A 98,537-nucleotide genomic window follows, 5' to 3' on the forward strand; every position below is an offset into this window, starting at 1 on the left:
TTTCTTCTGTCCCTCCATTACAAGGATGGACAGTTTGCATTAGATTCAGACGTTGTGCTATTGCTCGTAGTAAACATTTTCATCACAGGGTTGTGAGCGGTAGGCTCATGAATGTTTTTTGAGAATGAGTTGAAATTTCTCCGTCATCCAATAAGCCAGAAAAGCGAACTTGTCTTCAAAATGGGCATAGAAGGTTGCGCGGTTGACGGTCGCTCGATTCGCTATGTCGTGAACGGAAATCGAATAGAGGTTTCTCTTTTCGTCGAGCAGATCGTTAAAGGCTTGAATAAACTGCTGACGGGTTCTCTTTACTCGGGGGTCGCTTGGATTTACCGGCATGCTACACCACGCTTTCTTCGGATCTCAAAAACAAACAAACAGGCGATTGTGTCGGGAACGCAACGAAACCAGCCTTTTGTTGATTGTTGACCGGGTTCCAACCCTTTATCTTTTACTTATGCGATATATGGTTACACAAAACCGTATAGTTAGCAAATTATTTACAGAGAAGAAAGGGTGAAAGTAACATGCTTATCGTCTCCGGGGCAAATGGGAAGTTAGGCAGGGGCGTGGTCGAGCAGCTGCTTAAGCGTATCCCGGCTGAGCAGATTGGCGTCAGTGTTCGGGATGTGAGCCAGGCGCAGGATTTAAAGGAGCGCGGCGTACGTGTCCGTCATGGCGATTTCGCCCAGGCGGAGAGCTTGATGAATGCTTTTGAAGGCGCGTCGCAGGTTCTCCTTGTTTCAACCGGTATTTTGGGAAGTGCGGGGATCCGACAACACCAAACCGCGATTGACACAGCAAAGAATTCCGGTGCCAAAAGGGTACTGTACACGAGTCACATGGGCTCTTCTTCGACGTCGTATTTTCCGCCTATGGTTCACCATGCAGCCACAGAGGAATTGCTTAAAGAGTCGGGTATGCACCACACATCTCTTCGCAACGGTTTTTACGCCTCCTCGTTGGTTGGATTAATCGGCGATGCCATCAAAACGGGTGAATTGATTGTTCCCGAAGACGGTCCGGTTGCCTGGACTGCGCACTCTGATTTGACACAAGCAACTGCAGTGATATTAACCGAGAAGAACTGGGACGGCCCATCTCCGAATCTAACAGCCTCTGAAGCGATTGACATGGAGGGGGTTGCGGCGATGGTATCGGATATCGTCGGCAGGCCTATCTACCGAAAGGTCGTAACGGACGAAGCGTATCGGGCATATCTGACTGCACAAGGTTTTCCGGAAATTCGCATTGCGATCACCTTAGGTTTATTCCATGCCAGCCGTAACGGGGACTTTGCGCAAACGAGCAACGCTTTAGCTGACCTAATCGGGCGACCTCCGTTGACGCTAAGAGACTTTTTAAAGGAGTCTCTGGCTCTATAGACGCGCTGTGAATGCTGTTTCCGGTGTGTCCGGGCAAAGAGAGGGCCACTCCGCATAGGGTGGCCCTAAAACTTGCCGTTACAGACAGTGCGGTGAACCGCATCACAAATAACGCAAGTTTTATCGATGCTCTGTACATATTGCATATCTATCTCTACTGTAAAAAGTTAGCCTCTATTGAGAGGGGCTCTAAAGTTTTACTTTAATGTTCTGATGATGCCAAATTGAAATGCTTCTGTCGCCTGTGTCATTTTCAATCAGCTTCAAAAACTCAGTTACGGGAATAAATCCAAGATAAGCTTGTTCAACTCTTTGGATTTCTGGATAAACAGTTCCTGTACAATGTCTGTAATCCCTCGGCACCAATACATTCAAAGACAGCGGCCCGTGGTAGTGTAATAGAGAAAACATTGCGGATTTCCTCTGGCTCGGTAACAAGACAGCCATTAACTATAATGGCAAAACAGTCAATGCCGCAATCATTTCCAGCCCCGACTGAAATGTCGTATGTTGAGAAAGATTCAGAGTAATGGGTGGCCAAGATGAAGACCCCCGATTAACGCAGTAATATTTCCGTAATTATACACAAGTAACCGCATGTATTCTCTCATATGTCAGTTTCATCTGAGTTGGTGTTACTTTTTATACAAGATGTCAATTTGATTTGCAATGTATTCTGAACTGTAATCATTCCCCTCGGTAATCCACCACATAATGACACCAAGCATGGAGGCCGCTAATATATCCAACGACGCGCGCGGTGCATTTTCTTCAATATTCCTCATCGATCTTCTAGCTTGTATGAAGGCTTTTAGTTCTTTATGCATTTTTCGATTAAATTCAGTTTCCTCAAATAACAAGGCAAACAGCTTTCGGTGTAAGTAAAAGTAGTCCAAAAACGCTAATAATTGATGACGCTCATTTAGGCTTTCTAAACGTAATAGCGGCTTAAGCTTTTCTTCCAAATTTGCGAAAATGTCTGAAACGAGCTCTCGCAGTAAGTCGTTAATATCGACATAGTGTAAATAAAAAGTAGCGCGATTGAGTTCAGCTCTGTTCGCAATCTTTTGAACAGTTAACGAATTGATCGCTACATGTTCACTTAATAATGCAATGACGGCTTCTTTAAACATTTTTTTCGAACGCAGCGTACGAGGGTCTGCCTTCTTTAATTCACTCATTCTTCTCCTGCTTCCATCTATTAATTCTCGTTTTATTGACGTTATTGGACACTTTGTCGCTTAGTTGACGATTATGCGCAATTTGATTATAGGCATGTTAATCGAATGTTGTTATCATAAATTTTATCGACAATATGTCGTAAAAGCAATAATGGAAGGAAGAAGGGTATGACTTCAGCGATGAACAAAAAGGTTTTAATGACAGTCCTTATCACTGGCTGTTTTCTGTCGACATTAAATCAAACGCTTCTAAACGTTGCATTAAGTAACTTAATGGAAGTGTTCTCTGTTTCGGCTAGCAGCATTCAATGGCTTGCCACTGGTTTTATGCTCGTGAATGGAATTCTTGTTCCGATTACTGCTTTTTTAATGAAGCGCTTCTCAACGAGACAATTATTTAATAGCTCGATGGTTCTACTATTCATCGGCACCATTCTATGCGCTGTGGCGCCGAGCTTTTCTGTTTTACTCATCGGGCGGATGATTCAAGCAGCAGGCGCCGGTATTATTATGCCTTTAATGATGAGTATCGTCATGTTCATTTACCCCGTTGAAAAACGTGGCAGCGCTATGGGCTTCATTGGCTTCGCGGTGATTATCGCCCCTGCGATTGCACCGATATTAGCGGGATTTGTCATCGAATATTTCTCTTGGCGCTGGCTGTTTATCGGGCTGCTTCCATTGGTGGCGATTGTAATTGTACTTGCCTTGAAATATTTGGTGAATGTTTCCGAAGCGCAAGCTGCCAAATTGGATTTGAGCAGCGTCATTTTATCGACAATAGGCTTTGGGTTTATACTGTATGGGTTCAGTAACGCCGGAAGTAAAGGATGGGACAGTGCCATAGTCGTTATTTCTCTCATCGTAGGTATGGTTGTGACGGCTATTTTCTGTTTCCGGCAACTGCGTTCAGATGATCCCTTATTAAATTTGGCTGTTTTTACAAACAAGACGTTTACAATGACATCGATGATTAATGTACTTGTGACGATGCTCATGTATGCTGATATGATTTTATTGCCTATGTATTTGCAGGATGGCCGTGGCTTTACGGCACTGGATGCCGGCTTGCTTTTGTTACCGGGTGCGCTTGTGAATGCCTTCATGTCCCCAATGACAGGAAAGCTGTATGACCGTTTCGGCGCGAAGCCAATGTTTATTATTGGATTGATTTGTGTGATTCCTTCGATGTGGGTCGTGACGGACTTAAATGAAACGACGTCCTTTGTATTCTTGATGGTTCGAACGATTTTCTTGCGCATTGGGTTAAGCTTCTTATCGATGCCGCTGAACACGGCTGGTTTGAACGCGCTGCCCAAACAAATGATTACGCATGGTACCGCTCTGAATAATACAGTCCGGCAGCTTGCCGGTGCAATTGGAACAGCGGTGGTCATAACGATTTTCACGGTTCAAACAACGAAACATGCTGCGAGCCTTTCTGGCGGATTACCTGCCGCTGGAATCGAGCAAATAAAAACGCTCGCGGCCATCTACGGTTCGAGCGACGCCTATATTTTTATGACAATATTAGGCGTTGCCGCACTAGGTATCACCATATTTTCATCAACAAGGAAACAGACAAGTATACAAAAAATCACGTCGAGCTAAGCGTGTGCAACGTTTCACCATTGAAGTGATAAGCTGAACCGTAGTATCACAGAGAAATTGCACAGTAGTCGGCCGAACCCGCAGCGTCACGTTTCTAAGCGACGCCTGCTTAAGTCTTACATTCATCCATAAACGCTCCAGGGCTGCTCCCGATTACCGGGGCAGCCCTTTCTGCCGCTGCCGGTGCGCAAACCAGCCGGTTACGGCGGGGACCAGAATGATCAGGAAGCATACGGCGCCGAAGACGCGGCCGATGCCGAGTATGCTCATGCACGTGGCGTAAGATACGCTGGCATACAGCGCCATGCCGGCAATCGGCGCGAATACGGCCGACACCTGCGACAATGTCGTATAGATGGCAATCGCCCGCTGCCGTCCTTGCTCCGGCACGATTTCGAGCAGCCGGTTGAAGATCGCTTGCGTCAGCCCGGCAGTGGAGAAGCCTCCGAGAAAATCGTAAAAGCAGATCCAGATCATGTTCGGCGCATAGATCCACAGGAAAGGCGATAGCGCAAGCGAGAACGCGGAGCCGAAAACCGTGAAGCCGTTGCCCCTACGGTCGGCCAGGGCGGCCCAAGGGCGAAAGGCGATGAGCGAGCCGACCGAACCGGCGATCGCGTCGATGCTGATCATCATATTGGTCGCTTGCAGCGTATCCACCTTGATCTTCGTAAAGATCGGCCATGCGGCCTGCCAGGCGAACAAGTAGATGACGGCACTGCCGCAAAACAAATAATACGGGAGCCCGTAGTTCATCTGAAACCGGCCGATCCATGGACGGCGGCTTCCTGATGGCTGTGCAGTCGGCGCAATGACTGCCGATGCAGCCTCAGTCGGCGCGGCGGGATCAATGTCTTCGCTTGGAATTTTCAGCCTCGTGAAATACCACGTCTCCGCCAGAGCCGCGATAAATCCGACCGTGAATGCGAGCTGGTAGCCAAGCGGGTACCCGAGCCGGTCGATTCCCCAACCGGCGACAAGCGCGACGATCATGCCGCACACGCCGGTCCACATATTGCGCTGGGCGAACACTTTGTTGCGGTAGCTGAGCGGGATAATCTCGCCCATAATCGACTGATACGCTACGGCGATGATCGTATTGGTCGCATTGTACAAGCCGACGAGCCATATTAACGCCATGACTTTGGAGACGGGAAGCAAAGGGACGAAGATCAGGAGGAAATAAAAGAAGCGGCAAAGCAGGATCAGACCTGCGACGATCCGTTTCTGCTTGCGGAACCGGCCAAGAATGAGCGCGGCCGGCAGCGTGACGAGAATCGTAAGCAGGGCAGGCACGGAGGAGAGCAGCGCATATTCGCTGTTGGTTGCGTTCAGGCGGGCTGCGAGCACGCCAATGAAAGGCGTGACCAGATTGAAGCCGATCGCCCAGAAGACGCCGTTCCACAGATTATGATGAATGTTGTCCCGCAGCACTTTGTACTTGGCTTCCACAATGGGCCACCTCGGGTTGTCATGGTGAACGACGCGTTCTTCCCTCATTGTAGCTTATGGCTTGCCGGTCAGCTATAGAAACTTTATTCGGTCCATTTTTCGACGTGTGTCCTGGGTAGGGCGGTTTCTCCTTTGCATCCCAGGCGTTCGCCGTGTAAGATAGGTGTAACATAGGAGAAAGAGGAGGGCCCATATGGTGTTCGGCGCCCGCGTATGGAAAACGGGGATCGCGGTGGCATTATCTTTATACATTAGCATTTGGCTGGATTTTTCTCCTCCCGTTATCGCGGCTGTGGCGGCGATTTTTGCCATGCAGCCTTCGATTTACCGGTCTTGGCGCTATTTTCTCGACCAGCTGCAGACGAATGTGCTCGGCGCCGCGCTGGCGCTGCTGGCCGGGATGTTTTTCTCGAACAATCCGATCGCGATCGGCATCGTATGCATTCTCGTCATCATCATCTGCTTGCGGATGAGGATGGGCGAGACGATCGGGCTGACGCTGGTGACCGTCGTGGCGGTGATGGAAGCTTCGGCCGAATGGCAGTTTGCCATGAATCGCTTTTTGCTCAGTCTGATCGGGATCGGGAGCGCGTTTGTCATTAACGTCATCTTCTTCCCCCCGAAGCCGAAGCAGCAGTTCAGCACGCAAATTCATACGGTGTTCGGCACGATCTCGCTGCTGCTGCGCACCGTCATTTCCGACGAGATGAAGGAGAGCGTCTTCCGTGAGGAGAAGGAAGGGCTGCGGAACGCGCTGCGGTCGCTCGGGGAAAAGTATAAGCTCATGGAGGAAGAGATCAAGAAGGTGAGGCGCACGAGCTTCGGCCGCATCCGCCAGCTGGTCGTCTACAAGCAGATGCTGCACACGCTGTACAAAGGGCTTGAAGTCATCGATGCGGTGGAGGAGCATTACTTCCAGTCGGCCCGCTCGGCGCGCACCGATGCGTTCTTCGACGCGCATCTGGAGCGGCTGATCAAGTTCCATGAGCATGTGCTGCTCAAATTTGACGACAAGCTGAAGGCGGGCAGCACGGAGTTCGATATCGAGGCGGAGAACGAGAAGTTCATGACGACCTTAATCGAACGGTACGGGGAAAAGCCGGACGGCATGCTGCGGCTGTCGGTCGTAGCGGCGGCGATGTATGACTACGGCCATCAGACGGGCAGGCTCGATAAGCTGGTCGAGCATTTCCACCGCGGGGAGACAGAGGAGAAGGAGCCGTTCGAAGCGCTGCTGGAAACGATACGTCTGAAATAAGCTGCCGCAGCCGTCAGGCTGACGGGCGGAGCTATTGAATCGATATTACCGCGGAGGGTTACACGCGCCGCGGCGGAAAGTCTCTTCGGCGATCAAGCCGGAGAGGCTTTTTTGTCGTCATTCGGCCGTAAGGGAACTGTTACTCGCGCTCCATGTTCTTATCGCCGCCGCTTGCGTTACAATAAGCTGGAATTTGCGCCGACGGGGCTGTATGGGGCTCAATGAAATCGGCTGCCGGCAACAAGGGCAAGCGAATGACAACAAGACAGGCGGGTGACTTTGATGAACAAGACCAAGCTATTCTTGGTGCTCGTATTAATGACCGTTGCGGTCGGGTGCAGGGATAAACCGCTCTCCCCGGAAGATCGGCTGCAGTCGTTTTTGTCGGCGTGGGCCAGACATGATTATGAAGTGATGTACGAAGCGCTCTCTTCGCGCGCCCGGGCGGCGATGCCGCAAGAAACGTTCGTCCAGCGGCATCGGTCGATCTACGAAGGCATCGAGGCGACTCGGCTCGCTCCTGCGATGGTGCCAGAGACGGCTCAGGGGAACGCGTCCTCCGCGTCGTCCGCCAGAGCGAATCGCGCGCCGATCCGATTTCGGATGGAGATGGACACCTTCGTCGGACCGGTGAAGTATGAATCGACCGCCGTTATGGTGAAGGAGCAGAACCAGTGGCTCGTAGACTGGACGCCGTCGATGATATTCCCGCAGCTCGGCGAAGGGGATAAAGTAAGAGCGTTAACGTTGAAAGCGAAGCGGGGGGAATTGGTGGACCGGATCGGCCGGGGACTGGCAGTGAACGAAGATAAGCTGGAGATCGGTCTCGTGCCGCAGCAACTGCCGGAGCCGGCGTCCGATACGATCGGAACGCTGGCCGGGCTGCTCCAGGTAAGTGCAGGCGACCTGGAGCAAAAGCTCAAAGCGGCGTGGGTCAAGCCGGACATGTTCGTGCCGGTTGCACTGCTGGCCAAGGACGACGAGCGTCTTCGCCGCATTATCGCCGTCAAAGGCGTGGCCACGCAGACGAAGAAGGTGCGCGCCTACCCTTACCAGGAGGCGGCCGCGCATCTTACAGGATATGTCGGCAAGATCAGCGCGGAAGAGTGGGAGAAGCGGAAAGCCCAAGGCTACGGGCAGGACGATTTTGTCGGCAAAGCCGGACTGGAGCAGGTGTTCGAGCAGCAGCTGCGGGGGAAGGACGGCGGACGAATCTACATAACGGATGCGGGCGGCAAGGAGAAGGCGGAGCTCGCAAGGCGCAGTGCCGAAGACGGCGCGACGATTCATTTGACGATCGACGCGGCGTTGCAGAGCATGATCTACGAGCAGATGGCGAGCGATACGGGAGCGGGGGCAGCCGTTCATCCGTTGACCGGAGAAGTGCTTGCGCTTGTGAGCGCGCCGTCCTACGACCCGAACGCGTTCATTTCCGGCGTCTCGCCCGAGCGGTGGAAGCAGTGGACTGAAGATAAGCGCAAGCCGCTGCTCAACCGGTTTGCCCGTACGTTCTCGCCGGGTTCGGCGTTCAAGCCGATTACGGGCGCGATCGCGCTGCAGACCGGCGTCATCACCCCGGAGCTGACGCGGACGATTGCCGGGAAGCAGTGGAAGAAGGACGGCTCGTGGGGCAATTACAGCGTCACCCGCGTGTCGGAAGCCGCTTCGAGCGTCGATTTGCTGAAAGCGCTGCTGTATTCGGACAATATATATTTTGCCCAGACGGCGCTGGAGCTGGGGAGCGACCGCTTCATGGCCGAAGCGGGGAAATTCGGCTTCGGGGAGACGCTCCCGCTGCCGTATCCGTTCGACAAGTCTACGCTCGCGGCCAAACGGATGAACAATGAAATCCAGCTCGCCGACTCCGGCTACGGCCAAGGCGAGGTGCAGATGAATCCGCTGCATGTGGCGCTCACGTACACGGCGTTTGTGAACGGCGGCGACATGATCGCTCCGGTGCTCCTGCGTGAAGAGGGCGGCACGAAGGGCGGTGCCACATGGAAAAAACAGGTCATTTCTCCCGAGGTCGCTTCCGTCATTCAGCAGGACCTGATCCAGGTAATCGAGAACCCTGCGGGAACGGGGCGCGGCGCCCGCATCAGCGGTGTTACGCTGGCCGGCAAGACGGGAACGGCCGAGCGCAAACAAAGCCAAGGCACTACCGGCAATGAGGACGGGTGGTTTGTAGCCTACAACACCGAGCAGCCGAGGTTGCTGCTGGCACTAATGGCGGAAGACGTGCAGAACCTCGGAGGCAGCCGTCATTTAGCTGCGAAGGTGAAGCAGGTGTTCACGCAGTATTTGAGCATGAAATATTGACATCTCCTTCCTCTCCCGGTTATGTTTCTTACGTAGGTCAATAACATAGGAACGGACGAAGGAGCGAAACGGACGATGTCTGAGCGATTTGAAGATTTCGAATATATCCGCCCCGATATGGAGTCTTTGCAGCGGCAAATGGAGGAGCTGTTCGACGCGCTGGCCGCGGCGAAATCGGCGGGCGAGCAGGAAGCAGTGCTGGAGCGGATCAACCAAATCCGCAGCGAGTTCGACTCGATGTCGGCCATCGCACGCATTCGGCACACCGTCAATACGCAGGATGCGTTTTACAAAGCGGAGCAAGATTTTTTCGACCAGTACACGCCGATTTACCAAGGGTGGGTGTCCCGCTATTACGAAGCGCTGATGCGCTCACCGTTCCGTGCGCAGCTGGAGGAGAAGTGGGGCAAGCAGTTGTTTCGTATCGCCGAGCTGACCGTCAGAACGTTTTCCCCGGACATCGTGGACGATTTGCGGTTGGAAAACAAGCTGGCCTCCGACTACGTGAAGCTGACCGCTTCCGCACAGATCGACTTTGCAGGCAAGCGGCTCAACCTGGCGCAGCTCACCCCGTACACGCTGTCGACGGACCGGGAGACGCGCAAGCGCGCGCAGGATGCGAAGTACGCATTTTTCGCTCAGCATGAAGCGGAGCTCGACGACATTTACGACAGGCTCGTGAAGGTGCGCACGGCGATCGCCGGCAAGCTTGGCTATGCCAACTTCGTGGAGCTGGGTTACGCTCGCATGAAGCGTTCCGACTACAACGCTGCGAGCGTGGCAGTGTTCCGCGAGCAGGTGCGCGCCCATCTCGTTCCGCTCGCGTCGCGCATTCGGGAGCAGCAAGCACAGCTTCTCGGCGTCGAGCAGCTGACGTATTACGACGACAAGTACCGGTTCCCGTCCGGCAATCCGGCGCCGAAGGGCGACGCGGACTGGATTATCGAGAACGGCAAACGGATGTATGCCGAGCTGTCGCCGGAGACGGACGCGTTCTTCCGGATGATGACCGAGCAGGGGCTGATGGATTTGGTCAGCAAGCCGGGCAAGGCGGTTGGCGGCTACTGCTCCTATATCAAAACGCACCGGGTGCCGTTTATTTTCTCCAACTTCAACGGTACGAGCGGCGATATCGACGTACTGACGCATGAAGCGGGCCATGCCTTCCAGAAATACATGAGCGGCCATCACCGCGTGCCGGAGTATTTGCATCCGACGCTGGAGGCGTGCGAGATTCATTCGATGAGCATGGAGTTTCTCGTCTGGCCTTGGATGGAGCTGTTCTTCCAAGAGGATACCGAGAAGTACAAATACGCGCATTTGAGCGACGCCATCTTATTTATTCCATACGGTACGGCCGTCGACGAATTCCAGCACTTTGTGTATGAGCATCCCGAAGCGACCCCTGCGGAGCGCAAGGCCAAATGGCGCGAGCTGGAGCGCACGTACCGGCCTGACCTGGCACTGGAGGAGAACGACTTGCTGGACCGCGGCGGCTACTGGTTCCAGCAGCGCCATATTTTCCGCTCGCCGTTCTATTACATCGATTACACGCTGGCGCAAATTTGCGCGCTGCAGTTCTGGGTCAAATCCCAGGCGGATGCCAGCCGGGCATGGGAAGACTACATTCGCCTCTGCAAGGAAGGCGGCAGTGGCTCGTTTACCGAGCTGGTAGCGGTAGCGGGACTGCGCTCGCCGTTCGCTGAAGGAACCGTGGCCTCTGTGATCGATGAAATCGGGGGTTGGCTGGAACAGGCCGATCTGAGCCGATATTAGGAAGCAAGCGCATGTTCCTGACGGAATCGAGCCTCAGCTTCCTCGGCTTCGGTATTCACCGCCGGACGCAAGCTGAGGGTGAGGGAACCTGCAGCAGAGCGCGCTCGCAATAGAAAGAATGACAACGACCTCCGGCAGCCATCATGACCGGAGGTCGTTCGTTTATGAAGTGTACTACGGCTTAGTCATTTTGTTTAATTTCATACGAATATCAATCAGAGCTCCTGCAATGATCCCCAGCAACACATCGCTTAAATGAAACATCTCACCATGGAATATCGCCGATAACACAGCGGTCATCACACCTGCAATATAGATAGCGATCATAGGTCTGCCTCCCTTTATTACATGTGTTAATAAAATGAAAGATACACTAAGTATATCCGATCCGGCTGCATGATCCGTTATTTTCCATGTACGAATGCTTGCGGGAAATCTATTTATCCGTTGGATAGTTTATTGAGGCTCTTCACACTGGAAAATACATACATTCGCGGCGTTGCTAATATACATACAACATGGCCTCGACAATTCGACAGACGGAGCCTTCGCAGGCTTCTGCGGTCTTCATTGGGGAGGGGATACAGGCGGCATAGGTTAAGCGCTTAATCTATTTTGGCAAAAAAGACCTTGGCAGGGAGGAGAATGCCATTGATTGCACAAGCCGGTTCCGCGTCCGGGCGAAGGAAATGGAAGGAAGGACTGCTTGGATACTTGTTTTTAGCTCCGTCACTTGCCGTGTTCATCCTGTTTTTGTTCTATCCGATGCTCCGGTCGATCTACCTCAGCATGACGCTGACCGACCCGCGAGGGCGGATCGCCGCCTTTGTCGGACTTGACAACTACGTTGATCTATTCTCGTCGGGGCAGTTTTTTACAAACCTGAAGGTGACACTGCTGTTTATATTGTTCACGGTGCCGACGACGATCATATGGTGCTTATTGTTGGCAGCGCTTTCGCACAACAAGCTGCGCGGCATGAAAGCATTCCAGTTCATATTCTCACTGCCGATCGTCATCTCCGTCAGTACCGGCTCGATCATCTGGCTCCTGCTCTTTCACCCGACAGCAGGTATGCTTAACTACTTTATCGGCTTTGTCGGCCTCGGACCTGTCTCGTGGCTGGCCGATCCTTCGTCCGCGCTGCTCTCGATCTCGATGATGACGGTGTGGATGAACATGGGCTTCGTCTATATCGTGCTGCTCAGCGGCTTGCAGGGTGTGCCCGAGGAGCTGTACGAGAGCGCGAAAATCGACGGCTCCGGCCCGGTCCGAACGTTCGTGCAGATCGTGCTGCCGCTGCTGTCGCCGACGATCTTTTTCGTGCTGATTGTCTCGGTGATCGGTGCGTTTCAGGCGTTCGGGCAAATTCATATTTTGACCAAGGGCGGGCCGATAAATACGACGAATGTGGTCGTCTACTCGATCTATCAGGACGCCTTCGTCAATTTCCGCTTCGGCATCGGCAGCGCGCAAGCATTGGTGCTGTTCGCCATCATCCTGCTGCTTACGGTATTCCAGTTTAAAGTTTTGGAGAAGAAGGTGCATTACCAATGACGATGAGCCGTATTGGCGCCGCTCTCATCTATCTCGTTCTGCTGGCCGTGTCGCTGGTCGTGCTGTATCCGCTGCTGTTCACTGTGTTCTCCTCGTTCATGACGGAGAAGGAAGTGTCCGTATTTCCGCCCCCGATCATTCCGCATCAGCTGTACTGGGGCAACTTCCGGCAAGCGATCGAGACGGTGCCGATCGTCCGATTTATCTTCAACAGCGTGGTCGTGTCCTCGGCGATTACCGCAGCCCAGCTCCTCACCTCCAGCCTGGCGGCGTACGCGTTCGCTTTCGTGAACTTCCGGTTCAAGGGCCCGTTGTTTCTGCTGTACCTCTCGACGATGATGATTCCTTGGGAAGTGACGATCATCCCGAATTATTTGACGGTCAGATCATGGGGCTGGCTCGACAGCTACCAGGGGCTGATCGTGCCGTTTATGGCAGGCGCATTCGGCGTTTTTTTGCTGCGCCAGTTTTTTTTGCAGCTGCCGCAGGAGCTGTTCGATGCCGCCCGGATGGACGGCTGCGGGCATGTGCGCAGCTTCGTGTCGATCGTGCTGCCCTTGTCGAAACCGGCGCTCGCGACCTTGACCGTGTACGTGTTCCTGAATCACTGGAACAGCTATTTGTGGCCGCTGCTCATCACGAACAAGCCGGCGATGCGCACGGTGCAGATCGGGGTGGCGATGCTGCAGCACGAAGAAGTGATGTCCTGGAACCTGATTCTGGCCGGCGTTACGCTGGTGCTGCTGCCATCGTTCGTACTGCTGGCGCTCGGAGTGAAGCAGCTGATCCGAGGCATTACGGCCGGAGCGGTCAAAGGGTAGCTCACCCCGCCGGCGGCGCGCCGTCCGCTGCTCGAACAGGTTCCTGATCTAAACTCAGCTGATCTAAATTCACCCGATCTAAATTGAATAGAGGGAGCGTTACCTATGGGAAAATGGAACAGCAAAATGCTTCTCGGCGTAACTTTGGCCACGGCGATGCTTGCGGCTTCCGCATGCGGCGGAGACAGCCCTGCGGGAGGCGATTCGTCGGGGCCGAAAAAGGTCGTGTTCTGGCACGCGATGGGCGGGGCGAACCAGAAGGTGGTGGAGCAGCTGGCCGCCGATTTCAACGCGTCCCAGAACAAAATTCAGGTCGAAGCGATATACCAGGGCTCGTACGACGATTTGCTCAGCAAGCTGAAGACGACGATGGATACGAAGGACGGCCCGACGCTTGTGCAGGTGTACGAGATCGGCAGCCGCTTCATGATCGATTCCAAGGCGATTACGCCGATGCAAAAGTTTATCGACGTGGACAAATATGACCTGTCGCAGCTGGAGCCGAACATTACCGGGTATTACACGTTCGGCGGGAAGCTGAATTCCATGCCGTTCAACACGTCGAATCCGATCCTGTACTACAACAAGGATCTGTTCAAAGCAGCCGGCCTCGACCCGGAGAAGCCGCCGAAAACGTACGAGGAGCTGCAGCAGATGGCCGACAAGATTACGAAGTCGGGCAAAGCCGTAGGCGCCAACTTTGCAATCTACGGCTGGTTCATGGAGCAGCTGTTCGCGAATCAAGGGGCGGAGTACGTCAATAACGGCAACGGCCGCAACGCGCTGGCGACGGAATCGCTCGTGGGTTCCGAAGCGGGCGTCAAGACGCTGACCTGGTGGAAAAATCTCGTCGACACGAAGGCTGCCAACAATCTCGGCCGCAAAACCGACGATTCCAAAAAAGCGTTCTCCGCCGGCCAGGTCGCGATGATCCTCGAATCGACCGCTTCGCTCAAAGGGCTCGTAGATAATGCGCAGGGCAAATTCGAAGTGGGCACCGGCTTTCTCCCGAAACCGGCCGGCGCCAAGGAGGGCGGCGTCATCGTAGGCGGGGCCAGTTTATGGATGATGAACAACCGGCCCGACGACGAGCAGAAGGCGGCATGGGAGTTCGTCAAATTCCTCACTTCGCCGAAGGAGCAGGCGTATTGGCACATCAATACCGGTTATTTCCCGATCACGAAGAAAGCGTATGACGAGCAGAGCGTGAAGGACAATTTGAAGAAATTCCCGCAATTCCAGACGGCCGTCGACCAGCTCCATCAGACGAAGCTGAATACGGCGACGCAAGGCGCGGTCATGGGCGTATTCCCGGAAGCAAGGCAGATCGTCGAAGGGGCGATCGAGGAGGCGCTCAACGCCAAAAAAACGCCGAAGGACGCGCTGGACGGCGCGGCCAAAGACATCTCCGCCAAACTGCAGCAGTATAACAAGACGGTGAAGCCGTAAACGCCTGTCTCCGCGCAGGAGGCATACACATCTGTGCGGCGAAGCGATGGTGTATGGGTGGCCCCGGTCTGCATCGCGCCGGGGTTTCCCTCTAACGTTTAACCAAGATTTTACCCTGGTTTTACACAAAGGTGTTGAAATGGGTAAGCGCTTAACATATAATAAGAATTGTAAGGTCGTTAAACCGGTTTAATACAAGCCGGTTTTCATTGAGACCTTCATTAAACCGGTTTAATAAATTCTTAACAATTCAGGCAAGGGATGGGGCAAACGGTGGCTACGATTGATGATGTTGCAAAGAAAGCCGGTGTGTCCAAAGGCACGGTATCCAGCGTGTTCAGCAAGAAAAGGCCGATTTCCCGCCAAGTGACGGAACGGGTGCTGGAAGTGGCCAAGGATCTCGGATACTTTCCGAATCACGTCGCCCGCAGCCTGGCTATCAAGAAGACGATGATTGCGGGATTGAAGATGCCGGTCTCCAAGGACAGCAACATGTCCGGCTTCGAAATCCAGATGATTAACGGCGTCATGAAGGAATGCTCCAGGAACGGTTACCGGCTGCTGCTCGATACGCTGCCGGAGCATGACGATCCGACGCAATTCTCGATCGATCCGGTCGACGGCGTCATCATGCTGAACCCGCGCAAGCAGGACCCGCGCATCGAGCGTTACAAGCAGATGGGGATTCCGCTCGTGCTCGTCGGCCGGCCCGACCCGATGGACGACACCGTCTGTTACGTCGATAACAACAACCGCGATTTGGGCTTCAAGGTCGGCGAATATTTGCTCGGTATCGGTCATCGCGACATACTGTTCCTCAACGCCGCGTCGGACATGACGGTCGCTTACGACCGGGAGAGCGGATTGGCCGAGTCGTTCGCGGCGCAAGGCATCCCGTTCGATACGGTACAGGTGCTGCATTACCGCCAGTATCGCTACAATGCGGCGGAGTACGGCTACCGCTCGATCCTGGAAACGTTCGGCAAGCTGCCTTACACCGCGGTTATCGCCGATACGGACCGGGTGGCGCTCGGCGTGCTGCGGGCCGCCCGTGAGCTGAACATCGACGTGCCGGAACGGATGTCGGTCATCGCTTTGAGCAACGACGCAACAGTGGCGCAGGAGACGACCCCAAGGCTTACGGCCGTGGATCAGTCGGCTGAATTTTTAGGAGCGGAAGCGGCCAACATATTAATTGAGAAGATGAACGATTCGAGCATTGTGCATCAACGGGTGATCGAAGCCAAGCTGGTTATCCGCGAATCGTGCAGCCGATTGTCCTAAGAAGCCGCAACATTTCACCGCTCTTGTGAAAGCGCTTCATTGAGATTTTGTAAAGGGGGTGTCCGGGTGAGCGGAAGGCGACCCATCGACCGGCTCGCCGGGAATAAGCACTAAGAAGGTCTTGTAATTCGTCAATCGCGATCATCGCATTTTCCAAAATGAACTCGGGAGGGTACACATGAGTAAGAAAGCGAAAGCGGTAAGCTCTTTGGTTGCTATGATGCTGTTAGGCAGTGCGCTGGCCGGCTGCACGAGCGGCAATTCGGCCACAGGTACGGGTTCGAAGTCGGACGGTAAGAAGGAAGATCGCACGCTGCGCATGATGGCCAGCGTCATCGGGGGGAAGTCGCCGGAAGAAAACACGATGTTCGAGAAAGAAATCGAACGGCTGACCGGCATCAAGGCGAAGCTGGATAAACCGGCTTCCGACTATAACCAGAAGCTGATGGCGGCCATCTCCTCCGGCGAGAAATTCGACCTGCTGCAGGTGAGCAAGGAAACGATGAATCAACTGATCGATCAGGGCGTATTGACTCCGCTGACCGATAAAGTGAAAGCGTCCAAGGTGCTACAGGACCCGGAAGTGCTGCCTACGGCGGAATGGGACCAGGTGAAGACGAAGGACGGTAAAATTTACGGCGTATTCACCAAATACCAGGGCGGCACGATGCCGATCGTCCGTAATGACTGGCTGAAAAAGCTGAATTTGCCGGAACCGAAGACGCTGGACGATTATTACAAGGTGCTGAAAGCTTTTACCGAGCAGGACCCGGACGGCAACAACAAGAAAGACACGTACGGCCTGTCCACGGCCGGCATGTACGAACTGCAGGGCATCTTCAGCGCCGCGGGCCTGAAGCAGCGCTATGTGGAGAAGGACGGCAAGCTGGACGTTCCGTATTCGACGGATGCCGCGATTCCGGTATACGAGTGGCTGAACAAGCTTTATAAAGAAGGCATTCTCGACCCGAACTTCGCAACGAACGACGCAGGCAAAATGCGCAACCTGTTCCTGGCCGACCGGGTAGGGATGATCACGTATTGGGACGCTTGGGTAGGCATGCTGAACAATACGCGCAAAGAGCAGGATCCGAAGACGGCGTTTGAAGCGAAAGGGCTTGCGGGCATCGCCGGGCCGGGAGGGAAAAACATGCTGCGCCGCGGAGATCCGGACTTGTGGGTTATTCCGGTAAATGCGGAGCATCCGAACACGGCGTTCGAGTTCATCGAATGGTGGCATTCCAAGGACGGCATCGTTCTGGGCAGCCTTGGCATTAAAGATAACGACTACACCGAGAACGGCGGCAAATACGAGTTGACCAAAGCAGGCAAAGAGCATGCGATGGATCACGGGGTGCCGTTCTGGTACAACAAAAAAGTGCCGAATCCGTTCGGATTGTTGCCGGGCGTGAAGGAAGCGCAGGATCTGCTTGCCAAATATTCGTCGCTGGAGCTGACGCCGCCGAGATGGGCGGATGCCGAGAAGATCATCAACGAGTACTCCTTCAAAGCGATTCTCGGTGAAATGCCGGCAGCCGATGCCGTGAAAAAAATGCGCGAGACGCTCAAATCGAACAAGTTGATCGACTAACGGCTGAAGGGGGAGTATGCACGCCATGTATACTCCCCCGATCATTCCGTAGAGAGACTGCGAGAGGTGGTGGCTTCATTGAAGGCCGTCTGGAAATACAAAACGCTTTATCTGATGATGCTCCCCATCCTGGCCTACTTTTGCCTGTTCTCGTTCTACCCGCTCATCCGCGGTTTTATTATCAGCTTTCAGAACTTCAGGCTGATCGGCAACCGCCCGTTTGTCGGCTTCGACAACTATGCCGCGGTGCTGAGAGATACGGCTTTCTGGGATGCATTTCAAAATACGCTGGTTATTGGCGTCGGTTCGCTTGTCATTGGTTTCGTGGCACCGATCGTGTTAGCGCTCTCTTTGAACGAAGTGATGTCGACCTGGTTCAAAAAAGTAACGCAAATGGTCGTCTATTTGCCGCATCTGTTCTCCTGGGTCGTCGTCGGCGGCATGTGGATCATGATGCTGTCGCCGGATACGGGGATCGTCAACCAGATTTTGCTGGCGCTGGGCGCCGATAAGCCGATCGGCTTCATGTCGAGCTCCTATTACGCCCGCGGCGTTATGATTCTGACCTCCGTCTGGAAGGAAATGGGCTTCACCTGCATCCTGTATTTGGCGGCGATCGTCTCGATCAATCCGGCGCTTTACGAAGCGGCCAAAATCGACGGCGCGAGCCGGTGGCAGGCGGTCCGGTACATTACGCTGCCCTCTCTGGTCTCGACGATGAAGGTGGTCGTCATGCTGAATGTGCTCAGCATCCTGCGGATGTTCGATCAAATCTTCGTCATGCGCAACGGAGCGATCGCCAGACAAGTCGACGTCATTATGATGTACACGTATCAGAAGGGGATTCTCGAGTTTAAGATCGGTCTTGCGACCGCCGCGGGCTTTCTCGTTATATTTGCGACGCTGATCATTACATTCGTAACCCGGTTCCTGATCCGTTACGACGAGGGGTGAGATGATGAATTTGAGAACGAAGCAGGCAGGAGTCGGAAGCCGTGTGTTCGATACGGTCAATGGATTGTTTTTGCTATTCCTCATCGCAACGATGATTATTCCTTTCATTAATACGTTTGCGCTTGCTTTCTCGACCAACTTCGCGTCCATGCAGCCGGGCATCGTGCTGTGGCCCAAGGAGTTCAGCGTCGAGGGGTTCAGTACGGTATGGAATCGGATGCAGCTGTATCTTCCGTTCACCAACAACGTCATCGTGACCGTCGCAGGGACGATCGGACACGTCGTGCTCTGCGCCATGGCCGGCTATGTGCTGGTGCAGCCGCTGCTGCCGGGCAAGAAGGCGATGGTCTCGCTCATTTTGCTGACGATGATGGTACCGGGCGAAGCGATCATGATCCCGCTGTACGTCGTGAACAAGGAGCTTCATCTGCTCAATACGCTGTACGCGCTGATCATTTCCGGGCTTGTCTCCGGCTTCAGCGTGCTGCTCATGCGCAACTTCTTCCTGTCCATTCCGATGGAAATGTCCGAGTCGGCGCGTATGGACGGGGCGGGCGATCTGCGCATTTTCTTCCGGATTTACCTTCCGCTTGCAAGCGCGGGTCTGGCGACCGTCACGCTGTTCGAGTTCGTCAGCCGCTGGAACCAATTCACGCCGGCGCTGCTGTACATTAGCGACCATGCCAAATATACGTTGCAGATTGCGTTAAAATCGCTTATCGTCGATACGGACTCCACGTCCAGCAATTTCATCATTACAACGAACGTGAGAATGGCGGGGATCGTCATCGCGCTGCTGCCGCTCATGCTGATTTATCCGTATGTGCAAAAATATTTTGTCAAAGGCATTATGGTCGGCGCCAATAAAGAATAAGCGCGCGATAAGCAATACCTAAACATGAAAATGACGGGGAGACATCCTATATGAATAATGACGGAACGATCCGCTCGTCCATGACGCTGACGCGGGTCATCGAGCATTCGGAGCAAAGCGCTTATATCGAGATTCCGTTCGACATGCCGGATCGGGTGGAGGAGCTGTTCGTATCGTACCGCGTGCAGTCGCACGGGGAAGGGAAAGCGGTTGTCGACCTGGGCGTGCGCGACCCACACCGGGTCCGGGGCTGGAGCGGCGGCGCCCGCACGGAGTTTCGGATCGGGCTGGAGAAAGCGACGCCGGGCTATCTTCCTGGCGCGCTGTCGCCGGGCGGCTGGGCGGTGCTGCACAATGCGTACCGCATTCCGCCGGAAGGCTGCACCGTCACCGTGACGATCGAATGCGCGCTTAAGACGCCGCGCTGGCTGAAGGGCGACCTGCATACGCACAGCGTCAACAGCGACGGCAAGTATACGCTGGAGGACAATGCGGCGATCATGGAGCAGCTCGGCTGCGACTTCATCGCGATGACCGATCATAACGCGATCAGCCAAAACTTGACGTATCCCCGCAATACGAGCGTAGTGATGATTCCGGGGATGGAGTTTACGACCAATTTCGGGCACAGCAACTTTCTTGGCGTGACTGATCCGCTGCGCGATTTCCGGGTGAAGGATCAGGATGACGTGAACGCGCGGCTCGCCGAAGCGCGGGAGCGCGGGGCAAAAATCGTGCTCAACCATCCGCATTGCGACAACTGCGCATGGGAATGGGATTTCGGCGTCGACCACGACTGGGTCGAAGTGTGGAACGGCCCTTGGACGGCCCGCAACGCGCGGACGCTCGCGTGGTGGCAGAGTGAGCTTGCCTCCGGGCGCAGACTGACGGCGATTGGCGGCAGCGACGTGCATCGTCCCGACCCATACGTGAAGCATGCGATGCCGTGCACGTGGGTATACGCGTCGTCGAAGACGGTGGAAGGCATTCTCGAGGGTATCGGCCGCGGTCATGTGCATATCTCCTACGCCCCGGACGGGCCGTTCATCGGGCTGCGCTGCGGTTCGTTCATCGTTGGCGACGCCGTCCCCGCAGAGGAGACGGAGCGAATCGTCACCGTAGCGGCGGAAGGGCTGAAAGCCGGCGACCGGCTGAAGCTGATCGGCAACAGCGGCGTAGTGAAGGAAGCGGACGCCACCGAGGACGGGCCGCTGGAGCTGTCCTTCGACGCCGGAGAAGCCAACCTGTCGTTTATCCGCGCGGAAGTATGGCGGCGCTTCGACGTTGTCGACATGACCTTAATGGCGGCGCTGACGAATCCGATTTATTTTGACTGATTGCCGATGGATTGGCGCCGGATGCGTTTGGCTCGCGACATAACAGTTAGCTTAATTATCCATACGAGGTGATGCTGAGATGAAGATGACGCTGATGACGTTTAATTTGAGATACAATACTCCCAATGACGGAGACAACATTTGGACGAACCGGGCGGACCGTGCGGCACGAATCATGCTGGATCATGATCCGCTGGTGATCGGCACGCAGGAAGGGTACCATGTGATGCTGACCGATCTGCAGGAACGGCTGCCGGACTATGCGTGGATCGGGCAGGGCCGCAAAGGCGGGCACGAGAACGAGCATTGCGCGATTTTTTATAAGAAAGCGGAGCTTGAAGTGCTCGAGCAAGGGCAGTTCTGGCTATCGGAAACGCCGGACGTGCCGGCCTCCAAAAGCTGGGACAGCAATCTCCCCCGCATTTGTACGTGGGCGAGGTTTGGCCAGATCGGGACAGGGACGCAGTTTTACTTATACAATACGCATCTCGACCATCTCGGGCAGCAAGCGCGGGAGAACGGCGCGGGCATGATCTGGGATTTGCTGTGCAAGCACCGGGACGCGTCGGGGCTGCCGGCGGTCATCATGGGCGACCTGAACAGCCGGCCGTATGAGCTGCCAATTCGATTTCTACGCGGCGAAGCGGAGATCGGGGGCCGGACGACGGCGCTGATCGACGCCTACAGCAAGCTATCCGGCGCGATCGGCCTGACTGCGCACAGCTTCGAAGGCGGGGCGGAAGGAGAGCCGATCGATTATATTTTCGTGACACCGGACGTGAAAGTGACGGAGGTGGCTGTCGACCGCAGAAAGATCGACGGCGCTTATCCGTCCGACCATTATCCGATCGTTGCCAAAATCGAGCTGAATGGGGATTGATCTGATGGAACCAAACGTGAAACTGGAAAAAATATACGTCGTTTTCAAAACTCACTTCGATATCGGTTTCACCGGGCTTGCATCGGATGTCGTCAGCCGCTACAGCTCCGATATGCTTAAGGAAGTCAACGAGATTTGTAACCGAACAAGCAGCAACAAGGAGCACGAAAAGTACGTATGGACGATGTCGTCCTGGCCGCTGCTGCAATCGATTGAAGGCAGCTCGGCGGAAGACCGCGAGCAGGCGCTTGCCTTCCTCGAAGACCGGCAGCTTATCTGGCATATGCTTCCGTTCACGACGCATACCGAGTTTTGCGGATTGGAGGAATGGGTCCGCGGCATGTACATTTCCCGCCATCTGACCGAACGGTACGGCTACAAGCCGACGGATGCGAAGATGACGGATGTTCCCGGCCATACGTGGAGCGTGCCTTCGTTATTGAAAAAAGCCGGCGTGCACATCCTTCACCTTGGCTGCAACGGATTTTCGACGCCGCCCGACGTACCGCCCGTGTTTTTCTGGGAAGGGCCGGACGGGGAGCGGCTGCTGACGTTTTATTCGAAAGGCGGCTACGGTACCGGGATTTTGCCGCCGGACGAATGGACGCATCCGGTGTGGCTGGCGATGATTCAGACGAACGACAACCATGGCCCGCATGAAGCCTCGATTGTCGATGAGATGAAGGCGTCGATTGCGGCCAAAGGGCTGCACGACACGGAGCTGCACATCGGCAGCCTGGGCGATTTCGCGGAGGACTTCCTGTCGCGAAATCCGGATTTGCCGGTCATCCGCGGCGATTTGGCCGACGCCTGGATTCACGGCGTAGGGACCGCGCCGCGCGGCGTGTCGCGCGTCCGGGAGCTGCGCGGCCGCATTGCGGCGGCGGAGAGCGCGCTGTCGCTGCACATGGTGGACGGCGCCATCGGCGGAGAACAGGCGGCCGCCGTGAAGCGGCTGCTGGACGACAGCTACGAGCATACGCTGCTGTTCGGCGAGCATACGTGGGGGATGGACTGCAAGACGTTTTTGTTCCCGCGCAAGGCGTACGACAAGGCCTCGTTCCAGGAACTGAGGCAGAGCGAGCGCTACCGGCTCATGGAGCAATCGTGGCAGGAGCAGATCGATTACGTGAACCGGGCGGAACGCTCGTTGACGGAAGCGCTGGCGCTGCTCGGCGCAAGCGGCGGTGCAGACGCGGAGACTGCAGGAGAAGCTGCGATGGAGCTCCGCGCTGCGGATGCGGAAGGAGCGGCAGGCGGCAGAGATGCGGAAGCCGTGGGAACGTTGAGCCCGCCTAGAACGGGGCAAATGGCTGTCGCAGGTGCAGACGCGTCGACCGGGCAGGAAGTCGCAGCGGCGCTCAGCACTGCGGTGAACGCCGCAGCGGCCGGTACGCCCGCAGGCGCAGCTGCAGGAAACATCGGCAAGACGCTCCGCGCGTATAACCATCTGGGCTGGAGCCGCGATCTGCGCCTGGGCCTTACCCCGGAGCAGCTTCCGCTGCAGGGAGAGGCGCTCGTCGACTGCGCGACCGGCGAAGCGCTGCGCGTCGTCGCAAGCGATGACACCGCCTACGTGGATGTCAAAGGCATGCCGGCGCTCGGGTACAAGACGCTCGCTTACGTCAGTGCGGCGGACGCTTCGGACCAGAGCCAAGCGCAGCACCGGCCTGCCGGGGAGCAGACCGCGGATTCTGCAGGTGGCGGCTTGCTGCAAGCGAGCTTGCAGGAAGAGGAGGCGGTGCTTGAAAACGAGTTGTACACCGTGAAAGTATGCCGCCGTACGGGATGGCTCAGCAGTTTGTACGACAAGCGGCTGGCGAAAGAGTGGATCGAGCAGCCGGAGGAGCGGGAGGCGAAGGGGGCAGGCTTCGGCTTCGGACAGTACGAATACAATATTTACTCCAATCGGGACATTACCCGCTATATTAAGAAATACGCTTACCGGTTCTATGATTGGGGCGTTCACGACTTCGGCAAGACGGACTACCCGGAGGCGCAGCGGCGGCTTTCCTTCACGACCGTACTGAAAGATTTCCGTCTGATTGAGGAGCGGGACCGGATCAAAGTCGAATGCACCGCTGGCACGCCCGGCGATTCCGTCACGGAATACGGCAATGCCCGCGATATCGTATGGAGCGTCACGCTCACGCGGGATGCCCATATCGACATGGAATGGCGGCTGCTCGGCAAGGCGGAGACGCCGCTGGCCGAGTCGGGCCATATCGTATTTCCGCTGAAGTTGGATCGTCCCTCGTACCGGATCAACAAAATGGGCAGCGTCGTCGACCCGTGCGCCGACCTGGTTCCTTATTCCGGCACGATGCTTCACTGCTGCGAGCATTTTGTCGACGTCTCCGACGGAACCGCCGGTCTTGCGATCGTTCCGCTCGATTCGCCGCTGCTCTGGATCGGGCGCAACGGCATGTGGGATTACGAGCCCGATTACAAGCCGGAGAAGCCGGAGCTTAACTTCAATTTGTTCAACAACTGGTGGGGCACCAACTTCCCGCAATGGATCGGCGGCGATTTGACGTACCGCTTCCGGCTCATTCCGCATCAGGGAGACTGGCGCGAAGGCGCCGTATGGAAGGCGGCGGAGGAAGCGCGGGCCGGGAGCGGCTGGGCTGCGGCGGCATCGGCTGCGCTGCGGCCGGACACAGCTGCATTTGGCACGGACAACGTCCGCAGCACCGCAGACACAGCGGCTACGCTGGAGCTGCTGCCCGGCGGGGTGCCGGACATGGCCGTCACTTGCTTCAAACCGGCCGAAGACGGCGACGGTTTTATCGTCAGGCTGCGCGATTGGCGGGGAGAGGCTCGTACGGTTGCGATCGCTGTCGGCGATGCGGTCGCGGAAGTGCTGGAGACGGATTTGCTGGAATACGGAGGAGAAACGCTGCCGCTGCGGTGCGGACCGGCCGGCCGGGAGCTGCGTCTTCAAACCGCGGGCTTTGAGGTGCACACCCTGCGTATCCGGCTATAGAGGCTTATCGCAACCGGAGAATCGTCTGCAATCGCCCTCCCGCCCCGGTTTACACGGCGGCTGCCGATATCGTATGATGGGTATGAAATGTGGTGTGGCGTGAGGAAAGGGAGAACCAGATGAAGCCGACGATTTACGACGTTGCCGAAGCAGCGGAAGTATCCATTGCAACCGTATCCAAAGTCATTAACGGCACGGGACGGATCAGCGAAAAGACGCGAAAGCACGTCCTTCAAGTGATGGAGGATCTGAAATATAAACCGAGCATGGTCGCATCCGCATTGACGGGGAAAAGCACCTATACGATCGGGCTGACGCTGCCCGATCTGGCCAACCCGTTCTTTGCGGAGATCGCCCGGGCGGTCGAGGACCGGGGACATGAGTACGGATTCAATTTGTTCATATGCAGTACGGACAACGATCCGGAGCGGGAAATCAAATATTTCTCGCTGCTGATGCAAAAGCGGGTCGACGGTATCATCATTGCTTCCCGGACACAGAAGGACCAATATGTCAAAGGGCTGATCCAGCAGCAAATTCCGATTGCGATGATTGCCAGGGAGATGCCGACGCTCGCGGTCGACACGGTGATGGTCGACGACTTCCTCGGCGGCTACCAGGCCGGATCGCATCTGCTCGAGCTCGGTCACCGGCGGATCGCGATTCTCGCCGAGGATATGAACGAGATGAGTACCCGGGAGCGGATACGCGGCTGCCGCCAAGCGATGCTGAACGCGCAGGTGGAGCCCGACGAGGCGCTGATCGCCGTAGGCGGCTTTACCGTCGACAGCGGCAAGGAAGCGGCGGGACGCCTGCTAGAGGCCGAAGACCGACCGACGGCGGTATTCGCCTGCAATGACGTGCTGGCCATCGGCGCGAATCAGGCGGCGCGCCGCTGCGGCTTGCGCGTGCCGCGAGATCTTTCCATCATCGGCTTCGACAACACGGTTTTGGCGACGATCATGGACCCGCCGCTGACGACGATCGCGCAGCCGATCCAGGAGATCGGACGGCAGGTCGTCGACCTGCTTGTCCAGGAGATCAAGGGTGAGAAAGCGCTCAAGCAGCGGGTGCTGCTCATGCCGCAGCTCGTGGAGCGGAGCTCCTGCGGCCCGTGCCGCTAAACGCTGTTCAGGCAAGCCTATCCGGCTTGCCTGCGGCGTTTTTTTGCATACGCAGCGAAGCTCGACGGCATGCATTCTTCGGAAGCGCGTGCCCGAAGCGCAAACAGCGGCAAGGATGCAGCGCGCCGCTCATGCCGCCGCAGACATCCCCCCAAACCAAAGAGCAGTAATCTCAGGACCTCATTCCTGAAATTACTGCTCCGGTATCTTCGCTTCTGCTGCAGCACAAGCTTCCCCGGGTACGGACATCTTGACCTGACCGCCGTCTCGAATTGCCGCTGCCGAATCACACGGATGCATCGTAGGAGCGTAGGGCTGTAAAGCTCTCTTCTCTTGGCCTCAAGGAACCGTGAATCGCCTTATGTTCTATTTGGCCGCGTCAATCGCCTTGTTCGCCGCCTCATCCGCATCCCGCAGCGCTGTATTGATGTCTTTCGTACCCAAAATGGCATCGTTGAACGCTTTGATCACTTCGGTCTGCGCAACGGTCTGAAATTTCATTTTGATCGCAGGATCGGCGAATTTAGCCGGAAGAATCGCTGAAACCTGTTTTCCGCTCAAGAACGAAGCGTCTTTCCCGATTTCGCTTAGCAGTTTGGTATTGTTAAGGACGGGGATCAAGCCCTTTCTTGCCAAATGGGTCTGCATTTCCTCCGACGTCAAATAGGAAATCACTTCGAACGCCTGCTCCTTGTCTTTGGCCATCTTCGTGATATAGAAAAAGGTCGGATAGTTCTGCGGTCCGACACCCGGCTTATCGCTGAAGGTCGGCATCGGCGCATAATCCCAGTTCAAGCCGGACTGGGTCCAGCGCGAATGCAGGCCGCTAAGCGCCATGAACATCGCGACCGTCTTGTCCTTTTCCCACTTTTCCAGCAGCTTGGAGTAGGAGACCGTATTTTTGTCCAGCTCGTTGCCTGGAACCTTGAACGCGCCGATCAACGCTTCGAAGGTTTTGACGAACGGCTCCTTCGTAAACATCGCCCGGTTCGTTTTCGGATCGACATACGGGGCGGAATAAGGCGTGAGCATCAAAAAGTGCGAATTGGAAATACCGAGCCCGGTATACTTTTTGCCGCTATCCTCACGGGACAGCTTGCGGGTCAATTCCATCATCTGCTCCCAGCTCATGCTTTCTTTAGGGTAAGGCACGCCGAACCGGTCAAAAATTTCTTTGTTATAAAAAAGCGACAAGGTTGTCGTGTTCACGGGCAGGCCGTAAATGCCGCCGTTCGCAATTTGCCGCTGCATCTCAATGGCCGAAGGCTCCAGCTTGGTCAGATCGTAATTGTATTTTTTGATCAAATCCGAAATATCCACTTCCATTTGATACTGCTGCAGCGACATCGCCGTCTGGCCGATCGAATTGTACAAAATATCGATTCGCTGACCCGCCGTGATGAGCTTATCGAGGCTCGTATCCTTCGCATTGTATGTAATAAACACCGGCGTAACGTGAGGGAACTTCTCCTTAATCTTATTGCCGTACATCTCCATAAAACCTTTTTCGTCAAAGTCGCCGCCTGTGGAATAAAACACGAGCTCAATGGGGTCTTTCTTGGCGGCTGGTTTTTCCGCTTCTTTGGCAGTTGGTCCCTGCGAACTGCCGCCTCCTGAACAGCCTGTCATCGCTGCCGCAATGAATAACGATGTCAACCAAAATCCTTTGTTCAACTTCATACGGTTCCTCCCTTTTTATCATAGGCGTTTGATAAAGGATTGCGGCTAGCCCGAAATGTTGGTTCGACCTTGTTGTGTTGGGCTAATGGTACACGCAGGAAGGGGGAAAGGATATGTTCAAGTTTTTAACTTTTCCTCATATTTAATAAAATGTATAAAAGAGTTAATCATCTAAAAAATTGAATATTGCTATTGGGCCGTTCTTTCGGCCAGCGGTCGGGCCAAAACGACGGCGGTATGGCGGGCAAGCCCGCCGGCGACGACAGGCTCAACGCGTACAAAGCCCAAGCGCGGTTGCGGCACCGCGCCGCGGTCGGTCGGGTCGAACCTCACGCGGGCATGGATGGCGCAAGTTTGCCAAAGTCGGTGGCTTAGAAAAACGGTCCGGTTCGGTTCGCCAGTGACATCTGTTTAGATAGGCGGCGGTTTTTCAACGGCTTTCAGTGACGACCGTGCAGCTGCGCTGTAACGAAATGCGAAGCCGGTACTTGGTCGCCTGCCAAAAGGTGGAGCGTTCCAATGTACAGACCGGCTGCCCTGCGAATCGCATGTTGTCCCGGATCGTCAGCCCCAGGTGCAACATGGTTGCGTAAAGGCAGGAGGTGGCGCAGCGATCGAGCGGCAAATGGAACGGGCACGTAAATTTGAATTGACAAAACAAGGCACGTGCATTACAGTAAAGTTATTGGGAAAGCGCTTAACCTTGACTGTTAAGGGAAGGCCGTAATCTTTATACTTTCGAATTTATTTTCCTTATTTTTCTAAGAAAAAGTTTCGCCGTATGCTACAACCGAATCTTCATTTCGATTTATGGGGAGGGACGATCCTTAATGAACACCGTCCGACTGACGATGGCGCAAGCGCTGCTTCGTTTTTTGAACAATCAGTATATGGAGATCGACGGCGTGGAGCACAAATGCTTTAAGGGCGTCATGGGCATATTCGGACACGGCAACGTGACGGGTATCGGCCAGGCGCTGGAGCAATACAAGGATGAAATGCTGTTCATCCAGGGGAAAAACGAGCAAGGCATGGCCCATGCTGCAATCGCTTACGCGAAGCAAAAGAACCGGCTTGAAATGTTCGCCTGCACGTCCTCCATCGGACCGGGGGCGCTCAATATGGTGACGGCGGCGGGCGTCGCTTCGGTCAACCGGATCCCGCTGCTGCTGCTGCCCGGCGACATCTTCGCCAGTCGGCAGCCCGATCCTGTGCTGCAGCAGATCGAGTATCCGCTCGATTACACGGTTACGGCGAACGACGCCTTCAAGCCGGTCAGCAAATATTGGGACCGGATCAACCGTCCGGAGCAGCTGATGACGGCCGCCATCAACGCGATGCGCGTGCTGACCGATCCGGCCGAGACGGGGGCGGTGACGCTGTGCCTGCCGCAGGATGTGCAGTGCGAAGCGTACGATTACCCCGCGTCGTTCCTGGCGAAGCGGGTGCATCATCTCGACCGCAAGCCGGCGGCGGCATCGGCCGTCAGCCGGGCGGCGGAGCTGCTCGCCGGCAAGAAGAAGCCGGTCATTATCGCTGGCGGCGGCGTCCATTATTCGCTCGCGACGGATGCGCTGCGCGAATTCGCCGAGACGTTCGGCATTCCGGTGGTCGAGACGCAAGCGGGCAAGAGCGCCATCGCCTGGAACCATCCGCTCGGCTTCGGCGGCGTTGGGGTAACGGGGACGCAGGCGGGCAACCGGCTGGCGGCAGAGGCTGACGTTCTCCTCTGTGTCGGGACGCGGCTGTCCGACTTCTCCACCGCTTCCAAGACCGCCTTCCGCAGCGCCGACGTCGAGTTTATCAACGTGAACGTCAGCCCGCTCGACGCCTACAAGCTGGACGGCGTGACCGTAGTCGGCGATGCGAAGGAAGCGCTCGGGGCGCTGTCCGCTGCGCTGAAGGAACGGCAGTACGCCGCCGCTTACGATGCGGAGGCGCTCGCTTCGCTCAAGCGGGAGTGGGATGCCGAAGTCGACCGGCTGTACGCGGCCGAGAACGGAGAAGGACTGGCGCAGACCCGCGTGCTCGGCGAGATCAACGGCTTCCTCGGCGAGCGGGACGTCATCGTCTGCGCGGCGGGAAGCTTGCCGGGCGACCTGCACCGCGTATGGCGGGTGACGCAGCCGAAGACGTACCACATGGAGTACGGCTTCTCCTGCATGGGCTACGAGGTATCCGGCGCCTTCGGCGTGAAGCTGGCCGATCCCGATCGCGAAGTGTACGCGCTCGTTGGCGACGGCAGCTACCTGATGCTCCACTCGGAGCTCGTCACGAGCTTGCAGGAGGGACGCAAAATCAATGTGCTGCTGTTCGACAACCACGGCTTCCAGTGCATTCACAACTTGCAGCGGGGCCACGGCAGCGACGGCTTCGGCAACGAGTTCCGCGTCCGCAGCGGCGAAGGCGGCCAGCTGGGCGGCGACTTCATGCCGGTGGATTTCGCGGCGCATGCCCGAAGTCTGGGAGCGGTTACGTTCACGGCCCGCACGCCGGAAGAGCTGCGGGATGCGCTCGAGCGGGCGAAGCGGGAAACGAGATCGACGCTGATCGATATCAAGGTGCTGCCCGGCACGAACACGGACGGATACGATTCGTGGTGGCATGTCGGCGTAGCTGAAGTGTCGGAATCGGACAAAGTGCAGCAATCGTACGCACAGCTTCAGGAGAAATTGAGCGACATTCGCAAATATTGACCGTGACCGGCCGGGCACGCTGTTGCCGGTGTGGTCTCCCCTTGAGACCGCTACCTGCAAGCGGCTTGCGCCGGATATCCATATAAGCCAATCCGAAGGAGGACGCTTTTCGAATGAACAATGTGAAATACGGCATTTCGGCGATTAACTGGGTGAACGAAGACATATTGGAAATGGGCGACCATTACACGGCCGAGCAGGTGCTCAGCGATATGTCGAGCCTCGGCTACGAGGGGACGGAGTTTTGCCGCAAGTTTCCGCGGAACACCGATGCGCTGCAGTCGCTGCTCGGCTCGAAGAACATGGTGCTGACGTCGCAGTGGAAGTCGGTTCATTTCACCGACCCGTCCCGGAGGGAAGCGGAGCTGCAAGCGTTCCGCGAGCATGCGGATTTCCTGAAGGCGATGGGCTGCAAGTACGTGGTGACTTGCGAGACGGGCAACGCGTTCGAGGACTTGAGTCTGAATTCCGTCCGCATCGAGCCGCTGACCGATGAGCAGTGGGGTTATTTGGTGGAAGGTCTGCACGAAGCGGGCCGGTACTGCAGAGACAACGGGATGAAGCTGGTCTATCATTATCACGGCGAAACGGTTGTGGAGAGCGGCGAAGAAATCGCGCGGCTGATGCAATCGACCGATCCGGAGCTCGTGCACATGCTGTACGATACGGGGCACGCATATTTCGGAGGCAGCGATCCGCTGCATATTATGCAGACGTACTACGACCGGATTGCCTACATTCATCTCAAGGATGTCCGCCAAGAGGTGCTGGACTGGAAACGCACGCAGGGCGTCCGCTTCCGGGATGCGGTGCGCAAAGGCGTATTCACGGTGCCAGGCGACGGCTGCATCGATTTTGCCCCGATCTTCCGGGAGCTGAAGGCGCGCAGCTATGAAGGCTGGATGATCATCGAGGCCGAGCAGGATCCGGCAATCGCCGATCCGGTGCATTACGCCCGCAAGGCGAAGGAATACATCGAGCAAGTGTCGGCTTGACAGGCGACGCATCTTGTTGCCGTGCGGCATAGGGTAAAGCGCTTAACTCCAATCTGAGTAGACAAGAAAGGTTGTCAGACGATGGACAAAATTACAATCGGCATCATCGGCGCGGGAAGAATCGGCAAGCTGCATGCCGAGCATATGAGCAGAAACCGGCAAGTCGTCGTGCAGACGATCTCCGACGTATTTATCACGGATGAGCTGCGGGCGTGGGCGGCGGAGCTGGGCATCGGCTCCGTAACGGACAATTACAAGGACATTATCGGCGATCCCTCCATTCAGGCCGTATTCATATGCTCGTCGACGAATACGCATGTCCCTTTCATCGTGGAAGCGGCGCAGGCGGGCAAACATATTTTTTGCGAGAAACCGATCAGCCTCGATTACCGGCAAACCGCCGAAGCGCTGAAAGCGGTGAAAGAGGCGGGCGTACTGCTGCAAACCGGGTTCAACCGCCGGTTCGACCACAACTTCAAGCGCGCCAGAGAAATCGTGCAGGACGGCAAAATCGGCAGCCCGCATCTGGTCAAAATTACGTCGCGCGATCCGGCGCCGCCCGGCGAGGATTACATCAAAGTATCCGGCGGCCTGTTCATGGATATGGCGATTCACGACTTCGATATGGCGCGGTATTTGTCCGGCAGCGAAGTGACGGAAGTGTACGCCCAAGGGGCGGTGCTCGTCAATCCGGTCATCGGGGAGCTCGGCGATATCGATACGGCGGTGATTTTCCTGAAGTTCGCAAACGGCGCGCTCGGCGTGATCGACAACAGCCGCCAAGCGGTCTACGGCTACGATCAGCGGATCGAAGTGTTCGGCTCGGAAGGCAGTGTCACGGTGCAGAACGACCATCCGAATACGGCTGAGATCAGCACGAAGGACTCAGTGTCGCGGGACAATCCGAAATATTTTTTCCTGGAGCGGTATCATGAATCGTATATCGACGAGACGCGCCAGTTTATCGAGTGCATCGTGCACGGAGGGGAAGTGCCGGTAGACGGGCGCGATGCGCTGCAAGCCGAGAAGATCGCCTATGCGGCGAAACTGTCGCTGCAGGAGCGCCGGCCGGTTCAACTGGACGAGATCGACTAAGCGGCCGAATCGACAGGTGGCCATGAACGAGACGAAACGATGAGAGGAGAGGGCATGATGGCACCATCCAAACTAATCGTACCGAGCGCGGAGCCGGCCGCGGACGGCAATGTGCTGCGCATTACGCCGCAATCGGCCGGCTGGTCGTATGTCGGCTTCGAGGTGTACCGGCTGCAGGCCGGGCAATCGCTGAAGCGGGAGACAGGGGAGCAGGAGGCATGTCTCGTGCTGCTGTCCGGCTTGGCTGATGCGGCGACGTCGGGGAGCAAGTGGGAGCGGATCGGCGAGCGCATGAGCGTGTTCGAGGAAAAGCCGCCGTACGCGGTATACGTTCCGTCAGGCGACGCATACGAGCTCACCGCGCTGACGGAGGTGGAGCTGGCCGTGTGTCTGGCTCCCGGCAAAGGCTCTCACGCCGCGCGGCTCATCGCGCCAAGCGACATTGAGGTGGAAATTCGCGGCAAGGGGAACGCGCAGCGGCGCATCCATCAAATTTTGCCCGAGCAAAAGGAGGCGGACAGCCTGCTGGTCGTGGAAGTATTCACGCCGAACGGCCATTGGTCCAGCTACCCGCCGCACAAGCATGACGAGGATAACTTGCCGGATGAGTCCTACTTGGAAGAGACGTATTATCATAAAGTTCAGCCGGAGCACGGGTTCGCCATTCAGCGCGTATATACCGACGACCGGTCGCTGGATGAAACGATGGCTGTGAGAAACGGGGAAGCGGTGCTTGTGCCCAAAGGCTATCATCCGGTATCGGCGCCTCCCGGTTACGACGTGTATTATTTGAATGTGATGGCGGGGCCGGTTCGCACGTGGAAGTTCCATAACGACCCGGACCACGAGTGGATATTCAAGGAATGGGCCAAGTGAGGCTGGCATTCCGCGAGTGCTGCAACGCGTACCGTACCGGCTGGAATAGTCCGAACCCGGACCGGGCTGCGGCTCGCAAATCTGGAAGATAACCCAAAGGAGGCTGCGGGGCATGAGCTTGATTACGTTTGAGCTGAATCGACCGATGGATTTCATTGGACTCGGGCGGCTGTGCATCGATTTGAACGCGAACGAAATTCACCGTCCGATGGAAGAAACGCGCATGTTTACAAAGTACGTCGGGGGTTCCCCGGCGAACATTACGATCGCCATCGCGAGACTGGGGCTGAAGGCCGGTTTTATCGGCCGGGTGTCCGACGACCAGCACGGGCGCTTCATTACGCATTATCTTGAAAAAGAAGGCATCGACACAGCGAGCGTGATCACGGACAAGTCCGGCAGCGTGACCGGGCTTGCCTTTACCGAGATCAAGTCGCCGACGGACTGCAGCATCTTGATGTACCGCGATAACGTGGCGGACCTGAAGCTGGAGCCGGGCGACGTACGCGAGGATTACATCCGCCAGGCCAAGGCGATCATGATCTCCGGCACGGCGCTGGCGAAGAGCCCGTCCCGGGAAGCGGTGTTCAAGGCCGTCGACTTGGCTCGCAAGCATAACGTCGTCGTCTTCTTCGACATCGATTACCGCCCGTGGACGTGGACGTCCCGCGACGAGACCGGCATTTACTGCAGCCTGGTGGCGGAGAAAAGCGACGTCATTCTCGGCGGGCGCGAGGAGTTCGACCTGCTGGAGGCGCCGTTCGGCCCGCTGCAGCAGGACGACCGCCTGACGGCGGAGCGCTGGTTCGCGCATCATGCGAAGATCGTGCTCGTCAAGCACGGCGGCGACGGCTCGGTCGCCTTCACGAAGGATGGACAAAGCTTCACCGGGACGACCTTCCCTGCGAACGTCGTCAAGACGTTCGGCGCGGGCGATTCGTTCGCCGGAGCGTTCATCTACGGCCTCATGAACGGCTGGGATATCGCACGCAGCCAGCAGTTCGGCGCCGCTTCCGCCTCGATCGTCGTATCGAGCCACAGCTGCTCGGACGCGATGCCGACGGCAGAGCAAATTCAAGCGGTAATCGACAAGCACAGCAGCAACTAGCCGCTTGCTCTGCCGGCATTCCGGCACGGACGAACGGCTTCATCACAGGATCGTGCCGCTTACGTATGAACAAGAAAGTGGGGTTTACGATGCTCGTAACGTTAAAGGAAATGGCCGATCGGGCGGCAGCCGAGGCTTACGCCGTCCCGGCCTTCAATATATTCGGTTATGAAGATATCGCGCCTGTCGTGCAGGCCGCGGAGGCGATGAACGCCCCCGTCATTCTGGCCGCGAATCTTGTTGCGGTGAAGCATATGCCGGTGCCGTACTTGGCGCCGCTTATGCTGCGGGCCGCCCGTGAAGCGTCCGTTCCCGTCTGCGTCCATCTGGACCACGGCAAAGATTTGGCCGCCTGCGTCGAGGCGATTGAGCACGGGTTCAGCTCCGTCATGTACGACGGCTCCCAGCTCCCGCTGGAAGACAACATTCGGCGCACGAAGGAAATCGCCGACTACGCGCATGCGCACGGCGTATCCGTAGAAGCGGAGATCGGCTCGGTCGGCTACAGCGATCCTTCGATCGCGATGAAGCACATGCTGTCCGATCCGGACGAGGTGGACGTGTTCGTGCGGGAAACCGGCATCGACGCGGTGGCCATATCGGTCGGCACCGTACACCGGATGGAATCGCAGGCGGCCAGCATCGACTTCGACCTGCTGCAGCGCATTCAGGACCGGGTCGGCATTCCGCTCGTTATTCACGGCTCCAGCGGCGTGCCGGACGATCAGCTGCGGCGTCTTACGACGTACCGCGTCGCGAAGATCAATATCGGCACGGCGCTGCGCATGGCGTTCGGCCGCACGCTGCGCGACGAACTGGAGCGCAAGCCCAAGGAGTTCGACCGGATCGCCTTGTTCCAGCAGCCGATGGAGGCGGTGCGGGAAGCGGCATTGGCCAAGTTCGCCCTCTTGGGCTTCGATACAAAGTGAGGAGAGATGATGATGACCGAGCGACAAACGTTACGCAACTATATCGGCGGCGAGTGGGTGGAATCGGTATCCGGGCAGCTTGAGGCGGTGCCGAATCCGGCGACGGGCGATACGCTCGCTTACGTGCCGATTTCGTCCCGGGAGGACGTGGATCGCGCCGTCGCTTCGGCGAAGGCGGCATTTGCCGAGTGGAAGCAGGTTGCCGTTCCGCGGCGGGCGAGAATCCTGTTCAAATACCAGCAGCTGCTGGTCGAACATTGGGAGGAGCTGGCCCGGCTCGTGACGCAGGAGAACGGCAAAAGCCTCAGCGAAGCGCATGGCGAAGTGCTGCGCGGCATCGAATGCGTGGAATTTGCCGCCGGCGCACCGACGCTCATGATGGGCAGCACGCTGCCGGACATCGCAACGGGGCTTGAATCGAACATGTACCGCTATCCGATCGGCGTCGTGGGCGGCATTACGCCGTTCAACTTCCCGATGATGGTGCCGTGCTGGATGTTCCCGCTCGCGATTGCCTGCGGCAACACCTTCGTGCTGAAGCCTTCCGAGCGGACGCCGATTCTGGCTTGCCGTCTCGCGGAGCTGTTCACGGAAGCGGGCTTGCCGGCCGGCGTGCTCAATATCGTGCACGGGGCGCATGATGTCGTGAACGGCTTGCTCGAGCATGCCGACGTGAGCGCGATTTCGTTCGTCGGCTCCCAGCCGGTGGCCGAATACGTGTACAAGACGGCGGCTGCGCACGGCAAACGGGTGCAGGCGCTCGCCGGCGCCAAAAATCACTCCATCGTCATGCCGGACGCCAACCTCGATCTGGCGGTCAAGGAGATCATTAACGCCGCTTACGGCTCGGCTGGCGAGCGCTGCATGGCGACGTCCGTCGTCGTCGCCGTCGGCGGCATTGCCGACAAGCTGGTAGAGCGTCTGGCCGAGGCGGCGCGGGCGATTGCGATTGGCAATGGGCTGGAGGACGGCGTGTTCCTCGGACCGGTTATCCGCGATTCGCACAAAACGCGCACGCTGCAATATATCGAAGCGGGCGTGGAGGAAGGCGCGAAGCTGATTCTGGACGGGCGAGGCGCGGAAGCGACCGGAGGCAGCGGCTATTTTGTCGGGCCGACGCTGTTCGATCAGGTGCAGCCGGGCATGAAAATTTGGACGGATGAAATCTTTGCGCCGGTGCTGTCCGTTGTCCGGGTAGCGACGCTGGATGAGGCGATCGAGGTCGCCAACCGGTCCGAGTTCGCCAACGGCGGCTGCCTGTATACCGACAGCGCCAAAGCGATCCGCCACTACCGCGAGCATATCGACGCCGGGATGCTCGGCATCAACGTCGGCGTTCCCGCGCCGATGGCCTTCTTCCCGTTCTCCGGCTACAAGAAGTCGTTCTACGGCGATTTGCATGCGAATGGCAAGGACGGCGTCGAGTTTTATACACGGAAAAAAATGATGGTGGCGCGGTATTAAGCTGCCTCGAGCACTGCCGAGGGACGAGACGATCCGTTCCGCGTTCGCATCTGCATCGATCCATTTGGCATCGATCGGCGGACCTTCAGTGAAACGACCTCAAACAAACGGCCATTCCGATTTCGACGGGATGGCCGTTTTAATTGTGACGAGGGTTACGTCGATCATTTTGTGAAATAATGTCCTTGTTCGAGGTCTTCAAGCAGACCCGGCTGCACAGGCCGCCAGCCGAGCAGCTCCTGCGTCTGTGCACTTGATCTAGGAATATCCATTGCGGCGAGAGCGCCTAGAAAACCAAAGTGGGCCTCCGCCTCCTCACGGGGAATGCTAACCGTCGGTAAGTTCAGATGCCGTCCGATAACAGCTGCAATATCGCGGAATCGGATCCCTTCATCGCCTACGCCATCCAGCCGCGAGCCTGCTGGGGCCGCTTCAACGGCCAAGCGGTATAGTAATGCGGCATCGATGCGATGAACGGCCGGCCAACGATTGGCCCCATCGCCGATGTAAGCGGAGAAGCCCTTCATACGGGCGGTGTGAATCAAAAGGGGGACAAAGCCCTTATCTTGCTCCCCGTGCACCGATGGCGCAAGCGACACTATGGATGTCCGTACCCCGCTCTCAGCTAACCTAATAACCGCATTCTCCGAGGCTATCCCATTGGCGTGAGCCGTAATGACGAACGGCTTGCCGGAGCCTTCAAGCGCCGCTCCCATTGCTTCTACGGCACGCAGATCAGCAGCAAGCGACCCGGCAAAATCCGAAAAATCATGGTTAAATGCAAGATGGATGACACCATCAGCGGCAGCGGCGCCGCGTTGAAGACAGTCAAGATCCTCAAGGGTGCCGCGGTGAGCCTCAGCACCTGCCTTCTCGAGTAAGGCCGCACCCTTGTCCGAACGAGTAAGTCCTATAACTTGATGACCACCCTCCAACAGCTCACGAACAACTTCAGAACCGATATAGCCGGTAGCTCCGGTTACAAAAATACGCATAGTGATCTCTCCTAATCAGATTTTCCACCTAAAGGCTGAACCCTTAGGTGGTTGATGAATTGCACTATTAAAGCATAAACTATAGAGTGAACTCTAGGGCAAGTCATCATGAGGAGAGATGAATATGAGAATTCAGGAATTTGCGAACAAGATGGGATTATCGATTCACGCGATCCGTTTTTACGAAAAGGAAGGTTTGTTCGACGGTCGTCATGTTCAGCGGGCGGGAAATAATTATCGCAATTATACTGACGAGGCTGCGGAGCGTGTGCAGATGATCAAGAAATTCCAGGGCTTGGGCTGCTCACTCGCTGAGTTAAAGGAGATTTTTCAGGATAGCGATACCAACACGAAAACTCACCAGCAGGTCATTGAATGGATCGAGCAAAAGAAGAATGAGATTGAACGCAAGAAAGCCGAATACGATCAAATTCTTGAAACGCTGGACTGGATGATCGAATACAGGAAGGTCCTCATGAACGATCCGCAAAAGGCGGAAGCGATGCTCAACGCCAGAAAGGCCGTCTCCCCTCATTAAGGAGAAACGGCCGCAGGCTTTCCTATCGAGCTACTAAAACAAATGCAGTTTTTTTGCCTCCACAATCCTAAAGCATCATAGCTGCATCGCATTTAGTTGCTCTTTGCCGTATCTTTTCTTCAAGCCATCGACTTCGATTTCAATGCCGATATCGTTCGACCAACCGGAGAAGCTGGTTCCATCCAGCAGCTTGCCGTTAAATGCCGTGCCGACACCGACCTTCTGATGAGGGGGAAGCGAGATCGTCATCGGCTCGAACTTGATCTCGGCTGTATTTTGTAGCAGATAAGGCCTAACTGTTACAGCCTTCTCTTTCCCATAATTGATCAGCGTAACGGTACAGTCCGCTTTCACATTCGCTTCTTCCGATCGATAGCTGCAATGGCTGTTCTTCTTGGAGAAAGCGACGGAGGAGACGGAGACGGAATTATAATACAGAACAATCATGGTCTTCTCGGTCACGATCGGAAACAGAAACGCGAATGCGATACAGCTCAGCACGATCCGGCTTCGTATATTGGGATATCGGAATTGATAAAACTTCACCGCACCGATGTACCCGGAAACAATGACAAGCAGCCCAACAATAACCGAGAAGTGCAGCCCCGAATCGAGCTCGGTATGGGTCCACGGCGGTATTCCAACCGCTCTGAATATACTGTCTCCGAAAGAATAGCCAAGGTGGGTGTTGGATAGGAGCAGCAGACCGATCAGAATGAGTACCAAAAACAGCGCTTCTTTTCTAGGCATTTCATCTCCCCTTAACTCCTTTCATAAAAAGACGTCTTGGCTTATATAAAGTTGCACTATACTTGGCAAGAACATTATAGTTCCCCGATAATCTAGCCGTCATCGTTACAGGAAGTTGAGGCTGTTATTATTTAATCGGATCACTTTCTCACTATAACTGTTTAACTTAGCTTCAAAACGGCTCCTATCTTGTTCGAAGTCCCGCGTCCATTTGTACATCATTTTAAGCATCAAAAAGTCGGGTTTATAATGACACGATTCAATACCTAGCTTTTGTTTAATAAATCGGGTTAGGATTCTTATCTTGCGCTTCCACAACGGAGTATCTAGAAATATGATTGTATCTGCCATTTGATATAAGCATTGATAGGATGTTCTATCGGTTCCTTCAAATATCCATTCGCCGCGGTTGTCTATTTCCATTATAACTTCAATTTGTTCTTCTGCTGTACGCTTATATCGCCCCGTTGGCGTTCGATGATGGACGATGGCATCGAGTTCATACCAAGGTATATTCATTTTCTTTGATAACCGTTTAGCCAATGTCGTCTTGCCACTAGCGACAATTCCAATAATAAGGATCTTCTTCATTTCCAACTAGGCTCCCTATATCAGACATATCGAACATATCAGACATATTCGTATTTCTTCGTGGTTCTTTATCTTAGGCTATGTTAAATCCTGATGTTGATTTTTACGATAAGAAAACCGCCTCGTTGAAGAGGCGGCTTATGAGCTATCGTACCCGTCGAGTCCCTTTAATTTGGTTTTGCATTGATTTCCGTTAAAGTTCATGCATTTCAGTTAAGTCTTCTTCTAAACGTCACTTATTTATTACCGAGTTGTTCCGCCAAACCGATTAGAAGTCCTTCATGTCCACGAATGTAGCAGAGCCGATACGAGTCCCCGTACTGAACCACTTCGCCAACGAGCTGAGCGCCATGCTTAATGAGTCTGGATACCATTTCGTCAATGTCTTCAACGGTGAACATGACACGTAGATAACCGAGGGTATTTACAGGAGCCGTTCGATGATCTGATATAGTAGGTGGGGTGAGAAATCGCGAAAGTTCAAGTCTGCTGTGACCATCTGGGGTAACCATCATAGCAATCTCTACACACTGTGAACCCAGCCCGGTTACGCGACCAGCCCATTCGCCTTCGACAGTAGCCCGCCCTTCGAGCTTCAAGCCAATCTCCTCGAAGAAAGAGATTGCGCCATCAAGGGATTCTACAACGATGCCAACATTGTCCATTCTCAGTAATTGGTTTTTTGCCATAGGTTTCTCTCCTTATGTGTGCAAATTTATTAAGGGATCATCTTCATATTTATTCTATCAACAATTACTAATCGTTTCCAAACGGCATCCTATCACAGTTCATGACCCCCATGTCAATGACAGGAGGGCAGCAGGACTGGCGTTATGAGCATCTTATTTCAATTCCTGAATGAGCCGTTTGGCTTGACCGCTGGGCGTGTCGATGACCTCGTATACTTTGACCGTCATGCGGCTATCCACCTGATCCGTCTTCAAATTGCTGAAGTTGATCGTCTGCATGCCGCTTACCAGCTTGTTGACACCGACAAAAGGAACGGTTTGCGTGCCGAGGATCCGGTTCGACGCGTCGGTCAGCTCAAGCTGGAGCTTGGAGAAGCCGGAATCGACCACGACCTGCTCCTGCTTCGCGATGTTGAGCAGCAGCCTCATTTTGAAACCGAACACGTTATCCGATTTGTCGTAGGTCCACAAGTAGTGGTGCTCCTTGAATTCGATCCGATAAGGATAGAGCGAGACAACGTTCGTTTGCGATTCCTTCTGCGGCTGCACGCGGACCGCCGCGATCGTCAGCCGGTTGGAAGGGGACGTTTTGTCGTCGACGGCATGCATGACGAAGCTGTCGCCTGTCTCCGTCAGCGGAATCATATACGAGTAGCTGACCACATACGATGTGTTGGACAACAGGGAAGCGGGCGCGCTGTTCTGCCGGGTGCCGGCATACACTTTGCCCGTCGAGCCGATCAGCTCCGTTTGAAACGGCGGCAGCGTGAGTGCTGTGTCGCCCCGGTTCGTGACCTTCCATTTGGCGATGGCGGTCTGGTATCCGGAATCTTCGTTCGTATGCGTATATAACGACATTAAGCTGAGGCCGATTCTCTCGTCCAGCAGGTTGTTCGGTTCGATTTTGACCGGATCGCCGATAAGGTAAGGGATGCCTTCCGGGAGCGGCTCTCCGGCGGTGACTTGCTCCCGCTTCAGCTCGAACAGGGCGGCCGGTACGGAGACCGTGCTCGATCCGGCCGTTTTTTTATTGAAGACGGACAGCTCGACCCGGTTCTCGCCCCATACGTCGGGAAGAATCGCCGAGAAACGGTACACGGTCGTCTCTCCCGGGGCCAGAAAGGCCGGATGGACGCCGCCGTCGACAGCGGCCGCCGCAATACCGGAGCCGGCGAACTGGAATTGGGACGTCAGTCCGGGTACCGTCTCCAGCGCGGTGCCTGTATTGCTCAGCTCGGCTCGCGCGGTCAGCTTGCTGCCCTCCGGCGTTTTGACGGCGGACGCCTGGATGAACCGCAGCTCCAGCCCGGAAGTGGCTGCCGCCTGCACCGGAACCGACGTCCCGGAGGTTTGCAGCACGGTTGAGCCCCGCAGTGCGACGGAGCCGTAGTCGATCGTATCGGCTGCATTCTTTTTGCTGAAATGAAGCTTCAGCTCGTTCGCGTGCTTATCTGCCGGAATGGCGGCGGCCAGCGTAATCGTCGTCTGCTCCCTGGGAAGCAGCGTCGCGTCGCCGCCGGATACCGGCGTAGCCAAATAAATGAGCCGGTTCGTATCCTTCAATATATACTGCAGCGAGGTCGGCAGCTTGTACGAGGAGGTGCCGATGTTTTCTACAAGAAGGTCGATGTACAGCGTCCAGCCGCCGTCCTTGGCGATCCGCATGCTGCGGGCCACCTCGAAGGACGCCATCGCGTCGTCCGGCAGCGTGCTGTCGATTTCATCCACCTCGATATACACCTTTTGCCGTTTCGATCCGCCCTCCGAGACGGCCGCCGCCACCGGTAAAGCGCCGATTTCTTTCATGAAGCTCGGCTGTGCGTAATCCCATGCGAAGAGCATAATGTTGAGCTGGGAAGCTTCCAGCCATACCGGCACGTCGGCCAAGTAAGCGAAGTCCTCCGATTTCCCTGGAAACACGCGGGCGTTTTTCTTCTCCGTCAAGCCGGCGGAATACGTTTGGCCGCCAGCGTCCTTCACCATGACGCCGTAATCGTTCAAATCGACCGGCTTGCCGCTGTCGTTGGTCAGCCGCAAGCGGAAGCGAAGCGTCTGGCTTTCCGTGCCGGGCGACAGCGCCGCTTCTTCCAATGTATATGCGACATCCGGCGCAATGGATACTTCCGGGGATACGGGGGGCGATTCGGCTTGCGCCGCCCCGGGCGCGCCGCACAAGGCGCAGAACAAGGCGATCAGCGTCAACCTTACGATCCATCGGTTGAAGCGATTGTTGGTTTGGCTATTCATTGACTGTTTCTCCTCCGTCTCCATCCATGCATGCAATCAATCGAACCGCAGCGCGTCGATCGGGCGCAGCTTCGACGCTTTGTCCGCCGGGTACAAGCCGAAAATGACGCCGACCAGCACCGAAAACATAAAGGCGTAGAAGCTGATGTCCAGCGAAATCCGGGTCGCCTGCTGCGGGTTAAAATAGGGCAGCAGCAGCGAAATGGCGATGCCGACCGTTAGCCCGATCAGTCCGCCCAACCCGCTGATGACGGTCGACTCGACCAGAAATTGCAGCAAAATATTGATCCGCTTCGCACCGATCGACTTGCGGATGCCGATCTCCCGTGTGCGTTCGCTGACTGTAACGAGCATAATGTTCATGATGCCGATCCCTCCAACCAGAAGGGAGATGCAGGCTACGCTGACGAGCTGGTTGGTCAATGTGTTAGTGGCGGCCATGCCGGCCTTCAGCAGCTCGTCCTGGTTAATCAGCTTGAACCCCTCGTCCGACTTGAACGTGAAGGTCAAGTACTGCCGCATCGTTTCCTGAGCGCGATAAATGTCCTCGCGCGTCGGCGCTTCGATATAGGTCGTGCGGATTTGCCCCAGCTTGAACTGGCGCCTGGCCGCTTCGAGCGGAACGAGAATCGCCGAATCGATGGAGCTGCCGCTGATGTTCGAGCCTTTCGACTGCAGCGTGCCGATGACTGTGAAGACAACCCCGTCGATGTTGATGTCTTCCCCGGTCGGGTCGAGGTAGCCGAACAGCGTTCGCGCCACTTCGCTGCCGAGCACGGCCACATTGTTGCGAAAATCGTGGTCGGTATGGGACAGGAACCGCCCTTCGGCCAGCTTCGCTTTCATGATCGCCTGATAGCGGTCGTTCGTGCCGATGAGCTGGAACTTCTCCTGCTTGCGGTCATATTTGACATTGGCATTCGCTTTGACCATCGTCGGAGCAATCGTATCGAATTCGGGCAGCGTTTCGAATCGCATCAGCTCGTCGTAGTCGAGCTGGGTGGCCCGCCCGGTGCCAGTGACATTGACCACAAGCAGATTCGTTCCCAAGTTTTCGTACTGCTTCGCGATTTCCTCGGAGGTGCCCCGGCCGATGGAGACGAGCGTCACGACGGAGCTGACCCCGATAATGACGCCGAGCATGGTCAGCATCGTACGCATCGGGTTGGCTGTCACCGTTTTGAGCGCCATTGCGACCAGTTCGAACAGCCTCATGACGTCGCCTCCTTCGGCGAGACGGAGGACAAGTGCGGGGCCAGCCGCTCGTCGTTGACGATCTCGCCGTCCCTCAGCGTGACGACCCGCTTCGCGTGCGTAGCGATATGGCGGTCGTGGGTGATGAGCACGATCGTATTGCCGGCTTCGTTCAGCTCGATCATCAGCTCGAGCACCTCCTGGCCGGTGCGGGAGTCGAGCGCGCCGGTCGGTTCGTCCGCCAGCAGAAGCGACGGCCCGATCGCCAGCGCACGTGCGATAGCGACGCGCTGCTGCTGTCCGCCGGACAGCTCGCTCGGCCGATGATGCCCCCGTTCGCCCATGCCGAGCTTGGCGAGCATCCGGTGGGCCCGCTCGCGCCGTTCCCGTTTCGGCAAGCCGGCGTAGATCATCGGCAGCTCGACGTTCTCGGCAGCCGTCAGGCGCGGCAGCAAATTAAACTGTTGAAAGATAAAGCCGATTTTCCGGTTTCTCATTTCGGCCAGCTGACTGTCTGACATTTTCTCCGTCTGAATGCCATCGAGCCTGTAGGAGCCGGAGGAGGGGATATCCAGAAGTCCGATCATGTTCATCAGCGTCGACTTGCCCGATCCGCTCGGCCCGATAATGGCGACGAAATCGCTCGTCGCTACGTTCATAGAGATGCTCTTTAAGATCGTAAGCGGCTCTGCGCCCCGGTAATATACTTTGGTAATGGCTGATAGCTCGATGATATTCATGTCCGTCACCGTCCCTGCTGTTCATTAAAGCTTATTTTTTGGGCGCTGCCGGCGCCTTCGCTCCGTTGTTCCCGCCGCCACCGCCACTTGCGGCACCTGTGCCGCCGGCTGCCGGAGCTGCGTCGGTCGGCTGGAACTGCTGGCGCAGCCGCGCGTTTTCCTGAGGCGTTCCTTCCGCGAGCTTCTGTATCGTAGGGATAATGACCCGATCGTTTTCGCTTAGTCCTTCTACGATTTCTACATCGGTTTTGCTGCGAATGCCGATTTTCACCTCATGCATCGGATTGACAGTACCGTCCGGCTGCACCAGCGTCACATACCGTTTGCCCTGCTTTTGCTGAACGGACTCGACAGGCAGCAGCAGCGTGTTTTTCTTTTCCTTGACGAGAATTTCGCCGGTGGCCGTCATTCCGTATTTCAAATCCCGCGTATTTTTCACTGCCAGCGCCACGTCAAAGAACGTTACGCCATTCACGGTGTTGCCGACCGACGACACCTGGTTCACCTCGGCCTGAAACACCCGGTCCGGCATCGAGTCGACCCGCACGTCGGCCTTCAGTCCCGCCTTTACGCTCGGCAGGTCGAGCTCGTCGACCTGGATCGGCAGCTGCATGTTGTCCAGACTCGCGATACCGCCGAACTGCGTATTCGTCGTGACTTTCGAACCGACGGTGATGCTGTTGAGGATATTCGTCTTCTTATTGACGAAATCGGTCGAGAACACGCCGTCGAACGGCGCTTTGACCTTGAGCGAATCTACTTTCTCCTTCAGATCGGATACGGTGATGCGCTGCTGATCGACAGCCGTCTGCTTGTTCGCGACGTCATCGCCGATCGTATCGTTAACGATCGTGCTAATGATATCGCCGCTTTGCACGATCATGCCCGATTTATATGGAAGCGTTCCGATGCTGCCGGCAACGTTGGCCAGCACGGTCACGACCGAGCGGTACTGCAATACCGCCTGATCGGTCGATTTGACGATGCGTTCCCCGATCCGCACCTCGCCCTTCGCCTTCATGCCGGCATCCATCGTACTGTCGTTGGGCACGATGACCTCGACGTCGATAATTTTGCCTCCTTTGGCGTCGGCCCTCGGCTGGCGACCGATGCTTTGGATGCGCCCGGTCTTGGTCAGCATGAAGCCGTCCAGGTATAGATCGACTGAATCGCCGACTGCAAACTGAACGGCATCTTCAAGCGGGAACGGCACATTGACGGTAAGCGTATTCAAGTCGGAGATCGTCGCCAGCTTGGTCGTCTTGGTAACCGTCGTCCCGACGTCGATGTTGTTCACATACACCAGCTTGCCGCCGATCGGCGCTTTCGTCTGCAGCGAGTTCATCTGCTGCTTCAGATCGTTCAATTCCTTGTTGAGCTGGTTCAGCGTCACCTGCGCTTTCTGGTAATTCGTATCCAGCGTTGGGCTGGATACCTCGAACAGCAGCTCGCCTTGCTTGACGTTCTTGATGCGGCTCAGCCGAATCGATTTGATCGTCCCGTCCGAAGGCGCGATGATCGTCTGCATGTCTTTGGGCTCGAGCTGCGACGTTCCGGATATCGTAAACCGGATGTCTCCGCGCCGTACTTCCGCGGTCATCTCCTGCTTCTCCAACTTGCCCGCATGCGGCGTTCGCGATATATACGCGTATGCCGAACCGCCGGCGACGATGAGCGCGAGCAGGGCGATGGCGGATTTCTTTTTGGCGGCTGAGTTCATTCGAAATTCCTCCTGTATATGGTAGCCGTACTACTGGTGTATGCGCTTACTTTTCGTTCCATTCATAAGGAAGCGCATCGTTTTATGCATGGATTTTACAATAGATTACCATAAAAATATGACGAAAATAATAAAGTTTATGTCATATTTTCCAGGAAAGGAAATGAGAGAAGAGATTCGATGGCATGGAAGGAAATCGTTATAAAACGCAAAAGCGACGACGCGGAGGACTGCAAATGAAACGAATGATTTTGGATCATGGAGAGATACAATTCAGATTTTTGAAATAATAATTGCTTTTAAACGTAATTATAATTACTATATAAAGTAAATATGGAGGTGGGTAATGATGGATGACCTACAGCTTAACGTATCTTTGCTTCGCCGGCGCGTACCGAATCTGACAGCCGCGGCGCGCGCAGTCGGTTTGCGTCCGGCAACCGTCTCGAATCTGTGCACGGGCAAGACGCCGATAGGGAATGCCGAAGTCAAGACGCTGGTCACTCTCGCTTCGCTGGCGGGATGCAGCGTCGATGAGCTGCTGATTCGCGGAGGCGGCATGGCGATGATCGAGACCGGCATTAAAGTGATCGACCTGCTCGCTCCCCTCGTCAGAGGCGGCACGATCGGTCTTGCGGGCCGACGCGGCAGCGGTCAGCTGGTGATGATGGCCGAGCTTTGCCGCCGCATGAAGCGCCGCGGGTATGAGACCGTCTTTTGGAAGCCGGAAGGGGAGGTTAGCGGCATCGGTAATGTGGAGAAGTCGGCTGATGCGGTATTTGCCGGGCCGGATGAGGTGGCGGAGCATATCGTCTCCATCCGCAGCGACCGGGACGTATTCCTGTTTGCCGACCGGACAGTTGTCTTGTCGGGGGAGCTGTTCGCCTTGCGGCAGCGGTTGGAGGACGCAGCGGGGAGGCCGGTCACGACGGCGCTGGTCGACATTCTTTTTGAAGCGGTTGATGAAGAAGTGCCGTATGGGCCGCTTGATACGTCCTTGCGCTTCGACGTCGATCTGTCCTCCCGAGCGTTGTTTCCGGCCGTTGACCCGGTGTTCTCCATCTCTACCATGCTGGAAGGCGCTTTATTGGAAGCGACGCACTTGACGCTGCAGCAGCGGGCACGCAAGCTGCTTCGGCGTTACCGAGAACTGCGGGCGGTCGTAGGCGCCAAAGGATTCGAAGTGTTGACGGAACCGGACGCGGCTGCTTACAAGCGGGGAGAACGGCTGGAAGCTTATTTTTCGCAGCCGTTTTATGCGACGGAGGTATTTACGAACAAGCCGGGAGAATGGGTGGCGCTGCAGGACACGCTCGATGACGTTCGGCGCATTTTGGACGGTGCGTCCGATCATATGGAGGTCCGGAGGCTCTACTTCTCGGGAAGATTGGCGCTGGAAGACGCGCAGGGCGAACAATAAATCGAGGGTCAGGAGGAGGGGCACCGATGACTTCATCATTCTCTAATCGAATGCAGCACACGGACTGGATTGAGCCTCACAGCCGGGCATGGTACGAGCAGCTTGCCGGTGAGTACGGGGAGTACGCCTATCCGTGGAAATCCGAATTTGACGAGCCAACCGCCGAAACGATGTTCGGGCAACGGCTGGAGGCGAGGATCGGGGAGCATACCCGGCTGCTCGACGTCGGTTGCGGTCATGGGGACTTTCTACACCGGTGGGCCGGTCATGCGATGGAAGCGGTAGGAATCGATGTCGTCGAACCGTTCATCGCTACGGCGAACCGCCGTAGACTGCAGCCTTCGCACCGGTTTTTGACCGTTGACGTCAATGAGGGGCTGCCATTCGAGGACGGTTATTTTGACATGGTCAGTTCGAAAAAGGGCCCTTGGCTCTATCGCAAAAGCGGCGGGGAAGGCCGCAGAGTGATCAAGCCGGGAGGGACGGTGCTGCATTTGATGCACGGAGGCACGGATGGCGGGTTGCGGGCGCTGTTCCCCGACTTGTATACACCGGTGCCGCCGTTCGATAAACAAAGGTCCTTGCAGCATGTGGCGAAGCAGCTGGAGCTTGCGGAGAGCGGCTTGACGGATATGGAGATCGAGGTTGTCGAAGAGGTGGAATATTTATCCAGACCGATCGATGTGCTGATCAAAAAGTACTTTGGTCAAAGCCGCGCTTTGCGGGAGCAGGTATGGCGGGAGCGTCTGGCCGGTGTGGAAGAGGTGTTTCATAAGCATGCGACGGCCCGGGGGCTTCAAGTGACGAATGTGTACTATATTGTGACCGGCAGGGTTCCCTTCTAAAGAGGGATATGGCGAGAGCTGCGGGCGGATGAAGGCCGTCGGGATGGACTCAATAAGCGAAGGCTTGAACTTGGATCCGGTACTTCTCGTTCCGGCTGCCATTGCCCTCATTCAGGAAAAGAAAAAGCGCCCTGAAACAAAATCACGAGGATTTTGCAGGGCGCTTTATTGTTACTTCACCGCATACGCGGCGGCTGCTTTGCAGAACCGCTCCACTGCTTCCTGGAGCAGTGAGCGCGGGCAGGCGAGGTTGATGCGCAGGTAGCCTTCGGCTTCCGTACCGAACACGGAGCCTTCGCTGAAGGCAACCCTTGCTTCCTCGAACATGAGCTTCTTCAAGCCTTTCACGTCGAGTCCGAGCTTGCGGCAATCGAGCCAGAGCAAGTACGTGCCGTCGGGTCGCATCACTTCGACCTGCGGCAAATGCTCAGCCAAGTAGCCGATCGCGTACTCTACGTTGCCGTTAATATAATGCATCAGCTCATCGAGCCATTCGTCGCCTTCGTTGTACGCGGCTTGTACCGCATCCGGCACGAAAAAGTTCGTCATATGGAGACTGAGCGTCTTGATGCGCATATCGAATTTTCGTTTGATCTCGGGATTCGACGCCACAATGAAGGACGATTGGATACCGGGCAAATTGAACGTCTTGGTTGGCGCCAGGCAAGTAAGCGTAATATTCGCCAGCTCCTCGGACAGCGATGCGAACGGCACGTGCGTGTGCCCGGGCAGCGCCAAATCGCAGTGAATTTCGTCGGAGATGACGGTAACGCCGTAACGCAGGCACAGCTCCCCGAGACGCAGCAGCTCCTCGCGATCCCAGATGCGGCCGCCCGGATTGTGCGGGCTGCAGAGCAGCAGCAGCTTCGCTCCTCCGCGCATCAGCTCTTCCAGATGCGCGTAATCCATCTCGTACCTGCCGTCGCGCAGGATGAGCGGATTTTTAGCCACTTGCCGGCCGTTCATGCGAATGACGTCGTAGAACGGATAATAGACCGGCGATTGCAGGATGACCTGGCTCCCCGGCTCGCTGTACAGCTCGACGGCCAGACTGAGCGAAGTGACGATCCCGGGGGAATCGGTGATCCATTCCGGCCGAAGCGTCCAGCCGTGGCGGCGCTCGAACCAGCGGATGATCGCCTCCACATAGGAGTCGCTCTTGATGCTGTACCCGTAGATCCCCTGCTCGGCGCGGCGAACGAGCGCTTCCTTGACAGCGGGAGGGCTTTCAAAATCCATATCCGCCACCCACAGCGGCGTAATATCTTCGCGTCCGAACAGCTTGACGGACTGGTCCCATTTATACGAATGGGTGTTGCGGCGGTCGATGATGCGGTCAAAATGATACTTCAAGCAGCTCACCTCATTTTACATAACGGTTTTATACCTATCTTGATATTGTACCATGTTTTGCGGGGAAACCGTTACTTCCTGCGCTAGGATTGTGTAATTGCCGCGAAGGGGTATACTGGAAACGAAGGTATGACGCATTTACCAGAAAAAGGAGTTGATCCTGTGCCGCAGCATCAGTCAGGCGAATATCAGGTATATATCGGAAGCTACGCTCCGGAAACAGCCGCGGGCATTTATCAGTTTGCCCTTCGGCGCGAGAGCGGGGAGCTTCAGCGGAAGCGGGAGCTGACGGGGGTCGAGAATCCGTCCTTCCTGGAGGTGAACCCGGAGGAGACCCGGCTGTACGCAGTCAGCGAGACCGGGCAGGGAAAGGTAGTCGGCATCGCGATCGAACCAAGCGATGGGCTGCGCATCCTGGACGGGCAGCCTACGCTGGGCGGCGCACCCTGCCATTTGCGGCTGTGCGGCGATGACCGTCTGCTTGTCGTGGCGAACTACAATGGCGGCAATATCGTGCTGTACCCGATCGAAGCGGACGGGGGCATCGGGCCGCTGGCATGCGAAATCAAGCATACGGGAAGCAGCGTTAACCCGGAGCGGCAGGAGCGGCCGCACCCGCATTCCGTGTTCCCAGATCCGTCCGGGCACTTTGTGCTGGTTCCCGATCTGGGGACGGACCAGATTATGGTGTACCGGCTTGACCGGGCGGCGCGCAAGCTGTCACTTCACCGCGAGGTGGCGGCAAGGTCCGGCTCCGGTCCGAGGCATTTGGCGTTTCATCCGGCCGGAGACGCGCTGTACGTCATTCACGAGCTCGATTCGACCGTCACCTCGTATACGTACGATGCGGCGAGCGGCGAATTGAAGGAGCAGGACACCTGCTCGACGCTCCCGGCCGATTACAACGGCTGGAATGGCTGCGCCGAAATCAAGGTGTCGCCATGCGGTCGTTATTTGTACGCGTCCAATCGCGGGCATGACAGCATTGCCGTATTCGCGATTGCCGAGGACCGCGTCTTACTGACGGCAACCCAGCATGTATCCAGCGGAGGAAAGACACCGCGCAATTTTGCGCTGACGCCCGACGGCGCTTACTTGATCGCCGCTAATCAGGATTCGGACACGATTGTGACGTTCGCGGTAGATCCGGATACGGGCAAACTGACGGAGACCGCGAGGGAAACCGGCGTGCCCAAGCCGGTATGCATCCGGGTCGCCGCGCAGGAAAAGTAATTTTCGGCCAGCGTGACAGTGGTCCATGCTAGCTGGTCCGGCGCACATATACTGAATGGGAGCGGAGGGACGGGGCGCTGCTTAGTTCAGTACGGGGAGTGAATCGGATGGGCTTCTTCGGAGGTGCGTTCAGCTGTTTCGGCGGTTTTATTGCGGCCGGCGCCATTCTGGTGCTGTTCATTTTGCTTGTTATTGTGGCCTGCATTGGATTTTTCTGGGTATAAACCGGCCCCTTGCGGGCGGACGGAATGAGAATTGCAGCTTGTCTTGCTGAAGACGGGCTGCAATTTTGTTTTGTTCGGCGGCGCTGTGAATCAATCGTCCGCCGGGCTTGCCGCATCGCGGTACTGGCGCGGATTGCGGCCGAAGCAGGCGGTGAACTGCTTCGTGAAGTAAAAGGGGCTGCGAAAGCCAACCTCCTCCGCGACTTCCGAGATGCGCAGCGACGTATGTTCAAGAAGGCGCGCCGCATGGCGCAGCCGAAGCTTGATGAGCGTATCCATGACCGAGTCGCCGGTCTGCTCGCGGAACAAATGCGATAGGCGGGAAGGGGACAGCATGACCCGGCGCGCAAGCGATTCGATCGTATGCGGCTCCTTCAGATGGGAGCTTATATAGTTCAGCGTTTCCTCGATGCGCGGGTCCAGCTGCCCGCGCTTTTGCGTGTTTTTGGCGAGCAGCAGGACGACTTCCTCCATCGCGTTCAGCGACAGCAGCCGATGATAATAGTCCGTTCCGTCCTCAAGGCTGTACTTGAGCAGCCGCTCGAAGGCGACGACCATTCGCTCGAACGTCACTTTGCGCTCCACTTGCAGCCGAATGAGTCCCCCGCCGGCTCCGGTGGTCTGCAGCAGCTCGAACCAGCGAGGCTCGGGCACGAAGTGCGCCCAATAAAAGTCCCAATGATGCCCTTCCGGCGTGTAGTAGTGATGAGGCACGCCCGGCGGCAGCAGGATAACGTCTCCCTCCAGGCAGCTGACGCTGCCGCCGTCGGAACGGTATTCGCCCTGCCCGGCGATCGTGAACGTCATGAGCCAATCGCGCGTGCCTTTGGAACGCGTGATCGCATAGCCGTAAGTTTCGCGGAAATGGCCGGCCACCAGAACGCCCGATGGCGGCGCTTTCGTTTCCCTAGCGGGAAGATCGGGATGGGTGGTCACGTTTTTGTTCCTCCTTGTATGCTCGTCTTCTATTTGAATGCTGTCGGATTGTATGCTTTATAAAGACGCATACTCTTGCCAGCAGTAGACAGCAGAATTGTTAAGGTATTCAGCCACTCTATTCATTTCGGCGGCTGTCAGTTCATTTTATAATAAAAACAAGAAAGATTCGAGGTTCAACGATCCTACTGGAGGGAAGAACGATGACTTTACAGGCGCTTGGCGGTGTGTTGTCAGAAGCACAGAAGCAGCAGTTTCGTGAAGAAGGGTACTTGGTGGCGCAGGGTTTGTTCCGGGAGGAAGCAACCGAGATGAAGGAGCTGTTCATGACGCTGCATGCGGCAGGCCCGATCCCGGGTTACTTCCATCCCGTGCCTGCGGAGGAAGCGGGCGGGGACATTCTGAAGCAATATCCGCGTATGATGCATCCGCACCGCTACAACAAGAAGGCGATGGATTATATGCTGCACCCGAAGGTCATGCATATATTGGCCGACCTCTACGGAGAAGAGCCTTTGGCTGCCCAGAGCATGTTTTATTTCAAGCCGCCGGGGGCGAAAGGGCAGGCGCTGCATCAGGATAACTTCTATTTGAAGGTGGAGCCGGGAACGTGCATCGCGGCTTGGACGGCGGTCGATGCGGCCGATGAGGAGAATGGCGGGCTGTTCGTAGTGCCGGAGTCGAACCGGTTTGACATCTTGTGTCCGCACCGGGCGGATCCGTCCGTGTCGTTCACAAGGGAGGAAGTCGACGTGCCGGAAGGCTACCAGCCTGTACCGGTTATCATGGAAGCGGGGGACGTGCTGTTCTTCAACGGCAGCGTCATTCACGGCTCGTACCCGAACACGTCGTCCGACCGGTTCCGCCGGGCTTTCATTTGCCATTACGCCAACGCATCGGCGACGAAGATCGGCATGCATTACAAGCCACTGTATCACCATGACGGCAGAGAGGTGCAGGGCATCGACAACAATATGGACGGCGGCCCGTGCGGCACCGAATACGAAGCGAAGGAAGCGCATTGACGCTTCCTTTTTTTAGTTCCGGCGCCTGGACAATAAAAAATTGACTTTGATAATGATAACCATTATCATTTAGATAATGAGAAACGTTATCAATTAGAGGAGGGTATTCATATATGGCGTCGTTGTTGATTGTGGGAGCGGATCATTTGGGGAACATTCCGGAGCATTTGGCAGGCTTAGGTGTAAATGAAGTGCTGCATATGTCCGGCCGGAAATGCCAGATGACCCGCAAGGGCATTCCCGAGAAAGTGGACGCCGTACTGGTGTTGACCGATTATGTCAATCACAACTTGACCAAGGTGATCAAGCAGCAGGCCAAGGAACAGGATGTTCCGATCTATTACGCCAAGAGATCGTGGTGCTCGGTGAAGCAGGCGCTTTGCTCCTGCGCAGATACGTGCGAATGGCTGAAAACGACCTGATCCCGCACCGCGCCCGGGGTCTGCGGCACCTTAGTACTTGAGCTTGTCCAGCACGCGCTCCACTTTGCGAAGATGCGCAGCCATGCACCTTCTCGCTGCGGCGGCATCGCCTGCCCTGACCGCTTCCACAATCGCCGAATGTTCATCGGACAAGCGGGCTGCCTCGCTTTGCTCGGCGAACAGCCACAGTCGCCGGCTTTCCCTCATGACCGGACCCATCGTCAGAAACAGCGTCTCCAGCGTCCGCGTCAGCAATTCGTTGCCGGAAGCCTTCGCCAGCGCGAGGTGAAACCGGATATCGCTTTCTTCCAGTGCAGCTTCCTCCGTTAATGCCATCATCTCTGCGATCACATTCGTCATTTCCGTCAGCTGTTCTTCCGTTCGCCGCGCCGCGGCCATCGCTGCGCTCTCGGTTTCCAATATATAGCGCAGCTCGAGCCATTGCTTGAGCTGCTCCACATTGCCGATCTCCGGCGCCTCGATCTGAAACCCGTCGCTGTCTTTGAGCACGAAGGTCCCCCCGCCATGCCTCACATCGATCCATCCATGGGCTTTTAACGACATTAACGCTTCGCGTATCGTAGACCGGCCGACGCCATGAAGCGAGGCGAGCTGCTCGACGGAAGGGAGCCTCGAGCCTACGGGCCATTCGCCCCGTGTAATTTGGTTGCGCAAAAGGTCGGCGACCACTTCGTATGCTTTGCGGATCATGTGCAGCTTCTCCTATCGTTCGTCCCTTAGATTACGGTTATTGTATCATGCCTGTATATGAAAATTATAGACGATGCGCAAGGGTCAATGCTATAATCAAGTCATCAGATGACCTGATTAATATTTGGCGAACCAAACGATGCGGCCAGACAGCCCCTTCCGGGCATGAGGCAGCAGGACGCCCGCGATCGAGCCAGCAGAGCAGAGCGGGGCAGTCGGTCGTTCCGGTCGCCGGTTACTATCGGTTTGGAGGGATTGGATTGTTAGCACAGCCTGTACGTGAGCAGCTGCGCGCCATTGTCGGCGAGCGCTGGTTCCGCGACGATGCCGAATCGCTCGTGTCTTACAGCTACGACGCCACGCCGCTGTATCAATCGATGCCGGACGGCGTTATTTTTCCTTCCTCGACAGAGGAAGTATCGGCCATTATGAAAGTATGCGCGGCGCATCGCATTCCGGTTGTGACCCGCGGGGCGGGCAGCAACCTGTGCGCCGGCGTCGTGCCGCTGCACGGCGGCCTCGTGATGGTGATGACGCGCATGAACCGGCTGATCGAGATCGATCAGGACAACTTGACGGCGACGTTCCAGACCGGCCTGAATACGAAGCAGTTCCATACCGCCGTCGAGGAGACGGGATTGTTCTACCCGCCGGACCCGAGCAGCATGATCATTTGCACGATGGGCGGCAATATCGCGCTTGGCGCAGGCGGCTTGCGCGGCCTGAAGTACGGCACGACCAAAGATTACGTGATCGGGCTCGAAGCCGTCCTGGCGAACGGAGATATTTTGCGGACGGGCGGCAAGCTGGTGAAGGACGTGGCGGGCTACGACTTGACGAGGCTGCTCGTCGGCTCCGGCGGGACGCTCGCCGTACTGACGGAAGCGACCGTGAAGCTTGTGCCGAAGCCGGACTACCGGCGGGCGATGGTGGCGATATTCGCCGATCTTCCTTCCGCCGCAAGGACGGTATCGCAAATTATTGCCAACCGGATTACGCCGTGTACGCTGGAATTCATGGATGGGGCAACGATCAAGGTCGTGGAGGATTATGCGAAAATCGGGCTGCCTACCGATGCCGAGGCGATCTTGGCGATCGAGCAGGACGGCGAAGAGTCGCAGGTAGAGAGAGATTTGCAGCTGATCGAGCAAATCTGCAAAAGCGCCGGAGCCATCCAGGTGAAGGTGGCGGCGACGCCGGAAGAGGGAGCGAAGGTCATGGAAGCGCGGCGCAGCGCGCTGGCCGCCTTGTCCCGCTTGCGTCCGACGACGATGCTGGAGGACGCGACGGTGCCGCGTTCGAAGATCGCCGACATGGTGCTCGAAATTCAGCGGATCGCAACCAAATACGATGTGCAGATCTGTACGTTCGGGCATGCCGGTGACGGAAACCTGCATCCGACGGCGATGACGGATGCCCGCGATCCGGAAGAAATTCATCGCGTCGAGAAAGCGTTCGAGGAAATTTTCGAGGCGGCGATCCGGATGGGCGGCACCATTACCGGCGAGCACGGGGTCGGCCACGTGAAGGCGCCTTATTTGGAATGGAAGGTGGGCGCTTCGGGGATCGACATTATGAAGCGGCTGAAAGCGGCGTTCGATCCGGACGGCTTGCTGAATCCGGGCAAGCTGTTCGCCGAGACGCGCAAGCGGATCGTCTTTACCGGGTCGGAAGAGGCGGCCTCGCAAGAGCAGGGTCAGGCCCAGGCTCAGGCGGCCTCTGGAACGAAAGCGGGTGAAGCTGATGGCAACGGCTGATCCGAAGCAGCTGGCGGAACGGCTGAAGCTGACGCTCGATTCCGACCAGTTGACGAACTGTATGCGCTGCGGCTTCTGCCAGACGGCCTGTCCGACGTTCCAGGAGACGGGGCTCGAGGCGGCATCGCCGCGCGGACGCATTGCGCTCATGAAAGCCGTTTACGATGGCAAGATGGAGCCGGACGCGCTGTTCCAATCGCAGATGGATTTGTGCCTCGGCTGCCGCGCCTGCGAGCCGGCCTGTCCGTCGGACGTGAAGTACGGGCAGTTGATCGAACAGACGCGGGAATCGATTGCGGATGTGGCCGAGCACAAGTGGCCGGTCAAGCAGCTGCGCGGCTTGTTCATGGAAGGCTTATTCCCGCACCACGGCCGGATGCGGGCGCTCGGCGGCCTGCTGAAGCTGTATCAGGTGAGCGGGCTGCGGAAAATTACGCGCAAGCTCGGGGTGATGAACCTCTTCCCGGCCCATATGCGGGAGATGGAAGCGGTGCTGCCGGAAGCGTCGAGCGACGGCGTCATCCGCCAGTGGCAAAAGCACGGCCTGCCTGCCCGCTGGGAGCAGTCGGAAGGCGATGCGCAGCCGATGCTGGTCATCCCGGCCGTTGGCGACAGCCTGGGCCGGGTCGGCCTGTTCCGCGGCTGCATCATGGATGTGCTGTTCACGGAAACGAACGTGAACACGGTCAAGCTGCTTCGCCTGGCCGGCTACGAGGTCGTGATCCCGACCGCGCAAACGTGCTGCGGCGCGCTGCACGCGCATGCCGGCGAGACGGAGAGCGCCCGCCGGCTCACGCGGCGTAATATCTCCGCCTTCGGAGCCGCGCACGTCGACTACGTCGCGAGCAATGCCGGCGGCTGCGGCGCCAGCTTGAAGGAGGCGGACCACCTCCTTCACGGCGATGAGGCCGCGGCAGGCTTCGCAGCCCAGGTGCGCGACCTCTCCGAGCTGCTCGCGATGGGCCGTCCGCTGCCGCTGAAGCCGCTGCACGCCCGGGGCGGCGCGGTGACCGCGACGTACCAGGACTCGTGCCACCTGCGCAATGTCATGCGTGTGTCCTCGCCGCCGCGGCAGCTGCTCGGCTCGATGCCGGGCGTCAAGCTGCAGGAGCTGCAGGGCGCCGACCGCTGCTGCGGCTCGGCCGGCATCTATAACCTGACGCAGCCGCAGATGTCTGCGGACGTGCTCGATCATAAGATGGAGCATGTGGAGCGGACGCGGGCGCAGGTGATTTTGACCGCGAACCCCGGTTGTCTGCTGCAGATGAAGTGGGGCGTGCACCGCCATGGCAAGAGCGAGACGATCGAAGCGATGCATTTGGTCGATTTCCTCGCGGAAGCGGTGGAGGAGCGGGGCTAGGCGCAACAAGGCGTCCGGCGGCGCAGCGCGGACCGGCAGGCGAGCAGGGCGGACATCCAAGCTTCGCCGCATAGAACTTCCGCCGCTCACAATCGCATGTGCCCGGCCAGCACATCGGCCGTCTGCCGTCTGAATCGCGCGGCGGGCAGCGTGCGCCGCGGGACGCTCGGTTTCGGTCTGCAGCGGGTTTTCGCTGCGCCTGGCAATTCCATAGATCCTAGAACACAGAGGCCCTTTTTCGCACCTTGATCGGTACGAAAAGGGCCTCTGTGTTCATTTTTACTACAATCCCAAGCTCGCGTTGCAGCGCTGCGCGGCGGTCGGTCGAACCCCACGCTTATTTGTCATTTGGCCGCTATAACCGCACTGGCGAATCGAGGATGCGTTACCGTCGTCGATCCAAGCCAACGACGCGTCGCTTCACGCGCACCCCGCTGTCGCGCCACACACGTCCAGCGTCAAGCCATCCTGCTACAACGTGCGGACATAGTCCCAGCCTAGCGCCGTCGGCCGAAACATAAACCGGCTCAAGTCTTCGCCCGACCGTTCCGCAGCGACCAGCAGGCCGCCCTCGACCGGCAGCATATGATGAATTTCGCTGCCCGGCAGCAGGCGCTCGATCTGCGGCGCGATCACCGGAATGAGCGCATTCTCCAGCCACACCCGTTCCTGGTGCCATTGCGGCGCAAGCGTCTGCGGCGGATAGCCGCCGGCCGGGGCGCCTAGCGCCGTAACGAACGCGTCCGGCTCGGCGGGCAGCTTCCGTCCGGCGCCGACGGCGGCAACGAAGCGCAGGCACAGCTCGATCGTGCGCACCACTTCTTCATAATCCAGCGAGCCGTTGGCATAGCGGATCTCGACCGTCCCCCAATCGTACCAGGAAGCGGTGTTCACGCCGCAGCGGTGGGACTGAGGACGTCCGCTGTTACGAAGGGCCATCGGGCCGGGACTCGCTTCGAACCGCTCGACCATCTGCCGCGTCACAGGAGGGCAAAACAGGAGTCGATGCCCGCTCGTCTGCAAGATCGATTGCAACGCATTCTGATGCAGCAGCGCCGCTACGAGCAGCGGCTTCACGATCGCCTCGCCCCACTTCTCCAAGCCGACATGCACATGCAGCCCGCAGCTCCAATTCGCCTGCGCCCCTTGCGCCTGCAGCCGGCCCAGCATATCCCGTATTTGCTCCCGCTGCTCCCAGCGCAGCGGCGGCGGCTTGAGTTCGCTGCCCGATTCCCGGCCGCTCTCGTCCGTTTGCCGTTCATCCAGCGACATTACCCAGCCGGGCAGCAGCTCGACTTCCTCCGGTGCACCGCCAACAAACTCGATTTCCACTCCGAATTGCAGTTCATTCCAATGTACTTCGTTTGGCCACATCGTCGTTTCCCCTTTTCTGTCCATTGATTTTGTATTCCTCACCAACGGGAAAAGGGGGCGGACCACGGGCTTAGCGGGGGATTTTATCAGGCAACATGTCGTTTCCTCCTGATATTCAGCATTCGTTTGTCGCCATTATACCCAAATATTTCCGTCCTGACAATGTGCGGCCCACATCATGCTTGACCGCTCCAGCCGTCCAAAGGGGACGTTGGACCACACATACCATTGGCGCTTACGGGTCTTCGCCGTCCTTGGGTTCCGCTTAAACCGCCCCGCTGGAGGAATACGGTCATCATCCCCCAAAAAAATGGGCTCAAGCTGATAAAGCGGTCATCCTTTGTGGTAAATGTACATGATGGTTGTGGATTTGATACATAATGTACCGAAAACTTAGCCTTAGGTCTAGGTCGCGTTCGGACCATCGTCTAATCCAATTTACTACCAAAGTGCGTGTCGGTCACTTTCGATCTCCTCTATGATGATAGTAACAGAAATGCCGGGTCGCTTCGGGCAACGGACGGCCGTGCGGATTTTTGAAGGCAGGGAGGAAGATCGATATGAAAGTCACGTCATTGAAATCGTATTTGTTATCGCTATGTTTGCTTTTGACGATCCCCGTGCTGGGGCTCATTTACACGCAGCTGAATCGCGCAGGGGAGAAGACATACAGCCTGGTCACCGATTTTGACCGGCAAATTCCGTTTATCAAATGGTTTGTAGTGCCGTATCTCGGCTGGTATTTGTTTTTGTTCGCCGCTTTTTTGTACTTGGCTTATCGAAACCGCGAAGCGTACTACAACACCATCATTCAGTTCAATATCGGTTTGCTTGTGTGCTACGGAGTTTATGCGGTGTACCAGACGTACGTGCCGCGTCCAGCGCTGGCCGGCGACGACCTGCTGCTGCAGCTCGTTCAGCTGGTATACCGTTCGGATCAGCCGTATAACTGCTTTCCGAGCACGCATGTGCTTACTTCGTACCTCATGATGAGAACGTATCTTCAGGCGGTGAATATTCCGCGCCTGTATGTTACGGCCGTAACGATAACGTCGGTGCTTATTATCGCGTCTACCCAGTTCATGAAGCAGCATGTGCTATTCGATATTGTGGGCGCCGTCCTGGTGGCCGAAGCCGTCATCTATGCGGCAAAACGATTTCAACCCGTATGGTCCGGCAAGCCGCTGGTTTCCGGAACGCCGTATGGAACATGGGAAAGGAGCCTAAAATAATGCAGACGACGAGAGGGAAATTATTGATTCTCACCGGGGCGCTTGGCGACGGGCATAATAAAGCGGCGCAAGCGATTGTGGAGGCTGCGAGGCAGCATCGTCCCGAAATGGATGTGAAGGTCGTCGATTTTTTGGAATGGACGCACCCGTATATGCATGTGGTCGGCAAATATTGTTTCATGCAATGGGTGAAGAGCCTGCCTTCCGTGTACGGGTATTTGTACCGCAAAACGCGTGACGATAACACCTTCTCGGGCTGGTTCAAGCGGATGCGGACGTTCAGCGCGGACCGGATGGTCGCCTTGCTGGAGGAAGTGCAGCCGACGGAAGTCGTCAGCACGTTCCCCGGCGCCGCCGCGGCGATGTCATACTTGAAGATGAACGGATTGACGGATGTGACGACCGCGACGGTCATTACCGATTATACGGACCACAGCTACTGGATCCATCCGCTCACCGACCGGTATATCGTAGGGGCGGAGCATGTCCAGCAGGCGCTGCTGCGGCACCGCGTACCCGCCGATCGCATTATCGTGACCGGCATTCCGATCCGTCTTCCGTTCACGCAATCGTACGACAAGGAATCGCTTCGGGAGAAATTCGGATTGGACCGGCAGATGCCAACCGTGCTTGTTATGGGTGGAGGCCACGGGCTGATCGGCAAGCAGTTCGCCTCGATTCTCCAGGAAATCCGTTTCCCTTGCCCGGTGCAGTTTATCATTGTATGCGGCCGCAACGAGAAGCTGCGGCAGCGTCTTGAGGAAGAGCTACGCGCTGCCGGCATGCCCCATAAGGTTATGATCACGGGCTTTGTCGATTACGTGCATGAGCTGATGGCGCTGTCCGATCTCATCGTCACGAAGCCGGGCGGGCTTACCGTCTCGGAGGCGCTGGCGCTGGAGCTGCCGATGCTGCTCTACAAGCCGATTCCCGGCCAAGAGCAGGACAACGCCCGCTACTTGCAGCGGATCGGAGCCGCCGTGGAAGCGCACAGCGCCGTCGAACTCGCCATGCAGCTGCAGGACATTATCGAGAACCGTTCCTTGTTGTTTCGGATGAAGCAAAATGCCAAAGCCGCACGCCGCAAGGAAGGCGCGGCACAGGCGCTGGCGGCCATATTGGAATTGAACGCCGGATACACGGCAGCCTGGAGGGGGAGAGCGGTGGCGGCCAACGCATAGTCAAGCGGCGGCGGTCTGCACCCCATCTCCACTGCGGCCCATGTGAGGCATAGCGGCGCAGCGCCTCGGGGGCATCGCGCAATACAGGCTGAATTCCATCATCCAGCGGCAGCCCGTCAGTATGCCGGTACCGTACATGCGGCAGCAGGACGGCTTAAAACAAAGACGGGAACAACGATTGACATGAAACCGATTGGTTTCGTATAATACAAGAAGCGAAACCAAATGGTTTCATAAAACTCACGCTATTGGAGGCACTTTAATGTCAAACAACAACCTGTCGGCGCTGCCGGATATTCGCAAAACGCTCGTATTGAACGCACCGATTCAGAAGGTGTGGAACGCCGTTGCCACATCGGAAGGGATCGCCGCATGGTTTATGCCTAATGATTTTCAGCCGGAGCTCGGCTATGAGTTTCATCTCAATGCAGGGCCGTTCGGCAATTCTCCCTGCAAGGTGACGGAGCTCGATCCGCCGAACCGGATGTCGTTCGAATGGGGGAAGGACTGGACGCTTACGTTTGAGCTGGCCGAGCGGGAAGGACAGACGGAATTTACACTCATCCACGGCGGCTGGACGGCGGATATGGCTACGGAATTCGGAGAATCCCACACGGTTGTCCGCGAGCGCATGGATCAAGGATGGGGCGGTCTGGTGCAGAAGCTCCGTGCCCATGTCGAGGCCTGAATCAGCCGCTTCCGCGCCGAAGCATGATGTGTTTCAAGCGGTCGCGGATCCGACCCGCCGCCAGCTGCTGGGGCTGCTGGTCGACCGGGAGATGCCGGTCACGGTCATCAGCGGGCATTTTCCGATGAGCCGGACGGCTGTCTCCAAGCATTTGCGCGTACTGGCGGAAGCCGGTCTGGTCAAGGAACGGAAGGTCGGTCGGGAGACGCGCTACCGTCTGGACCCGGAGCCGCTGCTCGAGCTCAAGCGCTGGCTCGCCTTTTACGACCGTTTCTGGGACAATAAGCTCGCAGCGCTCCAGCGCTATGTCGAGCAGTCCGACGGGGATGAGGCGGAGCAGGCTGCAGCGCCGCGGCCCGTCGTGAACCAAGGGCCGGCCGACAGCTTCGCGGAATGACATATAGGACAAGAGGGAGGGCCGCGAGGTCCTCCCTCTTGCTAGTGTATCCGTTCCCGCTCAGGGATCTTCCCTCTGTGAAACAATGACTACATTTGTGTACCATGAAATTTTAAAATGACTTCGAAATGGTGCTCATTGAACCTGTATTCTGATTTGCAATTCGGTATTGACAGGCTGTGGTTAACGGGGTTAAGATGATCGTGCATAACTAAACATTAAAGAACACAAATGATCATTTGGTGGAATAAACGTCTGGCATGTGCAGCTTGATCAGGCCGAATCGAGCGAGCGGCTGCTTGTCAGACGATGCTGCATATTCGAACATATGCGAACAATTTAAGCTTGATAAGGAATGGGAGGGCGTTCCGCATGCTAGCAGCAGAGAGGAAATTGCGCATCGTAGAGTTTGTGAAGGAGAAACGGGCTGCCAGTGTGGCTTTATTATCCAAGCATTTCGGCGTTCACGAAGTGACGATCCGCAGAGATTTGGCGGAAATCGAACAGGAAGGCTTGCTGCGCCGAACACACGGGGGCGTAATCGTAGAGCAAGGCGCAAGCATCGAGCCTCCGTTCATCGAGCGTTCCAACAACCAGGTTGAGCAGAAGAAACGCATCGCCAAAAAAGCGGCCGAAATGATCGAGGACGGCGACTGCATAATTCTCGATTCGGGAACGACGACGGTTCATATCGTCCCGCATATTATGAACCGTTCCAACTTGACGGTCGTGACCAACGACATCAACATCGCGGCCGAGCTGCGCAGTCCCGACATCAAGGTCATCGTCACGGGCGGCGAGCTGTATTACGAAAGCTTCGTGCTGAACGGGATGTACGCCGAGAAAATGCTCGGCGCGCTCCATCTGCAGAAGGCGTTTATCGGCACATGGGCCATTCACCCGGCATACGGCTTGACATATCAGGACTCGCTGTTCGTTCCGGCCAAGCAGGCGATGATCAAATCCGCGCAGGAAATCATCGTGCTTGCGGACGACACGAAGATCGGCAAGGTTGCGCTCCATACGTTCGCACCGATTCACGAGATTCATACGTTCATTACGGGTACCGAAGCGCTCGAAGCCGAGCCTTACCTTAAGCAGTTCAGAGACAACGGCATCCATGTCATTACCGTCTGATGTTGATACAGTCGACACGTCGGAGATTCCTTTCCATGCGGGAGGATCTCCCGCAGTTCATTGGACGACAATGAAATACATACAGCACCGACAGTATGAAAGCGATAACAAGCGGAGGAGGCTGCATCGGCAGCGCCCGCCAATCCGATCCGCAGGGAGGACGATTCAAATGAAAATTCGAGGCATCGCGCACCGGGGCTACCCGGCCAAGTATCCGGAAAATACGTTGGTTTCCTTTCAAGCCGCTCGCGACATGGGATACACCCAGTTGGAGCTGGATGTCCATCTTAGCAAGGACGGCGTTCCTGTTGTCATGCACGATGCCGCGCTTCACCGGATGACGAATGGCAAAGGGATGATTAAAGACTTTACGGTCGAGCAGCTGAAGCAACTTCGCATCGCCGGGACGGAGGAGATTCCGACGCTGGAAGAGTCGCTGCGGCTCGTGAAGGGCGAGATGATCGTCAATATCGACCTCAAGCAGACGGGAGACTATTATACAGGCATGGAAGAAGCGGTGCTCGACGTACTGCGTGCCACCGATATGGTCGACCAAGTGTATTTGATGTCGCTCGATCATTTTTCGCTGATCAAGATGAGGAAGCTGTCCCCTGACGTCGAGCTCGGTGTCTCCTTTATCGGAAGCATGCCTTGCGTCCTCCCGTTCATGAAAGAAATTCGGGCGCAGTATTTGGGAGTGAAGCTGTGCTTCCTGACCGATGAATATTATCGGATGATCGAGGAGCACGGGTACGAGCTGATCGCGTGGCCGGTTAACTCGGAAGCGGATATGAGCCTCGTCGTGGAGAAATATCCGAGCGCATTGGTGACGACCAACGATTTGGACATGTGGAAGTCATTTCTGGAGAAACGAAGCCTCTTGCCGAACAGCCGTATTTCGTAAGCGGAAGCCGGCGTCCGGCGATCGGGCACACAATAAAAAAACGAATGGGCCGTTCGCTGCAAGAGCGAATGCGCCGATTCGTTTTTTTCGTTCCCACGATCGGGACCGGCCGCTATGGCGCGGTTCCCGTTCGATAAACCGGGGCGATCCGGTCGATCCGGTTCGTCCAGATGACGCCGGTGAAATGGGCCGGCAGACGGCCGAGATCTTCAGGCCGGTCAAACCCGGTCGAGAACTCGCTTCCGTCTCCGCCCACCACGACGACGCGGGTATCCGCCTGGTCCATCCGGTTCAAGAACCGATCCGGCCAGCCCCACAGCCAAGGCCCGATCTTCTCCGGGATGTGCAGCTGCGTATGCTCGCAGGCCGCCGGGATGTAGCCCGTCCAGCCGACGGCGACGTACGGCAGCAGGCAGCTTTTCATCGTGACTTTGGACATGACGCGGATATCGGGCATGCGCGCCTGGAGTGCGGCAATCGGCTTGTCTCCGCCATAGACCGTCAGCAGGCTGCGTTTGGCCTCCGGCAGCTTCGCGAGCGTCTGGGCGAGCTGCTCGCCTTCGTTCGGCTCGTTGCTTTTGATATGGATCAACAGCGACTGCGCGGGAAAACGCGTCAGCACTTCATCGAGCGACGGCATCGCGCCGACGCCTTTGCCGCGGAACGGATACGTCTGACCGTGATCGGCGGTGTAGCCGTATCCGATGTCGAATTGCTTCAGCTCCGCCATCGTGTACAGCTTCGGCTCCCCGGTCGCATTCGTCCTGCAATCGAGCGTCCAATCATGGAACACGGCGAATTGGCCGTCTTTGGTGGGGCGAATGTCCAGTTCGACGATATCGGCCCCGGCTTGAAAGGCGGCTTCCATCGACGCAATCGTGTTTTCCAGATAAGAATGCTCCGGCGTGTTTATCCGCTCGGCCGTACACGTGTCATTGCCGACGCCTTCCATCGCGAACGTTTGCGCGAGCCCGCGGTGCGCGAGCAGCAGCGGCTCGCCGCTGCGCGCTTTGGCCAGGTGCGAGCTGTTATTCAAGAAGGCGAAGACGAGCAGGATGAGGACAAGGGCTGCCAGTCTGCTTTTTCGGATTTTTTTGAGCGGGTTCATGCGTCACCTCCCGGGCGAATAAAGAGCGGATTACAGTAATCTTATTGTCGTCTACTTTCGAGGCGGGTTCAATGATGAGGCGATGATGATCCGATAACAAGCGTCCATGGGGGGCGAATGAAAAGGTGGAAACTGGGACACAATTTGGTTTGCAACGGATACCGCCAAAAGGGCAGATGATCGCCGATGGAAAGAATCATATTGATTGGGGCCTGGATTGTCAGTATCACAGCGTTGATCGTATTTGTCCCGCTGCGCCGATGGCGGGAAGCCGCGGTCGCGTTTATGGCTGGCCAGTCCATAACCTGGATTACCAGCATTACCTTTGTGGAGTGGGGCTTGTTTGAAAACCCGGTCCGCGAGTTTACGAAGGCGACGAGCGCGAATTTTACGTTTAACTTTATATTTTACCCGACCGTAGGCGCGCTGCACTGTCTTTACTACCCGTACGGCAAAAGCTTGGCGATGCGGGTATTATCCAGCGTTTCGATCCCTACCGTTCTTGTGGGGCTGCTGCTGCTTGTCCGCACTCACACGCAGCTGCTTCGGTACATTCATTATACGTGGTACATCAACTGGCTGGTATTTGTCATCGGGTATTTCGCCGTGCGCAAATATTACGAGTGGTTCTTTCAAATCGAGACAGCCGGCAAAGCCGCGAGAGGCGCATCATGAACTGGACGGTAGAACGTGTGCTGCTTGTCGCGGTTTATGTCATTTCCATCGGGGCGTTTGTGCTGATTCCAGCCCATCGGAGAAGAGAAGCGCATGTCACTTTCTTATGTCAAGAACTGGTCACATGGTTCCTCGGACTGGTGGTCGTAGAGAACGATTGGATCCGGTATCCCGTTCGGGAAATGCAGGTCGGGACGACGAGCAGCATCGTGTACGAGTATATCAGCTATCCGGTCGTTACGGCCTACTTTAACCTGTATTATCCCAGGCGTCGGAAGCTGCCTGTCCAATTAGCCTATTACGTGCTTGCGGTCAGCGCGCTTACCACGCCCGAATATTTCATTGAGAAGTATACGGCGTTGATCGACTACGAGAAGTGGCACTGGTACTATACGTTTCTCAGCCTGTCGGTCACCTTGTTGTTGTCACGGTTGTTCTACTCGCTGTTTTTTCGGGAAGGCCGATCGCGCAAGGACGGCGATTCGCCCCAGTCAACTATCGGGCTTCGCGAGTGAACCGCAATACGCCGAATACCGGATTCTCCCTCGCAATGGAAAAAGATTGTTAGGAAATCGTGTACATTCCACGCTATAATAGAGGTACTCGGTTGCGAACAAGAGTGAGGGAGAAGATAGACGATGAAAAAGTTTATTCTCGGACTGTTCTGCGGGGCGGTGCTCGCCGCTTCAACGACGATCTATGCAGCAGATGAGATCAGAGCGATGCTCTTTCCTGTAAAATTTCAATTTAACGGCGAGAGCCGGGATACCGGATCGCGGTTCGCCATATTGAATTACGATGGACATACGTATGTACCCGTACGTTTCATGACGGAGAATTTGGGAGCCGGGGTTTCCTACGACAAAAATGAGGGCCTGATTTCGGTCGTAACGGAGCCGAAGAACGGCAGCGAGGCCGACAAGAAAGTATGGGCGGTCATGTACCGGCTGGAGCGGGGCATGAGCCAGAAAGATGTGAAGCAGTCGCTGGGAGACCCTTCGTTCCTGACGCTGATCGACAGCTCGCGTCAGCAGGTTTGGCGCTACGATATCGGCGCCAAGGCCGGCTATCAGTTCGGCGGGCTGAATACCGACACGGACGGGCTGAAGAAGGGAGATCTGGAAGCGCAGCTGTTCATCAACTGGTCGGCCGGCGGCCAAATCGACCGCTACGACCTTTGGTACGTCAAGAAAGCGGCTGATGGCAGCCGGCATATTTATACGTACATTGTGTATCCGGACGGTTCGACCGCCGGCGCGCTGTACGAATAGCGCAGGCCGCTGCAGCCGGCCGTCACGATCACCGCATTCTTTTTCCGTAAGGAAGGAGGGTGCGGTGATGTTCGTTAGGGCCGCGGACGGGCGTGCGACAGGCAGCAGGGGAAAAAAGGCCATGGCTGCGCCATGGCCTTGAAGGGAATGTCCGCCGCATGCTTTGTATTCGTTAAAGAACCAACGCACGACCAACGATCACAAGCAAGATGAAGAGAACCAAGATGACACCTGTCGAAGTAAAACCGCCGGCAACTGCACCCATGTTTCATTCCTCCTTTGGTCTTGTTGTGCCGGGAGCGTCTGCTCCTTAACACATAATCACTATATGCGGGAAGGCGGAGAACGGGTGGGCTTCAGCCGCTGGATGGGCAAATTGGGCTTAAAGTGGAATCCGACCGTGCCGGAAGAGCAGTGGGGAAGAGCAATTGTTAAGAATCGGTGAGGGAAGCTAACAAATCATTAGTTTGATTCTAACATCCTTCTAAAGCCCGTCTGTCATAATGGGATATGACGAAAGCGGTACCGGAAGGGGATTGGGCGGATGGCAAGAGTGATGATTGTGGACGATGCTGCATTTATGCGCATGATGCTGAGGACCATATTGGCAGAGCAGGGCCACGAGATCGTGGCGGAGGCTGCGAATGGGGCGGAAGCGTTTCAGGCATATGTCGCGCACCGGCCGGACCTGGTTACGATGGACATTACGATGCCGGAGGTGGACGGCATCGCGGCATTGAAGGACATTCGCGCGACCGACCCGCAGGCGAAAATCATTATGTGCTCGGCCGTGGGGCAAAAAGCGATGGTGGTCGAAGCGATTGCGGCGGGAGCGAAAGATTTTCTCGTGAAGCCGTTTCAACAGGAGCGGGTAATTGCATCCGTGAACAAGGTGCTCGAGTTATAATAAGGAAGAAGCTCCGGGAGACGAGTCAGACTCGTTCCTCCGGAGCTTCTTTGTGTTTTCCCTTGCGCAGTTATTCTTTAAAATCGTTATATCCTACGCTGTTGAGCTTGCCTTGCCAGAAAATGAGCTGCGCCGTGCCGCCGTTTTTGCCTTTATATTGATAAACGACCTGGGTTTCATTTTTCTTGACGAGCTTGCCGAGGCCGATTTTTTTGGCTACTTCATCGAAGGTCGATCCCATAGCGACGGAATCCATCTGCTGCTTGGTGATGACCGGTTCTTCCGCAGCTCCGGCAGGCGGTTCGGGAACGGCCGCTTGCGAATTATTCGCTCCCGGCGTTGGCGCAGGCGCAGGCGTTGCCGGCGGGTTCGCGGATGGGGAAGCGTCGGTGCAACCGGCGGCGGTCAGCATAACCAGCGCTGCTAGGATGATGAGCTTTTGTTTCATAGTGGGGTCCTCCCTTAGTGCGATTGCTATAGGTATTTCCATAATAAAGCTTCTTTACTACAACAGCTGCCATGCCGTAGGCCGTGTAAGGCGCCGCGCCTATCGGCCCGGCTACCACAACATTCGCAGCCTTACCGGAATATGAGAGGGGCGCTGATGGTTACATGATGCGATCCGTGCTCCTTTCGTATAGGGTGGCTCCATTATATTAACGCAGCAAGCAGAATAATGTTGCTTCCAACATCATATTTGAAATGAGCCGTGAGACCGTTATTCTTGCTTGCCGCCCACCTAATCCGTGACAACAGAGAGGTGAAATGTATCTTTTTTGGAAAACGGAGGAAAACTACAGGTTGGCTGTGAAGACAACGGAGAGAAAGGCGGTAAGCGGCATGCCCTTTGCGAATATGAACGGCGTCATGCTTCATTATCGGGTGAAAGGCACGGGAGTCCCGATCGTGTTCATCCATCCTCCGCTGCTGGCCGGCAATGTGTTCCATCGGCAGTTGACGGGGCTGGCCGGCCGGTTCCAGGCCATCGTTCCCGATTTGCGCGGGCATGGCCAAAGCGAGAAGGGGGAGCGCAGTATTACGTACGCGCTGCTGGCGGAGGATATCGTGTCGCTCTTGGATGAGTTGGAAATCAAGAAGGCTTACTTGTGTGGTTATTCGACGGGCGGCTCCGTCGCTTTGGAGGCGCTGCTGACGTATCCGGAACGGTTTTACGGGGGTATTCTTGTCAGCGCGATGTCTGAGGTCGGCACCCTCCGGCTCAGAAGCGAAATATGGGCGGCGGTCCGGCTGACGGGGCTTCGGGTGAAGCGGCTTGCGGCGGCGGTCATTGCGCTGGGCAACGCCGATCGCGCGGACACGTTCAAACGGCTGTACGATGCGGCGCTGCAAGGGGCAGTCGAGCGGCTGCATGAATATTTTCGCTGCAGCCTGCATTATAACTGTACGCACCGGCTCCATGAGATCGACAACCCGATATTGCTGCTGTATGGGGAGAAGGACAAGCTGTTCCTGCATCATCGGAGGCTGCTGCAGCGCGAATTGCGCAACGAAACGTTTCGCATCGTCAAACGCGCGGGGCATCAAATTCCGACGAAAGCGGCCGAGGATATGAACGGTCATATCCGGGACTGGATCGACCGCCAGGACCCGTGGAAGCTGGCACCGCGCGAGCGGGCGGACAGCCGGTACGAGGCGCTGCTTACTTTCGAATCGTATGAGGATGAGCAGCAGCGGGAATTCACATAGACGGATTTTATTTTGCCTGCAAAGTCGCGCTCATAGTACAATAAGGGCAGTACGGCGATCCATCATTATCCAAATGGAACAGCGGAGGGATGCCTATGAGTCCGGGAATCGCCGGCTTGATCATTATCATATTGCTGCTGGGGGCGCTGGCCGTCCGTGCGGCCGTGCGGAAGCCGGGCCGGCCGCGGCGGCATGATCCGCGGTCAACCGATGCTGCCCATTTCGGTCTGACTGCTGCGGATGAGGCGCATCGCCATCATCATCACCACCCGCATCATCACCACCATCACGGCCATCATGCAGGGGATAACGGACATCATGGCCACGGCCATTCCGATTCCAGCGGCGACAGTGGAGGCGGAGGCGGGGAAGGAGATTAATCATGAGCACCACGAGCAAATCCGAGATACTGGAACGGGCGAGATTATATGTCAGGCAAGAGCTGGGGCGGGACAGCAGCGGCCACGACTGGTGGCACATCGTTCGGATCACGGCGATGGCCCGGCGGCTGGCCGCCGAGGAACGAGCCGACCTGTTCGTATGCGAGCTGGCCGCCCTGCTGCACGATGTGGCGGATGAGAAGCTCAATACGAGCAAGGAAGCCGGGCTTGGCAAAGTAAGGTCGTGGCTGGAGCAGGCGGAAGTCGGCCCGGCGGACAGGGAGCATGTCATGGAGATTATATCCACGATGTCATACGGGGGAGGGCATGGCCAGCCCATGCGCACGCTGGAAGGACGTGTCGTGCAGGATGCCGACCGGCTGGATGCGCTCGGCGCGATCGGCATTGCCCGGACGTTCGCGTACGGCGGCTGGAAAGGATCGCCGATGCATGATCCGGAGCTTCCGCCGAGAGAGCGCATGACGTCGGAGCAATACCGCAGCGAGCAGGGGACGGCGATCAATCATTTTTACGAGAAGCTGCTGAAGCTGAAGCAGCGTATGAATACGGATACAGCCCGCGCGATTGCGGAGGAGCGTCACCGGTTCATGGAAGAGTTCCTCGAACAGTTTTACCGCGAATGGGACGCCGAGGACGCCAACGGGCTATAGCGCGCGGAGCGCATAAGGTAGCCCGTCCGGGGCAGCCGTGTCATGCGGGGGAGCGAAAGCAAGGAAATATGGGGCAGAGGAGCAATCAACCTGTGACGATCAAAGCCGTGTTGTTCGATTTCGACGGGACGTTGGCGGATACGCTGCCGCTTTCGTTTCGGGCGTTTCAAGCTGTCTTTCAAGCGTACGATAAGCGCGATGTGACGATAGAGCAGTTGGTTTCGATGTTCGGTCCGACCGAGGACGAGATTTTGCTGCGCAACCTGGAGAACAAGCATCGGGCACCGGAGGCGATCCGCGATTATTATCGCATGTACCGGGAAGGCCATCGCGACGGGCAATGTTTGCCGCAGGACATCGTGTCGATGCTGGATACGATCGGCTCGCTGCACATCAAGATGGGGGTCATTACCGGGAAAAGCAGGCAGGCGTACCGGATTTCTGCGGAAGCGCTCGACCTGGATCGCTACTTCGATGTCGTCATTACCGGCGACGACGTGCAAAGGCCGAAGCCCGACCCGGAAGGAATCGACATGGCGCTCGCTTCGCTCGGCGTAAAGCGGGAGGAAGCGGTCTTTGTCGGCGACAGCGATGCCGACATTGCGGCCGGACGGGCGGCCGGATTGCGCACGTACGGGGCGCACTGGCTGCCGGTGAGCCAGTCGCCGACGTTCGGGATCAGGCCGGATGACATTTTTACCAGTGTCGATCCGTTCCTCACCCTGCTGCGCGAAGCGTCCGGCAAGGTATTCCGCTGGCTGGAGTGGGCGAAGCAAATTCAGGCAATTTCGCAGACGGGGCTTTCTTACGTCAAGGACGTGTACGACAAGGAACGATACGAAGCGCTGCGCGAGCTTAGCGTAGAGATCATGCAGCATTACACGCAGGTCGGGACGGATGGCATCCGCATGACGTTTGCAAACGAGCGGGGTTATGCCACGCCGAAGGTCGACGTTCGCGGCGTCGTGTTTCGCGATAACCGGATATTGCTTGTCCGGGAAAAGGCGGACGGCGCCTGGTCTCTGCCCGGCGGCTGGGCCGATATCGGGCACTCCCCAACCGAAGTGGCAGTGAAAGAAATTCACGAGGAAGCAGGTTACCGGACCGAGCCCGTCCGGCTTCTGGCCGTCTTGGACAAAAAATTCCATGATCACCCGCCGGAACCGTATCATATTTACAAAATCTTCATTCAATGCGCGATCGTCGGCGGCGAAGCGGCTGGCGGTGTGGAGACGAGCGAGGTTCGGTTTTTCGGCGAAGACGAGCTGCCCCCGCTGTCGCTGGAGCGCAATACGGCAAAGCAGATCAAGACGATGTTCGAATTTTTGCGCAATCCGGAGAAGCAAGCGATATTGGACTGAACCCGTTCACGATGACGGCAATTATATTTTTCTAACCGATAGGGGCTGTTCCTCATGCCGTCAAGCGCATGGCAGGGGAACGGCCCCTTCTTGCTGCATGCGGCCCGCTGCCGGAAGCGGGCCGTTCTTGTGCAATGGCGGCGATTCCCGGGCGGTTCGGCTTATTCCAGCCAATCGATGACCGGAGCCCATTGCAGCGGGGGCTGATGCCGAAGATGTTCGCGGAGCATTTGGCCGATTCGGCCGATTCCTTCCTCGATCTGAGCTTCGTTCGTACGGATGATGCTAAGACGCAATCCGTTGTCTTTGGCGAAGGCAGGCAAGAAGCATCGGTCCGTCGGAGCCGTCAGGATGCCCTGCTGCTTGAGCAGCGCGCCGATGTCGGACGCAGGCAGGCCGTCTGGCAGCAGAAGCCGGCAGAACAGGCCCGCTTCGGGCACGTGAATGCGGGCTTCCTCCGGCAAATGCTGCTTGCAGGCGGAACGCAGCGCTTCCATGCGGGAGCGGTAGCGCTCCTGCATATGGTCGGCGTGGCGGCCGTACATGCCGCAGTTCAAGTACAGCTCCAGGGCGCCCTGCGACAGCGCCGCCGTGCTGGAGTCGGCGGAAGCCTTGAACAAGCGGAACGTTTCGATCAGCGCTCGGGGCAGCACTGCAGCCGCCAGCCGCAGCCCCGGAAGCATCACCTTGGAGAAGCTCTTCACGTAGACGACATGGCCGGAATCGCTGTACGCATAGATCGGGTCCGCCCGGCGTCCGGCCTCGAGATCCGCGATATAATCATCCTCCACGATATACACGTCGTAGGCGGCGGCAAGGCGGGCGATCCGCTCCTTCACCTCCGGGGAATAGCTCGTTCCGAGCGGGTTATGAAAGCGCGGCACCGTGTAAAAAAATTTGATCGGATTGCTGCGGAAATGCCGTTCCAGCTCCTCCAGATCGATACCTTGCCCGGTTCGGGCGATGCCGATCGCGGTGACGCCGAGCAGCTCAAGCGACCGGAGCATTCCGGGATAGGTCGGCTGTTCCACAAGGACGGCCTGTTTGCCGTTCGGGAACGGCATGCCGGCAAGCAGATGGAGCGCCTGCTGCGAGCCGGAGACGACGCTGATTTGCTCCGGCGCGGCGAACACTTGCTTGTCGGCCAAATGCCGCTGCAGTGCCTGCCGCAATGAGGCGAAGCCTTGCGGGTCGGAATACGTGAACAAGCGGTCTTTGTACAACTCGATCGCCCGGTTCATACAGTGCTGAAAATCCGCGTACGGCATGACAGCGGGATCCGGCGCGGCAGAGGAAAAATCGATTCCTTCGCCGGCGCCTGCGGTACGGCTGGAAGCGGGCCGAACGACGGCATAATATCCGCTCTTGGGTACGGAATAAACGAGATGTTCTTTCTCCAGACCTTCATAGGCGCGAATGGCCGTATTTTTGCTGCATCCGAAACGTACCGTCAGTTCTCGGATAGAGGGCAGCTTCGCTCCCGGACGAATGACGCCCGATTCGATGTCGCCTCGGAAGGCGTCTATAATGCGGTTATATTTCAGCTCCACGAGACCATCTCCAGTATCGAATTGTGTACGGGTACAGTGTCGACAAATAATAAACAGGCGAATCATCGTATCCAGTATACTCCTTATTGTCACCGCAATCATACCGACTTGGAGGGATACAGATGGAATGGATACATGGACAACAGCCTTATCGGATTAGCGACAGGAAAGAACTGCTGCAGACGGATATTGTGCACGCTCTGCTGCAGACGAGCTATTGGGCGGGGAACCGTTCCAAGGAGACCATCATTCGAAGCATAGAGGGCTCGTTGTGCCTGGGACTCTACGATGCGGATACGCATCAGATCGGCTACTTGCGAGTCGTGACCGATTATGCGACATTCGCTTGGGTGTGCGATGTCATCGTGCATCCGGAGCATCGCGGACAGGGACTCGGCAAGTGGCTGGTTCAATGCCTGGTCGAGCATCCGAAGCTGCACGGCATCCAGATGATTCTTGGCACGCGCGATGCCCACGGCTTGTACGAGCAGTTCGGGTTCGAACGCAGGGAAATGATGCGCAGGCTGGCGCCGGCACGAGAGGCCTAGCGAGGTGTGCAAACGCATGTTAATTAAACAGACTTGTGTCGTCTTTATGAGATACAAGTCTGTTTAGTTAATGACCCTTCTTTAGCTATCCAAGGGAAACATGCACCTTTATTCATTGCCGCAAATAACGAGTTATTCTATACTGAACAATGGATAAAGAAACCAAGGGGAGAGCTGATTGTGGTCAATTTTGCAGACGTACTGATAGATGAAAGTAAAAAGAAGAACAGCGTTTTAGTGGTCGGGTTGGACCCCGATGTGAAGTTTCTCCCGGATTGTTTACTGAAAAATGTAGATTATTCATCGAACGAAAGCATTTCAGATGCCATATATGAGTTCAACAAAATCATTATTAATGCGGTTGCTGACCATGTAGTTGCTGTAAAACCCCAACTTGCTTATTACGAAGTATATGGCAGTTACGGAATCAAGGCTCTGGAAAAAACGATCAGCTACGCTCGTTCAAAAGAATTAATCATCATCAATGATGCAAAAAGAGGCGATATTGGTTCAACCTCCGCTGCTTATGCGCGTGCCTTTTTAGGGGATGGGGCGATTTCGGGCGACATGGTTACAGTAAATCCCTTTTTAGGCAGTGATGGATATATGCCTTTTATAGAAGCTGCACAAGAGAATAACAAGGGAGTCTTTTTGCTGCTTAAAACATCAAACCCTTCGTCATACGAAATTCAAGACCTCAAATTGGAGAACGGGGAACTGCTTTACTTCAAGCTGGCAGAAGAAATTGAAAAGTTGGCATGTAAGACGATAGGAGTTAATAACTATTCATTTATTGGCGCGGTCGTTGGTGCTACGTACCCGGAAGAAGCAAAAAGGATACGAGAAACGTTACCGCATTCCATTTTTCTTGTTCCTGGGTTTGGGGCGCAAGGCGGAAAAGCCGAGGATCTAAGTGTATTTTTTGATGTAAGCGGCAATGGGGCGGTTGTCTCTTCTTCAAGGGGGATCATTTACTCTTACATGAACGAAACAGATGATTGGAACAAGACAACTGAAAATGAAATGCAAGGATACATAAACGAGGCAGCGATAAAAGCAAAAGAGCAACTTAACGAAGTAAGATTTTCAAGTAATCGATGAGACGAAGAAGGGAAAATCGAAAATGAAGACGATCAAGTGCATGATGAACCACTTGTACTGGGCGGACGGACGCATCTTGGATGCGCTTGAGGAGAGCGAGACGAAGAACAAGGACCTTCTGAAGCTGGTCCGGCACGTCGCGGTCGCGGAACGAGTCTGGCTGTCCCGATTGCAGGGCAAGGGCAGTGCGCAATATTCGTTATGGGAGGAAGCGGAAGACCTGACGGCGATCCGGACGATGTTCGAAGAAAACGCCGAGCAATATCGCGTCTATATCGAAGGGATCGAGGAATCCCATTTGGACGAGATGATCGACTATGCGAACCAGAGCGGAGCTCCGTTCCGAACGTCCGTCCGGGACATCCTGTTGCAGGTCCTCTTGCATGGGCAATATCACCGGGGACAGATCAACCGGGCACTTCGGATCGAATCAGCGGAGCCTGCCCAGATCGATTACATCACGTTGACGAGGCTCTAACAGGTTTCAGGAGGGATACACTGTTGCGTAGGCATGAGCATGGAAAAGGCGTATCTTTAGGTACCCGCTTCATCGCTTTTTTGTGGGATTATGTAATTATTGCGGGTTATATCGTCCTACTGGTCTGTGTATCATTTTTTATACGACCGTTGTTAATTCCATTGTTTACGACGAATCCTTTAATGGCAGAAACCACGGGGTTTCTATTTATTACCCTTCCTGTATATCTTTATTTTGCCTTATGTGAGGGTTCGAAATCGAATGCGACATGGGGGAAACGGAAAATGGGGATTGTGGTTACTGGTACTCAGGGTCAACCCACCGGACTCGGGTCCTCACTTCTTCGCTCTGCTCTGAAATTCGCACCTTGGGAGCTAGCCCATTTCACGATCTGGCACATGGTTATTCCCTCCGACTTCCCAGAATCCGTTAATCTATCCTTACTGGGGACAGTCTATGGCCTGGTAATCATCTACATGATAAGTCCACTATGGAGCAAAAATAAACAAACAATATATGACTTTATTGCGGGGACCGTGGTTAGGTACAGGGATTAAGTTTGAATTCGGAGGCCCCAATGAACGAATTTTTAATGGGACATACATTAGGACTTCAGTTATTTGACGGCTTAAAGCCGGAGTTAACATCGTTCTATTATCGAATGTTAGGATCGATCGACGACGCAGACGATGCCGTTCAAGAGACCTTTTGGCCAAGTATCCATGATATGACAAAGTACAGAGGGGGAAACCGAAAATGAAGACGATCAAGTGCATGATGAACCACCTGTACTGGGCGGATGGACGCATCTTGGATGCGCTCGAGGAGAGTGAGACGAAGAATAAGGACCTTCTGAAGCTGGTCCGGCACGTCGCGGTTGCGGAACGAGTCTGGCTATCCCGATTGCAGGGTAAGGGCAGTGCTCAATATTCGTTATGGGAGGAAGCGGAAGACCTGACGGCGATCCGGACGATGTTCGAAGAAAACGCCGAGCAATATCGCGTCTATATCGAAGGGCTCGAGGAATCCCATTTGGACGAGATGATCGACTATGCGAGCCAGAGCGGGGTTCCATTCCGAACGTCCGTCCGGGACATCCTGTCGCAGGTCATCTTACATGGGCAATATCACCGAGGACAGATCAACCGGGCACTTCGGATCGAATCAGCGGAGCCTGCCCAAATCGATTACATCACGTTTGCGAGGCTCTAACAGGGCCTAATAATCACCATTACTCGGAATGGGTTTGGTACTGAACTCTAACGGAAATGAGGGCTCAATACATAAGGCCGCCGCGGGATCGATCGGGCGGCCTCATCAAGCACAGTAACGCTGCACACCTTTTCCTGCAAGTTTAACGCCCCTCGGCTACAAACTGTTCAATTCGCGACTTCATTGCGTCCCGAACCGCTCGAAATTGGTCCATAATTTCTTCCTCGGTGCCGATGGCCTTCGCTGGATCTTCGAAGCCCCAATGCCATTTCACAACGGTTTTATTGGAAATCACCGGACAATGTTCGTCCGCATGGCCGCATAACGTAATCACATAGTCAGCCCGATTCAAAATCTCCGGATCGATGACATCCGATGTATGGCTGCTAATATCGACGCCGGCTTCCTTCATCACCTGGACGGCACGGGGATTCAGCCCATGAGCCTCTAACCCGGCGCTTTTGACTTCGTAGCGATCATTGCCGAGCACCTTCAACAAGCCGTCCGCCATTTGGCTGCGGCAAGAGTTTCCTGTACAAAGGAAATAAACGAGTTTTTTGTTTTCTGCCATCGGGAGTCCTCCTGTTTATGTTAAGCTGCTTGGTTTGGAAAAAATTTCCGTTGGAATCGCAGCGCGACGTTGACTAAGGCAATCATCACAGGGACTTCCACAAGAGGACCGATGACGGCCGCAAATGCTGCGCCGGAATGAATACCGAACACCCCAACGGCGATGGCAATCGCCAGCTCGAAGTTATTGCCCGAGGCGGTAAATGCCAGTGTAGAAGTCACCGGATAACCAGCCCCGGCTTTTTTGCCCATGACAAACGAAATCAGGAACATAACGACAAAGTAAATCAAGAGCGGAATAGCGATCCTTACGACATCCAAAGGCAATTGGATAATCATTTCGCCCTTAAGCGAGAACATGATGATGATCGTAAACAATAAAGCGATGAGTGTGATGGGACTGATTTTCGGAATAAAGACCGTTTCGTACCAATACCGCCCTTTTGCTTTTACAAGCGAATAACGAGTCATCATTCCGGCCACAAACGGGATCCCTAAATAAATAAACACGCTCTTGGCGACTTCGGCCATCGTAATGTCAACAACGACGCCTTCCAACCCGAACCATCCCGGCAAAATCGTAACAAAGATATAGGTGTAAACGGAGTAAAACAAAACTTGAAAGATCGAGTTGGAAGCAACGAGTCCCGCCGCGTACTCCGCATCCCCTCTGCACAAATCGTTCCAAACGATAACCATTGCAATACAACGTGCTAAACCGATCATAATCAGGCCGACCATATATTCCGGATAGCCTTGGAGAAAAATAATCGCCAAGAAAAACATCAAGATCGGGCCAATGAGCCAGTTTTGAATCAATGAAATGGTTAACACTTTGCCATTTCGAAAGACACGGCCCATTTCTTCATATCGTACCTTCGCCAGCGGCGGATACATCATTAAAATGAGGCCCAGCGCAATCGGGATCGATGTAGTTCCAACTTGAAATTCGTTTAAACCGGAAACCAAATTAGGAGATACGTAGCCTAGTCCAACCCCTAACGCCATCGCAACAAAAATCCACAATGTCAAATAGCGATCCAGAAATGAAAGCCGCTTTTTCTCTTGTTTGCCCACTTGCTGTGCACCCCTTTTACTCGCATGTAACCGTCATTCCTTGTTGCTCCAATTTCCGCAGCTCCTCGGACAGATCGGGCAAATGGGACAGAGCATAACCCATTTCCTCTAACCGCTTCTCATTGATCGAATAGAACACCCATTGCCCCTTTCGCGTTTCGCGGACCAGTCCAGCACTCTTTAGACGGCTTACATGTTTAGAAATAGCCGGCTGGGAAATGTTAAAGATGGGAACAAGTTCACACACGCAGCAATCGCGAATGCGGAGCAAAGAAAGGATTTTTAGCCTTGTCGGATCGGCAAGAGCTTTCAAAATATCCGCAATCGTTTCAAATTCCATTGGCATGATGATCACCCCATGTTTTCGAAAAAACCATATAATCATATAGTTATTTATATATGGCGAAAAGTCAATACCGAAATTTCCGTTCCTCCTCATAGCCATTTTACTGAGATAAATATATAACTTGCAAAATGCAAATAAATGCAGTATAACTGTTTCATGAGGTGAAGCAACGTGGAAAATGTACGTGAACTATTTCAAATGATGACTCGTCGCTTTGGTTTTCTGAATAAAAACTGCTGTTCTGCAGGGGGCTGCGACATCTCCTTAATTCAAAGCCATATCCTTTATGAGATTGACCGCCAGCATAAGCCATCCATACAGCAAGTAGCAGAGGCGTTAGGGACCGACATAACGACATTCAGCCGGCAAGTCCAATCGTTAATCAAGATGAAATTAGTGAAGAAAACGCCCGATCCGGACGACCGGAGGGTAAATCTGCTTTCCCTAACGACGGAAGGCAAATATGTTGCGGCGTCGATTGAGCAGCAGATGAACGACTATTTAAACGAAATCTTTTCACACATGAACGATTTTGAAAAAGACACCGTCATTCGCTCGATCAAGCTATTAAACGAAGCGATGGCGAAATCGGGCCAATGCTGTTCAACCCCTTCTTGCGGTGATCTTTTTTAACAATACTTGCAATTTGCAAATATATTTAGGGAGGTTTGGAATGTCATCGGTTTTTGATGCAATCGTTATCGGGGGTGGGCAAGCCGGTCTTGCATCCGGATATTACTTAAAGAAGAACGGACTGCCATTTTTGATCCTGGAAGCAAGCACGCAGGCAACCGGTTCTTGGCCGCATTACTACGATAGTCTAAAGCTGTTTTCACCTGCTCGGTTATCATCATTGCCAGACATGAAGATACCCGGAGCTGCCACCCACTATCCATTGCGAAACGAGGTGATTCAGTATCTAAAGGGATATGCCCAGCGCTTTGACTTACCGATCCGGATGAACCAGAAGGTTGTTGCCGTGGAGAAAAGCGGGTACGGTTTTACGATCCGAACGGCAGAAGGAGACAAATACCAGGCACGAACGATCATCAATGCGACAGGCTCCTTTCATAGCCCCTACACGCCGAACATTAGCGAAAGGGAAGTCTTTCGGGGGGAGGTCCTTCATTCTTCCGCGTACCGCAATCCGGATCGTTATCGGGGACAACGAGTGGTCGTCGTCGGACGAGGAAATTCTGCGGTTCAAATTGCGGTAGAGCTGGCTGACAGCAGCCATACATCGCTAGCCGTCCTTCGGAACGTTCAGCTTACGAGAACAAAAGTTTTGGGAATTGATCTGCATTTTTGGATCAGAGCCGTCGGCTTGGATACCTTTCCATTTTGGCGATTTGGCAAAAAGCCCCCAAGTCCGGGCTCCGTTGCCGATTTGGACGATTATCGGGCAAGATTAAAGGCCGGGAAGCCAGATCAACGGGGGATGTTTACTTCTTTTTACCCCGATGGCGTCGTCTGGCCAGACGGAACGAAAGAACCTGTACAAACTGTCATCTTTGCGACTGGGTACCGTCCCAATCTGTCTTACTTTCAGTCCATCGGGGCGCTCGACGCCGAAGGGAAACCTTTACAGACAGCAGGAATCAGCATTTCCGTTCCGGGACTGTATTATGTCGGGTTGGAAGGACAGCGTTCGTTTGCTTCCGCCACATTAAGGGGAGTGGGACCGGACGCAAAATATGTTGTCCGCAAACTACGACATTATTTAAAAAATCACTTTTAGCGAGACGAGTTTTCCCATGAGCTTGAACTGGCTCCTGGCTCGCCGTGGCATACCTTATTCTTGAAGGAGAGATGATGCATGAACCAAGTAAAGAACGATCAAATTCGCCAAAATGTACGCAGCCGATATAAGGAAATCGCCTTGCAAGAATTGGAGTCAGGTTCGTGCTGTTCGCCAGCTTCAAGCTGCTGCGGATCGGCCGATGACGTTTCTTCGCAGTTAGGTTATTCAACCGAAGAATTAACCGCTGTGCCGGATGGCGCGAACCTTGGCCTCGGTTGCGGCAATCCGCAAACCATTGCGGAGCTTAAACCGGGAGAAGTGGTTTTGGACCTCGGCAGCGGCGGCGGTTTCGACTGTTTTCTAGCATCCCGGCAAGTTGGGGAAACTGGCCATGTGATTGGGGTCGACATGACGCCGGAAATGGTGAGTCGTGCCCGTAACAACGCCCTCAAAGGAGGGTTTACGAACACGAATTTTCGGCTAGGTGAGATCGAGCATCTGCCGGTCGCGGATCAAACGGTGGATGTCATCATTTCCAACTGTGTCATCAATCTTTCGCCGGATAAACAGCAAGTATTCCATGAAGCGTTCCGCGTTCTGCGCCCCGGCGGTCGTCTGGCCGTCTCCGACGTCGTGATGACGGCAGAGCTTCCAGCGGAAATCAAAAACGACTTGGATGTTTTATATTCGGGGTGTATATCCGGTGCCTCGTCTGTTGATGAGCTGAAAACGATGCTAACGCAAAGTGGATTTCAGGATGTAGTGGTAGAGCCGAAGGAGGAATCCAGGGCGTTTATCAAAGATTGGGTTCCTGGGGCGAAGGTAGAAGACTTCATTGCCTCTGCCGTGATCAAAGCAATCAGACGGTAATACATGGAATAGAAAGCATTCCGTCTTAGCATTATGGCAAAAAATAATGATTCGCCCGACGGCGACCCCCTGATAGCACCGGGCATGTCCGAAGCGGTATAGCAAGTGGAATTGCATCATTTTGCACGTACGCAAAGGAGTGCCCGTCCTTATGACCTTGTTCAACTGCGGCGGCTGCGGAAAGCTGCTTGCCGGCACCATGCAGTCGCTCTGTTCGGATTGCCTAAAATCCCGTGTGGCGCTTACCCGCCAAATCAAAAGCTTCTTGCAGGAGCATCCGAATGCGTCGCTTATGGATTTATACATGCAGACCGGGATCCCGATGCATAAAGTGAAGGACCTGTTGAAGCAGGGATAGCTTCCGGTGCGTCTCACCCGGACCAATTAAAAAAGATGTAACAAAGAGCAGTCCGCTCATCTTATGGATGGATGAGAAACAGACTGCTCTTTGGCGTATGCGAATTTATCGATTGGCCGGCGCCGTTTCGCGAGCGGGTCCGCGATTGCCGCGCTGCTTGTTCATCTGTGCCTTCAGCTCGTCCACTGTCACGCCTTTCTCCTTAGCCAACTGCTCGAGCTTGGCCTGGCGCTCCTGCTCCATTTGCGCTTTGAGCGCATCGACGGTCACGCCTTTCTCAGCAGCGAGCTGCTCGAGATTTGCGCCGCCGCGGAAGCCGCCTTGATTGCCGCGCTGCTGCTCCATCTGCGCCTTCAGTTCGTCGACCGTGATGCCTTTTTCTGCCGCAAGCTGCTCGAGCTTAGTCTGGTGCTCCTGCTCCATTTGCGCTTTGAGCGCATCGACGGTCACGCCTTTTTCAGCAGCGAGTTGCTCGAGATTTGCGCCGCCGCGGAAGCCGCCTTGATTACCGCGCTGCTGCTCCATCTGCGACTTCAGTTCATCGACGGTGATGCCCTTTTCCGCCGCAAGCTGCTTCAGCTTGTCCTGCCGCTCTTGCTCCATCTGGGCTTTAAGCGCATCGACGGTCACGCCCTTTTCGGCGGCAAGCTGCTCCAAGTTGGCGCCTTTCTTCGGCGGGATCGCATGGTTGCCCGGCGCTTGCTTCGAAACAGATGCGGCAGGCTCGGCGGCAAAGGCGGAACCCATGGCGCTGATTGCGAGCAGGGCGCCTATCGTAGTGACGAATACGGTTTTGTTCATTTTTTTCATGATGGTTTCCTCCAATGGGTTGTATTGGTTGGTACGTAATCATCATATACCGCCTGCCTGAGTTCCCCCTGAACGCCGACTTTACATTTCCTGAAAATGTTATGCCGCCATCGCTGCAAGAACAAAACAGGCTTGATTTGCAAAGCAAATTGGCCTGTGCGAAGCTTGCCAAAGCCAACCGTTCACTTTTGAGCGTTCCTTACGGATCAGCGCATGTTCCTTTCCTTTATCGGCCAAAGTATGGATATCCGCCGAACATGTTCTCAGTCCGTTTTCAGACGGGATTCAGAGCATTTTCAGCTCCGTCTGTCATAATGGGAAGGAGTGACCGTCGTTAACGGTCTACCTGCAGGAGGATTTGCTTATGGGACAGTATAAAGGAATTAAATTATTGCTCGTCGACGACGAACCGAATATAGTGCAGTTTCTAGAGCTTGGCTTGACCAATGAGGGGTACGAGGTGCAGACGGCGAACGACGGCATGGCAGCCGTCGCGGTGGCGGGCCAGTTTCGCCCGCATGTCGTTATCCTTGATGTGATGATGCCGGGGATGAACGGATTCGAAGTATGCCGTATGCTCAAAAAAAGCGACAATGCCGCCATCATCATGCTGACGGCCAAGGATGAGGTCGATGACCGGGTGAAGGGATTGACGCTCGGAGCCGACGATTACATGATGAAGCCGTTCAGCTTCGAGGAGCTGCTCGCGCGCATTCAGGCGCGTATCCGCAACCAATTCCCGAATTTGTTCGGCGAGGTGGTGGCCGGATTGTTCCGGATCGATGACCGGCGCAAAGAAATCAGCTTCGACGGCCGCGTGCTGGAGCTGTCGCCGACCGAATACGAGCTGTTGAAATTTCTCGTCATCAATCAAGGTCTTGTGCTTAGCAAGGCGATGATTCTGGATAAAGTGTGGGGATACGATTTCGGCGGCGAAGAGAACATCGTCGAAGTGTACATCCGGTCGCTGCGGGAGAAGCTGAACGACCGGGAGCATCGTCGAATCCGCACGCTGCGCGGGGCCGGGTACCGGCTCGATGTCTCATGAATGCCCTGAGAAGATTCAAGCGCGCGTGGCTCCCGAATTCGATGCGATTTAAGCTGCTGTCCCGCTCGCTTGCCGTTCTGGCCGCTTTGCTCATGCTGATCGGCTTGTCGCAGTACCTTGTGATGCAGAAGTTTATTTATAAAAATAAAGCGCAAAGCTTGCAAAGCCAAATTTTATCTTTCCCGCGCGAGGCGTGGCAGCAGCCCGAGAGCGATCCGGCGGGACCGGGGAGGCGTCCGATGCTGTTTTTGCCGGATGCGTCGATCGCGCTGGTCGATACGAACGGCGAGCTTCAAGTTATTTCATCCGGACAGCAGTTGGGCGAGCCGCCTCAGCTGACGCCGGAAGCGTACAAAGCGGCGACAGAGCGAAAGCGGGAGGTTCATTTCCAGATTCTGCGCAACAGCCGCGGGGAGGAGCAGCTTGTCGTGCTGCAGCCGGTGGATTCGCGCGGCCGCATGATGACGCTCGTGCAAGTCAGCACGAGCACCGGCCCGCTCAAGGATATACTCGCAAGACAGCTGATGACGTTTGTCGCCTTGTCCGTACTGGCGCTGCTCGTAGGCGTACTGGCTTTTTTGCCTGTGTTGAAAAGAACGCTCGTTCCGCTGTCGAATATGGTGCGGACGGTCGGGCGAATCGATGCCGGCAATCTGGCAGTGCGGTTCCCGCCCAATCAGGGACAGCAGGAAGTTGACCGGCTGGCGTCGTCGTTTAACGGCATGCTGGAGAGGCTGGAAGCGTCGTTCGAAGCGGAGAAGGAAGCAAAGGAGCAGATGCGCCGCTTTGTCGCCGACGCCTCCCACGAGCTGCGAACGCCGCTCACGTCCATTCACGGCTTTCTCGAAGTACTGCTGCGCGGCGCCATGCACCAGCCTGAGCAGCTGCGCAAGTCGCTGATGTCGATGTACGGAGAATCCGAGCGGATCAACAAGCTGGTGCATGATCTGCTGCTGTTGGCGAAGCTTGACCGGGCCCCGGTCATGGAGCTGGCGGACGGCGATTTGAACGGTGTGCTCCGGGAGATGGAGCCGCAGCTCCGGCTGCTGGCCGGAAGGCGGCATGTCGCTATGGAGCTGGCTGCGGAAGCGCGATGCTCGCAAGACGCCGACAAAATGAAGCAGGTTGTCCTGAATTTGTTCCATAATGCCGTACAGCACACCGATCCGGATAAGGGGATTATTCGGATTTCGACCGAGCGGAAGGCGGATAGCTTGGAGCTTGCCGTCCGCGATAATGGTCAGGGTATCGGGAAGGAGCATCTTCCCCATCTGTTTGACCGGTTTTACCGCAGCGAGTCGTCGCGTACGCGCAAGCAGGGAGGGGCCGGGCTCGGATTGTCCATTACGAAGTCGATCGTGGAAGCGCACGGCGGCGCCATTCACGTCCGGAGCGCGCCGGGACAAGGCAGCGAGTTTGTGGTAGAACTTCCGGAAGGGGAAACCGGGCAAGCGGGGATGGAGCAAGGCGACGCATGATGAAACGGCTCTTTTCTTTTCGCGGACGACGGCGAAAGAAAGGGCCGTTTTCTTGTGGGCGCGAGCGCCTTGTAGTAAAAAAATGCATGGATCATTCTATCATTTTATCCTCAACTTTGTTTCCCTTCGATATAATAAAAATGGTTTATGTTGGAAAGGAGTGGTGTCCTATTGGCAGGGAATAAGGCTTGACGGCAGCGGAAAGGAAGCGATGTTGTTGTATCGGCGTTAAGCCGAAAGTTTTATTTTTGAAAGCGGATACATAATGGTGCGACAGACGATGTGAAAACCCATTTCGAGTTGAATAAGGAGTGATTTCATACGTGCACGCAGCAATGAAGATGTTAAACTCGGTTCGGCTTAAGTCTCTTAAACTTTGCTTCGTCGCCACGGTCATTGCCGCACTTGTTGCCGGCGCATTTCCCGTATATCCCGTACATGCGGAGACAGCCGCCGCCGCTGCGGAGGGCCTTGTTCCGGAAGGGCCGAGCGTACTTGTGAACGGCGGCTTTGAGCAAGCCTCGAATGGATTGCCCGCCAACTGGAACAAATGGGTGGCCAGCGGCAGCCCGCAGTTCGCTTCGGACAGTCAGACCGTAAAAGAAGGGAGCCGCTCCCTGAAAATACAGTCGGCGGAAACATCTCGGGGCAGCATGACGCAGTCGGCCCGTGTGGAGCCGAATCAAAATTACCAGCTTAGCGCCTGGATCAAGACAGACAACATTGTTTCAAACGATAGAGGCGTCGTTCTGCGGTATCAGTTCTCCGATGTCGACGGCAAAAAGATCGGTGCGGACATGTTCACCGCAGCCCGCAAAGGAACGGGCGATTGGCAGCAGCTGACGCATAAGATGGCGGTACCGTCCGGAGCCGTCAAGGTGCTGGTCGAGCTGTTCCTGTGGGGAGCGACCGGCACCGTATGGTTTGACGACGTGCGGCTTTCCAAGACCATCGCGATCACAGATCTCATCTCGCCGTCGCATCCGCGGCTGCTCGCGACCGCAGCGGATTTCGAAGCGCTGAAGGGACGCATTGCGTCCGACGCCCGGCTGAAGAATTGGTACGGATTGCTGCTTGCCAAAGCGGACAAGATGCTGACGGAGCCGCCTTCCAAGTATGAGCTGCCGGATGGCGTGCGGCTGTTATCGGTCAGCCGGAAAGTGATCGAGCGCATCCATAACCTCGCACTTATATACCGGCTGACCGGCGACGCCAAGTACGCCGAGCGGGCGTGGACGGAGCTGGAGGCGGCGGGCAATTTCAAGGATTGGAACCCGAGCCATTTTCTCGACACGGCAGAAATGACGCATGCCTTCGCCATCGGCTATGACTGGCTTTACGATTATTGGTCAGCGGAACGCAGGGTGTTTTTGCGCAATGCGACGGTAACCAAAGGGTTCGGTCCGGCATTGACCGGCTACAACAAACCGGACTTCTGGGTCACGACGACCAACAACTGGAACTTTGTCGTCAACGGCGGCATCGGCATGGGGGCGCTTGCTTTCGGGGATGAGCCGGAAGTGAAGGCGACGGCGGAAGATTTGCTCCAGCGAGGGTTTGCCTCGCTGCCGAATGCGCTGCCCCAATGGGCGCCGGACGGCGGATGGTATGAAGGCCCCGGCTATTGGAGCTATTCGATCCAATATATCGGCCTTTATTTCAAAGCGCTTAAGACGGCACTCGGCACCGACTTCGGCTTGTCTCAGAGTCCCGGTCTGCCGCTGAACGGGGATTTCCCGATCTATACGTCGGGGCCGGTCAATCAAACGTTCAACTTTGCTGACGCAGGGTCCGGTATTCCTAACGCTCCTTCGCTGTACTGGTTCGGCTCCGATTTTAACAAACCGGAGTACGGCTGGTGGCAGACGCAGCGGATCGACAAAAATCCGTCGCCGCTCGATCTGCTCTGGTATGTGCCGAGCAGCTATCCCGGTCCGCGGGCGGCGGGGGTCGGCCTCGACAAATACTTCCGCAACGTGGAGGCGGCGACGTTCCGCAGCGCCTGGGAAGATCCGAACGCGCTGTTTGCAGGCTTTAAAGGCACGAGCAAGGAAAAGAACCATAACAACCTCGACGCCGGCACCTTCGTGTTCGATGCGCTCGGCGTAAGGTGGGCGCAGGAGCTCGGCTCCGACGATTACAACTTGCCCGGCTACTTCGGCAATCAGCGATGGACGTACTACCGGATGAGGAGCGAAGGCCAGAATACGCTGGTGATCAACCCCGGTGAAGGACCGGATCAAAATCCAAACGCAACGATCAATTTGAAACGGGTTGAATCGACGCCGCGCGAAGCGCTGGCCGTTGCCGATCTGACCTCTGCTTATGCGGATCAAGCAATCAAGGCCGAGCGGGGCATTCGAATGCTCGATTATCGCCGCCAGTTCCTGGTACAGGACGAAGTGCAGGCCAAGGCGCCGTCCGAGTATTGGTGGTTCATGCACACCTCTACACAGATCGACCAGATCGATCCGAACGGCCAGTGGGCGATGTTGAAGATGGGCGGCAAACGGCTGTGGGCCCGCATCTTATCGCCGGCGCAGGCGAAATTTGTCGCGATGGATGCGCAGCCGCTGCCGACCTCGCCGAACCCCGGCGGGCAAAACCCGAACAACGGCATTCGCAAGCTTGCCATTCATATCGAAAACGTGCAGGACTTGCGCTTGTCGGTACTGATGGTGCCGCTGCGCGAAGGGGAAGCCTCGCCGTCCGCGCTGCCGCCGGTCGTGCCGCTGTCCGACTGGCAAACCGACAGCACGGCGCCGCCGCTGCTCAGCGGTATTTCCGTAAACGGCGCGCCGCTGACAGGCTTCTCGGGCGAGACGTTCACGTATGATGCGTCCTTGCCATCAGGCGCGACGACCGTGCCGGTCGTCACCTCGACTGCCGCCGATTCTGGCGCGGAGGTAGCCATCCAACAAGCGGCCAAACTGCCGGGGACGGCCTGGATCGACGTGAAGCTTCCCGGCGGAGCGTCTTCACGGTACGCCGTTCATTTTCCCGGCAAAGTCGGTGCTGGCGAGGCCGGACTGCCGGTGATCGCTGTAGCCGCCAGTGCCGATGACGGGAACGTGGCGGAAAATACCATCGATGACGATATGGCGACCCGCTGGTCCGCGGAAGGCGACGGACAATGGATTCGCTACGATCTGGGCGCGCCGGCGGCGGTGCGAAGCGTGTCCATCGCCTGGTATAGAGGAAACGAGCGTACGTCCGCCTTCGATATCGAGATTTCAAGCGATGGTACGAATTGGACGCAAGCATACAGCGGCACAAGCTCTGGTATATCGGCCGAGCTGGAGAACTATGCGATCGGAGAACGCATTGCACGTTATGTCCGCATCGTAGGCCGGGGCAACTCGCAGAACAAATTCAACAGCATCGTCGAGACCCGTATCTACTACCGGATCGCTCCGGAGCAAAATAAAGCGCCGGCTTTGAAGAGCGTGACCCTGACATCCGACGCGACGGATTTGAAGGTGACGCAGACGGCGAAGCTTGCCCTCACCGGTACGATGACGACCGGCACACCGGCCGATCTGCAAGCGGCAAGCGTACAGTATCACTCCAGCAATCCGGCGATTGCGAGTGTTGACGAGAGTGGCGTGGTATCGGCCAAAGGGGAGGGGACGGCCCGCATCACGGCCACTGTGACACTCGGAGGCTATCTGAAGTTCGGCAGCGTTCCGATGACGGTCATCGATCCACTGAACCGGAAGCTGTATCCGACGCACGATACGTTTGTCCGGGACGGCACCTATGCCGACACCAATTATGGTACAACCGGCACCTTGACGGTTAAAAAGAGCAGCCCGGGCTTTGAGCGGCAATCGTTTCTGCAGTTTGACCTGAAGGGCGTCGCCGGCGAAGTTGAATCCGCCGTGTTGTCGTTATATGGCGTCGTAGCCGACAGCGGCGGAACGGAAGCCGATCAGACCGTTCATGCGGTGGAAAGCGACGACTGGTCGGAGAAGAGCGTGACGTGGAACAATCGGCCGGCCTTGGGAGACGCCTTGGCGACCGTAAGAGCCGACAGCACGGCGGCTTGGCGCAATTTTGACGTCACCGGCTATATCAAGGCGCAGCTGACGGGCGATAAGACAGCGAGCCTTGCCGTGACGCAGGATGCGGCCCCGGGGCTGGCAACCAACTTCAATTCGAAAGAAAGTGCACAGTTCAAACCGAATTTGACCCTCAAGCTGAAAGACGCGAATGCCCCGCGGATCACCGTCACCGGGGTAACCTACGGTCAAGGTTATGCGGGAAGCGCGACTCCGATGGTTACGGCGGAGGATGCGGAGAGCGGCGTCCAGTCGTTAACCGTTACGCTGAATGGCGGGACGTACGCTTCGGGAACTCCGATTACGGCAGCAGGACTTTATACGCTGCGGGCGGAGGCAGCCGATTTTGCCGGAAATAAGGCGACGGAAGCGGTCACCTTTGCCGTTTATGACCCGAGCCGGGGTCCGGTCACCGCAGCAGGCTGGTTCGCTGTTGACCGTGCCATGGCGGTAACGGGCAGCGTTAATGGCGTCATCGGCGGCGACAATGGCGACAGCAATAACAGAGGCAATGCCAAGCTTCATTTGGAAGCGAACCTTGGTTACGGAACCGGGCAAGGGCTGACTGGAAGCTTGAGGCTCCATATCGAGCCGGGGGGACTTCGCCTGGACCTGCAAAAGATCGGATTTCTGGTCATTGAGGGCCAGAGCGCCATTGTGCAGGGGACAGCATCCGGGTCGGATGGAGGCAGGTACACGGTGCGCATGGCGCTGAGCGATCCGGAAACGAAAGGAAAGCCGTCTCCGACGGTATCTCTCACCGTATGGAAGGAGGGCGGCGATTCGACGGTTTGGGAATATACGGAGCAGCCGCTTACCGGAGCCGTAAACATCCGCAACAAGTAGATCATCGCGATAAACAAACAGGAGTACTTCAAACCGCTAGCATATAACTGCGGCTTGAAGTGCTCCTTTTTATTGGCTGGTCAAGCCGGCTTCCTTGCGCAAGCTTGCGGACCGGCCGGCCGGACTTCGCCGCCACAGCAGCCACGCCGCGGCCGTCAGCGCAGTCAGTACAGCGGCGGCCGCGCCGATCCCGGGGAGGCCGAAGGCGCCGAGCAGCGCGAATGCGGCTACCGGGCCGAGCGCCGCGCCGACGTCGACGACGGTCGTGTACGTCGTCATATAGGCTACGGCAGAGCCGCCCGCCGCCGCGTCCGCCGCCAGCGCGTCCGACAGCGTGTTGATGGCGGTATTCGCCAGCATCACGCCGAGCAGGACAGCAAGCCACGGCGCGAACGGGATCGGCAGGGGCAGCAGCGCCATGCCGCAAGCGGCGATGCCGAGCGCACTTAGGTAGAGCGGCAGGCGGCCGCGAGGCCCGTCGGACCAGCGCCCGATCCAAGGCGATAAGAACGGTGACCACGCCCAGCGCAGCGCCTGTACGAGGCCGGCAACCGAGGCGGCGCCGAGCGCAAAGCCCCAGACGGGGAGTGCTTCGCCGCCGGGCAGATGGGCGGCGATGAGCGGGCTGAGGCTGGCGATCAGCAAGCCGTAGAAGACGACGCCGACCATGAAGCCGGAGGCGAGCGTGAGCGCTGCCTTCGCATTCAGCGTGCTTCGCAGCGAGGCGGAGGCGGCTTGCTGCGCCGGCGCTGCGGTGGTGGCCGGCACGAAGCGCCACGCCAGCGGCAGGCCGGCCAGCGTTACGGCACCGAGCAGCAGCGCGACGAAGCGCACGCCGATCAGGTCGGCGAGCAGGCCCCCGGTCAGCATGCCGACGAGGCTGCCGACGCCGACGATGCCGTTGTAGCTGCCGAGCAGCCGGCCGCGGTCGCTGCTTCCGGCCGCTTCCAGCACGGTCAAGTAGCCGCCGATGCGCAGCATGGACCAGGCAGCGCCCCATAGCGCACGGGCGGCGAGGAGCATCCAGAAGCCGGTACCGAGGGCGAAGGCGAACGTCGTCAGACAGGCAAGCGCAGCGGCAAGCAGGAAGCCGGTTCGTTTGCGCAGCCGGCCGTACAGCCAGCCGACAAACGGATTGAGCGGCAGACGGACGAACCGGTTGACCGACAGCAGAATGCCGACCTGCCAGAGCGCATCCAGGCCGAAGGATGCCCAGTAGATCGGCAGCACGATGTACAGCATGGAGTCGCCGAGCAGGCAGGCGGCGGTCACCCAGGCCGTCATGCGGACGGCAAGGCGGTGAGTGTCGTTCATGGACCGAGGCTCCTTCCAAGCGGTTTGTTGTTACTCATTGTACATGGAAAAAGGGGAATAAAAAGAGTAAACTGAGTTCATTCATTTTCCCCTTTTGGACAAATCGACAAAGGAGCGGGCAAGCCCATGCAGCTTATTGAGCATTATATCCGCCTGGTTCAACGGCTGAAGCCCCGGCTGGCCGACCGGGAAGCCGAAGTGTCGCTGGCCGAGCTGTCCGACTGGCTGCACTGCACCGAGCGCAACGTGAAGCTGCTGCTTCGGGCGATGGGCAAGCAGCAATGGATTCGCTGGCAGCCCGGGCGCGGACGGGGCCGCAAGTCCCGGCTGCTGCTGACCGCGGAGCCGGAAGAGCTTGTCCTGGCCCACGCCGGCAGCTTGCTGCGCGAAGGGCGGATTCAGGAAGCGATCGGGCTGGTCGAGCAAGCGCCGCTTGCGGAGCGGGGAAGATTGCGGTTCCACGCGCTGCTGGAGGAAGCGCTCGGCTACCGCAAGGAGACGGTGGCGGGCACAGCGCCTGCGGAAGTGCTGCGGTTCCCGTCCTATCGGGAGCTCGGCTCGCTCGATCCGGCCTTCGCGACGCGCCGTACCGAGCTGCATATGATCCGGCAGCTGTTCGATACGCTGGTCGTCTACGACCGGGCGTCCAGCCGGTTCGTGCCCGGACTCGCGCATCACTGGGAAGAGGAGCAGGATGGGAGCGTCTGGCATTTTTATTTGCAGAAGCACGTGAGATTTCATCACGGCGCGCCTTTCACCGCGCAGGACGCGGCCTGCACACTGCAGCGGCTGGCGGATCGGCAGGCGGGCTCGCCGTACAGCCCGTTGTTTGCGCCGGTCCGGTCCGTCGCTTGCCCGGACGGGCATCATCTGATCGTGCGGCTGAACGGAGCTTATCCGGCGCTGCTTAGCTTGCTTTCGGCGGCCTGCGCTTCGATCGTGCCAGCGGAACGCGCGGACGATTTCGGCCGGCTGCCGGTCGGCACCAGGCCGTTTCGCCTGTCGCGCCGGGAGGAGCGGCTGCTGGAGCTCGCGGCCAATCCGGAATATTACGGGCGTGCCGCCCATCTGGACCGCGTGGAGATGTGGCATGTTCCTGGCGTGTATGAAGGGCGGATCGGGCAGGACGAGCTGGGCTCGCTCAATTTCCGGCACTACTGGGAGCGGCGCTACGTGATGCATGAAGAAGGCTGGCGGGAAGTGCAGTGCACGGACCGCGGCTGCAAATACATTCTGGTCAATACAAGGAAGGCGGGCCCGCTGCAGGATGCCGCCCATCGGGAGAAGGTAAGCCGGCGCATTCGCTCCATTCCGGAGGAATGGGCGGGTTCGCGGCCGGAAGGGAACCAAGGGCCGCCGGCCCTTCGATTCATCCGGGATTTGGAAACGCAGCAAGACGAAGGCTTGTACGCGGAGGCGCCGCCAGCCGCCGGGAACGGCGCCGCGTTTCCGGCGGATCGTCCGCTGAAGCTGTTGACGTACGCGGGAGCCGGACATGAGCGCGATGCCGATCGCATCAGGGAGGCGCTGCGCAGCGAAGGCTTCGAGGCGGAGATCCTTCTCGTCCCGTATGACCGGATCTATATCGATGCGAGCGTAGAGGAAGCCGACCTGCTCCTGCTGGAGCAGCCGGTCGACGAAGACGAGGAGTGGACGCTGATGACCTTGCTCGCCAGCCCTCACAGCCCGCTGCGGCTTTGCTTGCCGGAGGCGGAAGGGCAACGAATCGACCGGCTGCTCGCGGACTGCGCCGGAGAATCGTCCCGTTCGCGCAGAATCGGACTGCTGCTCGAGGCGGAGCGGCTGGCGATCCGCTCTCGCGCCGTGATCGTCTGGTACCGCTGGCAGCAAGCCGCCGCCTTTCCTCCGGCGCTGCGCGGGGTCACGATCAACTCGTTCGGCTGGGTTAACTATAGAGACCTTTGGTTCGCCGACTCTCCCGCTTGGTGAGCCGTCCGCCCGTCCGCGCAGCCGTTGCGACTGCGCGCGCGAACCGGGGCAGCGGCGATTAGCGCGCGAGATCGTCTTTATCTTTCGGCGTGTCGACGCCGTCATGCTTGCCGTTCCCGTTAAACAGCGTTTCGGTCAGCGACCGCAGCTTATCAAGCACTTTGCCGTAACCGAAGCCGACCAGAAAGGCGATGCCGATCTTCGCTCCGATCGAATCGTTCGTTTGCAGCAGCAGTACGCCGCTTTGGAACAAAATAATCGTAATGATCGCGGCGCCGCCGCACTTGATCGGCCGAAGCAAATACCACATGAGCCACCGCTCCGTCATCGGCGCGTCGTAATATTCATGCAAGAGCCGCAGGGCGTACAGCGTTCCCCCGATCGCCCCAGCCATGGCGTACAGCGCGAATTCTTTGACGGCCTCCAGCTTGATGCCTCCCCAGCTTTGCAGCGTTCCGCTATACACCAGACCGAAGAGCCAAAAACAGCCGACGAACCATATCAGCAAATACAGCGCCACCGCGAGCTTATGCCGTTGCCCTTTTGGAAACATACAGGCCTCCCCCCTTTCCCCGCATGTTGCGTTCTTGCTTCAACATATGAAGCGAGGCGGACGAGGGTGCGTGCCACGTGCGAAATCACAGGCGCGACGGCCGATCTGCTCGGCACTTGAGCCGTTTTTTTGCCGCGTGCAGCGAAAACGGTATGCGGGAATGAAGACGTGAAGACAGCAGTAGTACAAAAATACGAACGGATGGAAAATGTTGTCGACAGCATTGATGACGAAATCATGCTTTCATTTGATTGAAATGGCGCTCGTTGTACATTACCATGTACTTGTGACGGCATGTTATCGTTTACAATAGGCGGCGAATGGTTTACCGGAACACACCGCGCTGCTGCTTGCATAGCCCTGCGGCAGGGGAATGAACGAATCGAACCAAACGAATCGATGAGGAGCGAATCATATGAAAATCAGAGGCATCGCGCACCGGGGCTATCCGGTCAAATACGCGGAGAATACGCTGACCGCCTTTCAAGCGGCGTACGAATTGGATTTTACCCATCTGGAGCTGGACGTTCACCTGAGCAAGGACGGGGTGCCGGTGCTGATGCACGACTATGCGATCGACCGCATGACCGATGGCAAGGGGCTGATCCGCGATTACACGCTGGAGGAGCTGAAGCGGTTCACCGTGAAAGGCACCGACCCGATTCCGACGCTGGAGGAGGCCATGCAGCTGCTGAAAGGCAAGATGAACGTACTCATCGAGCTGAAGCAGGCGGGCGATATGTACCCCGGGCTGGAAGAAAAAGTGCTCGAGGTGGTACGCCGCACCGATACGCTTGATCAGTCGCGAATCATAGCTTTTGACCATTTCGCCCTGGAACGGGTGCGTCAGCTCGATCAGGATATTGAGCTTGGGGCGCTGTGCTCTGGCAGCTTGCCGCATGTGTTTCCTTTTCTGAAGCAGATCAGGTGCAATTTCCTGGGCATCCAGTTTCGCTTCGTTACGCCGCGCTATGCGGCAATGATGGAGGAGCAAGGTATCATCTCCGGCCCTTGGCCGATAGAGACGATAGAAGATATGGAGCAGATCGCCGCCCATTATCCGACCGCGCTCATTACGACGAACCATTTGGAGCGGTGGGCGGAATTTTACCGCAATCATCCGGAACTGCACGTATAGAGATCGATGGGGCATTGGTTCCATCGATGCCAAACAATTGTGAAAAGCATGGAAGGCATCACCCTGACATCGGATAGATGACGGGGTATTGCTTTTGAAAATTATCTTTACTACACTAACGCGTTGTTGTATTATCGTATTATCGTAATAAACAAACATGTCGAAGGAGTGATTGTTTTGTCCCCCATATCGTCATCTGACCGTATCTTTGAAGTGGAGACCCGTCAAGCGCTCGGCAAGCTCAAGCCGTATTCCCCGGGCAAGCCAATCTGGGAGGTGCAGGAGGAGCTCGGGATTGAGCGCGTCATCAAGCTGGCATCGAACGAGAACCCGCTCGGCGCTTCGCCGAAGGCGCTGGAAGCGGTGCAGCGCTTCCTGCCGGAGCTGCACCGGTATCCGGATGCACAGGCCGTTCATTTGCGGAAGGCGATCGCCGAACGGACGGCGCTGGCGCCTGAGCAGCTGATCGTCACGAACGGGGGCGACGAGCTGCTGACGCTCATCTCAGAAACGTTCCTGGAGGCGGGCGACGAGATTGTTGCGCCGTCGCCGACCTTCAGCGAGTACGAATTCGGCGCCACGCTCATGGGGGCGGTCACCGTCCCGGTTCCGTTTGCGGACGGCTTCCGTTTCGACGTCGACGCGATCCTGTCTGCCGTAACGGAGCGGACGAAGCTTGTGTGCATCTGCTCTCCGAACAACCCGACTGGGGTGTATTTGCCGCAAGACGAGCTGCGCCGCTTGCTCGATGCGCTGCCGAAACGGGTGCTTGTCTTATACGACGCGGCGTACAGCCATTACGTGACGGCGGAAGACTATTCGAACGGGCTGGAGTTCGTGCGCAAGGGCTATCCGGTCATTGTGCTGCAGACGTTCTCCAAAATATTCGGTCTTGCCGGCATTCGCGTCGGCTTCGGCGCCGCGCCCGAGGACATTATCCGCAGCATTTTGCAAGTGAAAGAGCCGTTCAACGTGAACGCGCTGGCTCAAGTGGCGGCCGCCGCGGCGATTGCGGACGAAGACCATATCAAGGCGTCGTGCGAAATGAATTCGCAGGGTCGAGCGCAGCTGTACGAGGGGCTGCGGAAGCTCGGATACGGATGGACGGAGAGCATGAGCAATTTTGTGCTGGTTCATCTGGGCCCGGATGCCGCGCGTATCGGCGACGGCCTGCTGCATCGGGGCATCATCGTCCGTTCCGGCGCCGCGTGGGGGCTGCACGAATACGTGAGGGTGAGCATTGGCACGGCGGAGGAAAACGGCCTATTCCTTGAAGCACTGTCGGAGTTGCGCTGAATAGCTTAGCGGCCTGGATTCGTGCCGGGCGGGCAATAACATGCGGCTGCGGGACTAACCCGCCAGCCGCCTCTTTTTTTAAGGCCGATTCCCCCGAATACGGCGGGAAATGAAGGTTGACAAAAGTGCGGGCGTCTCTTACAATTACAAAATCATTCGGTGATCCGGGGTGCCGGATACGCATTTGAAGCTTGGGGAGGACTTGAACGACTTGGACAGCGTTTGGCATATCGATACGTTAGGCGTCGTATTGCGGTTGACATTGGCGGTCATTTTAGGCGGAGCCATCGGATTCGAACGGGAATGGAAGAAACGGGCTGCCGGCTTTCGCACGCATATTCTCGTATGTTTGGCCGCGGCATGCTTAATGGTATTGTCCATATACGGGTTTGAGGATTTTTATTCCGATCCTGCCAACTGGACGGAGGATTCGGGAGGCGATCCCAACCTGCTGGCCGACCCGGCGCGACTTGCGGCCCAGGTCATCAGCGGCATCGGATTTTTGGGAGCCGGCGCGATTTTGCAGAAGAACGAATCCATCATCGGTTTGACGACGGCGGCAACGGTATGGGTCGTCGCGGCAGTCGGTTTATGCGTAGGCGCGGGGTTTTATTACTGTGCGGTTCTGCTGACGGTCATGTCGCTGTTCACGCTGACCGGTTTGAAATACGTCGAAGGCTGGTTCCGGATCAAGAAGCAGCAAAGCGAGAAATAGACGTTTCCATAACAAAAGACGCGCTCTCCGATAAGGAGGCCACTGAAGAACTTATGTTTTTCTACAGGCGTCTGGCACAGGTTGCAAAAAAGACATCTACCTCCATTTTTTAGGGGGGGCGGATGTCTTTTTTTGGGGCTCTAAATCGGTTTACTCGCTGTGTTTTTTAATCTATCAGTTTCAATATTCGCTTTAGATTTACAGCGAATATAGTCATTGCACCTTGCATTTCCATACCAAGCAGACCCGAGGATGTAGCGACATCATACCCGTGTCCATGTTTAAGTTCACTGTTCTTTGCTTCAATTTTGTACCTCTCCTTGGACTTCTCCTTGAAGTATTCCGTCTCTTGGAAGGCCATCTGCTCCAAATGTTCATTGGATTTAATGGTTACGGAATACGTCTTACTTTTGGCACCTTCTTTGTAACAGCCTTCTTTGATTGGACAACGCTTGCATAGCTCTACATCAAAATAATAAGTAATCGCCTGGTTTTGGCCGACACCTTTTTTACCCTCTCGGGCCTTTCGGGTCGCCATGTGACCAGTTGGACATACGTACATGCCGGCATCTTTGTTGAACAGAAATTCGTCTTCCTTCTTGCGGCTTCCTTGCGTGATGAGCGGATTGAGTTTTGCTATGAGTTCAATCTCGCTACTCTTCGTGTATGAAATATTATCCTTTTCCGAATACGCAGTATCGCCAATGACAGTTTTGACCTGCATGCCGGCTGCTTTACTTTTTTCGATGAGCGTTTGTAATTGTTTGCCATCATTCTTCTCACCAGTTGTAATGACAGCCGCTGTGATAATACGTTCCTCGGTCATGGCTAGATGTGTTTTGTATCCAAAGAAAGCGGAGTCTGCGCTCTTGTGTCCCACACGCGCATCCGGATCTGCCGCCACACGAAGTTGCTCGACGTCATCTTCCACCGTCTCCTTCAACAAGTTGAGCGGCTCCAAAATTTTCGGCACTTGTGCGATTTCGGATTCGGTTTCGATGAAGGCGACAAGTTTTTGGCAATACTTAATTTCGTCTTCGAGTACGTTGCTC

General features: G+C 56.3%; 91 protein-coding genes. 63 read left to right on the forward strand and 28 right to left on the reverse strand.

Translation table 11 applies throughout. From position 1 onward, the window contains the following. Positions 1-105: 105 nt before the first annotated feature. Complete coding sequence (locus KXG62_RS21315; protein WP_425517366.1) at positions 106-339, reverse strand: TetR/AcrR family transcriptional regulator; 234 nt, start codon at positions 337-339, stop codon at positions 106-108. A gap of 188 nt (positions 340-527) precedes the next feature. Between KXG62_RS21315 and KXG62_RS21320 the strand changes: the two genes are divergently transcribed. Beyond that, a complete protein-coding gene (locus KXG62_RS21320) occupies positions 528-1,385 on the forward strand; it encodes an SDR family oxidoreductase (RefSeq protein ID WP_218094039.1) in 858 nt (285 codons plus the stop codon). A gap of 635 nt (positions 1,386-2,020) precedes the next feature. Here KXG62_RS21320 and KXG62_RS21325 read toward each other — a convergent pair. Further along, positions 2,021-2,566: a TetR/AcrR family transcriptional regulator gene (locus KXG62_RS21325; protein WP_218094040.1), complete on the reverse strand. Its 546-nt coding sequence runs from the start codon at positions 2,564-2,566 to the stop codon at positions 2,021-2,023. 168 nt (positions 2,567-2,734) lie between these two features. Here KXG62_RS21325 and KXG62_RS21330 point away from each other — a divergent pair, with 168 nt between their 5' ends. After that, complete coding sequence (locus tag KXG62_RS21330) at positions 2,735-4,177, forward strand: DHA2 family efflux MFS transporter permease subunit (RefSeq protein WP_218094041.1); 1,443 nt, start codon at positions 2,735-2,737, stop codon at positions 4,175-4,177. Between the two features lie 153 nt (positions 4,178-4,330). Here the strand turns inward: KXG62_RS21330 and KXG62_RS21335 are convergent, their stop codons facing one another. Further along, on the reverse strand, positions 4,331-5,629 hold the full coding sequence (locus tag KXG62_RS21335; protein WP_218094042.1) for an MFS transporter: 1,299 nt from the start codon (positions 5,627-5,629) through the stop codon (positions 4,331-4,333). A 193-nt stretch (positions 5,630-5,822) separates the two neighbouring features. Here KXG62_RS21335 and KXG62_RS21340 point away from each other — a divergent pair, with 193 nt between their 5' ends. The 3 genes from KXG62_RS21340 (at position 5,823) to KXG62_RS21350 (ending at position 10,982) form a co-directional block, all read left to right on the forward strand. Then, positions 5,823-6,887 (forward strand): aromatic acid exporter family protein, encoded by a 1,065-nt coding sequence (locus tag KXG62_RS21340; protein WP_218094043.1) that lies wholly within the window; start codon positions 5,823-5,825, stop codon positions 6,885-6,887. A gap of 282 nt (positions 6,888-7,169) precedes the next feature. Further along, positions 7,170-9,206, forward strand: coding sequence for a penicillin-binding transpeptidase domain-containing protein (locus tag KXG62_RS21345; RefSeq protein ID WP_218094044.1), 2,037 nt, complete (start codon positions 7,170-7,172; stop codon positions 9,204-9,206). Positions 9,207-9,281: 75 nt separating this feature from the next. Further along, positions 9,282-10,982 (forward strand): M3 family oligoendopeptidase, encoded by a 1,701-nt coding sequence (locus tag KXG62_RS21350; RefSeq protein ID WP_218094045.1) that lies wholly within the window; start codon positions 9,282-9,284, stop codon positions 10,980-10,982. Positions 10,983-11,156: 174 nt separating this feature from the next. Here the strand turns inward: KXG62_RS21350 and KXG62_RS21355 are convergent, their stop codons facing one another. Next, the gene (locus KXG62_RS21355) at positions 11,157-11,309 is read right to left on the reverse strand and encodes a hypothetical protein (protein ID WP_218094046.1); all 153 of its coding nucleotides are present in this window, start codon (positions 11,307-11,309) and stop codon (positions 11,157-11,159) included. Between the two features lie 318 nt (positions 11,310-11,627). Here KXG62_RS21355 and KXG62_RS21360 point away from each other — a divergent pair, with 318 nt between their 5' ends. From KXG62_RS21360 to KXG62_RS21410, 11 genes are all read left to right on the forward strand, one after another. Further along, entirely contained in the window at positions 11,628-12,539 is a 912-nt protein-coding gene (locus tag KXG62_RS21360) for a carbohydrate ABC transporter permease (RefSeq protein ID WP_218094047.1), read from the forward strand. Then, positions 12,536-13,360, forward strand: a complete 825-nt coding sequence (locus tag KXG62_RS21365) for a carbohydrate ABC transporter permease (protein WP_218094048.1) — start codon at positions 12,536-12,538, stop codon at positions 13,358-13,360. The genes KXG62_RS21360 and KXG62_RS21365 overlap by 4 nt, the downstream gene beginning before the upstream one ends. 105 nt (positions 13,361-13,465) lie before the next feature. Next, positions 13,466-14,809, forward strand: a complete 1,344-nt coding sequence (locus KXG62_RS21370; protein ID WP_218094049.1) for an ABC transporter substrate-binding protein — start codon at positions 13,466-13,468, stop codon at positions 14,807-14,809. A 273-nt stretch (positions 14,810-15,082) separates the two neighbouring features. Continuing rightward, a complete protein-coding gene (locus KXG62_RS21375; RefSeq protein ID WP_218094050.1) occupies positions 15,083-16,093 on the forward strand; it encodes a LacI family DNA-binding transcriptional regulator in 1,011 nt (336 codons plus the stop codon). Between the two features lie 178 nt (positions 16,094-16,271). Further along, positions 16,272-17,684 carry an extracellular solute-binding protein gene (locus KXG62_RS21380; protein ID WP_218094051.1) on the forward strand — a complete coding sequence of 471 codons (1,413 nt, stop codon included), beginning with the start codon at positions 16,272-16,274 and terminating at the stop codon, positions 17,682-17,684. A gap of 69 nt (positions 17,685-17,753) precedes the next feature. Beyond that, a complete protein-coding gene (locus tag KXG62_RS21385; protein WP_246627568.1) occupies positions 17,754-18,638 on the forward strand; it encodes an ABC transporter permease subunit in 885 nt (294 codons plus the stop codon). Between the two features lies 1 nt (position 18,639). After that, entirely contained in the window at positions 18,640-19,512 is an 873-nt protein-coding gene (locus tag KXG62_RS21390) for a carbohydrate ABC transporter permease (protein WP_246627562.1), read from the forward strand. A 50-nt stretch (positions 19,513-19,562) separates the two neighbouring features. Beyond that, positions 19,563-20,849: a CehA/McbA family metallohydrolase gene (locus KXG62_RS21395; RefSeq protein ID WP_218094053.1), complete on the forward strand. Its 1,287-nt coding sequence runs from the start codon at positions 19,563-19,565 to the stop codon at positions 20,847-20,849. Between the two features lie 79 nt (positions 20,850-20,928). Next, positions 20,929-21,729 (forward strand): endonuclease/exonuclease/phosphatase family protein, encoded by an 801-nt coding sequence (locus KXG62_RS21400; protein WP_218094054.1) that lies wholly within the window; start codon positions 20,929-20,931, stop codon positions 21,727-21,729. Between the two features lie 4 nt (positions 21,730-21,733). Continuing rightward, complete coding sequence (locus KXG62_RS21405; protein WP_218094055.1) at positions 21,734-24,715, forward strand: DUF5054 domain-containing protein; 2,982 nt, start codon at positions 21,734-21,736, stop codon at positions 24,713-24,715. Between the two features lie 119 nt (positions 24,716-24,834). Next, positions 24,835-25,839: a LacI family DNA-binding transcriptional regulator gene (locus KXG62_RS21410; RefSeq protein WP_218094056.1), complete on the forward strand. Its 1,005-nt coding sequence runs from the start codon at positions 24,835-24,837 to the stop codon at positions 25,837-25,839. Positions 25,840-26,205: 366 nt separating this feature from the next. Here KXG62_RS21410 and KXG62_RS21415 read toward each other — a convergent pair whose 3' ends face one another. Then, a complete protein-coding gene (locus tag KXG62_RS21415; protein ID WP_218094057.1) occupies positions 26,206-27,519 on the reverse strand; it encodes an ABC transporter substrate-binding protein in 1,314 nt (437 codons plus the stop codon). A gap of 830 nt (positions 27,520-28,349) precedes the next feature. Here KXG62_RS21415 and iolD point away from each other — a divergent pair. From iolD to KXG62_RS21450, 7 genes are all read left to right on the forward strand, one after another. Then, positions 28,350-30,215 carry a 3D-(3,5/4)-trihydroxycyclohexane-1,2-dione acylhydrolase (decyclizing) gene (gene iolD, locus KXG62_RS21420; protein WP_218094058.1) on the forward strand — a complete coding sequence of 622 codons (1,866 nt, stop codon included), beginning with the start codon at positions 28,350-28,352 and terminating at the stop codon, positions 30,213-30,215. 113 nt (positions 30,216-30,328) lie between these two features. Beyond that, positions 30,329-31,210 (forward strand): myo-inosose-2 dehydratase, encoded by an 882-nt coding sequence (gene iolE, locus KXG62_RS21425; protein WP_218094059.1) that lies wholly within the window; start codon positions 30,329-30,331, stop codon positions 31,208-31,210. 81 nt (positions 31,211-31,291) lie between these two features. Further along, positions 31,292-32,305, forward strand: a complete 1,014-nt coding sequence (gene iolG, locus KXG62_RS21430) for an inositol 2-dehydrogenase (protein WP_218094060.1) — start codon at positions 31,292-31,294, stop codon at positions 32,303-32,305. A gap of 57 nt (positions 32,306-32,362) precedes the next feature. Continuing rightward, positions 32,363-33,181, forward strand: a complete 819-nt coding sequence (gene iolB, locus KXG62_RS21435) for a 5-deoxy-glucuronate isomerase (RefSeq protein ID WP_425517367.1) — start codon at positions 32,363-32,365, stop codon at positions 33,179-33,181. A 112-nt stretch (positions 33,182-33,293) separates the two neighbouring features. Then, the gene (iolC, locus tag KXG62_RS21440) at positions 33,294-34,289 is read left to right on the forward strand and encodes a 5-dehydro-2-deoxygluconokinase (RefSeq protein WP_218094062.1); all 996 of its coding nucleotides are present in this window, start codon (positions 33,294-33,296) and stop codon (positions 34,287-34,289) included. Between the two features lie 65 nt (positions 34,290-34,354). Continuing rightward, complete coding sequence (locus tag KXG62_RS21445; protein ID WP_246627563.1) at positions 34,355-35,218, forward strand: class II fructose-bisphosphate aldolase; 864 nt, start codon at positions 34,355-34,357, stop codon at positions 35,216-35,218. A 9-nt stretch (positions 35,219-35,227) separates the two neighbouring features. Continuing rightward, entirely contained in the window at positions 35,228-36,682 is a 1,455-nt protein-coding gene (locus KXG62_RS21450; protein ID WP_425517369.1) for a CoA-acylating methylmalonate-semialdehyde dehydrogenase, read from the forward strand. A gap of 164 nt (positions 36,683-36,846) precedes the next feature. Here KXG62_RS21450 and KXG62_RS21455 read toward each other — a convergent pair whose 3' ends face one another. Further along, positions 36,847-37,677 (reverse strand): SDR family oxidoreductase, encoded by an 831-nt coding sequence (locus KXG62_RS21455; protein ID WP_218094064.1) that lies wholly within the window; start codon positions 37,675-37,677, stop codon positions 36,847-36,849. Between the two features lie 124 nt (positions 37,678-37,801). Here KXG62_RS21455 and KXG62_RS21460 point away from each other — a divergent pair, with 124 nt between their 5' ends. Continuing rightward, positions 37,802-38,215, forward strand: coding sequence for a MerR family transcriptional regulator (locus KXG62_RS21460; protein WP_218094065.1), 414 nt, complete (start codon positions 37,802-37,804; stop codon positions 38,213-38,215). A 75-nt stretch (positions 38,216-38,290) separates the two neighbouring features. Here KXG62_RS21460 and KXG62_RS21465 read toward each other — a convergent pair whose 3' ends face one another. The 7 genes from KXG62_RS21465 to KXG62_RS21495 form a co-directional block, all read right to left on the reverse strand. Then, entirely contained in the window at positions 38,291-38,965 is a 675-nt protein-coding gene (locus tag KXG62_RS21465; protein ID WP_218094066.1) for a hypothetical protein, read from the reverse strand. A gap of 105 nt (positions 38,966-39,070) precedes the next feature. Next, positions 39,071-39,556 carry a EutP/PduV family microcompartment system protein gene (locus KXG62_RS21470; RefSeq protein WP_218094067.1) on the reverse strand — a complete coding sequence of 162 codons (486 nt, stop codon included), beginning with the start codon at positions 39,554-39,556 and terminating at the stop codon, positions 39,071-39,073. 236 nt (positions 39,557-39,792) lie between these two features. Beyond that, positions 39,793-40,245: a VOC family protein gene (locus KXG62_RS21475; RefSeq protein ID WP_218094068.1), complete on the reverse strand. Its 453-nt coding sequence runs from the start codon at positions 40,243-40,245 to the stop codon at positions 39,793-39,795. 153 nt (positions 40,246-40,398) lie between these two features. Then, positions 40,399-42,492, reverse strand: coding sequence for a hypothetical protein (locus tag KXG62_RS21480; RefSeq protein WP_218094069.1), 2,094 nt, complete (start codon positions 42,490-42,492; stop codon positions 40,399-40,401). Between the two features lie 36 nt (positions 42,493-42,528). Continuing rightward, the gene (locus KXG62_RS21485) at positions 42,529-43,707 is read right to left on the reverse strand and encodes an ABC transporter permease (protein ID WP_218094070.1); all 1,179 of its coding nucleotides are present in this window, start codon (positions 43,705-43,707) and stop codon (positions 42,529-42,531) included. Continuing rightward, the gene (locus tag KXG62_RS21490; protein WP_281426936.1) at positions 43,704-44,426 is read right to left on the reverse strand and encodes an ABC transporter ATP-binding protein; all 723 of its coding nucleotides are present in this window, start codon (positions 44,424-44,426) and stop codon (positions 43,704-43,706) included. The genes KXG62_RS21485 and KXG62_RS21490 overlap by 4 nt, the downstream gene beginning before the upstream one ends. A gap of 31 nt (positions 44,427-44,457) precedes the next feature. Continuing rightward, positions 44,458-46,146 (reverse strand): efflux RND transporter periplasmic adaptor subunit, encoded by a 1,689-nt coding sequence (locus KXG62_RS21495; RefSeq protein WP_218094071.1) that lies wholly within the window; start codon positions 46,144-46,146, stop codon positions 44,458-44,460. Between the two features lie 346 nt (positions 46,147-46,492). Here KXG62_RS21495 and KXG62_RS21500 point away from each other — a divergent pair, with 346 nt between their 5' ends. Beyond that, positions 46,493-47,566, forward strand: coding sequence for a P-loop NTPase family protein (locus KXG62_RS21500; protein ID WP_343223503.1), 1,074 nt, complete (start codon positions 46,493-46,495; stop codon positions 47,564-47,566). A 26-nt stretch (positions 47,567-47,592) separates the two neighbouring features. Next, on the forward strand, positions 47,593-48,411 hold the full coding sequence (locus KXG62_RS21505) for a class I SAM-dependent methyltransferase (protein ID WP_218094072.1): 819 nt from the start codon (positions 47,593-47,595) through the stop codon (positions 48,409-48,411). Between the two features lie 171 nt (positions 48,412-48,582). Here KXG62_RS21505 and KXG62_RS21510 read toward each other — a convergent pair whose 3' ends face one another. After that, a complete protein-coding gene (locus KXG62_RS21510) occupies positions 48,583-49,764 on the reverse strand; it encodes a MalY/PatB family protein (RefSeq protein ID WP_218094073.1) in 1,182 nt (393 codons plus the stop codon). Between the two features lie 162 nt (positions 49,765-49,926). Here KXG62_RS21510 and KXG62_RS21515 point away from each other — a divergent pair, with 162 nt between their 5' ends. Both KXG62_RS21515 and KXG62_RS21520 read left to right on the forward strand, forming a co-directional pair. Beyond that, positions 49,927-50,997 carry a lactonase family protein gene (locus tag KXG62_RS21515; RefSeq protein WP_218094074.1) on the forward strand — a complete coding sequence of 357 codons (1,071 nt, stop codon included), beginning with the start codon at positions 49,927-49,929 and terminating at the stop codon, positions 50,995-50,997. A gap of 107 nt (positions 50,998-51,104) precedes the next feature. Continuing rightward, complete coding sequence (locus KXG62_RS21520; protein ID WP_218094075.1) at positions 51,105-51,221, forward strand: YjcZ family sporulation protein; 117 nt, start codon at positions 51,105-51,107, stop codon at positions 51,219-51,221. 90 nt (positions 51,222-51,311) lie between these two features. Here the strand turns inward: KXG62_RS21520 and KXG62_RS21525 are convergent, their stop codons facing one another. After that, a complete protein-coding gene (locus tag KXG62_RS21525) occupies positions 51,312-52,157 on the reverse strand; it encodes a helix-turn-helix domain-containing protein (protein WP_218094076.1) in 846 nt (281 codons plus the stop codon). A 203-nt stretch (positions 52,158-52,360) separates the two neighbouring features. On the opposite strand from KXG62_RS21525, the gene KXG62_RS21530 reads away from it, so the two are divergent. Then, on the forward strand, positions 52,361-53,182 hold the full coding sequence (locus tag KXG62_RS21530; protein WP_218094077.1) for a phytanoyl-CoA dioxygenase family protein: 822 nt from the start codon (positions 52,361-52,363) through the stop codon (positions 53,180-53,182). A gap of 113 nt (positions 53,183-53,295) precedes the next feature. Continuing rightward, positions 53,296-53,604, forward strand: a complete 309-nt coding sequence (locus KXG62_RS21535) for a DUF2325 domain-containing protein (protein WP_218094078.1) — start codon at positions 53,296-53,298, stop codon at positions 53,602-53,604. Positions 53,605-53,634: 30 nt separating this feature from the next. Here KXG62_RS21535 and KXG62_RS21540 read toward each other — a convergent pair whose 3' ends face one another. Beyond that, complete coding sequence (locus KXG62_RS21540) at positions 53,635-54,315, reverse strand: FadR/GntR family transcriptional regulator (RefSeq protein ID WP_218094079.1); 681 nt, start codon at positions 54,313-54,315, stop codon at positions 53,635-53,637. Positions 54,316-54,575: 260 nt separating this feature from the next. On the opposite strand from KXG62_RS21540, the gene KXG62_RS21545 reads away from it, so the two are divergent. Both KXG62_RS21545 and KXG62_RS21550 read left to right on the forward strand, forming a co-directional pair. Beyond that, a complete protein-coding gene (locus tag KXG62_RS21545) occupies positions 54,576-56,072 on the forward strand; it encodes an FAD-linked oxidase C-terminal domain-containing protein (RefSeq protein ID WP_218094080.1) in 1,497 nt (498 codons plus the stop codon). Continuing rightward, positions 56,059-57,432, forward strand: coding sequence for a (Fe-S)-binding protein (locus tag KXG62_RS21550; protein WP_218094081.1), 1,374 nt, complete (start codon positions 56,059-56,061; stop codon positions 57,430-57,432). Before KXG62_RS21545 ends, KXG62_RS21550 begins: the two co-directional genes overlap by 14 nt. Positions 57,433-57,903: 471 nt before the next feature. On the opposite strand, the gene KXG62_RS21555 is transcribed toward KXG62_RS21550, so the two are convergent. After that, complete coding sequence (locus tag KXG62_RS21555) at positions 57,904-58,806, reverse strand: amidoligase family protein (protein WP_218094082.1); 903 nt, start codon at positions 58,804-58,806, stop codon at positions 57,904-57,906. A 560-nt stretch (positions 58,807-59,366) separates the two neighbouring features. Here KXG62_RS21555 and KXG62_RS21560 point away from each other — a divergent pair. The 6 genes from KXG62_RS21560 (at position 59,367) to KXG62_RS21585 (ending at position 64,345) form a co-directional block, all read left to right on the forward strand. Continuing rightward, a complete protein-coding gene (locus tag KXG62_RS21560) occupies positions 59,367-60,038 on the forward strand; it encodes a phosphatase PAP2 family protein (protein WP_218094083.1) in 672 nt (223 codons plus the stop codon). Beyond that, on the forward strand, positions 60,038-61,219 hold the full coding sequence (locus KXG62_RS21565) for an MGDG synthase family glycosyltransferase (RefSeq protein WP_218094084.1): 1,182 nt from the start codon (positions 60,038-60,040) through the stop codon (positions 61,217-61,219). The genes KXG62_RS21560 and KXG62_RS21565 overlap by 1 nt, the downstream gene beginning before the upstream one ends. A 262-nt stretch (positions 61,220-61,481) precedes the next feature. Further along, positions 61,482-61,907, forward strand: a complete 426-nt coding sequence (locus tag KXG62_RS21570; protein WP_218094085.1) for an SRPBCC family protein — start codon at positions 61,482-61,484, stop codon at positions 61,905-61,907. Beyond that, positions 61,894-62,304, forward strand: coding sequence for an ArsR/SmtB family transcription factor (locus tag KXG62_RS21575; protein ID WP_218094086.1), 411 nt, complete (start codon positions 61,894-61,896; stop codon positions 62,302-62,304). Before KXG62_RS21570 ends, KXG62_RS21575 begins: the two co-directional genes overlap by 14 nt. Before the next feature lie 372 nt (positions 62,305-62,676). Then, positions 62,677-63,441, forward strand: a complete 765-nt coding sequence (locus KXG62_RS21580) for a DeoR/GlpR family DNA-binding transcription regulator (protein WP_218094087.1) — start codon at positions 62,677-62,679, stop codon at positions 63,439-63,441. A gap of 169 nt (positions 63,442-63,610) precedes the next feature. Further along, entirely contained in the window at positions 63,611-64,345 is a 735-nt protein-coding gene (locus tag KXG62_RS21585; protein ID WP_246627565.1) for a glycerophosphodiester phosphodiesterase, read from the forward strand. A gap of 112 nt (positions 64,346-64,457) precedes the next feature. Here KXG62_RS21585 and KXG62_RS21590 read toward each other — a convergent pair whose 3' ends face one another. Further along, positions 64,458-65,453, reverse strand: a complete 996-nt coding sequence (locus KXG62_RS21590) for a glycerophosphodiester phosphodiesterase family protein (protein ID WP_218094088.1) — start codon at positions 65,451-65,453, stop codon at positions 64,458-64,460. A gap of 186 nt (positions 65,454-65,639) precedes the next feature. Here KXG62_RS21590 and KXG62_RS21595 point away from each other — a divergent pair, with 186 nt between their 5' ends. The 3 genes from KXG62_RS21595 (at position 65,640) to KXG62_RS21605 (ending at position 67,399) form a co-directional block, all read left to right on the forward strand. Then, the gene (locus KXG62_RS21595; protein WP_218094089.1) at positions 65,640-66,128 is read left to right on the forward strand and encodes a CBO0543 family protein; all 489 of its coding nucleotides are present in this window, start codon (positions 65,640-65,642) and stop codon (positions 66,126-66,128) included. Next, positions 66,125-66,643, forward strand: a complete 519-nt coding sequence (locus KXG62_RS21600) for a CBO0543 family protein (protein ID WP_218094090.1) — start codon at positions 66,125-66,127, stop codon at positions 66,641-66,643. The genes KXG62_RS21595 and KXG62_RS21600 overlap by 4 nt, the downstream gene beginning before the upstream one ends. Positions 66,644-66,766: 123 nt before the next feature. Continuing rightward, positions 66,767-67,399 carry a stalk domain-containing protein gene (locus KXG62_RS21605; protein ID WP_218094091.1) on the forward strand — a complete coding sequence of 211 codons (633 nt, stop codon included), beginning with the start codon at positions 66,767-66,769 and terminating at the stop codon, positions 67,397-67,399. Between the two features lie 172 nt (positions 67,400-67,571). Here the strand turns inward: KXG62_RS21605 and KXG62_RS21610 are convergent, their stop codons facing one another. After that, positions 67,572-67,664, reverse strand: a complete 93-nt coding sequence (locus KXG62_RS21610; RefSeq protein ID WP_218094092.1) for a YjcZ family sporulation protein — start codon at positions 67,662-67,664, stop codon at positions 67,572-67,574. Between the two features lie 279 nt (positions 67,665-67,943). Here KXG62_RS21610 and KXG62_RS21615 point away from each other — a divergent pair, with 279 nt between their 5' ends. Continuing rightward, entirely contained in the window at positions 67,944-68,306 is a 363-nt protein-coding gene (locus KXG62_RS21615) for a response regulator (RefSeq protein ID WP_218094093.1), read from the forward strand. 70 nt (positions 68,307-68,376) lie between these two features. Here the strand turns inward: KXG62_RS21615 and KXG62_RS21620 are convergent, their stop codons facing one another. Next, the gene (locus KXG62_RS21620) at positions 68,377-68,754 is read right to left on the reverse strand and encodes a hypothetical protein (protein ID WP_218094094.1); all 378 of its coding nucleotides are present in this window, start codon (positions 68,752-68,754) and stop codon (positions 68,377-68,379) included. A 359-nt stretch (positions 68,755-69,113) separates the two neighbouring features. Between KXG62_RS21620 and KXG62_RS21625 the strand changes: the two genes are divergently transcribed. The 4 genes from KXG62_RS21625 (at position 69,114) to KXG62_RS34540 (ending at position 72,425) form a co-directional block, all read left to right on the forward strand. Continuing rightward, positions 69,114-70,013, forward strand: coding sequence for an alpha/beta fold hydrolase (locus KXG62_RS21625; protein ID WP_246627569.1), 900 nt, complete (start codon positions 69,114-69,116; stop codon positions 70,011-70,013). Between the two features lie 95 nt (positions 70,014-70,108). Beyond that, positions 70,109-70,393, forward strand: coding sequence for a hypothetical protein (locus KXG62_RS21630; RefSeq protein WP_218094096.1), 285 nt, complete (start codon positions 70,109-70,111; stop codon positions 70,391-70,393). A gap of 2 nt (positions 70,394-70,395) precedes the next feature. Continuing rightward, positions 70,396-71,064, forward strand: a complete 669-nt coding sequence (locus tag KXG62_RS21635; protein WP_218094097.1) for an HD domain-containing protein — start codon at positions 70,396-70,398, stop codon at positions 71,062-71,064. A 92-nt stretch (positions 71,065-71,156) separates the two neighbouring features. Next, positions 71,157-72,425, forward strand: coding sequence for an NUDIX hydrolase N-terminal domain-containing protein (locus KXG62_RS34540; RefSeq protein WP_343223504.1), 1,269 nt, complete (start codon positions 71,157-71,159; stop codon positions 72,423-72,425). Positions 72,426-72,586: 161 nt separating this feature from the next. Here KXG62_RS34540 and KXG62_RS21645 read toward each other — a convergent pair whose 3' ends face one another. Beyond that, positions 72,587-73,975 carry an aminotransferase-like domain-containing protein gene (locus KXG62_RS21645; protein WP_246627566.1) on the reverse strand — a complete coding sequence of 463 codons (1,389 nt, stop codon included), beginning with the start codon at positions 73,973-73,975 and terminating at the stop codon, positions 72,587-72,589. Positions 73,976-74,097: 122 nt separating this feature from the next. Here KXG62_RS21645 and KXG62_RS21650 point away from each other — a divergent pair, with 122 nt between their 5' ends. The 6 genes from KXG62_RS21650 to KXG62_RS21675 all read left to right on the forward strand — a co-directional run bounded on the left by KXG62_RS21650 (position 74,098) and on the right by KXG62_RS21675 (position 77,314). Further along, on the forward strand, positions 74,098-74,523 hold the full coding sequence (locus KXG62_RS21650; protein ID WP_218094100.1) for a GNAT family N-acetyltransferase: 426 nt from the start codon (positions 74,098-74,100) through the stop codon (positions 74,521-74,523). Positions 74,524-74,703: 180 nt separating this feature from the next. Beyond that, the gene (gene pyrF, locus KXG62_RS21655) at positions 74,704-75,624 is read left to right on the forward strand and encodes an orotidine-5'-phosphate decarboxylase (protein WP_218094101.1); all 921 of its coding nucleotides are present in this window, start codon (positions 74,704-74,706) and stop codon (positions 75,622-75,624) included. 22 nt (positions 75,625-75,646) lie between these two features. After that, a complete protein-coding gene (locus tag KXG62_RS21660) occupies positions 75,647-76,102 on the forward strand; it encodes a DinB family protein (protein WP_218094102.1) in 456 nt (151 codons plus the stop codon). A gap of 23 nt (positions 76,103-76,125) precedes the next feature. Further along, positions 76,126-76,659, forward strand: coding sequence for an RDD family protein (locus tag KXG62_RS21665; RefSeq protein ID WP_281426943.1), 534 nt, complete (start codon positions 76,126-76,128; stop codon positions 76,657-76,659). A gap of 35 nt (positions 76,660-76,694) precedes the next feature. Then, positions 76,695-76,862, forward strand: coding sequence for a sigma factor (locus tag KXG62_RS34410; protein WP_281426945.1), 168 nt, complete (start codon positions 76,695-76,697; stop codon positions 76,860-76,862). Next, positions 76,859-77,314 (forward strand): DinB family protein, encoded by a 456-nt coding sequence (locus KXG62_RS21675; RefSeq protein WP_218094103.1) that lies wholly within the window; start codon positions 76,859-76,861, stop codon positions 77,312-77,314. The genes KXG62_RS34410 and KXG62_RS21675 overlap by 4 nt, the downstream gene beginning before the upstream one ends. 142 nt (positions 77,315-77,456) lie before the next feature. Here the strand turns inward: KXG62_RS21675 and arsC are convergent, their stop codons facing one another. From arsC to KXG62_RS21690, 3 genes are read right to left on the reverse strand one after another with little or no spacing between them, the layout of a single operon-like run. Beyond that, the gene (gene arsC, locus KXG62_RS21680; RefSeq protein ID WP_218094104.1) at positions 77,457-77,885 is read right to left on the reverse strand and encodes an arsenate reductase (thioredoxin); all 429 of its coding nucleotides are present in this window, start codon (positions 77,883-77,885) and stop codon (positions 77,457-77,459) included. A gap of 20 nt (positions 77,886-77,905) precedes the next feature. After that, positions 77,906-78,961 carry an ACR3 family arsenite efflux transporter gene (gene arsB, locus KXG62_RS21685; RefSeq protein ID WP_218094105.1) on the reverse strand — a complete coding sequence of 352 codons (1,056 nt, stop codon included), beginning with the start codon at positions 78,959-78,961 and terminating at the stop codon, positions 77,906-77,908. A gap of 16 nt (positions 78,962-78,977) precedes the next feature. Then, positions 78,978-79,301: an ArsR/SmtB family transcription factor gene (locus tag KXG62_RS21690; protein WP_218094126.1), complete on the reverse strand. Its 324-nt coding sequence runs from the start codon at positions 79,299-79,301 to the stop codon at positions 78,978-78,980. Positions 79,302-79,478: 177 nt separating this feature from the next. On the opposite strand from KXG62_RS21690, the gene KXG62_RS21695 reads away from it, so the two are divergent. The 4 genes from KXG62_RS21695 to KXG62_RS21710 all read left to right on the forward strand — a co-directional run bounded on the left by KXG62_RS21695 (position 79,479) and on the right by KXG62_RS21710 (position 82,276). Next, positions 79,479-79,940, forward strand: a complete 462-nt coding sequence (locus KXG62_RS21695) for a MarR family winged helix-turn-helix transcriptional regulator (protein WP_218094106.1) — start codon at positions 79,479-79,481, stop codon at positions 79,938-79,940. A gap of 40 nt (positions 79,941-79,980) precedes the next feature. Further along, positions 79,981-81,045 carry a flavin-containing monooxygenase gene (locus KXG62_RS21700; RefSeq protein WP_218094107.1) on the forward strand — a complete coding sequence of 355 codons (1,065 nt, stop codon included), beginning with the start codon at positions 79,981-79,983 and terminating at the stop codon, positions 81,043-81,045. A 78-nt stretch (positions 81,046-81,123) separates the two neighbouring features. Continuing rightward, positions 81,124-81,918 (forward strand): arsenite methyltransferase, encoded by a 795-nt coding sequence (locus KXG62_RS21705; protein WP_218094108.1) that lies wholly within the window; start codon positions 81,124-81,126, stop codon positions 81,916-81,918. Between the two features lie 151 nt (positions 81,919-82,069). After that, positions 82,070-82,276: a hypothetical protein gene (locus KXG62_RS21710; protein ID WP_218094109.1), complete on the forward strand. Its 207-nt coding sequence runs from the start codon at positions 82,070-82,072 to the stop codon at positions 82,274-82,276. Positions 82,277-82,381: 105 nt separating this feature from the next. On the opposite strand, the gene KXG62_RS21715 is transcribed toward KXG62_RS21710, so the two are convergent. Continuing rightward, positions 82,382-83,086, reverse strand: a complete 705-nt coding sequence (locus KXG62_RS21715) for a hypothetical protein (protein WP_218094110.1) — start codon at positions 83,084-83,086, stop codon at positions 82,382-82,384. Positions 83,087-83,450: 364 nt separating this feature from the next. Between KXG62_RS21715 and KXG62_RS21720 the strand changes: the two genes are divergently transcribed. From KXG62_RS21720 to KXG62_RS21730, 3 genes are all read left to right on the forward strand, one after another. Continuing rightward, on the forward strand, positions 83,451-84,134 hold the full coding sequence (locus KXG62_RS21720) for a response regulator transcription factor (RefSeq protein ID WP_218094111.1): 684 nt from the start codon (positions 83,451-83,453) through the stop codon (positions 84,132-84,134). Continuing rightward, complete coding sequence (locus tag KXG62_RS21725; protein ID WP_218094112.1) at positions 84,131-85,612, forward strand: sensor histidine kinase; 1,482 nt, start codon at positions 84,131-84,133, stop codon at positions 85,610-85,612. Before KXG62_RS21720 ends, KXG62_RS21725 begins: the two co-directional genes overlap by 4 nt. 335 nt (positions 85,613-85,947) lie before the next feature. After that, positions 85,948-90,519: a CBM96 family carbohydrate-binding protein gene (locus KXG62_RS21730; protein ID WP_218094113.1), complete on the forward strand. Its 4,572-nt coding sequence runs from the start codon at positions 85,948-85,950 to the stop codon at positions 90,517-90,519. A gap of 69 nt (positions 90,520-90,588) precedes the next feature. On the opposite strand, the gene KXG62_RS21735 is transcribed toward KXG62_RS21730, so the two are convergent. Beyond that, on the reverse strand, positions 90,589-91,833 hold the full coding sequence (locus KXG62_RS21735) for an MFS transporter (RefSeq protein WP_218094114.1): 1,245 nt from the start codon (positions 91,831-91,833) through the stop codon (positions 90,589-90,591). A 126-nt stretch (positions 91,834-91,959) separates the two neighbouring features. Between KXG62_RS21735 and KXG62_RS21740 the strand changes: the two genes are divergently transcribed. Next, positions 91,960-93,783, forward strand: a complete 1,824-nt coding sequence (locus KXG62_RS21740) for an ABC transporter substrate-binding protein (protein ID WP_218094115.1) — start codon at positions 91,960-91,962, stop codon at positions 93,781-93,783. Positions 93,784-93,841: 58 nt separating this feature from the next. Here KXG62_RS21740 and KXG62_RS21745 read toward each other — a convergent pair whose 3' ends face one another. Further along, positions 93,842-94,336: a hypothetical protein gene (locus KXG62_RS21745; RefSeq protein ID WP_218094116.1), complete on the reverse strand. Its 495-nt coding sequence runs from the start codon at positions 94,334-94,336 to the stop codon at positions 93,842-93,844. Between the two features lie 415 nt (positions 94,337-94,751). Between KXG62_RS21745 and KXG62_RS21750 the strand changes: the two genes are divergently transcribed. The 3 genes from KXG62_RS21750 to KXG62_RS21760 all read left to right on the forward strand — a co-directional run bounded on the left by KXG62_RS21750 (position 94,752) and on the right by KXG62_RS21760 (position 97,485). Continuing rightward, positions 94,752-95,474 (forward strand): glycerophosphodiester phosphodiesterase, encoded by a 723-nt coding sequence (locus tag KXG62_RS21750; protein WP_218094117.1) that lies wholly within the window; start codon positions 94,752-94,754, stop codon positions 95,472-95,474. 177 nt (positions 95,475-95,651) lie between these two features. Beyond that, positions 95,652-96,770: a histidinol-phosphate transaminase gene (gene hisC / locus KXG62_RS21755; protein ID WP_425517368.1), complete on the forward strand. Its 1,119-nt coding sequence runs from the start codon at positions 95,652-95,654 to the stop codon at positions 96,768-96,770. A gap of 211 nt (positions 96,771-96,981) precedes the next feature. Further along, positions 96,982-97,485, forward strand: coding sequence for an MgtC/SapB family protein (locus KXG62_RS21760; protein ID WP_218094118.1), 504 nt, complete (start codon positions 96,982-96,984; stop codon positions 97,483-97,485). 166 nt (positions 97,486-97,651) lie between these two features. Here KXG62_RS21760 and KXG62_RS21765 read toward each other — a convergent pair. Beyond that, the coding region (locus tag KXG62_RS21765; protein ID WP_218094119.1) for a transposase at positions 97,652-98,537 on the reverse strand (886 nt) is incomplete at its 5' end.

This window comes from Paenibacillus solanacearum, from assembly GCF_910593845.1.
Classification (GTDB): domain Bacteria; phylum Bacillota; class Bacilli; order Paenibacillales; family NBRC-103111; genus Paenibacillus_G; species Paenibacillus_G solanacearum.

Bases quoted from the DNA above. Each gene is read 5' to 3' on its own strand.
- KXG62_RS21355 (WP_218094046.1), bottom strand. From the start codon at position 11,309: ATGATCGCTATCTATATTGCAGGTGTGATGACCGCTGTGTTATCGGCG.
- KXG62_RS21700 (WP_218094107.1), top strand. From the start codon at position 79,981: ATGTCATCGGTTTTTGATGCAATCGTTATCGGGGGTGGGCAAGCCGGT.
- KXG62_RS21660 (WP_218094102.1), top strand. From the start codon at position 75,647: ATGAAGACGATCAAGTGCATGATGAACCACTTGTACTGGGCGGACGGA.
- KXG62_RS21365 (WP_218094048.1), top strand. From the start codon at position 12,536: ATGACGATGAGCCGTATTGGCGCCGCTCTCATCTATCTCGTTCTGCTG.
- KXG62_RS21530 (WP_218094077.1), top strand. From the start codon at position 52,361: ATGACTTTACAGGCGCTTGGCGGTGTGTTGTCAGAAGCACAGAAGCAG.
- KXG62_RS21460 (WP_218094065.1), top strand. From the start codon at position 37,802: ATGAGAATTCAGGAATTTGCGAACAAGATGGGATTATCGATTCACGCG.
- KXG62_RS21465 (WP_218094066.1), bottom strand. From the start codon at position 38,965: ATGCCTAGAAAAGAAGCGCTGTTTTTGGTACTCATTCTGATCGGTCTG.
- KXG62_RS21415 (WP_218094057.1), bottom strand. From the start codon at position 27,519: ATGAAGTTGAACAAAGGATTTTGGTTGACATCGTTATTCATTGCGGCA.
- KXG62_RS21735 (WP_218094114.1), bottom strand. From the start codon at position 91,833: ATGAACGACACTCACCGCCTTGCCGTCCGCATGACGGCCTGGGTGACC.
- arsC (WP_218094104.1), bottom strand. From the start codon at position 77,885: ATGGCAGAAAACAAAAAACTCGTTTATTTCCTTTGTACAGGAAACTCT.
- KXG62_RS21450 (WP_425517369.1), top strand. From the start codon at position 35,228: ATGATGACCGAGCGACAAACGTTACGCAACTATATCGGCGGCGAGTGG.
- KXG62_RS21675 (WP_218094103.1), top strand. From the start codon at position 76,859: ATGAAGACGATCAAGTGCATGATGAACCACCTGTACTGGGCGGATGGA.
- KXG62_RS21745 (WP_218094116.1), bottom strand. From the start codon at position 94,336: ATGTTTCCAAAAGGGCAACGGCATAAGCTCGCGGTGGCGCTGTATTTG.
- KXG62_RS21565 (WP_218094084.1), top strand. From the start codon at position 60,038: ATGCAGACGACGAGAGGGAAATTATTGATTCTCACCGGGGCGCTTGGC.
- KXG62_RS21370 (WP_218094049.1), top strand. From the start codon at position 13,466: ATGGGAAAATGGAACAGCAAAATGCTTCTCGGCGTAACTTTGGCCACG.
- KXG62_RS21610 (WP_218094092.1), bottom strand. From the start codon at position 67,664: ATGGGTGCAGTTGCCGGCGGTTTTACTTCGACAGGTGTCATCTTGGTT.
- KXG62_RS21320 (WP_218094039.1), top strand. From the start codon at position 528: ATGCTTATCGTCTCCGGGGCAAATGGGAAGTTAGGCAGGGGCGTGGTC.
- KXG62_RS21495 (WP_218094071.1), bottom strand. From the start codon at position 46,146: ATGAACTCAGCCGCCAAAAAGAAATCCGCCATCGCCCTGCTCGCGCTC.
- KXG62_RS21630 (WP_218094096.1), top strand. From the start codon at position 70,109: ATGAGTCCGGGAATCGCCGGCTTGATCATTATCATATTGCTGCTGGGG.
- KXG62_RS21470 (WP_218094067.1), bottom strand. From the start codon at position 39,556: ATGAAGAAGATCCTTATTATTGGAATTGTCGCTAGTGGCAAGACGACA.
- KXG62_RS21600 (WP_218094090.1), top strand. From the start codon at position 66,125: ATGAACTGGACGGTAGAACGTGTGCTGCTTGTCGCGGTTTATGTCATT.
- KXG62_RS21330 (WP_218094041.1), top strand. From the start codon at position 2,735: ATGACTTCAGCGATGAACAAAAAGGTTTTAATGACAGTCCTTATCACT.
- iolD (WP_218094058.1), top strand. From the start codon at position 28,350: ATGAACACCGTCCGACTGACGATGGCGCAAGCGCTGCTTCGTTTTTTG.
- KXG62_RS21550 (WP_218094081.1), top strand. From the start codon at position 56,059: ATGGCAACGGCTGATCCGAAGCAGCTGGCGGAACGGCTGAAGCTGACG.
- KXG62_RS21560 (WP_218094083.1), top strand. From the start codon at position 59,367: ATGAAAGTCACGTCATTGAAATCGTATTTGTTATCGCTATGTTTGCTT.
- iolG (WP_218094060.1), top strand. From the start codon at position 31,292: ATGGACAAAATTACAATCGGCATCATCGGCGCGGGAAGAATCGGCAAG.
- KXG62_RS21395 (WP_218094053.1), top strand. From the start codon at position 19,563: ATGAATAATGACGGAACGATCCGCTCGTCCATGACGCTGACGCGGGTC.
- KXG62_RS21350 (WP_218094045.1), top strand. From the start codon at position 9,282: ATGTCTGAGCGATTTGAAGATTTCGAATATATCCGCCCCGATATGGAG.
- KXG62_RS21400 (WP_218094054.1), top strand. From the start codon at position 20,929: ATGAAGATGACGCTGATGACGTTTAATTTGAGATACAATACTCCCAAT.
- KXG62_RS21720 (WP_218094111.1), top strand. From the start codon at position 83,451: ATGGGACAGTATAAAGGAATTAAATTATTGCTCGTCGACGACGAACCG.
- KXG62_RS21380 (WP_218094051.1), top strand. From the start codon at position 16,272: ATGAGTAAGAAAGCGAAAGCGGTAAGCTCTTTGGTTGCTATGATGCTG.
- KXG62_RS21410 (WP_218094056.1), top strand. From the start codon at position 24,835: ATGAAGCCGACGATTTACGACGTTGCCGAAGCAGCGGAAGTATCCATT.
- KXG62_RS21505 (WP_218094072.1), top strand. From the start codon at position 47,593: ATGACTTCATCATTCTCTAATCGAATGCAGCACACGGACTGGATTGAG.
- KXG62_RS21555 (WP_218094082.1), bottom strand. From the start codon at position 58,806: ATGTGGCCAAACGAAGTACATTGGAATGAACTGCAATTCGGAGTGGAA.
- KXG62_RS21445 (WP_246627563.1), top strand. From the start codon at position 34,355: ATGAACAAGAAAGTGGGGTTTACGATGCTCGTAACGTTAAAGGAAATG.
- KXG62_RS21535 (WP_218094078.1), top strand. From the start codon at position 53,296: ATGGCGTCGTTGTTGATTGTGGGAGCGGATCATTTGGGGAACATTCCG.
- KXG62_RS21585 (WP_246627565.1), top strand. From the start codon at position 63,611: ATGAAAATTCGAGGCATCGCGCACCGGGGCTACCCGGCCAAGTATCCG.
- KXG62_RS21750 (WP_218094117.1), top strand. From the start codon at position 94,752: ATGAAAATCAGAGGCATCGCGCACCGGGGCTATCCGGTCAAATACGCG.
- KXG62_RS21690 (WP_218094126.1), bottom strand. From the start codon at position 79,301: ATGGAATTTGAAACGATTGCGGATATTTTGAAAGCTCTTGCCGATCCG.
- KXG62_RS21390 (WP_246627562.1), top strand. From the start codon at position 18,640: ATGATGAATTTGAGAACGAAGCAGGCAGGAGTCGGAAGCCGTGTGTTC.
- KXG62_RS21740 (WP_218094115.1), top strand. From the start codon at position 91,960: ATGCAGCTTATTGAGCATTATATCCGCCTGGTTCAACGGCTGAAGCCC.
- KXG62_RS21325 (WP_218094040.1), bottom strand. From the start codon at position 2,566: ATGAGTGAATTAAAGAAGGCAGACCCTCGTACGCTGCGTTCGAAAAAA.
- KXG62_RS21635 (WP_218094097.1), top strand. From the start codon at position 70,396: ATGAGCACCACGAGCAAATCCGAGATACTGGAACGGGCGAGATTATAT.
- KXG62_RS21340 (WP_218094043.1), top strand. From the start codon at position 5,823: ATGGTGTTCGGCGCCCGCGTATGGAAAACGGGGATCGCGGTGGCATTA.
- KXG62_RS21590 (WP_218094088.1), bottom strand. From the start codon at position 65,453: ATGAACCCGCTCAAAAAAATCCGAAAAAGCAGACTGGCAGCCCTTGTC.
- KXG62_RS34410 (WP_281426945.1), top strand. From the start codon at position 76,695: ATGGGACATACATTAGGACTTCAGTTATTTGACGGCTTAAAGCCGGAG.
- KXG62_RS21540 (WP_218094079.1), bottom strand. From the start codon at position 54,315: ATGATCCGCAAAGCATACGAAGTGGTCGCCGACCTTTTGCGCAACCAA.
- KXG62_RS21485 (WP_218094070.1), bottom strand. From the start codon at position 43,707: ATGAGGCTGTTCGAACTGGTCGCAATGGCGCTCAAAACGGTGACAGCC.
- KXG62_RS21315 (WP_425517366.1), bottom strand. From the start codon at position 339: ATGCCGGTAAATCCAAGCGACCCCCGAGTAAAGAGAACCCGTCAGCAG.
- iolE (WP_218094059.1), top strand. From the start codon at position 30,329: ATGAACAATGTGAAATACGGCATTTCGGCGATTAACTGGGTGAACGAA.
- KXG62_RS21455 (WP_218094064.1), bottom strand. From the start codon at position 37,677: ATGCGTATTTTTGTAACCGGAGCTACCGGCTATATCGGTTCTGAAGTT.
- KXG62_RS21730 (WP_218094113.1), top strand. From the start codon at position 85,948: ATGAAGATGTTAAACTCGGTTCGGCTTAAGTCTCTTAAACTTTGCTTC.
- KXG62_RS21595 (WP_218094089.1), top strand. From the start codon at position 65,640: ATGGAAAGAATCATATTGATTGGGGCCTGGATTGTCAGTATCACAGCG.
- KXG62_RS21490 (WP_281426936.1), bottom strand. From the start codon at position 44,426: ATGAATATCATCGAGCTATCAGCCATTACCAAAGTATATTACCGGGGC.
- KXG62_RS21405 (WP_218094055.1), top strand. From the start codon at position 21,734: ATGGAACCAAACGTGAAACTGGAAAAAATATACGTCGTTTTCAAAACT.
- KXG62_RS21475 (WP_218094068.1), bottom strand. From the start codon at position 40,245: ATGGCAAAAAACCAATTACTGAGAATGGACAATGTTGGCATCGTTGTA.
- KXG62_RS21500 (WP_343223503.1), top strand. From the start codon at position 46,493: ATGATGGATGACCTACAGCTTAACGTATCTTTGCTTCGCCGGCGCGTA.
- KXG62_RS21360 (WP_218094047.1), top strand. From the start codon at position 11,628: ATGCCATTGATTGCACAAGCCGGTTCCGCGTCCGGGCGAAGGAAATGG.
- KXG62_RS21570 (WP_218094085.1), top strand. From the start codon at position 61,482: ATGTCAAACAACAACCTGTCGGCGCTGCCGGATATTCGCAAAACGCTC.
- KXG62_RS21710 (WP_218094109.1), top strand. From the start codon at position 82,070: ATGACCTTGTTCAACTGCGGCGGCTGCGGAAAGCTGCTTGCCGGCACC.
- iolB (WP_425517367.1), top strand. From the start codon at position 32,363: ATGGCACCATCCAAACTAATCGTACCGAGCGCGGAGCCGGCCGCGGAC.
- KXG62_RS21575 (WP_218094086.1), top strand. From the start codon at position 61,894: ATGTCGAGGCCTGAATCAGCCGCTTCCGCGCCGAAGCATGATGTGTTT.
- KXG62_RS21620 (WP_218094094.1), bottom strand. From the start codon at position 68,754: ATGAAACAAAAGCTCATCATCCTAGCAGCGCTGGTTATGCTGACCGCC.
- KXG62_RS21615 (WP_218094093.1), top strand. From the start codon at position 67,944: ATGGCAAGAGTGATGATTGTGGACGATGCTGCATTTATGCGCATGATG.
- KXG62_RS21650 (WP_218094100.1), top strand. From the start codon at position 74,098: ATGGAATGGATACATGGACAACAGCCTTATCGGATTAGCGACAGGAAA.
- KXG62_RS21345 (WP_218094044.1), top strand. From the start codon at position 7,170: ATGAACAAGACCAAGCTATTCTTGGTGCTCGTATTAATGACCGTTGCG.
- KXG62_RS21715 (WP_218094110.1), bottom strand. From the start codon at position 83,086: ATGAAAAAAATGAACAAAACCGTATTCGTCACTACGATAGGCGCCCTG.
- KXG62_RS21605 (WP_218094091.1), top strand. From the start codon at position 66,767: ATGAAAAAGTTTATTCTCGGACTGTTCTGCGGGGCGGTGCTCGCCGCT.
- KXG62_RS21725 (WP_218094112.1), top strand. From the start codon at position 84,131: ATGAATGCCCTGAGAAGATTCAAGCGCGCGTGGCTCCCGAATTCGATG.
- KXG62_RS21520 (WP_218094075.1), top strand. From the start codon at position 51,105: ATGGGCTTCTTCGGAGGTGCGTTCAGCTGTTTCGGCGGTTTTATTGCG.
- KXG62_RS21580 (WP_218094087.1), top strand. From the start codon at position 62,677: ATGCTAGCAGCAGAGAGGAAATTGCGCATCGTAGAGTTTGTGAAGGAG.
- iolC (WP_218094062.1), top strand. From the start codon at position 33,294: ATGAGCTTGATTACGTTTGAGCTGAATCGACCGATGGATTTCATTGGA.
- KXG62_RS21705 (WP_218094108.1), top strand. From the start codon at position 81,124: ATGAACCAAGTAAAGAACGATCAAATTCGCCAAAATGTACGCAGCCGA.
- KXG62_RS21480 (WP_218094069.1), bottom strand. From the start codon at position 42,492: ATGAATAGCCAAACCAACAATCGCTTCAACCGATGGATCGTAAGGTTG.